Raw genomic sequence first — 115,343 nt, forward strand, 5'->3', positions numbered from 1 at the left:
TGTACCCGTTGCGGTAGCGGTATTGATCACCTCTCCCTTGTCCACATCTTCCTGTGTCACTTCGTAGCTAGTCATCACTGTAGCCGATTCGCCTGGTGCTAGTGTGCCTACGTTTTGTGTGAAGCCTGTCAATGGATCGGTCACCGTTACATTTGTTAAGGTTACGTTTCCAGTATTGGTCACGACAATCGTGTAAGGAATCACATCGCCAGCCTCTGCGTAGGTCGTAACGGTTGCTACTTTGTCAACTTCAAGAAGAGCCTTTTGGATAGCTTCAACTTCTGCTACATCAGAATCCACTACCTGAGTATTAGCCGGTGTGGTTCCTGTTGCTGTTGCCGTATTTATCACAGAACCTCTATCTAAGTCATTCTGATCTGTGCTATAGAACACAGTCAACGTTTCACTTTCACCAGGTTCTAAGCTTCCTATATTGGTATTCAACTCTGTCAATGGATCTACAATAGTCACATTATCCAAGGTTACATTTCCACTATTGGTTACTTCCAATGTGTAGGTGATTTGCTGCCCTGTGGCATCGAAAGTCTCCCTGTCAGCGGTTTTCTCCAATTGAATACCTGGATTTCTTATCGCCAGTACTTTTACTTCATCTGTGGCAACCAGAATTCTCTCGGCAGGAGTCACAGCATTTGCGGTAGCGATATTGGTGATAGATCCTGCATTCAAATCAGCTTGTTTCACCAGATAAGTTGAGCTGGTAGTTTTACTTTCACCAGGAGTTAATGTCCCTAGATTTTCGTCCAATTCAGTCAACGGATCCGTGATGATCACATTTGTGAGTGTCACATTTCCAGTATTGGTTACGGTCAGTGTGTAAGTGATTTGCTCATCCACTGCTTCGTAGAATTCCCTATCGGCAGTTTTCTCCAAAGTCAAATCTCCTGCACGAAGTGCCACAGCTATTGCCCGGTCATCATCCTCCACTTCACGCCCCAAATTAGTTGCTCCAGAAACCGTCGCAGTGTTCAGAACAAACCCACGGTCAATATCTGCCTGAGTAACCTCATAAGTCTCAACTAACGTAGTGGATGCTTGAGGAACTAATATCCCAACATTTTCATCAGTACCTGTGAGCTCATCTTTCACGGTCACATTTTCTAATGTAAGGTTACCAATATTTGTAACCTCAAGCGTGTACGTGATGACATCTCCTACTTCACGATAAAGCTTTGGCGAAGAAGTCTTGATAATCTCGATAGCGGGCTCGCCTCGGGCGAATACTCTAGCGTTGTCCTCATCCGAAACTGGCATTTCATCAGGATCTATCGCTGTAGCAGTAGCAACATTTAAAATAAATCTCCTCTCTAAATCTTCCTGCTTCACTGTATAAACCTCTGTAATCACTCGCGACACTCCCGGAGCGAAGGTGCCCAGCACTCGATCTAATCCAGTCAATGGATCTACCACTGTCACTTCACGAAGAGTAACATTCCCTATGTTGGTCACGGTGATCTGGTAGGTAATTCGATTACCTGGTTGATCGAAAATCAATGGACTGGCAGTTTTTTCAATAGCTATAGCTCCAGCTTGAAGTCCTGCTACGATTTCCGTCGCAGTATCTTCTACCGTCTCGTCTGTAGGAGTTTGACCGGTGGCAGTAGCGGTGTTTGTGATTTCACCACGGTCTAGGTCTGCTTGCTTGACGCTATATTGTGTAGTGAAGCTTGAGCTTTCTCCTGGCGCCAAAGTACCGACTGCTTGAGTCAGGTTAGTCAAAGGATCACTCACGACTACATCAGTCAGGGTCACATTACCCGTATTGGTCACTTCGAGTGTATAGATGATTTCTTCTCCCGCTTGCGCAAAGGAATTCCTATCAGCCACTTTGGTCAGAGAAATATCTCCCCGCTGATCTGCGAATACCTCAATGGAAGCCTCATCCGAAACTTGCTCTTCATTAGGATCAGTACCTACCGCTGTTGCAGTATTTGGAACAGACCCTTCATCAAGATCATCCTGAGTGATCTCATAAGTAGCAGTTATAGCTTGAGACTGTCCTGGCTCAAAGGTGCCAAGATTTCTATTCGTGAATGTCAATGGGTCGGTAATCGTCACCCGATCCAAGGTCACATTTCCAGTATTGGTCACCGTCAATGTATAAGTAATCACATCACCCACTTCATCATACACTGCCACATCAGCTGCCTTGGTGATTTCTAGTTCAGGACTTTGCAAAGCAGTCACTAGCTCATCATCTCGATCTTCTACCTGTACATTTTCTGGAGATTTACCATTAGCAAGGACTTCATTGACAAAGCTTCCTTCGTCTAAGTCTTCCTGAGTAATAGTGTGCGTAGTGATGAAGGATTCGCTCGTGTTCGGTTCAAGAGAAGTTATAGTCTCATTGAGTTCAGTTTGCGCATCTATAACATTCACACCACTTAAAGTCACATTTCCTGTGTTGGTCACGGTAATGGTGTAAGAAATCACCTCACCAACTTCAGAGTAAGTGGTTGGGTTAGCCACCTTTTCCACCTTGATATCCGGAGATTGTACAGCCGTCACCAACGCATTGTCGGAGTCATCTACTTGTCTGTTTGCCGGTGTAGTTGCTACTACATTAGCTGTATTTGGCACTTCACCATTGTCTAAGTCATCCTGATTGATCTCGTAGTTGAATGTGAATTCTTGGCTTTGGCCTACGGCCAATGTTGGGATCACTTGCTCAAAATCAACCAAAGGATCAGTGACTGTGACTCCCGTCAATGTAACATTTCCAGAGTTGGTCACCGTCAAGGTATATGGAATCAGATCGCCAACTTCATCGTAGGTATTGACACCAGCATCTTTGGTGATAGAAATATCACCTGCTCTCACTGCAAATACAATCGCTCTATCCAATTCATTGAGCTCTCGTTCTGCAGGAGTGGTAGCATTTACCCTAGCCGTATTTAACACAAATCCTCGATCAACATCTTCCTGCGTCACTGCATAAACCTCCACGTAACTTCTGCTTTGGCCAGGAGAAAGAGTTGGCAATGTCAACTCCAAGTCTGTGAGAGGATCAGTCACCACGAGATTTGTCAGCGTGACATTTCCTGTGTTTTCTATGCTGATCGTGTAAGAAATTTCATCCCCTGCATTTCTATACAGTCTAGGTGAAGGCGTCTTATCTATGCTGATTCTTCCTGCACGAATCGCGCGAACTGTAGCGTCATCCGCATCAGTCACTTCCTCGTTTTTTGGAGAAATACCACTTACCGTAGCTTCATTTCTCACCGAGCCAGCATCTACATCCGCCTGAGTAATCGTGTAAGAAGTCTGGATCACCTTGCTCGACTCCGGAGCTAGAGAACCAATGTTTCTATCCAGATTTGTCAATGGGTCTTTCACCGTCACATTATCCAAGGTAAGCGTCCCGATATTGGTTACTTCCAAGGTGTAATTGATCACCTGGCCAGCTCTCACATATACCAGCGGTCTGGCTGTTTTCACGATTTCGATCGCTGCTTCTCCATTGGCAAATACACGAACCTGATCTTTATCTGTCAACTTCTCATCCGCAGGAGTAAATCCTTCTACGGACGCATCGTTGATCACAAATCCGGCATCCACGTCTTCCTGCGTAATTGTGTAAGTAGTGGTGAAAACTTGTGATTCACCTGGCGCAAGTACTGCAAATGATTCATTAAATTCAGTCAACTCATCAACTACCGTCAGGTCATCAAGCGTCAGGTTACCTGTATTTGTCACCGTTAGAGTGTAGGTAATTACCTCTCCTGCTTCTTTGTAAATTCTAGGTCTAGCCGTTTTCTTCAGCTCAATAGATCCCAGCTGCAAAGCAGTCAAGACAATCGAGTCGTCATCCTGAACTGTGTCGCCATTTGGATCTTTACCAGTGGCACTCGCTGTATTTTCTCTGGAACCAAAATCTACATCAGCCTGCAAAATAGAATATGGACGAACGAAGGTCTGACTCTCGCCAGGAGCAAGTGTGCCAACTGACTCTTCCAATCCAGTCAACGGATCATTCACCTCTACTTCAGTCAAGGTCACGTTGCCGATGTTCGTCACCACTACTGTGTAATTGATGATTGTGCCAGCTGCGTCATAGGTAGTTGCATCAGCCGATTTGGCTACATCGATCAAGCCAAGCTGGATAGCTTCCACTTCAACAGTATCGTTATCCGTCACTTCCGTACCTTCTTTGCCCATCGCAACTACAGTAGCTGTATTGGTAATCAAACCTTCATCAATATTTGATTGCAGCACCTCATAGGTGGTATTGATCTCGACAGATTCCCCTGGAGCCAACTCACTAATCGGTGTATTCAACGCCGTCAACGGATCTGTAACTACTCCATCGACAAGAGTGATGTTGCCAACATTAGTAACCGTGATTGTGTAGTTAATCACTTGTCCGGCCTCATCCACAGAACTTACATCTGCGACTTTCACCAATTGAATCTCTGGTGATTGAACGGCAGTGACCGTGACATTAGCCTCGTCAGTTACCTCCGATTGATCTGGAGCTATGCCTAGTACACTGGCTTCATTTAGAATAAATCCATTGTCCACATCGTCCTGAGTGACGGTGTAGGAAGTATTCAAGGTAACTACTTGACCATCAGCTAACTCCTCTACTGAATCATCAAACCCTAACAATGGATCAAGCAGGGATGCAGGAGCCAATGTGACATTTCCCGTATTGGTGATTGTCAAAGAATAGTTGATTATCTCTCCAGCTGCTGAGTACGTTTCTCTATCGGCAGTTTTGACCAAAGAAATATCTGGTATCTGAACAGCTGGAACACTCACGGAAGCTTCATCGGTAAGTACCTCCCCAGCAGGGGATTTGCCTGTGGTAGTCGCTGTATTATCTACGGATCCCGCGTCCAAATCTTCCTGAGTCACTGTATGAGTAGTGGTGTAAGAAACCGAATTGGTTGGAGCCAAGGTTGGAATTCTCTCATTCAGACTTGTCAACGGATCTAGGACAGTGACCGGAGCTAAGGTGACATTTCCAGTATTTGTAACGGTAATGGTGTAAGTGATTACCTCTCCGACTGCGCTGTATTCTGCCAAGTCTGCTACTTTGGTGAGGGAGATTTCTCCATTTTGAATAGCAGGCACTTCCGCATCGTCCTGATCCTCCACTGTTCTATTCGCCGGAGTTACCGCCGTTACTGTCGCTTCATTCAGTACAAAACCTCGATCTAGGTCTGCTTGAGTAATCATGTATTCTGCAGGAATTTCCACCTCTTCTTCTGGAGCCAAACTATCGTCGAGCGTAATATCTGTGCCAGTTAGAGGATCTATAAGCTGTACTTCATCAAGGGTCACGTTCCCAACATTTCTGACTGTGAGGACATAAGTGATCACATCCCCGACTTCGTCATAGTCACTAGTAGTAGCTTCTTTCACTAGCTCAATTTCTCCATCTCTCCTGGCCACTACTACGGCCAAATCAGAATCGGAAATTATTCTATTAGCAGGAGTTGTAGCTTCCACACTGGCCGAGTTTACAATCAAACCTCGATCAACATCTGCTTGCTTAGTGATGTAGCTAGTTTCCAATTCCTCCGAGGCACCTGGCTCTAGAACCAAAATTGTCTCTGTGAAATTGGTCAGGGTATCAGTCACCACCAGGTTGCTCAGGGTGACATTTCCAGTATTTGTGATAGTCAATGAGTAAGGAATCTCCACGCCGTCTTCTGCGTAGGTTCTTACCAAAGGAGTTTTTACAATTGAAACTGAAGAGGATCGTCTGCCAAGCACAAGCGCCTGATCAGAATCTTCAATTTCCCGATCTCTTGGATCAAGACCTGTGACCTCAGCTGTGTTTCTGACAAATCCCGCATCCATATCTCCCTGAAGAATGATATAAGAAGTGGTGAAAATCTCCGTCTCTCCTGGAGCCAAACTGATTGCAGGGCTTGTGTATAAAGTCAGTGGATCATCAACGACCACATCTGTCAAAGTCACATTTCCTGTATTCGTGACAGTCAGCGTGTAATCAATCACATCGTCTGCTGAATTGTAAACCCGCTGAACTGGGGTTTTCACCAATTCAATCGCCGCAGATCTTATCCCCACTACCAAAGCAAAGCCTGAGTCAGAAACTACTTTTTCATCAGGATCAAGACTGGTCACTTCCGCCGTGTTTCGAATCAATCCTGCATCCAAATCTTCCTGAAGTGCCGTGTAGGTAGCAGAGAATTTGACGCTTTGCCCTGGGTTCAAGCTTCCCAATTCTTGATTGCTTATTCCTAACTTCAGATCAGAAAGTGAAATCTGAGTTAACGTCTGATTTCCAATATTGATTACTTCAAAATCATAGGTAATGATTTCTCCCGCCTCGTCGAAGACTCTAGGATTAGGCGATTTGATTAACTCGATCGCTGCAGCACCACGGATAAACACGCGAGCATCATCAGAATCTGACACTTCATCCTCATTCGGGTCAAGGGCGGTTACAGAAGCTGTATTTTTAAATGTCTCATTATTGACATCTGCCAAAGTGATCTCGTAAGTAGTATTGAGTTCAACCTCTTCACCTGGCTGTAGTACCCCGATAGATTCTGAGAAATTGGTATCATTATCTTCTACCTCTACTTCTGTAAGGGTGACGTTTCCGGTGTTTTTCACCACCAAGGTGTAAGAAATAATCTCTCCTGCCTCATCAAAAATTCGCGTATTGGCAGTTTTGGTGATTTCAATTTTGGCCACCTGAGCACCTATCACAGTCGCTTCATCCGCATCCTCCACTTCTACTCCATTAGCACCCGTCGCAGTAGCTGAAGCAGTATTCGTAAACGAACCTGTATTCATATCTTCTTGCGTGATGGTGTAAGAAGTAGCGTAAATAAAGGAGTCACCCGGAGCTAATGTGAGTTCTTGAACCGACAGATCTGTCTTAGGATCAAGAGTCGTGATATTTTCCAGCGTCACGTTGCCGGTATTCTCAACCGCTATCTGGTAAGAAATCACCTGACCTGCCGAAGAGTAAATCAACGGAGTAGCGCGCTTAGTCACTTCTATACTTACCACCTGGACCGCATCAGACTTCACAATTCCGAAGTCACTCACGGTTTGATTGTTTGGATCTATAGCCTCCACGGATGCCGTATTGACCACAATTCCGGTATCAATATCCTCCTGAGTTACTACATAGCTAGTAGATAGGTTGACTAGTTGGCCTGGGGCCAAAATTGGAATAATACGCGTAAAGCCCGTCAATGGATCGGTGACTTCTGCTTGTCTTAGCGTCACGTTACCGGTATTCTCAATTTTCAGATTATACTCGATCACTTGCCCTACTTCGCTGTAGGTGAGCTGAGCAGTTGTCTTTGTCAATTCTATGGCAGGAGTTTGATCTGCGTCTATTGTCACGGTAGCCGTGTCATCGACTTCAGACTCATCAGGAGCCACGCCCGTTACGGTAGCAATGTTGGTTACTGTACCTCTATTGACATCTGACTGCTTGATGGTGTATTCGGTGGTGATAGTTTGGGATTCTCCTGGTGCCAAATCACCAACAATCTCCGTAGTAGCTGTCATTGGATCGGTGATCGTCACATCAGTCAACGTCACATTACCAGTATTCGTAGCGGTCAGCGTATAAGTCACTAGATCACCCGCTGCATCATAGCTTTCAACATTTGCCGTTTTCTCCAGCGTAATCTCTGGAGATTGTACTGCTGTGACAATCGCCTCAGCCTGATCAGTTACTAGTCTATTCTTTGGATCAGTTCCTCTGACTCTGGCCGTATTGTCCACCAGTCCATTATCCAAATCCGCCTGATCAATTACATATCGAGTAGTTCCAGATTTAGATTCTCCTGGCTTCAATTGACCTACATTTCTATTGAGTCCGGTCAATGGATCTACTACCGTAACATCTTCCAAGGTCACATTACCAGTGTTCGTAGCTACGAGGGTATAAGTGATTTGATCCTCCACTGCAGAGTAGGTAGCTCTATCTGCCACCTTTGTCAGTTCAATAGCTGGATTTTGCGAAGCTCTCACCCGAACTTGATCGTCGTCTGTGACGGTAGATCCGTTCGGTGTTCTACCTACAGTAGAGGCACTATTTAAGATAGAGCCATTGTCCAGATCGTCTTGAGTCACGCTGTACGTTTCAGTAAACTCCTCTGACTGGCCTGGAGCCAAAACACTAACCTGCGTACCAAATCCAGTCAATGGATCAGTGACATTTACTCTAGTCAACGTCTGATTGCCAGTATTGGTAACTATCAAGGTGTAAGAAATCATCTCACCTACCTCAGAATAAATCTCACGATCGGCTACTTTCTCTAGTAAAATTTCAGGGTTTTGGACCGCATCCACACGAACTTGATCCTTATCAGAAACCAGGTCGCCTGCTGGAGTTTTTCCTTCAGCCGTCACTGTATTTGGCACAAAGCCAAGATTCAAATCCTGTTGCTTGATGGTGTAAGTGGTAGTGATAGTTTTGCTCTCACCTACTGCCAAGGAATTGAAGCCTTGACTTAGGTTGGTCAAAGGATCTTTCACTGTAACTGGCTTGAGTGTCACATTTCCTGTATTAGTCACCGTGATGGTGTAAGTGATTACATCACCTACTGCATCATAGGTAGTGACATCAGCTACTTTTTCCACTTCTATCTCACCATTCTGAATCGCAGGAACCTTGGCAAAATCTTCATCGCTAACAGTTCTGTTAGCTGGGGATTTACCGTTGGTAATTGCTGTATTTTCCACAAAACCTCTATCGACATCGGCTTGATTTACTTCATATGTCGTAGTGAAGGTCTGGCTTTCACCTGGCTCTAGCGATTCAATACGCTGATCAAATCGGGTGAGCGGATCCACTACTTCCACGTCAGTCAAGGTGACATTACCCGTATTGGTGACGGTGAGTGTGTATTCAACCTGCTCTCCAACTGTAGTGTATTCGGTAGTGATAGCCGTTTTCTCTAGCGAAATAGCGGCTGATCTATTAGCCAAAACTAGCGCATCATCTGAATCTGTGACCATGCGGTTAGCTGGAGTGGTTCCTTCTACGGAGGCAATATTTCGGATAAATCCTCGATCTAGATCTTCCTGAGTAGTCAAGTAATTTGTCTCAAGATCCACCACTTCAGCAGGCGCCAACTCGCCTATCACTTCAGTAAATCCAGTCAATGGATCTGTCACGATCACATTGGTCAGGGTCACGTTACCTGTATTGATTACTTGTAAGTCATAGGTCAACGAAGCATTGACTGCATCAAAAACTCTGGTCTGAGGTGTCTTCCTGATAGCAACGCTCGCTTGCCTTCTGGCTAGAAGTCTGGCGTTGTCTTGATCAGTGACCAACTTATTGGCAGGAGTGCTACCTTCCGTAGTTGCCTCGTTTACAAGGAAACCCCGGTCAATATCCTCTTGGGTGATAAAGTAATTCAACGTCACTACTTCACTTTCTCCAGGCTGAAGGGTTGCTATCACTGGAACATCAATATCCTCAGTCAATGGATCAGAGAAGGTGACATCGGTCAAAGTGACGTTTCCAATATTCGTGATAGTCAAGGTGTAGGTGATCTCCTCACCCACTTCAGCATAGATCAATTTATCCGCGACTTTGTCTATGGAAATAGCTCCAGCTCTTCTGCCCAAGACTCTGGCGTCGTCCGAGTCAAAAACTCGACTAGAGTTAGGAGCCAGTGCTACTACATTCGCATTGTTGAATACAAAACCTGCATTCATATCTTCTTGCGAGGTAATATAGGTCACTTCAAAGGTGGTACTTTCATTTGGTGCCAAAGAAACTGGACTGCTTTGATCGCCAGTCTTTTGATCAAAAATTATCACGTTTGTCAGATCCTGCTCGCCAATATTAGTAGCAACCAACGTGTAGGTAAGTTGCTGACCTGCCTGATCAAATATCAGCGGAGAGGCTGTCTTTTCTAATTCAATAGCTGGCTGGCCAGAAATGAAGACCAAGGCATCATCTCGATCAGAAACCTGAGATCCATCTGGAGTAGTGCCCGTGGCAGTAACTTCATTCGAGAATCTATTATTATCCACATCCTGCTGCTGAATGGTATATTCTGTAGAATAGCTTACAGACTGACCTGGAGCAAAGCTTGGAATAGTTTCAGTGAAACCTGTCTTTGGATCTACTACGGACACATTGGTCAAGGTCACATTTCCAGTATTAGTGACCACAATTTCGTAGGTGATGACCTCACCCAGTGAATTGAAGAATTTAGGAGAAGCATTTTTAGTTACTTCAATTCCAGGACTTATCTGTGCAATAATCCTCGCCTGATCCACATCATTCACCAACTCATCTTGGGTGGTGAATCCTTGAGCAGTAGCTTCATTGTCCACAAATCCATTATCCACATCTGTTTGCGTAGTGGTATAAGTCGTGGTGAAAATCTCTGTTTGTCCAGGTACCAAAGTCGGTATAGTCGTCGTAAACGAAGTTAAAGGATCGTTCACCTCTACTTCATCTAGGGTAAGGTTACCGTTATTAGTTACCGTTAGTGTATAGGTGATCTGCGTGTCAGGTGCATTGTAAACTTTAGGAGCAGGTGTCTTGACGATCTCGATGCTTCCATTTCTTAGCGCATCCACGGTGACGTCGTCTGTATCTGTCACCTCTTCATTGGTTGGGGTGAATCCATTAGCAGTCGCTGTATTTAAGATTACGCCATTGTCCAGGTCAGCTTGTGTGACTTGGATACTGGTCGCAAACTCTTCGCTTTGGCCTGGTGCCAAAGAAGCAATCTGCTCATTCAATCCAGACAATGGATCTGTAGCAGTGACGTCAGTCAAGGTGACATTTCCAATATTGGTAACAGTAATGGTGTAGTTGATCACCTCATCTAATGCCTCATACTGCTGACGGTCTGCAACCTTCACAATCTCAATTGCCCCGTTCTGAATCGCTTCCACCAGTTCTTCAGCTTCAGCTTCTACTACTTCGCTATTAGGGTCCAAACCTTGTGCTGATGCCGTGTTTGGAATCGAGCCAGTATCCAAATCTTCCTGAGTCACTCCATCGTAATTCACCGTGATAGAGGTGGACTCTCCTGGATTTAGGCTACCTACATTTTGCTGAGTCGTTCCCGTGAGCTCATCGGTAATCTTGATATCGGAGACAGTCACGTTTCCAGTATTGGTCACGATAAGTTCATAGCTCAAGATCTCATCTACTTCTGCATAGGTTGGAGCAAGTGCATTTTTCTCCAGACCAATAGAAGCTGACTGTACGGCTGGAACAATTACTTCATTAGAAGTAGCTGGAACTGCGTCATTATTGGTGTCTTTTCCTTCAGCTGTTGCAGTATTGGCATAAGATCCATCATTGATGTCTTGGAGCACTACCTCATGTTGAGCTGTGACCGTTGCTGTTTCTCCTGGAGCCAATTTTGCAATCGGACTTCCTGAGGTAATTACAGCCTTCGGTTCGGTGATCACAATATCCGTCAGCGTAACGTTTCCAGTATTTTCAACCAAAAACTCATAGCTGATCACATCTCCTTGCTCATCGTAGAATAGGGTAGAACTTGACTTGGTCAATGCAAGTGATGGCTCCTGAACAGCCGGTACAATGACTTCATTTGAAGTATTATTGACGGTCACATTTTTAGGGCTGACCGCTATGACTGAGGCAGTATTTCTGTATTCGCCAGCGTCCAGATCGGCTTGAGTTACCACATGCTCACCGGTAAGGGTGATTTCTTCTTCTGGTGCCAAAGTAGCCACAGGGTTAGCACTCAGGATGGTAGCTTTCGGATCGGAAAGTGTGATATCAGTCAGCGTGACATTCCCTGTATTTTTTATCGTAAATGTGTATTCTATCACATCACCCACTTCATCGTAATCTGAGGTGCTACTTGCTTTAGTTACTGAAATAGATGGGTTTTGTACTGCGTTCAGTGTGACTTTATTCGTAGTCGTAGTGATCGGATCTCCTGTTTTCAAAAGTCCTGTAGCAGTTGCTTGATTCATATAGGAACCTGCATCAAGGTCTTCCTGCGTAACGATATGCTCTGCCGTCGCCTCATAGGAGGTAAAGGGATCAATAACAGGAATAGGATTTTCACTGGTGATCTCAGCCTTTGGATCAACTATCTCCACATCGAAGAAAGAGACATTACCCGTATTATTGACAGTGATCGTATAATTGATCACCTCTCCCACAAAGGAATAAGTGCTCTGAGGGGAAGATTTCGATGAGGAAATAGAAGGGTTTTGTACCCCAGTGATTCGCTCTACTGCCAGCGCCTGAATAGGATTTTCGTTGAAATCATTGCCTTTGGCAACAGCCACGTTGATGATTTGACCTCGGTCAACATCCAATTGAATAACTGAATAAGTCAAGTTCTCGAATTCCCGAGATTCTCCAGGCTGAAGCGTACCTAGGTTTGTACTGTAGCCAAGTTTGGCATCTTCTACTACGATATTATAAATGGTCACATTACCGGTATTGGTAACGGTGATATCGTAAGTCAAAACTTCATCAGGGTTGAGGAATCCTGTCTGATTCACTGACTTAACGACTTCAAGTTTTGGGTTTTGTGCACCATTGATCACCTCAGTATCTTCATCGGTAATTTCCTGCCCATTTTTGGTCAGACCTATCGCGGAAGCAGTATTTGAAATGGAGCCTAGGTTGAGATCATCCTGAACTACCTCATAGGTTTCCGTATAGCTTTTGCTTTCACCTGGAGCCAATTCATCAATGGTGTCATTGAGATCCGTATTTGGATCTTCTACCACTACATCCGTGAGTGTCATGTTGCCGGAATTGGTCACCGTAATGGTGTAAGTCAATACCTCTCCTACTTCAATGAAACCAGATTTATCGACAGTCTTTACTACATCAAGTTGAGGATTGACTGCGGCGTTCACTACTTCGGTATCTTCAAGATCTGCTAGATCCCCACCAGCTGGAGTGGCTGTGGCAGATGCCGTATTGGAGAAAGATTCGTTGTCTATATCCGCTTGACTTACGGTGTATTTTGCAGCATATTTCCAGATCTCTCCCACATCCAAGACTCCGTCGGTATCCAAATCACCCGAACGATAAGTAGGACCGGATTGCACAAATGGATCTACGATCACCACATCTGCAATGGAGACATTTCCATTGTTCTCTACAGTGATTTCGTAATTCAAGACATCCCCCGGAGAGTCATAAGTATTTGGAGATGTTATGCTCTTTTTCTTCAAAATCCAACTTGGATTCTGAATAGCATTTACCACCTCAGAGTCTGTAATCTGAGGCAGAGAACCTCCTGCCGGCTTACCTATTGCTTTTGCTATATTTTCAAAACTACCTGCGTCAATATCTGCCTGAGTCACCGTATGCGTAGCCTCATATACCCACACTTCGTTGACATCCAGCTCACTATCGCTGTCGGTATCTCCAGCTAGGTAAGTAGGTCCAGTGCTCGCTTTGGCATCCGTTACCACTACATTTCGGATAGAAACATTCCCTACGTTTTCCAGTACGATTTCATAGGTAAGCTCCTCACCGACCTGAGAATAGGTACTTGGGTTATTGGTGTTGGTTTTGCTGATCGTCCAGCCGGGATTTTGATTGGCCGGGACGGTAGAATTACCATCTTTTGAAATGGCTCCGCCATTGGCAACCATTCCACTACCGGTCGCAGTGTTTTTAAATTCCCCATTGTCAATATCTTCCTGAGTGACTACATAGGAAGCGGTATAATTCCAGGTCTCATCTACTTGCAAGATCCCGTCCCCATTATCCCCATCTATATAGGTCAAGTCTGCTACTTTAGGATCTAGCAGCTTGGCATCATTGATGGTGATATTTCCTGTGTTGGAAAAAGATATGTCGTAATTAATCACATCTCCAGGTTGATCGAAGCTAGATCTATCTGCAAATTTCTCAACGGTGATTTCTGGATTTCTGCTCGCAAAAACTATTCTGCTAGCAGAACTGGATATTGGATTATTATTAAAATCTCTACCTGTAAGTGTGGCCGTATTTGGCACATTCCCCCTATCCAAATCTTCCTGAGTAGTCACATAAGTACCTGTGAATTGTTCACTTTCTCCTGGCGCCAAGTCAAAAGGACTGGATTCCAATCCTATCCTTGGATCTTTCACCACCAGCTCAAATAGTGTCAAATTACCCGTATTTCTAACCGTAATCGTGTAGTCAAGCGGGTCAGTAGGCATAGCATAAGTACTTTGAGCCACTGTTTTGGTAAAAATAAACCTTGGATTCTTGGCTGCAGAAACTGTCTCATCTGCACTAGTTTCCACCGGGTTATCGTAGTAATCATCACCCTTGGCAGTTGCAGTGTTGGTAACAAAGCCTACATCTACATCCGCTTGATTGACTTCGTATTGAACCTCGACCGAAGTTGATTCCCCTGGATCCAAGTCGCCAATGTTCTGATCATATCCAGTAAGTGGGTCTTCCAACTGGATATCGAAAATAGTTACATTCCCAGAGTTTGTTACCGTAAGGGTATAGTTCAAGATATCTCCATCAAACTCATATCCTCCTTCAGCGACTACCTTCTCCATCACTAATTGAGACGTCTGCGTACCACGAATGAGTTCTGTATCAGAATCACCTACATCTTCATTTTCTGGACCTTTGGCCGTTACTGTGGCGGTATTTTCTATAAAACCAATATTTAGGTCCTCTTGGGTCACAAGATAGGTTTGATTGAAAGTTTGGCTTTGGCCAGCGGCCAAAGTAATGGTTTCATTCAAGCCAACTTTCGAGTCAACTACATTGACAGAAGTCAGATCAGTAGAGCCGGTATTTCGAACCGTGATCGTGTAATTCAGTACTTGACCTTTTTCAAAGTATCCAAACTCATCTACTTCCTTTTCTATCTCAATTCTAGACTCTGGATCTTCACCTATATTAGAAGAGTCTCCATCATCAGTATCATTTCCATTAGGGTCTTTACCCGTAGCTGTAGCGGTATTATTTACAAAGCCGTTGGTTTCATCCTGAGCTGTAATGGTATAATCAAACGTATAGGTGAAGGACTCGCCGGGTGCGAGGTCACCGATATTCGTAGTATTATTAGGGTCTAAGGGATCATCGATGACGATATCAGAGATGGTTTGATTTCCATCATTCGTCACCGTTATGCTATAAGTCAATACCTGACCTTCTTCTACCGGGCCTGCAGGACTTACAGATTTGTTGACCTTGAGCGAAGGATTTGAAGCTCCATTGATGATCTCATCTATAGAATCCTCTACCGTGTTGCCGTTGGAATCTTCACCACTTGCCTCTGCAGTATTGGAAATAAACCCATTATCCACATCCTCCTGAGTTACTGTATAGGTAGTGGTGAAAGTAATCGATTGACCAGGTTCTAAAACATCGATTGATTCATCCAAGCCAGTTTTGTTATCTAGTACTTCGATTGTCTCTATGGTAGTGTTTCCAGTATTAGTGACTACAATGGTGTAAGTAATTTCATCTCCAGCTTTGGTGAATCCTCCCTGATTGGCAGTTTTGGTAATGGTTAGATCTTCTGTTACTGCTCCGTCAATAGAAATACTTGCATTATCATCTACATTCTGACCGTTTGGATCTTTGGAAGTCACTTCTACATCATTGGTGACCGTTCCATTGTTGATGTCCTCCTGGGTGACTGTATATTCTACCTCAATTTCTACAGACTCACCTGGAGCTAAAGAAGGAATGGTTTGATCCGTTTCTGTCAAAGGATCTGTTACTTGGACATCTGTCAAGGTTACGTTTCCAGTGTTGGTAACCGTGATGGTATAAGTCAAGACATCACCTGCTTCTTCATATCCCAACTCTGCTAGGGACTTATCTACTGTTATGGATGGCTGCTGATCAGCGGTAGAAGTTGCATCATCAGTGTCTGTGGTTTCGGTTCCATCTGGACCAGTTCCGCCTGCATCGGCTGTGTTAGTAATACTTCCATTATCTACATCTTCTTGCGACACCGTGACGCTACCAGTATAGGTAAGCTCATCGCCCGCGGCCAAATCAAGCCCTGTTTCATTTAGCCCAATAATTTCATCCGAAACAAAAACATCGGACAAATCCACATTCCCTGTGTTTTTGACCGTAATCGTGAAGGTCAAGGTTACTCCATCTTCATCGTAAGTAGCCTGATCAACTGACTTATCTACATTGATTTCAGTGATCTGATTGGCTTCCACTACTTCCTCACCTTCGGCAGGATCCAAATCCAGACCGGTTGGAGGTGTACCATTGGCAGTAGCAGTATTTTCAAAACTTCCATTGTTAATATCCTCCTGAGTTACTGTGTAGGTCGTCTCATAAACCCAAGTTTCTCCCGGATCCAGGATATTATTTGCGTTAGCATCTCCAGAAACCAACTCAGGATCAGAAGTCTTCGGATCATCAACTGCTACGTCTGATATGGATACGTTACCTGTATTTTCTACTTCTATGGTGTAGGTAATTACCTCACCTACTGTTTCATACGTCTCTCTGTCGGCAGTTTTGGTCAGTTCCCACTCTGGGTTCTGATCGGCATCTACCGTCTCCGAGTCATCAATATCTGGAAGTGTACCTCCGCTCGCTGTTCCATTTGCACTAGCTGTATTAGTGAAAGATCCGGAATCTATGTCAGACTGCTTCACGGTATATGTGGCGGTAAAAATCCACGTTTCTCCCACGTCCAATACTGAATCCCCATCTGAATCTCCAGAAGAATATGTCGGAGGAGTGGTAGCTCCTGGGTCAAAAACATCGACATTACTTATGGAAACGTTCCCGGTGTTGGTTACCGAGATGTCGTAGGTAATCACTTCACCCGCGACTGTATATTCCTTAGGGTCGTTGGTGGCTGTTTTCTCCATTTCCCACGCTGGGTTTTGGATAGCCGTAGAATTAGCTTCATCTGTCTCATCGGCTAGGTTCCCCGATTCAGTTTCTCCACTGGCAGTGACTGAATTGGTGACACCGCCATTATCGATATCCTCCTGAGTCACCTCATAAACAGCAGTGAAAGTCCAGACCTCTCCCACATCAAAAATCTCATCTGAGTCCAAATCTCCAGAAACATACTGTGGACCACCCGGAATCAGTGGGTCGTTGAGTTGTAAATTGGTGATGGTAATGTTGCCGGTATTAGAAACTACAAAAGTGTATGTCAGCTCTTCACCGACGGTATCAAACTCAGCCTTATCTACCTCCTTGGTAATTTCCATTTTTGGGGTCTGAGCGGCATTGATGGTTTCTGAATCTATGGAAGGAATATTGGCTCCACTTGGACCGGTACCGTTCACGCGCACCGTATTTTCTAATGAACCTCTATCTACATCTTCCTGAGTGACTGTATAGGTCAATTCTATAGTATAACTCTCCCCTGGTGCCAAAACATCCACTGTCTCATTAATTCCAGCTTTTGGGTCTTCGATGACTACGTTGGTAAGAGTTTGATTACCCGTATTGGTGACCACTATGGTGTAGTTCAGCACTTCACCAGCTTCGTCAAAGCCTGATTCATCGACGGTTTTCTCGGTAGAAAGCTGACCATTTCGTGTGCCTTTCAGAGTGGCAGAAGATTCTACATCTTCCAACTCTCCACCTGAAGGATCTCCAGCTGCAGTCACGGTATTGGTAAATTCTCCAGCATCAAGATCTTCCTGAGTAATCTGATGCTCTGCTGAATAGGTCCAGGTTTCTCCTACATCGAGAATATCATCCTCATTCAGACTTTTGGAAACAATATCCGGACCTTGAGACGCCAATGGGTCAGAAACGACCACATTCGAAATAGATACATTCCCAGTATTCGAAAGGATGATCTCATACGTCAGCACATCGTCGGTGGAAGAAAATCCGTCTTCATTGACGCTCTTAGAAATATTCCACTCAGGATCTTGAACTGCCGGAACTGTAACATCCCCTGTCGCATCATCCAAATCTCCGCCTGGGGCAGTTCCCGATGCTGAAGCTTCGTTGAAAAACTCCCCTGCATCCACGTCCTGTTGAGTGACTACATACGAAGCAGTGTAAATCCAAATTTCTCCCGGTTCCAAAACATCATTCGCATTTTGATCGCCAGACTTATAAGTGGGTCCCGTGGAGACCTTGTCGTCAGTCACGACCACGTCCGAAATACTCACGTTACCAGTATTTTCTACTCTAATCTCATAATTGATCGTTTGACCAGCTGCGTCAAAAGATGCTGGATTTGGATTGGTCACTTTGGTGAGCGTCCAGCCTTGGGTCTGCACTGCATCAATCAGTAGTTCATCTGAAACAGGCTCTAAACTTCCCCCAGCAGGATCACCCGAAACAGAAGCTTCGTTAGTGAATGAGCCATTATCCAAATCAGCCTGGGTGATGGTGTATTCAGCTTCAAAAACCCAAGTTTCTCCAGGGTTAAGTTTTTTGTCCGAATTATCATCACCTGAGATTAAAGTTGGTTCATTTGAAGCCTGCGGATCAGAAACTACCACATTACTTATAGACACATTCCCCGTATTTTCCACTTCTATAGAATAGGTAATCTTTTCACCCAATTCCGAATACGAAGTAGCATCAGAGGTCTTAGCTATTGTCCAGGAAGGATCAGGAACAGCAGTATCTGTTTCAGAATCAGACACTGAATCAATTGAGCCAAAAGTCAACTTCCCACTTGCACTTACATTATTGGTGAAAGCACCTGCATCCAAGTCTTTTTGAGTGATCGTACGCGTCGCCACGTAGGTCCATGTTTCACCCACATCTAGAATAGCATTGCCATCGTCACCACTTGTTAAAGTCGGGCCAGTCGAAGCGTCAGGATCTGTGACCTGTACATCTTTGATGCTTACATTTCCGGTATTTTTAAGAATGATTTCATATTCGATTTCATCCCCTACCGCATCAAATTCGGTGATAGTGCTAGATTTAGCGATTGTCCAGCTAGGGTTCAAGGAAGCCATTACGCTTTCAGAAGCAGTCGCATCTGCGAGGTTTCCTGCCACTGGAGTTCCTGTGGCCGTTGCTTGATTGGTGAAGCTGCCCGCGTCAATATCCTCCTGCGTCACTTCATAGCTAGCTTGAAAAGTCCAGCTTTCTCCCACATCCAGGACATCGTCGTTATTTCCATCACTCGACACGAAGTCTGGACCTGAAGTAGCTTTAGGGTCCAAAACTTCAACATCCGAAATGGATACATTCCCTGTGTTTTTTACTACGAGTGTATAGTTGATTTCATCCCCAAGCTGAGCATAGCTTGATTCAGTGGCTGTTTTAGTGAGAGAAAAAGAAGGTGTGGAAACTGGCGTGATCAGTTGCGAATCAGAATCATTGGAAGCATCTGTATCGGCTTCATCTACCTCAGAAATTTGCGCTGTGTTTTCATAGGAACGGCCCTGAGTTGGTTCTAGAACTCTTGCTGTTATTTTTAAAGTAGCCGTAAGGCCCTCAGATAAATTACCGATGCTCCAATTCCCCGAATTCTCATCGTAGGTGCCTTGTGCGGTTTGGTCAGATACGAATTCAAATCCATTTGGCAACACATCTTCCACCACAACCGCATTGGCAAGGGAAGGCCCATTGTTTTTCACCGCTATGGTAAAAGTAATTTCTGAACCGACCGCAGGATTAGCATTATTCACCGTCTTGTTTACCTGAAGATCTACTTGCGGTACCGGAACGAGCGTGATCGATTGAGAATTATTAGTAAGATTGACGTCCGTTTCATCGGAGGTTACTGATGCGGAGTTTTGAAAATTACCAGAACCTTTAATGCGAACTATAATGTCAATTGACTTAGAGTCTCCGGCATCCAAATCACCAATAGTCCATTGACCAGAATTCACATCATAGCTACCCCCGCTGTTATCCGATTGGTACGTAAAACCACTTGCTAGTTGGTTTTCAACTTGGACATTGGTAGCCAGGTCAGATCCATTGTTTGCTACGGTAAGCGTAAAAGTGACAAGGGAACCAGCATTAGGTGTGAGGCTACTTGCAGATTGGGATAGAGATAAATCAGCATCCAAATAGGTTCCAGCAAACTCAGTCTTAACCATTTCATCGGGTGATGCAGCCAGAAGATTTCCCTTGGAAAAAAGGCAAAATAACACTGCAAGAACTGTAAAAAACCTAAGCTTTAATAAAGGCTGATTTTTCATAAAGTGAATCAGATTTAGTTGTCCCTCGACTAGGAAAGCATTAAAGTATTGAAAAAGCATACGTAGAAGATTAAAGTCAATAAGGTCTAATAAAACTTCCAAGGAGGAATTTGGGTGATCAAAAATCCTCAATTAAGGATGTTAAATATAGTGAAAAATAGAGGCCAATAAACAATAAACTGAAGATAGTTCAACTCAGATTCGGAACAATTCAATCGAGGCTCGCAAGGTTTTTAAGTGTTAAAAAATAATTTATTTGAATGATTTGCAGCTATTTAAGTATAAAAAATCAAAAATATCCACTCATAAACTATGAACAAGGTTCAATAACGGAAGAGGTAAATCTTATTTAACTAAGCAGTGAAGTATAATCTTAAAATTACCCAGTAAGATTAAACAAAATTCTCAAAGCTTCCGGCCTGAGGGCAAAATAAATAACCCAACTTATATCATGGTTTGGTTATTCTATCCTAAGCTAGCGACATAAAGAAACCCTCTTTTCAAACTCCTCTAGCTGCTCATCATCAAAATCCAGATGCGTCACAAATCTCACCAGGTCTGGACCGAATTTGACCGACTTGATCTGCAGATCTGAAAGCTTTTTCATAAACTCTTCGGGAGTAATTCCATCTAATCTGGCGATCACGATATTGGTAGTGACTGGATAAATCTCCTGAACAAACGGAAGTTTCAACAGCATCTCTCCCAAAGATCTGGCACGAGAATGATCTTCTTTCAGTCGAGCCACGTGATGATCGAGTGCATAAATCCCAGCTGCAGCCAAAAATCCTGCTTGTCGCATTCCTCCACCCCAGGATTTTCGCACTTTCCGAGCTCGTTTGATATCAGCTTTTGAACCTAAGAGTAGAGAGCCTACCGGGCAACCCAAGCCTTTGCTCAAGCATATAGAAATCGTATCAAACTGAGCTCCCCAGTCCGTAGTACTTTCGCCAGTTTCTGCCAATGCATTGAAAAGCCGTGCTCCATCCAAGTGCAACTTCAACCCATGTTCATCACAAACTTCCCGGATTGGTTTGATTTCATCTAGCGTATAGACACTTCCCCCACCCTTGTTCATCGTGTTTTCCAAGGATACCAAAGTGGTTTCCGGAGCATGCACATCGTCAGGATTGATGGCAGCTTTGACTTGTGTAGCAGTTATTTTTCCCAAATCTCCCTCAAGCAACTTCACTGAAGCCAGAGAATTTGACATGATTCCTCCTCCTTCATAGAGATAAACATGGGAATATTTATGACAAATCACTTCCGTCTGAATTCGGGTATGCAATCGGATTGCGATCTGATTGGTCATGGTGCCAGATGGGCAAAAAATAGCAGCCTCCATACCGAATAGCTTTGCCGCTTTTTCCTCTAAGGCGTTAACCGTTGGGTCTTCACCAAATACGTCATCTCCCACTGGGGCAGAGAACATCGCATCTTTCATTCCAGCCGTCGGGCGGGTAACAGTATCAGATCTTAGGTCAATGATCATTTCGTAAAATACTTGGATTTGGAACTAGTGGAAGGGGCCAAAGTCTTGATGGCAGCAGCTGCTTCTATCGGTCTATCGGTTGCCAAAATATCTGCGCCTTTCTGCACAAAGCTCGCATATAATTGATCTCCACGAGCAATCGCAGATCGATCTAAGTTGCCCAAAACTCCTAGAATCGTGAATACTCCTTTTTCGTGTAAGGCCTTATTGAATTCTTGAGGGCGCTCTGCGACACCGGTAAAAGCAATCACTCTAGACCAGGGAATACCTGTTTCTTCAAACCGTTGAATCTCATCTTCATTTCTAATAGTTACTGAAAGCATCAACTCAGGAGCCATGGAATGCAGCTTTTTCGCTGCCGCAAAAGAATAGGAGATCAAAGCAGCATGAGCTTCTGATTCAGTTTCCCGCACTTCTTCGATAATTTTCTCATAGGGAACCGATTGCTTGATATCAACAGTCAAAAGTGCTTTTCCCTTAGACCAGGTCAATGCTTCTTTGAAGGTTGGCACTTTAAAATCGGTGACATTTCCATCCTCATCTTTCAGAAAAAGTGCTTGAATTTCATCATAGGTCACGTCGCTTACCAATCCATTTCCTGTAGTCGTACGGTCGAGTTTATCATCATGCATCAGCACCAAAACACCGTCCTTTGTCATAGCCACATCCAATTCGATAATCGTCGGAGTGAATTTCACCACATTGGCAAAAGTCTCAATCGCATTTTCAGGAAAACCTGGATACGGCCCACCTCGATGCGCAGAAACCATCGGAATACGATCCGAAGACCAGGAATAAAAATCCCGAGCTTCTTCTACATCTGCCAGTTGAATGTGATTCCCAGTAGTTTCAACGATCGTTTCTACTTCTAAAAGCTCCTGTTGTTCTACTTGTTTTTGATTGCAAGAACCAAATCCCAACAGCAGGAAAGGCAACCATAAAAACTTATTCTTCATCTTTCTTTGAGTCTTTTTTAAATATAAAATCTAGGCTGCTATTACGCTTTTCGAAAATCTCCTCCATATCCTTGAGTTCGAGATTCAAAGCTTTCGTAGAAATCTGAATCTCGACCAGCGATATTCCAAGAGAAATCAAAAGCGAGGCCATGCTTCCAACAAAAACCCAATTGGCGGGTATAGTATAGCCACGGAAAAGCAAATACATACAAATGATGCACAATAAAAAGCTGAAAACACCAAAGAGTTGCATGTTTTTGATGAGAGTCAATCGCCTACGTAAATTATGAATCTGCTCCACGATGATCTCTTGATCGGGGGCTTTCATATAGTTTTTGTGTAGCCCACGAATCAAACTAGCTATAGCCAAAAAGCGATTGGTAAAGGCAAGCATTAGAAGTGTGATTGCCGAAAAAAGTAAGGCAGGTGTTGAGAGTTGAAGTTCCATGTATGTAAATATCCACAATCAACATTAGCCTTGAAAGTTACCTGAACTTTAATTTGCCTTTAAGATACTTTTCAAAGAATCCAATGCGTCAGGATTATTGGGAGAAATCTCTTCGATACTCAAATCAGAACCATTCTTATAGATGATTAAAGGATAGACAGTCAAAAAATTTTCTCTTAAAAAGTACGAAGAAGTGTCTAGATAAATATTGCTCTCGTCAAGAGTAAATCCCAGCCTTCCAATATTCTTTCTGGATATTTTCCCAGTAAAAACGATTATTCCTTGCTTCATTTCCTTCCTGTTTTCACTAACAAACTCTTCCACTGTCGTGATGCATTCTGTACAACCAGCGTTTGGAATTACCATCAAAAACCCAATATCCGGATTCTTATTAAAAAGAGATCTAGCCAATTCATCCTGTTGTTCAGCACATGAAACTAAAACATACAAAATTAATATAATGAAATTGCTATTTTTACCCATCAGTACTTCACCTTGTACTTACCAAAAACTAAAATATCTTCATTCTCTTTTTCATATATGACAACCCGTCTAAATAGAGCACTATCGGCACAAAAAGCATCTTGATATAATTTTTGATGAGGTACTTCCCCTATCTTATTCAGCGACTCGTCCAATACAATTGTAAGGACATAGATATTATCATTGTTATTGGACAAAAAGCTACCAGATTCCGAGGTAGCGAGCAATGGATTTGCATCTATAGGAATACTCAATCCCACTGAGGCTTCTCGAAGATAGACCCTTGCAGTAGGTTCGTAAACTAGTTTTCCGTATCTGGCTCCTTCAAGAACATGTCTTATCCTACTTTGCATATCTCCATCTCCTGAGTAAGGAACGTACTTTTTTATTTTTGAAGATCCGGCATATTTTTTTTCTAAGTTGCCATTAATAAGGTCATAAATTAAAATGTGTTCGTTGTAGGGCAATGATAAATATACTTTATCACCTCTCATAACAGCACTAGATGGTTTAGTTGCCATCATCCAATCCTCTATGTATTCAATAGGCCATTCTATTTCATAAGACTTCTTCTCAGTATCAAAATCGTATTCTAGCAAAATTTTATTTCTTAATGGTAAGACATTGGGTGTCTGCCTTGCCAGAGTAAAAAGTTTAGATTTATGAATTTCAAAAAAGCTTATTCCAGATTGTATAGCTGGATCTCCATTATCCATATCCAAGATTCTAATCTTCTCAATTTTTCTTCCTTCGTCGCTAATTCTGGTTATCTGTCCAAGTATTTCATTCACTGAAAAAATACTGTCCAAACTATATACTTTAAACAAATCTACTCTTCCTAAGCCTTCCGGACCTTCTTTGGCAAACGGAATTCTTTTCCAGTTCTCCTTTGTCTCCAAATTGTAGAAATATAGGGTATAAGTATTATCGTTAAAAAGATAAATAGAGTTGAGAGATGGGACAAAACCTACATGTTTAGAATCTCGACGAGTTAGAGAATCCAACTCAAAGATATAATATTCCTCAAGCTCAATTTGCACTTCTAAATTTTCCTGTTCAGAATTACATGAGAAAGCTACAATTAATAGTATAAGTAAATATTTTTTCATTCCTAGTTAGAGATTTAAAAAAGGGCCAATTAAACTTGGCCCTGAAAATTTATAAGAGTTATGCTTCTCCTGGCGGTAGTACACATTTGCCTAAAGCCCCATTCTCTCCATCAAGTAGTTTTTCACATGCCATATCTAGTGTAGCAGTACCATCCTCATTTTCCTCCATGTTCAAGTTACAAAAACCATTATTTTTTGATTGTGAAGGACTTATTGTGCACGAGGCATCTGTTGAAAGAGGCAACATCATACCTGAGAACATAACTATCCCAGTTGCTAGTAGATAATTTATTCGGTTTTTCATAAGTAATAATTTTAATAGCTCATCGTAATATGCTGGCAAAGCTTTAAACCAATTCGGTTTTCCGGAAACGAATAGTTTAAACTAATTAAAAAAAAATGAAAAAAGCCTGCTCTTTTCGGAGCAGGCCAATATCAACTTATTTAAATCTTAAATTTCAAATCATTAAGCCACTTCTCCCAGCACAACCAACTTCTCCAAAGTAGGAGCTTTTGATCCGCCTTTAGGCTCTATGGTGATGGCAAATGCTCCTGCCTGTGCTACCGCTTCCATTTGTTGCAAAGTCAGCTTCTCGCCTGAGTTTACTAAACCGATCCCAACAGGCCCATCATCTCCTATAGCCCAAAGTTGGTAGTCGAATTCATCACTCAAGTCATTCAAGGTATTCACAGCTATAAATACTTCCTGGGCATCTTGATCCCAAAGCACATCGACTCTGGCATCTTTCTGCATATCAAATCCCTCACCTTTCATTTCAATTCGCTTGAAATCTCCAGCTACAAATTTGTCGAGTCGGCTATCTGCTACTTCATATTCCTGTTTCACCTGATTTAGATTATCAGCCATTACGGATTGATCCTGAAGTAAGGCGGTGAACTGATCATTTCTCTCCTGATACTTATCTGCATAATAGAATGCTGCACCAGAGGCTACAATTGCGGCTATAGAAGCAGCGATAGCGAATGGCTTCCAAGGGCTGCTGATCGGCACAACTTTAGCATCTGCAGGAACTGCAGTTGGCTTAGGAGCCTCCTTTAGAATAAAATCATGTTCTAGCGTTGCAAAAATTCTATCCTTCACTTCCTGAGAAGGACTTACTCCGGAGATAGTGTCAAAAGCAAGCATAGTAGCCTCCAGTTCATCCAACTCCTGCTGGACTTCAGGATGACGCTTTGCTAAGTCTAAGACCTCCATGCGCTCCCGATCTGTAAGCTCTCCGAGAAGGAAAAGCTCCAGTTTACCTGACGATATATACGATTGAATATCCACTAGATTCTTGCTACATTTTTTTTCAACACTTGTATGGCCGCTCTCACTCTGGACTTGACGGTGCCAAGAGGGATATCGAATTCTTCCGATACCTCCGAATGGGTATATCCTTTGAAGTAGATATACTCTACGATAAATTTCTGATCTTCATTAAGTTCGATCATTAGCTCTTTCACTCCTATTCCGTCTATATGCTCAAGGGTGCCTGATTGGCTCTCCATCCCATATACGTAGTCATCTATCGTGTTGGTCTTACCGGATTGGGAAATTTCTTTGGAACGCAATTTATCTATCGCCGAGTTACGACAAATATTGGCCATCCATGTATAGAGACGCCCTTTTGACTCATCGTAATGGTCAATCTTCTTGGTGATTTTAACGAAGGAATCATGAAAAACCTCCTCTGCGATGTCCTTATCAAAAACGATTCTGGAGATCACAGCATAGAGCGCTCTGGAGTATTTGTCATACAAATACTCTGTGGTCTTTCTGTCTTTTGCTCGTAGTCCGGCGATGAGTTGTTCTTCCTGCAAAAATTGGTGGTTTGAAAAATTTCTTCCTTAAATGTAAAACACAAGACTTACACTAGTAAGTCTTGTGTCCATTATTTTCAAAATCTTTTTGTCAAAGATGAATCACCTCGTCATAAGCAGCTGCCGCAGCCTCCATAATCGCTTCTGACATCGTTGGGTGCGGGTGCACAGTCTTGATCAATTCGTGACCAGTGGTTTCCAGCTTACGAATAGCCACGATCTCTGCGATCATCTCTGTTACGTTTGCCCCGATCAGGTGAGCTCCTAGCAATTCTCCATATTTTTTATCAAATACCAACTTCACGAATCCGTCTTTCGCGCCGGCTGCAGATGCCTTGCCTGATGCTGAGAATGGGAATTTACCGATTCTCAATTCATAGCCAGCTTCCTTAGCTTTTGCCTCCGTCATACCTACAGAGGCAATCTCAGGAGAGCAATACGTACATCCTGGGATATTTCCGTAATCCAATGGCTCAGGATTCTGCCCGGCGATTTTCTCCACACAGATGATTCCTTCAGCAGAAGCTACGTGAGCCAAAGCTGGCCCTGGAACTACATCTCCAATAGCATAATAGCCTGGCATATTGGTTTTATAATATTCGTCAACTTGGATTTTGCCTTTGTCCACCAAAATCCCGACATCTTCCAAACCACAGTTCTCCAAGTTTGAAACGACACCAGCGGCAGAAAGCACAATATCACATTCTAATGTCTCTTCGCCTTTGGCGGTTTTTACCGTCACTTTACAACCTTTACCTTTGGTGTCCACTGCTGTCACTTCTGAAGAAGTCATGATGGTCATCCCTGCTTTTTTGTAAAGTTTCTCCAAAGTCTTAGAAACTTCAGCGTCCTCTACCGGTACGATTCTATCTAAAAATTCTACAATGGTGACTTCTGTACCCATAGTAGCATAGAAATAAGCGAACTCAATTCCAATTGCTCCAGAACCTACGACCACCATTTTCTTTGGCATTTTATCCAAGACCATTGCATCACGGTAACCGATAATTTTCTTTTTATCGATTTTCATTGAAGGCAATTCTCTAGATCTAGCGCCAGTAGCGATGATGATATTATCTGCAGAATAAACAGTCTTTTTATCTTCGTTATCAGTGACCTCTACTTTCTTTCCCGGCTGGATTTTACCCCAACCTTTGATCACTTCGATCTTGTTTTTCTTCATCAGGAAAGTCACCCCCTTGCTCATTCCATCTGCTACGCCACGGCTTCTTTTGACTATACCTGTGAAATCAGCACTTGCATCTTTAACTGTGATTCCATAGTCCGAAGCATGATTGATGTACTCAAATACCTGAGCACTTTTCAATAATGCTTTGGTCGGGATACAACCCCAGTTAAGACAAATACCACCCAATTCGGCAGCTTCTACAACGGCAGTTTTTAGGCCGAGTTGAGAAGCGCGAATAGCAGCTACATAGCCACCTGGTCCACTGCCCAGCACGATTAAGTCAAATTTGGTCGAAGACATATCTATTACTTGTTTTTTAAAAACGGATTGATTATTACTATTCTGGTTTTCCTTAATTATTTCAGTAGTCTTAATCTCCATGCTTGATAGGCTGGAAGACAGATGACCGATGTGGCCTAAAGTTTAGAACGAAGCTGCTCAAATATGCTTCGATCTATCTATTGATACAATCATGAATATACCTATCGCAAAAATAGGCCTTTTGACTTCAGAAAAAAATTTGGTTTACTTCTCTATTTCGGGAGAAAAGCTTGACTCCTATAGTCCATAAACTGTATTTCCAACCAATATTCTACAGCAAGACCATATCGTCAAATAAAATTTCTCAATCAGACCATTAACCCAATGATTGATTAACTATACTATCAAAATACAAGTCAAATTAATTTTAGAATCAAAAGTTTTAGCTTTTTTTCTAATTTTGGCAAAACAAAATTTCAAACTCCATGGGATTACTTTCAGGAAAAACGGCATTGATCACCGGCGCATCTAAAGGCATCGGAAGAGCAATCGCCCTCAGATATGCACAAGAAGGCGCAAATGTCGCTTTTACTTTTTTGTCAAGTGTGGAAAAAGGCCAAACTCTCGAAAGAGAATTGGCAGCATATGGCATCAAAGCCAAGGGCTATAGATCAGATGCTTCGGATTTCAAAGCTGCAGAAGAATTAGTGAATGATGTGGTGGCAGAATTTGGCGGATTGGACGTCCTCATCAATAATGCCGGTATCACCCGCGACAACCTATTGATGAGAATGACTGAAGAAGCTTGGGACGAAGTGATTGGCATCAATTTGAAATCCTGCTTCAACACCGTAAAAGCAGCAAATAGAACGATGATGAAAGCGAAGTCAGGCTCCATCATCAATATCACTTCCGTAGTAGGTGTAAAAGGAAATGCCGGACAGGCAAACTACGCAGCTTCCAAAGCAGGAATCATTGGATTCACCAAATCCGTGGCGCTGGAGCTTGGCTCTAGAAACATCAGATGTAACGCGATCGCTCCTGGCTTTATAGAAACAGAAATGACCGAAGTTCTTGACGAAAAAACTGTACAAGGCTGGAGAGACGGAATCCCTATGAAGCGGGGTGGCAGACCAGAAGAAGTGGCTGATGCCTGCGTATTCCTGGGATCTGAGATGAGTAGCTATATCTCCGGGCAGGTGCTGCAGGTGAATGGCGCGATGCACACGTAATTCAATAAACCTTTGAGGTGTCATTTCGAAGGAAGAATGACTGAGAAATCTCCTCGAAGGTTTTATTTCGGTAACCTTATAAATTTTTTTTTGATCTCAAAAGTTTTGATTCCGATAACCTTTGAGGTGTCATTTCGAAGGAAGAATGACTGAGAAATCTCCTCGAAGGTTTTATTTCGGTAACCTTGGAGATTTTTTTTTGATCTCAAAAGTTTTGATTCCTATAACCTTTGAGATGCCATTGTGCACGACGTAGGAGCGAACAATCTCCTCGAAGGTTTTATTTCGGTAAGTATTTTACTCCTCCCTCTATTTTTTGAGAGTCGACTCATATAGTTTTAATAACTAAGTATCTACTCAAGACCTTCGAGGAGATCCCGAAGCCTATGGCATTCGGGACAACACCTCAAAGGTCAATCATATCTCTAGCCTCAAATCTTCAGGTAAATAATCTTTCTCTATTTCCTGATGTATTTTTTGAAACTCTTCAATTCCTCCAAACCACTCTAATCCCAGTTCTCTAAAAATTTTGGAAGGTTTGTTGGTGCAGTAGGAGTTATAGGAAGAAAATTGCCATTCGGAGAAATCATCCACTATCTCATGCTTTACTGGATTTAGATGGATATAAAGTATAATTCGACTCAAATAAGGTTCTCTATCAATCAGCTTTCTTTTGAATTTTCGTTGGAATAATCCACCCCTTCGTCCATTTGTATTATTGAATGACTTCGAATAAGAATTGAGGAAGTTTGAAAAGTCCCTTACCACAACTTCGTTTGCTATATCATCCTTTATCCTCACGAGTAGGTGAAAATGATTTGGAATAAGGCAGTAGGCTATAGTTTCGAAAATCGAAGAACAATATTGATCATATTTCTTAAGGAAGAATTTATAATTCTCTTCATTTAGAAAAAGTAACTCCTTTCCTATTGCCCTAGAATAGATGTGGTATAGTTTGCCTGACTCCAAAACATCTTGACCTTTTTCCATTCTAAAAAGTTATAAGATTTTATGAAAATAATTGATACTTGTATAACCTTTGAGGTGTCATTGTGAGCGACTTAGGAGCGAACAATCTCCTCGAAGGTTTAAATTTCTCAAAATCCTTTGAGGTGTCATTGTGAGCGACGTAGGAGCGAACAATCTCCTCGAAGGTTTTTCTGTTCGATAACCTTTGAGGTCCTTTTTTGACCTCGAAGGTTTTGATTTCAAGGTTTGAAAATTACTTGAAACGTAGTATGTTCAAGACCTTCGAGGAGATCCCTTGGTCGTCCCTCCCGCGGGACGACACCTCAAAGGTCAGTCAGCGAACCCACTCAGATCAACCTTCCAAAACTCGTATTCATCCTCGGATTTCTGCTCGGGTTTGTTGATGAAAAGTCCTTCGGAAGTAGAAAAAATATTTTCGAAGCGAGTTCCCTGAGGATATACTATTTCAAGTTCACCACGCAACTCCCACGCAGAATCATAAACCAATAATAGATAGGTGTTTTCATCTAGATACATCCTTTGACGTGGATCTTTGATTTCAGGATCGCCTTTAACCTGCTTCACCAAAGTCATCCTTACATTCATCCCTATAGTTTGATCATGAATCAGGCGATAATTGATAGAACCATCTTCAGGTCTTTCCCAAGATCCTGAATTCTTATTCCCAATAAATTCTTCCGGGTGATAAGTTATCGGTGTCACCGAAGTTAATTTCAGGCGCTGAATCACCTGGCAGTCCTTTATCTGATAAAGAGAATCAGAATACGAAAACATCCCCCACGAATTTCCATTTTCTACCATTCGAACCATCGAGGAGGCTTGAGAGGAATTTTCATAAGACTCATCATAGGGAGCTTTGAAATCTGTTTTGCAAAGCCAGTTTCCTTGCTCATCAAACGTCGCTATCCAAGCTCCAAAACTTAAATCAAAACCGTCCTCATCTGTTCGAAAAGACATGAAATTGAATGGATCGAAGGTTAACTCATATTCACCCTCAGCAACTTGATGCAATGCGTTTCCACTCATTGGAAACGAAAAATACCCATTTTCATCAAGGTGGCTCATATCCAGTTGGAAGCTGTTAAAAACCGAGTCGCCTTTATAGATGTTCGTGTTCCCTGTGTGATTGGAAGCTACTATAGTGAAATCATCATAAGCCTTACCTAAATACGCACCTCCTTTCAGTGCCATAGGTCCTTCTTTTGGAATCTGAAATACCCCAAGTTTTCTTCCCGTCTTCGGATCATAAAATTTATATATTCCATTCCACTGAGTATATGCAGCCTCATTCGATTGATAATTCACGGTTCCAAGAAACCCCATAAATCCAGTCTCCGCATCCCGTTCAAAACTCATTTCCCCTGACACAAAATCTTCAAATTTACCTTGAATAGGTTCTTTTTCTTTGGAACAAGCTAAAAATGTAAAGACAAATAGAAGAGAGAATAGATTTTTCATTTACGAGATTTTAGAAGGATAACTAAAAATAAATAAATTCTCCAGCAAAGGCGCTAAGGCACAAAAAAAATCATCTGCTAAAAATTTGAACTCTCAGTTTTAGAGCTGTATCCAACGCGAAACCTCTGCGTATGCCGCGGTTAAAACCAAAAAAGCCCCAAATCTAAATCCGAGGCTTTTGATCACCTTTGAGGTGTTATTTCGAAGGAAGTATGACTGAGAAATCTCCTCGAAGGTTTTAATTCTACAACCCCTACCAACCTTAACAAACTGACAACAAAGGTTTTATATCTAAATATGTATGAATTCAAGACCTTCGAGGAGATTCCTACTCCTTCGTCGTAGGAATGACACCTCAAAGGTCAATGGTACTATTTATCTTCTCCCAAGAAAGCATATTTATAATCCACTGGAGAAACGAAGGTTTCTTTGATTGTACGTGGAGAAACCCAACGAAGCAAGTTGATCATAGAACCAGCTTTATCATTCGTCCCTGAAGCTCTCGCTCCACCGAATGGCTGCTGACCTACTACCGCGCCTGTTGGTTTGTCATTGATGTAGAAGTTACCTGCAGCATTTTTCAGCTTGGTAGTAGCCAATTCCACCGCATAGCGATCCTGAGAGAATATTGCTCCTGTCAAGGCATACGGAGAAGTCTGATCGACCAATTCCAACGCCTCTTCGAATCGCTCAGCATCATATACATAGATAGTCAACACCGGACCAAAAATCTCTTCACACATGGTCGTGTACATAGGATCTTGCGTCACGATTACGGTTGGTTCGATGAAGTAGCCTTTTGACTTGTCGTAGTTGCCACCGGCGATGATTTCTACCGCAGGGTTTGCCTTTGCATTGTCTATGTATTTGGCAATTTTATCAAAAGATTTCTCGTCTATCACCGCATTGATGAAGTTGGTGAAATCTTCCGTTCCACCCATTTTCATATCTGCAAGATCTGCTAGCAAGTTTTCTTTCACCTCATCCCACATATTGGATGGGATATAAGCACGGGAAGCGGCTGAGCATTTTTGACCTTGGAACTCAAAAGCTCCACGCGAAAGTCCTACTGCCACTGCTTTTGGAATGGCGGATTTGTGAGCAATTACGAAGTCTTTTCCACCTGTCTCACCTACGATTCTTGGGTAAGACTTATAGTTCATGATATTATTTCCGATAGTTTTCCAGATATGCTGGAATACGCCTGTAGAACCTGTAAAGTGAATGCCTGCGAAATCAGGATGCTTGAAAATAATATCACCCGCAGTTGGCCCATCCACGTAGATCAAGTTGATCACGCCATCCGGTACTCCAGCTTCTTTGAATACTTGCATTAGTACATTGGCAGAGTAGATCTGCGTATAGGCTGGCTTCCAAACGATGGTATTACCCATCATCGCAGCAGAAGTAGGAAGATTACCTGCAATGGCAGTAAAGTTAAATGGAGTCAAAGCGAAAATAAAACCTTCGAGTGGACGCTGCTCTAATCTATTCCAAACGCCATTGCCTGAAACAGGAGGCTGCTGGGCGTAGATTTCAGTCATATACTGCACGTTGAAGCGTAAGAAGTCGATAAACTCACATGCCGCATCTATTTCAGCCTGCATTGCATTTTTGGATTGACCAAGCATAGTAGCTGCATTGATTCTGGCTCTGTATGGGCCAGCGATCAGGTCAGCTGCTTTTAAGAAAATCGCTGCTCTTTGTTCCCATGCTAGGTTTTCCCAAGCTTCTTTGGCACCAAGAGCTGCATCGATCGCCTGCTCTACATGGGATGCATCTCCTTCGTGAAAATGACCCAATACATGTTGATGATCGTGAGGAGGAGACATTTTGTGCGTGTTGCCCGTTCTGACTTCCTCCGAACCGATGTACATCGGCACATCGACTTCTTTAGAACGAGCTTCCTTCAAAGCTGCTTGCAATTCTTTTCTCTCGGGACTTCCGGGAGCATAAGCTTTTACTGGTTCGTTGATTGGAACCGGGACATTAAAAAAACCTTTGAGCATAATATCTGGGGTTATGGATTTCTGATTGGCCAAAGATAACCAGTAAGGTTGTATTGGCTTGTGAATTTGAAGTAAAAGAACCTTAAAGTATGGATTCTAGTTCTCTCAGATGCGTAATTGCATAAGTGGGAATCAGATCAATTTCTTTTCCCAGTGGATTAAAAAACACCTGATCTATTCCTGCCCCATGAGCTCCTTTGATATCCGAATTTGGATTATCACCAATCATCAGGCTGTTTTCTTTAGTCGCTCCAGCTTGCTCCAAAGCATGCTGAAATATTCTTGGATCTGGCTTTTTGTGCCCGGTAGTTTCAGAGGTGATCACCAACTCAAAATAGTCATTCAAGCCTGAAGACTTCATTTTTTTCGCCTGACTTTCGTCAAACCCATTTGTAATCACATGGAGTCTGTACTTAGGTTTGAGATAGTTCAGAATCTCTATCGTATGCGGAAAAAGATGAGGTTTACTAGAGGTCCGATGCATGAAGTCCCCTTCGAATTCTTCGGGAATAACTGGATTTAAAATTCCCGCATGAGCAAAAATCCTTGGAAATCGAGTAGTCCTCAATTCTTCCTTCTGTAATTCTCCTTTATCATAAGCCGCCCAAAGTTTAAAATTAACCGCATAAAATGAGTCAATAAAATGTTGAGAAGAAGCGAGTCCGAGTTCTTCTAGCTTATAATGAATGAAGAGTTCTGAAAGGGATTCTTGGACATTCCGATCGTAATCCCACAGGGTGTGATCCAGATCGAAGAAAAGGTGTTGGTAAGTTTTCAAGGTAATTAACGTCGGTACTGATTATTTTGAATTTTATTGATAGCAAGTTCCCGATTTGATTTCAGGATCTCAAAGGTTTCTTGGTCCTTGATTAGGCTAGGATCTTTCTGAATGAACTTAAAAATCTGCTGTATAATCTCCATGTATTCTTCCAAAATGTAATAAAACACCCACTGATCTACTCGCCTGCTTCCTAGCAAACCCGCATTTTTCAGGTAAATAAGATGCCGGCTCGTTTTGGTTTGGGTAAAATCAAGGATTAATTCAAAATCAGATATTGAAAGCTCTTTGTTCAACATCAAAAGATGAAAAATCCTCACTCTAGGCTCTTCTGAGAGCGCTTTGAAAATTCTAAGCCCGTAATTTAAACTGATATTTTTAAGGCGCATTAGTAAGATTTAACGGAGTTTATGAGGGTAAAATAAAAATTCAGCCGAAATTAGGGTAATATCGTAGCCGAATTGACAACCATCTGCCGTTCTATTAAGTTTATCATTTGTGAAGAATTCATTACTCATTAGCGCCACCTTGTTTTTCCTTAGCGGAATATTTTTTTTATCCCTTGAGGTGAATGCTCAAGATGTGCAAGAAAAAAAAGTAATCCAACTTTCTGGGATCATCCTTAATGCAGACAGCACGGACGCTGTGCCAGGGGTTAATATCTATGTTCCTACTAAAGGGCGCGGTACAAGTTCAGGGCGTTTCGGGTATTTTTCCATGCCTGTATTAGAAGGAGACTCAGTGGTATTTAGTTTTATTGGTTTGAAAAAACAAACCTTCAAAGTGCCTGACAATGTAGAAGATAATGGCATTAGCCTTATTTTGACCATGGAAGTGGACGAAATCGCCTTGGCTGAAATAGAAGTAATGCCCTATCCTACCGAGGAAGAATTCAAACAGGCCGTCATCGCATTGAATATGGTAGATCCCATGGCAATCTCAAGAGCTAACATGAGTCCAGAAATGTTACTCCGCTGGGCTGAATCCATGCCTGCTTCGGCAAATGAAAACTTTCGCTATTTCCAACAAGGTCAAGCCCAACAAAACCAAGATCTCTACGGACCGAGAACACTTCGACTCCTCGATCCATTCGCGTGGGGACAGTTTATCCGGTCTATCAAGCGGGGTGATTTGAAGAAGAAGGATTAATCCTATAATAGTTAAGATCCATTTTCTCGCAGCGGCGCGGCGGCGCGGCGAAGGATTTGGCCAATCTCAATTATAAGTTATTTGCTACTCGTTTAATCCCATCTTTTAATAAAGCTTCATTGAAGTTTATTAATAGGCCGAGTTTCAATTTTGTGAGTCTTAAATATGTCATTAGTTGTTTAGCATGAACTGGAGCAATTACCTGAATTGATTTAATCTATACTATTACTTTTTCATCCAAAATTAAATCTGCTCTAAATCCATTTTCAAATGTAATATCATCCCATTTAAAAGGAATAAAAACTTGATTGGATACTTTAAGTCCAGATTTTTTCAACTCGTGCATTAACACCCTTTCATAAATAGATTCAAGCAGGCCCGGCCCTAATTCTCTATGAATTAAGAATGCTTTATCCAGAATCAGAGTAGCAATTTCATTTTCAACCTTTTCCATGTTCAAATAAAAAACACGCAGCGCCGCCGCGTCGCTGCGAGAAACATTAAAACCTTCTAATCGATCTCCGGCAGGACCCACTCCTCCAGCACACTCGGTTGGCGCATCATTTCCTCGATAGCTGTTACCGTTCTAGGTGCATCGGCTGAAAGGTTGACAGCCCCGGACTCGGTGATCAAGATATCGTCTTCAATACGGACGGCGATTCCCCACCATTTCTTATCACAATTAGATCCTTCGGGAATATAGATCCCCGGCTCAATAGTAAAAACCATTCCTACATCAAGAGGCTTGCGCGTTCCTGGGTCATGAACATCCAATCCTAAGTGATGACTGGTTCCGTGAGGAAAATACATGTGGCTTTCTCCTTTTTTGATAATTCCCAACTCGGCTAATCCATCATTTATGATTTTTCGACCTGCCGCGTCAATCTCTTGAAAAGTCGCTCCTGGCTTGGAAAGGGCTATTCCTGCCTCTTGGGCCTGATACACCAACTCATAGATTGCTTTTTCCTCGGCATTGAACTTACCCGAAATTGGGATGGTTCGTGTCACGTCAGCAGTGTAACCCCTCCACTCTGCACCTAGATCCATCAGGAGTAATCGATCTGTCAAGTCCCGCTTGTCATTTTCGATGTAATGAAGAATACACCCATTATTACCTCCGCCTACGATGGATGGATAGCCTAGTTCTTCGGCTCCGTATCTTTTATAGATGAATTCATGAACGCCTTGGATTTCACGTTCTGTCATCCCGATTTTCGCTGCTTTCATTACTTCCACCTGTCCTACTGCAGATATTTTCACCGCTTTCTTAAGGAGTACAATTTCTTCAGGCGTTTTTATTTCACGCAGCACAGCCATCATTTCACCGAGTGCGGATAGGTCTAATTTCTGATCAGGCATTTCTTCCTTTACTACCATCCTCTTTTCCGGAGATTCTGCATTCATAAAAGAAGAAACCAAGGGATCTTCCATCAGATCTGGGTATTGACGCTGCAGCCTTTTGAGCGATTGAACCACCCGATCTGAAGTTTCTAGATCTGAGTTTTTGATCATTTTATAAACCTGAGCACTCACTTCGTCAAGTTTGTCGGGATAGGCCGTAGCAGCCTTGAACTCCTCCATCATCTGGATCAAGGGCATATTGGTACTGCTTTCTTCTATAGCGTCAGAAAGGCTAAAGGTCAAAATCTTATCAAAATCATCTAGGTTAATTCCAGACTTAGCAGCGAACTCCGAGTTGAGCATAGCATTTTCAAACCCAAGCTCGCTCATCATTCCTTCTACACCCAAACGCTTTCCGTTCCACATTTCTGCACGGGGATCTCTATTCTGAAGGAACATTAATTCATCAGCCATTTTCCCATTCACTTCTCGCTCTTCGCTGAAAATCACCAGTGCAGCATTTGGCTCCCGAAACCCTGTCAGGTAGAAAAAATCGGTATTGGGATGATAGACATAATCCACATCGTTAGTTCTATTTTTCACAGGATTATTAAAAAATACCGCAACAGAATTAGGAGACATCAACTTCCTCAATTCATCTCTTCTTTGGCTATGCCATTCCGAGGAAAGACCATCTTCAAAGTAAGATTGGGCAGGCGATGAAATAGCTACTGCAAGCAAAAACAAAATTCCAATAATTCTTTTCATAGTGATTTAGTTATTTTTAGTGTTCTAATGTCTATGCTTTTGACCATTTAACAAAGTCTTAATCCACGGACCGAGGCATATTCTTATCTTTGGAGACTTCAAAAAAACAAATATGAATAGCTGCAGGCTTGCCAGTACTCAAAATTCCCTTACCCTTCGGGACAAAAGTTCGATGCGGCCTCAATCCTCAAGTTAACCAAACCCCATACTGCTTTAGGCTCTTCACTGGCAACAAAGCAGCTATACATAAAAATTAAATAGGCTATCAAGTATGAGAAAACTATCACCAGGTGTTGAAATGTTCAGTCCATGTGAGGTTTCTTCATTCCATCAAAACCCAATTTCAATCAAATGAAAAAATTCAGGATACTACTTTTGCTTCTTACAATGGCATCTATCCCCTTGCTAGCTCAGACTCATGCGGATAAGCCTAAACTCGTCGTCGGAATCATTGTCGATCAGATGCGTCAGGACTACTTATATCGCTTTTCGGACAGATATTCCGAGGGAGGATTTAAGCGGTTGATGAAGGATGGCTTTATGATGAAAAATGCTCATTATAACTATATCCCGACCTACACCGGCCCAGGTCATGCATCGGTTTACACAGGTACTACCCCAGCTACGCATGGCATCATCGGTAACGATTGGTATGTGAAAAAGCTAGACAGAATGATGTATTGTGCAGAAGATACTGCTGTGACCAATGTCGGTGGCAGCGAAGAAAATGGATTTATTAGTCCAAGAAATCTCCTCACCACTACCATCACTGATGAGCTTAGGATAGCTTCGCAAAAGCGGTCAAAAGTAGTAGGTGTAGCGATCAAAGACCGCGGAGCGAGTATGCCAGCGGGTCACATGGGGGATGCCTATTGGTTTGACTCCAATACCGGCGAGTTTATGACTTCTTCCTATTACCATGACAAATTACCAACCTGGGTAGAAAAATTTAACGAGAAGAAAATCGTTGATTCGTATCTTTCTCAGCCTTGGAATACGCTTTATCCAATAGAAACTTACACTGCTAGTACGGTGGATGACAATCCTTTTGAAGGCAAATTCTCCGGCAAAGAAACGCCTACTTTTCCTTATGATTTAGCAGAACTCAGAAAGACAAACGGCGAGTATGGATTGATTGCCTCTACTCCATTCGGCAATTCCATGACGTTGGATTTTGCGCTAGCAGCACTAGAAGGAGAGCAGATGGGCATGGGCGATGAGACGGACTTCTTGGCACTGAGTTTTTCATCGCCTGATTATATAGGACATAGATTTGGACCTCAATCCAAAGAGGTGGAGGACAACTATCTTCGTCTAGATCAAGATTTAGAGCGACTGCTCAACTACCTGGACAAAACCTATGGCAAAGATAACTATGTAGTATTCCTATCAGCAGACCATGCAGTAGCAGAAATAGCTACACACATGGTGAGCGAAAATGTCCCTGGTGGAAACCTACGCACGAGTGCAGTGGTTAGCGAATTACAGAATTTCATCTTTGATAAATATGGAGCAGGTAAATGGATCATCAACAGCTCAAATGGCCAACTTTTCCTCAACCGTGAATTAATCCGTGAGAAGGAACTGAACCAAGAAGCTTTAGAAAACGAAATAGCACTGTTCTTACTCAAATTTGATGGGATCAAGGATGTTTATACTGGTACAGCCATGAGAACCAGCGCTTTTACAAAAGGACGAGCAGAACTACTCCAAATGGGCTATAATCATAAGGCTTCGGGAGATATCCTGATGATTTTGGAACCAGGATGGCTTACAGGTGGAGCTACCGGCACTTCCCATGGCACAGGCTTTACTTATGACACCAATGTTCCTATCCTATTTTACGGCTGGAATGTATCAGCTGGTGAAAGCTCACGCTATGCCACCATCACAGATATCGCTCCTACGCTCTCTATGATGCTGGACATCAAGCTTCCAAATGGAGCCACAGGCCAGCCAATCTTGGAAATCACAGACAAAAAATAAGTATCATAAAATCTAAATGAAAAAGCCTCGATCTTCGCAGATTGAGGCTTTTTGGTAGTTAAGCTAGTTACTTACTCAATTTACTCCGACCAGCTCATAGGATAACTCTCATCCACAAATTCAAGTGCATCGGTAGTAATCTGAAGTGATTTAAAGGTATCAAGCATTACTGCGTACTCATCAGTGGATTTAGCTCCGATAGATTTCTCCACCGTCCCGGGATGAGGACCATGTGGCAAGCCTCCCATGTGAAGGGTAAAGGAACCACGATCAATTCCTTTCCTACTCATAAACTCTCCTTCGGCATAATATAGAACTTCGTCTGAATCTATATTGGAGTGATTATATGGAGCAGGGATAGCCAATGGATGATAATCAAATAATCTTGGAACAAAGGAGCAGATCACAAATCCCCAGGCTTGGAATGTCTGATGTACTGGCGGCGGCTGATGAATTCTTCCTGTAATCGGTTCGAAATCATAGATAGATAGCGCGTAAGGGTACAGATATCCATCCCAGCCTACGATATCCAGCGGGCTATGATTGTAGGTGTATTGATGAAGCATTCCTTGCTTTTTGATCTGCACGAGGTATTCACCCTTCTCTTTTTCTATATGCAACTCATGTGGCGGACGAATATCCCGCTCGCAATATGGAGAGTGCTCCAGCAATTGCCCCACTTCATTTCTGTAGCGCTTGACCGTTTCTATCGCCCCCACAGATTCTATTACCAATAGTCTCAGAGGCCCTTCTTCTTCAAATTCGAATCTATAAATCGTGGTTCTTGGAATGACGATGTAATCACCTTTATGCACTTCCAATTTTCCAAATTGAGAATACATTACCCCTTCCCCATCATGCACGTAGATCAATTCATCTCCGTCAGCATTTTTGAAGTAATAGTCCATTTTCCGCTGACGAGGAGAGCAGATTCCCATCATCACATCGGAGTTCATGAGGAGATTTCTTCTCGCCGAGAGGTAATCTTCCCCGGTGAATTCCACGTCGGAGGTTTTTAGGTGAGTTTGATTCAACCCATGCTCTACTGCTGCTTTCCATGAAAATGGTACGGGCTCGCCTATGGATTTTACTTCGTTGGGGTTGTGAATGTGATAAAGTGTAGAGTAGATGCCTGAAAAGCCTTTGGAGCTTACGACCTCTTCTTTGTAAAGGCTTCCATCAGCTTGACGGAATTGTATGTGTCTTTTTGGCGGGATGCTTCCCATCCTATGATAATATGCCATTTCTCTTGGGTTTATTTCTATGGCTCAATTTAAAACATTCTAGCAAAACGAGGCTTTGAATGCACCAAAAATTGAGAATGAGGATAAGTTAAAAAGTCATCATCAGGAAAACAGGTCTCCCAAAAAACCTCAAAGCAATCACCGGAAAGATGAACCATTTTTCTGCCAGAATTGAGGATAGAAGGAAAAGTAAAACTTAAGGAATGAGACCGTATCGGACATCGGAGTCCATGCCAGATAGAAATAGAATAGCACGTAACAAGTTACATTGCGCAAAATCGCAAAAACCTATTCGCGCTAGGTGAAAATAAAAAAGCGACTCTCGCCGCTTTCTTACTAGTTTGATTATTTCTCCTCGAAAAACTCATTACGGATAACATCTTCCGCTTCGCCTGTTCGCTTCTGAATTTTACCTAGAAGCTGATCTTCCTGACCTTCTACATACGTCAAGTCATCTTCCGTCAATTCTCCGTATTTTTCTTTGAGCTTACCTTTTACGATATTCCAGTTACCTTTTAATTTTAAGTTGGTTGACATAATTCTTGTGGTTTAAGTTAAACTTTGACTACCTAGGAATTTGCAAAGCCTACACCAAAATGACCCACAATGAAGACAAGCCTATCACTAGTATTCTTGGTATTTTGCCTAAATATATACTCAAAAGCTCAAGAGGCGCGATTAATCTGGTCAGATGAATTTTCTGAAGATGGCCTGCCAAATCCTAAAAAATGGACCTATGATGTGGGTGATCATGGTTGGGGCAATAACGAAATGCAATATTATTCACAAAATGAGCCTAAAAATGCCCGTGTTGAAAACGGGAAATTGATCATCGAAGCCCATACCGACGCATCTCACCCTAAGGGATATACTTCAGCACGTTTACTCACAAGAGGACATGCATCTTGGCAGTATGGATACATAGAAGTCAAAGCAAAACTTCCTCAAGGGCGCGGAACATGGCCGGCAATCTGGATGCTACCCGAAGAAAACTTATATGGTGGCTGGCCAAAAAATGGGGAAATTGACATCATGGAGCATGTGGGCTATAACCCCGGAAACGTACACGGAACGGTTCATACCGAAGCTTTCAATCATATACTGGGAACTCAAAAAGGAGGCGTGAAACAAGTCCCTGATTTCAACACGAAATTCCACACCTATGCTATTAACTGGACTTCAGAGAAAATAGATTTCATGATAGATGATGCCCTTTATTTCACCTTTGAAAACACAGGAAATAACTATAAAGATTGGCCATTTGACCAGCCATTTCATTTGATTTTGAATATTGCCGTAGGTGGTGGATGGGGTGGTTTACAGGGAGTTGCCACGGATATATGGCCTCAGCGCATGGAAGTGGACTACGTGAGAGTGTATGACAAAAAACCTTTAGGGGGAAGTTGAAGTTAGAATCTCACAATCCAAATTTTATCACACATCCTTTTTTTGTTAGCTAGAAAAAATTTGGGAAGTAGAAGAGATATCCATAAACTAACATCTGAAATTGTCCCAAAATAGATAATTATGAAAAACACCGCTTTTAAAAAGAGGAAAATCACAGCCTTAGCGATCATAGGCCTTCTAGTACTTTTTATGTTTGGCACTAACCTAACTGAGCGTCAGGCATTCAAAAATATTAGCAGCACTTTCACAGAAGTATATAATGACCGCTTAGTGGTGGAGGGATACATTTTCAGGATTTCAGAGAATTTGTTTAGGATCCAGAAACTGGTAGATCATTGCGACAGCAATTACGATTACTCTAGAGTAGTGGATGAAATTGCCGCACATGAACAAAGTATTTTGGAAATTGTGAATAATTTTGAAAAGACAAATCTTACTACGAGTGAGGAGCAATACTTGAAAGACTTCAGAAGTATTATTGAAAATGACCTCCAGATAAAAAATTATAGTCTTCTTTATTCAGATTCTTCCGGTGTCAACCTGAGCCAAGTTCAGCTCTACGATAAAAAAATCAGCAAGGCACAGGAAGACCTAGATAACCTCAGCAAAATCCAGATGGAAGAGGGCGAGAAATTAATAAATAAGGCGAACATCATTATCAATCGAACCCAGATCTGGTCTCAGTTTGAAGTTGCTTTATTAATCATTTTATCGCTAACCCTATATTTACTTCTTTTCCGAAACAAAATGATTTTAAATAACTAAGAGCTTGCTAGTGCTAGGCACAATGTTTTTTTCCTAAAGCTATATTTCTAACCCCGACCTTACCTTTGAAAGGTCAAAAAAAAGAGCCTGCTCAAACTTACTGAGCAGGCTCTTATTATATCCAGTTTGTTTAGAGCGCGTAAGCTTTGTCTCCTGGGTTATAAGGTATGCAAGCATCAAATCGTCCAGGCGTTTCCACAAAATTCAAAGCTTGAGTAGCTCCGATTTCAGAGGTAAAATAGCCTAGCACTGTCAAGTCGCGAAGCATATTGATTACCTCTGGATTTCTATCCTGACCGCTGGCTTTAAATTCTTCGTACATCCCATTCAAAAAGGCCAATCTTTCCTCTGCTGGTGCTCCAACAAAATTTTTCCCGTATGCTGATTTAAAATCTTTACCCAACTTATTTACCCCGTCCACAAAAACCTTTTGACTATCTCCATCATACGTATCCTTGACCATCATTACCATGAATGATCCTATGCCCACAGCTTTAGCACCTGGAGTAGTAGTCTCTGGAATAATAGTATCTCCTAGCTCGTCTAGGAATGCAATGTCATCTGGATCAAAATCCAATCCTTCAATCTGATTCTCTGGAGTACAACCAGTCATGATCGCCGTAGCGCCAATCATCGTTCCTCCCATCATCACCATCACGCTCTTCAATGCGTCTCTTCTATTCATAGTCATAATTTTTTCTTTTAGGATTAGAGATTTTGCTTATTGAGTTCATCTACTGCGAAAGCTGCTGCTCTTGCAGTCAAAGCCATATACGTAAGAGATGGGTTAACTGCTGCGGCTGAAGTCATGCATGCCCCATCCGTCACAAATACATTTTTCGCATCCCAAACCTGATTATTTTCATTCAAAACGGAAGTTTTCGGGTCTCTTCCCATTCTAGCAGTGCCCATTTCATGGATACCCTGTCCGAAGGTGTACCCAGCATCATATTCCTCTACATCCTTGAAACCTGCTACTTCAAGCATTTCAGCTGCATCAGCCATCATGTCTTTCCGCATCTTTAATTCATTGTCTTTAATCTCAGCATTCATTACTAATGATTCTAAGCCCCATTTATCCTTTACGGTATCGCTTAGTTTGATGGTATTTTCATGATATGGCAAGATCTCTCCAAATGCCGTAATTCCCATTCCCCATGGGCCCGGTTGGGTCAATGCTTCTTTCATAGGTGCACCAAAATTCAGTTCAGCAACATCGCGAGACCAACCACTACGGCTGGCTCCACCTTGATACCCAAATCCGCGAAGGTAATCTCTTTTGTCTCCATTGACATTCCGGAATCTTGGGATATAGAGGCCTGTCGGTCTTCTCCCAAAGTAATACTTATCTTCATACCCATCCATATTTCCTCTCGCTCCCAGACGAAAGTGGTGATCCATGACATTATGCCCAAGCTCACCTGAGCTACTGCCTAATCCCCCAGGCCAAACATCTGTAGCAGAACGCATCAAAATCGCTGTAGAGTTAAAAGCAGAGGCACATAAGAAGACAATCTTCGCATTGAATTCCATTGTCTCATTTGTCTGTCCATCCACTATTTCTACTCCGGTGGCTTTCTGTGTATCCTTATCATAGATCAATCTTCGTACGATCGACCATGGACGAAGGGTGAGGTTCCCTGTAGCTCTTGCAGCAGGCAAGGTAGAGGCTTGTGTACTGAAATAACCACCAAATGGACAACCTAAAGAACACTTGTTCCGATACTGACAGCCGGGCCTGCCTGGGAGTGGTTGGGTGATATTGGCTGGACGTCCGATAGTCCAAGTTCTAGCCCCTTTGTAATGCTCCTTGATTTTGGCTGCGCCATCTTCTTCCACGCAGTTCATCGGCATAGGCGGCATGAACTCTCCGTCAGGTAGTACATCCAAGCCATCTTTGGAGCCTGATACTCCTATAAATTTCTCCACATAGGAATACCATGGCGCAATATCCTTATATCTAATTGGCCAATCTACTGCGACCCCCTCCTTTGCATTGGCTTCAAAATCCAGGTCAGACCAACGGTAGGACTGCCTTCCCCATAGTAAGGATCGACCTCCTACCTGATAGCCTCTAAACCACGTGAATGGCTTCTCCTCTACGTAGGGTGAGTCATCTTCATGAGCCCACCAGTCTAAATTCAATTCATTAAGGACATAATCTCTTCTCAAATTAGGGTGGTTTTCCAATTGCTCCTGTGTTCTACGTCCACGGTGAGGAACCTCCCAAGGCGGAAGGGTAGCTGTTTTGTAATCTGTGACATGTTCTACGTCAGGTCCTCTTTCAAGCAGCAATACCTTGAGACCTTTCTCAGTTAATTCTTTCGCAGCCCATCCGCCGCTTATTCCTGACCCAACTACTATTGCGTCATATGATTCATTTGCCATATAAATGGATTTAGGTTTTCAAATTAGTTAAACATCACAGACCTGAACTCCCTGAGCTAATGAGGCCATTTTATCGTCATATTTTGGGATAAATTCATGTGACACATATCCCTTGAAGCCTGTGGCTACTATTGCTTTCATCACTGCCGGGTAGTATATCTCTTGCGTATCATCCAGCTCATTTCTGCCTGGATTACCCGCAGTATGGTAATGCCCAAAATACTGGTGATTATTTTGAATACTTCTGATGAGATCCCCTTCATCTATCTGCATATGATAAATATCGTAAAGCAATTTGAAGTTTTCACTCCCTAGGCGCTTACATAGCTCAACTCCAAAAGCTGATTTATCACATAAATAGTCTTGATGATTCACCCGGCTGTTGAGTAGTTCCATCTGAATAATGACCCCATGCTTTTCTGCTAGAGGAATTATTTTTTCCAGACCAAGTTGACAGTTTTTCAACCCTGTCTCATCGTCCATGCCTCTTCTATTTCCAGAGAAGCATATTAGATTTTTGTAACCTGCTTCTGCTACTTTGGGGATCATTTCCGTGTAGTTCTTGATCAGTTGCTCGTGGTATTTCACTTCACCAAAGCCTTCTGTCAGGCTGATTTCGGCTCCGTTGCACATGGAGGAATCTATTCCGTGCTTCTTCAGGATATGCCAATTGGCTGGACCTATAAGGTCGATTCCTTTGATCCCTATCTTTTTGGACTCTATACAGAGTTCCTCTAGGGTAAAATCACGAAAACACCAGGCGCAAACGCCATGGTTGATATTTCCTTTCAGCTTGTAAGGATAGTTCTCCTTGGTTTGGAAGGATGAAAGCGTGCTGAATACAGCACCGCCGAGCAAAACTTTCTTAAAGGATTCTCTTCTTCCGGTATCAATAGGTTTGGTCATTAGGGTTTATTGAGGTGTTGTTAGGTGCTCTTTCTTAAATAAGGCTAGGAAAAGTAGTAAAACCAAAACAGAAATACCAGCAGGTACCAACCAAATTGATCCCCAAATGTGTGCTCCAAGTTCATCTTTGAAATAATCTGACGTATATCCAGCTACCCAAAAACCAACCAGCATTCCTACACCATAAGTACCAAGGGTGATCAATCCTTGGGCAGAAGATTTGTATTTGGCACCGGCATGTGAGTCAGTATAAATCTGTCCACTTACAAAGAAAAAATCATAACAAATCCCATGAAGTAAAATCCCCACCAATAACATCCAAACCTGCTCATCAGCATTCCCAAACGCAAAAAACACATAACGAAGCGCCCATACTAGCATAGCCCCTGCAAGGGTTTTTTTGATCCCAAACCTAGTAATGAAGAAAGGTAGAGCTAGCATAAAGACTACTTCAGACACCTGCCCTAATGCCATTTTCCCAGTGGAATTAGACATTCCTATTTCTGTGAGAAAAGGGCTAGTGTTTTGGTAGTAAAATGCTAGTGGAATACAGATCAAAATGGAGGAAATAAAAAATACTGCGAAATTTCTATGCTTTAACATTCCTAAGGCATCTAATCCAAGTACCTCAGAGAGTTTGAATTGCTCATTCACTTGGGCTCTAGGAGGTGTATGCGGTAACATAAAGCTAAACAGCCCCAAGGCCAGAGAGCTACCCGCAGCCATCAGCCAAGTATTTCGCAAAAGACCTTCACGCAACCCCTCGGCACTATCCCAAGATAGCAAACTAATCAGCAAGCCTGCCGCTATCCACCCTATCGTACCCCACACACGGATTTTTGAAAATTCCTTTGCTGGGTCTTTCATCTGGTTAAAGGAGATCGAATTCACCAGCGCGAGCGTAGGCATGAACAAAATCATATAAATAAGGAGAAGTGGGAAAAAGCCTGAGAAATCGGTTGAACTATACAATAGGTACATTAATCCAGCACCCAGCAAATGAATAACACCTAGAATTCGCTGTGCATGAAAGTATCGATCAGCAATCAAACCCACCACGAAAGGAGCGATTATGGCCCCAAAGGATTGAGTAGAGAAAGCCAATGATATTTCCTGATCCTTTGCCAAAAGATTAGATCCCAAGAAAGTGCCCAAAGTAACATACCATGAGCTCCAAATAAAAAACTCAAGGAACATCATGACAGAAAGTTTAAACTTGGTGTTTAAGTGCATTGTGAATAGTAGAGAAGTAATTTGAAATTTGTGAATTCTAAATCCAAAGTTTCGATTTTAGCCAATTTGACCTATTTTAGGCTAATAAAATAATTCTAAGGTCAGGCAATAGCTAGTTTTAATTTCGCTGATCATCCAGCTGTATGCCAACTGACTGATTGCCTGATATAACTCGCAGAAATTCGAAAGTTTTACAGCAAAGAATAATTTATTTCGAGAATTTAAGCCTGAATATAAAGTCTTTTCCCAAATGTATTCTTCTAAAAAACTTAAAATAGGATTGATCGGTGGAGGTCCTGGTTCTTTCATCGGAGCCATCCACCTCAACGGTGCTTTGATGGACGGAATGTTCGAGCTAGTAGCTGGAGCATTTAGCTCCAATCCCGAAAAATCAAAACAACGAGGAGAGGAATTCATGCTCGATCCTTCACGAGTCTATGCTACTTACGATGAGATGTTTGCAAAGGAACTGGAGCTTCCGGAATCAGAGAGAATCGATGTAGTAGCAATCGTTACACCTAACAATGTGCATTTCGACCCAACGGCCAAAGCGCTTCAGCATGGCTTCCATGTGGCACTGGACAAGCCACTAACCCTGAATTATGAAGAGGCTGTAGCACTTTATCCAATTGTACAGCAGTCAGACAAACGATTCCTACTAACACATACCTACGCTGGCTACCCGATGATCAAACAAGCCAAACAAATGATCGCTGAAGGTAAAATCGGAAAAATCAGAAAAGTATATGTGGAATACCCTCAAGGCTGGCTTTGGAAGCTTCTGGAATCAGAAGGTAATAAACAAGCTGCCTGGCGCACCGATCCAAAGATCAATGGGCTGGCGGGATGTATGGGAGACATAGGCACTCATGCTTTCCACTTGGCGGAGTATGTTTCTGGCGAAAAAGTAGCTGAAATCTGTGCTGATCTCTACATCAAAGTAGAGGGCAGACCTATCGATGACGATGGCGTGGTTCTTTTGCGCTTTGAAAATGGAGCTTCTGGGGTCCTTATGGCATCCCAAACTGATACAGGAGTTGAAAACAACCTTAAGATTAGAGTGTATGGTGAAAAAGGCGGTTTGGAATGGCAACAGGAATTAAATAATTCTCTACTTGTACGCTGGCCAGATGCTCCAGATCAAATTTATCGAGCAGGAACTGGCTATTTGGGTTCGAATGCCAATGAAAACACCAGAACTCCAGCTGGACACCCTGAAGGCTATGTAGAAGCATTTGCCAACTTGTATAGAAATTTTGCCAGATGCATCTATGCAGACCGAGCTGGAGAAACCCCCAAACCAGAGTGGGAAGATTACCCTGGCATAGAAGATGGAATCAGGGGAATGGCTTTCATAGACCACGTGTTGAAAAGCAATGAGTCCAACCTCAAATGGACACCTTTTATAGTGCAAAAATAAATTCTGAAACCTAATAATTTAACCTAAGTAAAATGAAAACAATCAAAGGCCCGGCGATCTTTCTCGCTCAGTTTATTGACGACAAGGCACCATTCAACAACCTCAAAAACATCTGTAACTACATGGCCGACCTAGGCTACAAGGGAGTTCAGATACCATCTTGGGACGGTAGAATGATCGACTTGCAAAAAGCTGCAGAAAGCAAAACCTACGCAGATGAGATCAAAGGAACTGTAGAAGAGGCAGGTTTGGAAATAACCGAACTGTCCACCCACCTACAAGGCCAACTAGTGGCTGTACACCCTGCATATAATGAATTATTCGATGGTTTTGCGCCGGATAATCTCAAAGGAGATCTGAAAGGTAAAGCTGAATGGGCTACTCAGCAATTGAAATATGCTGCTCAGGCATCACAAAATATGGGACTTACAGCCCATGCTACTTTTTCAGGAGCATTGATGTGGCACACAGTTTACCCTTGGCCTCAGAGACCTGCAGGTTTAGTGGATACAGGATTCACTGAGCTAGCCAAACGATGGCTTCCTATTCTAAATGAATTCGATGACAAGGGAGTTGATGTGTGCTATGAGCTACACCCTGGGGAGGATTTACATGATGGAGTGACATTTGAAATGTTTCTAGATAAAGTAAATGGTCACAAAAGAGCTAATATTTTGTATGATCCAAGTCACTTCGTATTACAGTGTCTTGACTATCTACAATTCATTGATTTCTACCATGAAAGGATCAAGATGTTTCATGTGAAAGATGCTGAATTCAATCCTAGTGGCAAGCAAGGAGTATATGGAGGATATCAAGGCTGGGTAGAGCGTGCAGGGCGTTTCAGATCTTTAGGTGATGGACAAGTTGACTTTAGTGGAATTTTTAGCAAACTTTCGCAATACAACTACGATGGATGGGCGGTATTAGAATGGGAATGTGCTCTCAAGCATCCAGAGCAAGGAGCCGCAGAGGGCGCACCATTTATTGATTCACACCTCATCAGAGTGACCGAAAAAGCATTCGATGACTTCGCAGGAAGAGGTGCTGATGAATCATTCAACAAAAAAATATTAGGAATCTAAACACCAGTTTTAATTTAAAATTTATGAAAATCACAAAAAACTTAGCCTTCGCACTAGTAGCTGTTGCAGGCTTTACATTCGCCTGCGGCGGAGGAGAACAGACGTCCGAAACTACAGCAACTTCCACTACAGAAGCACCCGCAGCACCTGCGCAGGAAATGAGCCTGGAGGAAAAATACCAGAATGACCCTATTTACATCAAAGGTCTTGAAAAAGTAAAAGCCTCTGATTGTACTTCTTGCCACATGGTAGAAAGAAAGATAGTTGGCCCATCCTATGCAGATGTAGCCGCTAAGTATGAAGCTACAGAAGAAAACATCGAAATGCTCGCCAAAAAAGTAATAGAAGGCGGTGTAGGAGTATGGGGAGAAGTTCCAATGACCCCACACCCATCTGTAAGTATAGAAGATGCCAAAGATATGGTAGCCTATATCCTTCTTTTGAAAAAATAAGATGAAGAAAAATTATATCATAGCTACAGTTTTGGCAAGTATGCTAGCCTCCTGTGCAGGCGAAAAGGCAGTAGAAAATGAAACACAAGAGGTGGTTGTGTCTGATGCATCCACAGAAGAATGGACTGATCTATTTGCAAATAATGATTTCTCAAACTGGCACAGATACGGTGGCGGAGAAGTAGGAAATGGTTGGAAAATCGAAAATGGTGAAGCATACCTTGATGCCTCCAATAAAGCAAACTGGGAAGAAGGAGATGGTGGAGACATCACTACAAATGAGGAATACGAGAATTTTCACCTGAAATACGATTGGAAAATCTCGCAGAACGGTAATAGCGGATTGATCTTTTACACCCACGAAGCACCTGAGTACGAGCGTTCCTACCATACGGGTTTAGAAATGCAAGTGCTAGACAACGAAGGCCATCCTGATGCTAAAATCGTAAGCCATAGAGCTGGTGATCTGTATGACCTGATTGTAAGCAGTGAGGAAACAGTGAAGCCTTATGGCGAATGGAACACTGCAGAGATTATCGCAAATAACGGTAAGCTTGATCTAATACTAAATGGTACTACTGTAGTAAGTACCACACTTTGGACTCCAGAATGGGAAGCTTTAGTCGCTGATAGTAAATTCAAAGACATGCCTAATTGGGGCACTTTCAAAAAAGGAAGCATCACCCTTCAAGATCATGGTGATGTAGTTCATTATAGAAACGTGCTGATTAAAGAACTATAATCGTTTATCATTTTAGCTAAAGGAGTCCTACAGAAATGTGGGACTCTTTTTTGATTTAAACATGGCTCAGTATCCATACGCGATTTCATTTTTTTGATCTGGGTCTCCCTTTGTTTGGCAGATGGCAAATTATCGAAAAGCTCTTCGCAAACGAAAGGCCCCACGTCAATCCTGTAGAAGTAAATTTTGAGTGGCATTGAAAATGTTCATACAAACGTCCTCCCAAATCAATGCTGGCATCCTCACCGTATTTGTTGAGCTTTTGGAATAAAAGAATGTAAACCACTGCCATCACCTTATCATTTGAGGTGGCTAAAAATAAGAAAAGCAGCCCATTTGGACTGCTTACTTGTGATCCCGCTGGGGCTCGAACCCAGGACCCATACATTAAAAGTGTATTGCTCTACCAGCTGAGCTACGGAATCGGTAATAAAATAAAAAGCGGAACGTGATTCCGCTTTTAAGAGTGATCCTGTCAGGACTCGAACCTGAAACCTACTGCTTAGAAGGCAGTTGCTCTATCCGGTTGAGCTACAGGACCGGACAATTAGTATGAAGTAAAATTCATCACTAATAATAATAAAGTCGGGGTGGCAGGATTCGAACCTACGACCTCCTCGTCCCAAACGAGGCGCGATACCGGGCTACGCTACACCCCGAAACTTTCTTTTTAACTCCTTGTAAGTTAAAATTTAGATGTTGCCAGAAAATTCTGACACTATCAAGTGATCCCGCTGGGGCTCGAACCCAGGACCCATACATTAAAAGTGTATTGCTCTACCAGCTGAGCTACGGAATCAATTTCTTTTTATTTAGTGAATCTTTATTCACTCTAGTATTAACCACTCGGCTCGAACTTAGAACCCTCCCGATAAAATCAGAATGCGCTACCAGCTGAGCTTCGGAATTATATTTCTCTGAAAGTTTTCAGAAAATTTAACCAAAATCTATTAGTGTTTTGCCTTTCAAATTGACTCCTTGGCCTTGCTTTTTGCCAGATCATTGTCGTAATTGGACTGCAAAAATAAGAGGACAAATTTTAAATGCCAAACGTGAAATCAATCTTTCTCACAAAACTTTTGATATTTTTATCGATATCTCTACAAAGTATTCATTGTCAAGCAGATGTAATTGCTCTAGAAAAAGCAGATTCTTTGTTTGATGCTAGAAGCTACAAAGAGGCAATGGAAATCTATGATTTGAGCTATCAATCGGGAATTTATTCGCCTGCTATGCTATTAAAAATGGCTTTTATCACCGAGGGAATTGGAGATAATGAACGGGCAACGCTCTACCTCAGCAAATATTACGACTTAGACCCAAACCCTCAAGCAATCACTAAAATCAAAAGTCTTACCGGGCAAAGCTCTTTGGTGGGGTATGAAGTTAGCGATGGGCAGCGTTTCCTTATTTTTTTAACCGAGTATCAAACCCACATTGTTGGGGTTTTGTCCATCTTCTTGGTGCTTTCTATTTTCACCAGTTGGGTGACAGGCAGAAAAACAGAAAAGACTCAAACCTTTTGGCCGACAATTTTATTAATTCTCATGATCTTCGCCGCAAACAACTTCCTCAGCGGCCCTAGAACTGGCCTGATTACAAGCAGCCCCACCTACATCGTGAGTAAACCAACTGCGGGAGGAGACCTTCTCGATAGAGTTGAACCAGGTCATCGAATCCGAATCAAATCATCTAAGGATATCTGGTATGAAGTAGAATGGAAGAATCAGTCTGCTTATATCAAAAAAGAGGATGTAACCAGACTATAAGCCCAGAGCCCTTCCACTAACCCAATACCTTTTCTACAGCCTTCAAGAAATCATCTATCTCAGACTTAGTATTGTAAATGTGAGTTGAGATTCGGATTGCGTCTAATCTGCTTTCTGGCACTTGACGGATACGGAATCCCTCCTTACTTATCCAAGTTTCAGCTTCTTGATAGCCCATGTTTTTGGGTTTGAACGTAATCATGCTAATCCGGGATTCTGGTTCTGGAGAACTCAAAATATCTACTATAGAACTCATGTCTGCCAATCCATCAAAGAGGTATTGATTCAGTTCTCGTAATCTAGTGTCGATTTTATCCCGGCCTATTTCTAAGTGAAAATCGGTGGCAGCAACGACCCCTCGCATCATTGGCAGACTTTGGCTACCGTAATCGAAACGATGGGCAGTCGGCACATAGCCTTTGAACTGAGGTGGGTTTTGATACAAATCCCAGCCCAAGTCTGAATAAGCACCCACTTGATAGGCTTGTACTTTATCCAGAATTTCCTCTCGCACGTAGAGAAAGCCAGTTCCATTTGGCCCCAAAACCCATTTGTGATAACTACTCGCGTACAAGTCACACCCTAGATCATGTAGATCTAAAGCAAATGTACCAGCCCCATGTGCTCCATCTATAGCGGTAAATATGCGTCTGCTTCGGGCAAATTCAGAGATTTCTTTGATTGGAAAAACAAGACCAGTAGTACAGGTGACATGTGGAATCGCAATGACTCTGGTTTTGGTCGTCACAAGGGATTTAATCAGGTCCAAATTCTCTGATTGAGTAGCCATGGGCTCGAAGGGCTTCAGTACAATTCCATGCAACTTGGCTCTATTCAGCCACGGAAGCGCATTCCCCACATGCTCATGCAACGTGATGATCACCTCATCTCCAGCTTTCAGTGGAAGTCCCCAACACATGATATTAATGCCCTCGGTGGTATTATGCGTCAAGGAAATTTCAGCCGTTTTTATGTTTACAAAAGCCGCCAACTTCTCCCGTTCTGCACTGGTAGAACCGTATTCTCCGCTCGTATTTGTCTGCAAAAAAGAGCTTTGCAAAGCTTCCAATACCACCCTTGGTGAAGGCCCAAAAGTCCCGTTATTCATATAAATCCGACTATCGGTCAGCGGAAACTGTTTTCTTACCCCCTCCCAAAACTCCTCCCCTTTCAGCGTTTGATCAATAGGATTTCGCTGCGCGTTTACCGTAGAAGTATTGAAAGCAACTAAACTTGGAATAGCTACCCCAGCTGCTAGTTTTTGGAAAAATAATCTTCTGCTTTTCATAGAATTTAGGTCTTGTTGATGAGTTAAGAAATCATCTCCAATAAATCAAACTGTATCCTACTTGCGCATCTTCCAGAAGGTTGGGCGGGACAAAAAACCTGCATTCATTTGACGGTATGGTCTTTTACTTTTTGCCAAAAAAATAGCCTGTGCATTTACAGGCTATAAAATGAATAGGATTGATAAGGAAAGGCTCAGGACAAAGACTCAATTACTTTTCTCAACCCATCTCTTACCGCTGTAGCGACCGGCTCCAACTTGTCATTCTGAATACCCATCATCGAAACCACCGGATCCACAGCAGCCACCTCGATTTGGCCAGCTTCTTTCTCCTGAACAATCACATTGCAGGGAAGCATCAAACCAATTTTATCTTCAGCGACCAACGCTTTGTAGGCATTGGGCGGATTACAAGCACCTAGAATTTGATACTTATGAAAATCCACATCCAATTTTTTCTTGAGCGTAGCTTTCATATCAATGGTAGTCAATACTCCAAAACCCTCCTGTTTCAGCGCTTCAGTTACCTGAACAATCACCTCATCGAAATCACCTCTTAGTGTTTTTGCTATGTAGTAGTCCATTGTTTTTTTTCTTAAAATAGTAAAAAACTTTTTGCAAATTCCGTGACTCCAGTCACACAGAGAGGTTTACTATATTCCTTTGACCTGATGAGTGATCCTAACCTTTAATCAGATTTCCCTAAAAAAATGCCACCTATTCTCTTCACGCTAGCTTTTACTCTTCTATCAATTTTTATAAATGATAAAATCTCCACCTCGTCCCTATCGCCTGATACTTTTGCGAAGGAGGATATTTTCGAAAAAGAACGAATCCGAGTGATTAGACTTGCAGACAAATACAAAGACCTTGAGCCTATCACCGTAACAGCAGATCAAAGCCCCAGGAGCGCAGGTGGTATTCATGATTTTTATTCTGAAGGAGATTACTGGTGGCCAGATCCAGACAATCCAGACGGTGCCTATATCCAACGTGACGGCCTGACTAATCCTGAAAACTTCACCGCTCACCGTGAAGCGATGATACGTTTGAGTCAGATTTCAGGAGCACTAGCTTCAGCTTATTTGGTAACCAAAGACGAGGACTATGTAAAAGCTTTGGCACCACATCTGAAAGCTTGGTTTATAGACAAAGACACGAAGATGAATCCACACCTGCTCTATGCCCAAGCTATCAAAGGTAAGGTGACAGGCCGAGGAATAGGTATCATAGACACAATCCAACTGATGGAAGTGGCCAAAGCAATTCAAGCGGTGGAAGGATTGAGTGTGATTTCCGCTTCAGACATCCATTTGATGAAAGCTTGGTTTAGCGACTATCTGACTTGGATGACTACACACCCCTACGGTATCGCAGAACGTGATCACGGCAACAATCACAGCGTTTGCTGGGCAATGCAGGCCGCGGTTTTTGCACAGCTTGTCGGCAACCAGGAAGTTCTCAATTCTTGCAAGGAAATGTATAAAACCGTTCTACTTCCTACTCAAATGGCAACCGATGGCAGTTTCCCACTTGAACTAAAGCGAACTAAACCCTACGGCTATTCCTTATTCACCCTTGATGCGATGGCAACACTCTGTCAGGTCTATGCTACCGATGACGAGAACTTATACGATTATCAGACCCCTGACGGAAAATCATTAGAGTTGGGAATTAACTTTCTCTATCCTTATGTGGCCGATCAGTCGGCATGGCCTTATCAAAAAGATGTGATGTACTGGGAAAAATGGCCTGTGCGCCATTCCTTCTTGCTTTTTGGAGGATTAGCCTACGATCAAGAGAATTACTTAAAGCTATGGAATACGCTTGATGCTGACTTTGATACGCCAGAAGTTATCCGAAATATGCCCGTACGCTTTCCTTTGCTTTGGGTGGATGGAATCTGAGTTATTTATTTCAAAAAACATCAACCTCAAAATGTTCTAAGGTCTCGCAAAATTCCTCACCGCCATGGTCTTTTTCTTCAAAGACCAAACTTCAAATAGGCTTTGCATAAAATACTTTATCAAGAAATAACTAAAACAACCTGAGGTCTTTGAGTCAATATCTATAAATTTTTACCCATGAAACACCTGTTCCTATTATTCATTTTATCCACCACTCTAAGCTTAGCCAAAGCCCAAACTGAAAGGTCTTTTGATTCTATTTCTCCAGAAAAAGCCTCCCAATTAATTGTAGGCGGCACTGTTCGCTATGCTGACTTTGGGGCAAAAGGTGACGGCAAAACAGATGATATAAATGCCATCGCAGCTGCTCATGAATTTGCCAATAAGCATCAATTGAAAGTAATGGCAGATGAGAGAGCTACTTATTACATCGGAGGAAAAGACCAGACTGCAATCATTCAAACGGATACGGATTTTGGTAAGGCAGCTTTCCTGATAGACGATCGGACTGTGGAAAATCGGAATGCACCAATATTCTTAGTCAAATCAAGCCAAGAGGAAACTAAGCTCGACAGCATCAGCTCTCTCAAGAGAAACCAGCTAAAAATCGACGTTTCCTTACCACAAGCTGCCCTGATCGCGGTGACCAATTCCAATGTGAAGCATTATATCAGGTTTGGGCTAAACCCCACCAACGGATCACCACAGACAGATATTTTTCTCGTGGATAAAAATGGAACTGTGGATAGCAAGGCACCGATTATCTGGGATTTCGATCAAATCACCGAAATCACTGCTCTTCCTATCGATGAGAAAACTCTCAATATAACCGGTGGAATATTTACTACAATTGCCAATCAAGAACCGTCAGAGTACAACTATTATCAGCGAAATATCTCCGTCCAACGCTCCAATGTGGTCATAGACGGTCTCGAACATCACATCTCAGGAGAAGGTCAAAGCGGTGCACCATATAGTGGCTTTGTATCTATCAGTTATGCCACCAATGTCACTGTGAAAAACACCATCCTGACAGGCCACAAAACCTACGTAACTATAGGCAGAGCCGATAAACCAGTCTCCATGGGTTCATATGACATCTTAGTAAACAGAGCTTTAAATGTGTCTTTCATCAATGTCAGTCAAACGAATGATATCGATGACAACACCTACTGGGGAATAATGGGCTCCAATTATAGCAAAAACCTACTTTTTGACAACTGCACCCTTTCACGTTTCGACGCACACATGGGCGTAGCCAATGCGACCATCCGAAACTCGACACTTGGACACATGGGAATTAATGCAATTGGCAGCGGTACTTTCCTAGTAGAGAATTCGGAGATCCGAGGGAGAAATCTGATCAATCTGCGTGCTGACTATGGTAGTACCTGGAAAGGAGAACTCATCATCCGTGACTGTACATTTGTGCCAGCAGGTGGGCGATCTGTCACCGCATCGCTGATCGGTGGCCATAATTCTGGTCAACATGACTTCGGCTACACTTGCTACATGCCCGAAAAAATCACGATTGAAAACCTGAAAATCGACGATTCCAACCATCCAAAAGGCTATGAAGGACCTACTATCTTTGGGGATTTCAATTCAGAAAACACAAGAGCTTCCTATAAAGAGCCCTTTCCGTACTTGATTACACAGGAAGTGAACCTTAAAAAAGTGAGCACTTCGAGTGGGAAAGAAGTAAGAGTAAGCGATAACGAGTGGATGTTTAGGAAAGTGAAAGTAACTAGAAATGAATAAACCAGAGGGTATCTACATTCCTAACTAAAGTCTTTAATCAGTTTTACCCTTCAGATTCTGGGCGAAGCACATAGAGTAATCCTTAGCGTTGAGAAAGCATCAAGCAGTAAATTAGAGCGATTTTTTTCAACCCTAAAACCCATTTGAAATGAGGCCAGGTTTCCTTTGCCAACAGAGAATACCGGTTGAAATCTCTCCGTTTGGAGAAAGATTTCTTAACTTAAAACTTGATTAAGTTTTCATTTTAAAACCATTGTCAATCATGAATATTCTGGAAAATCTAGCCTTCACGGATGAGAGACCTTCCGTGTGCCCAATCCAACGAACAGACAAAATCAACTATTTTGCCATAGGTCTTTTGCAAGGTCAGATTTTAAAAAAGCATACTGCGAACGTGCCTTCACACCTGACAGTGACAAAAGGGGAAGTGGAATTTTTCATCAACGGTGAAACAATACATCTCAGGGAATTTGACACGTATGATATTCCTGTGATGGTGGAGCATGAGGTAAAAGGTATCAAAGAGAAAAATATTTTCACGATCGTTCAAGAGAAATAACCGCGAGGGTTGCCTGGTGTTTTGTAATCGATTGCTCGGAGAAAGCCCAAATATGCCTAAAGACTTGAGCCGAGCCTTTTACAATATTTCTTTTTCTTTGGGAGAAAAACGTCAGCACAGCTAAGTAAAGACTTATCTTGAGAATAAATTTTCATCTACAAAAAGCCAAGCTCAATAAACCTATGAAAACCCTCCTGACCACCGCGCTCTTTCTCAGTATGACATTCGCCTTTGCGCAAGCAGATAAAGACCTCGCATCTCAAGTAGAAAAGCTCCGCCTTGCTCTGATCGATCCCACCATCGCTAACCTAAGCGAACTAAGCTCGGTGAATCTCAGCTATGGGCATTCTAGCGGAAAACTGGAAAATCAAGCCCAATTCATTGATGCGCTTGTCAGTGGTAGTTCGGACTTTGTAACGGTAGAATTTCAGGGTCAGACGATCCATGTTGAAAAAGATATCGCCATCGTGCGTCACAAACTCGTGGCTGACATCGTGGACGGAGGCACACCCAATTCCATCAAAATCGGCGTAATGCTGGTTTGGCACAAGGAAAAGGGTCAGTGGAAATTGCTAGCAAGGCAAGCCTACAAACTGCCGTAATCCATCAATATCAATCTTCAGCTGTAGGTTTTTTGTGCCAATAAGAAGCTAGCAAAGAACCTGTCACATTCATCAAAGGTCCAAAAACAGCCGGAGCCAATCCTACTGTGGCTATTTTTCCCATCTCTTTGGCTATACCAGATGCGAGTCCGCCGTTCTGCATACCGACCTCAATAGCGATAGTTCTACAGTCTTTTTCACTAAGTCGCAGCAGCCTGCTTGCCCAGTATCCGAGCGTATAGCCGGCGAGGTTATGCACCAAAACAAGGATTATCAAAAGCGGCCCGATCTCCAGTAGGCTATCGCGTCCCGCAGCTACGATTATGACTAGGATGAGTGCGATGGCCGCCATGGAAATAATCGGCATGAGGTCATCCAGCCATTTAGCTTTGCCCTGAAGGAAATAATTAAAAAGTAGTCCGGCGCCGATCGGGATAATGACCATCTTCACGATACTGATCATCATTTCCAGCACGTTGATCTCCACAAATTCCCCTGCTAGCCAGCCCATCAAAACTGGGGTAACAAAAGGCGCAAGTAAAGTGGTAATCGAGGTGACAGTAATAGAAAGAGCAAGGTTTGCTTTGGCCAGATAGCTCATGACATTGGACGCCATACCACTGGGTGAGCAGCCTATCAAAATAATTCCAGCTGCAATCTCAGGGGGAAAACCACTCCCACTCGCCAATGCAAAGCCGATAAAAGGCATGATCGTAAACTGACATAGCACGCCAATTATGACCCCCTTCGGCATCTTGACCACACCGAGGAAATCCTGCACGCTCATCGAAGTACCCATCCCAAACATTATCACTTGTATCAGCGGCACGATCAGCGCGCTAAATTTATACCCCTTGTAGGCCAGGAAATACTGTGGAAAATACAGAGCCAAAGCCACCGACGCAAAGATCATCATAGAATAAGCGTAGCCTTTGAGTTTGGGACTGCCCAGAAAAGCAATGCCGCACAAAAAGAAAAAACCTATCCAGAAAAACCCTGCCTGCTCTAACCCTGAAAACAGGCTAATGCCTACAGCAATGAGTAAAAGAATGCCAGAGAGAATTGATAATACTTGGGTGACTTTTGGGTTCAAAGCGTATGGTATTTTGGGTGAAACAACTAAAGTAACCCGAAAGCCGGCAGAAATTGGATTTCGGGTCTATCATAGGCAAAATAGGTTTTCTTAGCTATAAGTCCTGTCGTGTGAACGCTTCTCATTCCACATATCTGTAGGTGCAAAGTAAGAATTGTCAGACTTGTGCAGGTGCTCTTTCACCACTTCTTCATTCAGTTCTATTCCCAGCCCAGGAGCACTTAAAGGCACTGGCGCGTAGCCTTTGTCGATGATTTTTCCTCCACCGGACATTGTCACCATATCCTCCCACCACGGGACATCTACCGAGTGATGCTCCAGTGCCAGGAAGTTTTGCGTAGCAGCTGCACAATGCACGTTTGCCATAAAAGAAACAGGTGTTCCCGCCTGATGCATCGCCATAGATATACCTTTTTCCTCCGCATAATCGGCTATTCTTTTTGTCTCTAACAGCCCACCTGAAGATGCGAGATCCGGGTGAATGATATCCACCGCATGATTATCGATCAGATCTTTGAAATAGTGAAGCAGATAAATATCCTCTCCGGTAGTTGTCGGGGTGTTAAGCGCATCAGTGATTGTTTTGTGCTGTTGCCAAAGTTGCCAAGGCACCATATCCTCGAGCCAGGCTAGACGATATTTGTCCAAAGCATGCCCGAGGCGGATGCAGTTATTGAGATCAAAATGACCGTAGTGATCGGTGGAAAGTGGTATTTCGTAGCCCACCATGCCTCTGACGTGATCTACGATTTTGGCGAGTTCGTCCAACCCTTTCTCAGTGATTTGAATTCCGGTGAAGGGATGTGCTGTATTTCCATAAGACATGTATCCTCCAGACCATTGACTTCTACCTGTTTTTAGGATTTCGGGATTCACTATGCAGCCCGGGATATCCATGATCTCTCCGATAGACACATCCATTTTTAGCCAGGTGTAACCTTGGTCCTCGGTTCTATATTTGATGAGTTTGAGTTGTTCTTCGGGAGAGCTAGACTCAGGAGTATCGGCATATAACCTCACAGAGTCGCGATATCTACCACCCAGTAGTTGCCATGCAGGTACATTGTAAGCTTTGCCACAAAGATCCCAAAGCGCCATCTCCACCCCGCAGACGCCACCGGCTTGGCGGCTTTGCCCTCCAAACTGCTTAATGATTTTGAAAATTTTCTCCACGTTGCAGGGATTTTCGCCCAGGATTCTGCTTTTCAGCATCAAGGCGTATTTGGGATCAGCGCCATCTCGGACCTCGCCGAGGCCATAGATTCCTTGATTGGTATCTATGCGCAAAATAGCAGTGCCACCCATTACGGCGGTATGCGCATAGCGGAGGTCGGTGATTTTAAGATCAGAGGGAGCTGAGGCTCTTCGGACATTTTTGGTGGTCTCGGCCATGGTGTCTTCTATGCTCAGGCCCATAAGCGCGGCCATGCTCAGGCCGCCCAAGGCTGTTTTCTTGAGAAAATCTCTTCTATTATCCAGCGTCTGAGGATTGTCAATTTCTGCCTGACGCTGAGCCGCATAGGTCCGCTCCTGCTCTTTGCTTTTTTGTATGAGGTGCTGTAGTGTACTTTTCATGGTATCGTGGGTTGATGTTTATTCACTAGTAAAATTTCATGATGAGTATTCTGAATCTTCTGCTTTTTCAAATTGATATTCGCGTGATTATCTTCAAATCACTGCTCAATAATTCCGCTCTTTGAGGTAGTCATCCAGTTCCTTTTTGCTCATAGGCAGTTTATCGGGATAGTTATTTAGCCAATTCAAGAAATCTTTTTTGATCTCCTCGGTCCACTCACTATCGATCTGACCTGCCAGGTATTTTCCCTCTCTAAGTCGCAGATGACCAAACTCATCTCTCAATCCTGTAACTTCTGAGGTGAGCACCAGCTCCTCTACCAAATGCGCAGGAATGAAAATCACTCCGTACTTTTTTGCCAATACCACATCACCCGGAAGCACAGTAGCTCTACCGAGTCGGATGGGGGCGTTGATAGAAGTGAGCATCATCTGCTGGATATAGGATGGATCCTGACCTTTGATCCAAGCATTGAAGCCTTGGATTTCGGATAGTCCTTCCTGGTCGCGCACCGAGCCATTGAATATTACCCCACGCTGAGATCTGGCGTAGATAGCATTACCGAGATTGTCTCCGATGAGGGTACCATCGATCACTTTACCATAGCTATCAGCTACATATATATCTCCATTGGTAAGGATATCGATTGGCCAGGAATTCGTACCGCCTTTGGGCGAACGCCCCTCCTTATTGACACCCTGATCTTTGATTTGCTTATCCATATCAGGCCTGAGCGGCATGTACTGAGCTGTCACAACTCGTCCTGTCATAGCCTCATCCGGCAGCATAATCTGCCAATCTCCTTCATATTGATTTTGATAGCCTTTGTTGCGCAATACGCCCCAGGCCTCTTCGATGGATATATTTTTGAGGCGCTCAAGGATGGAGTCAGACACTTTTGGCCTGCCATCAGGCATTCGCTCACCTTTCCACTCAGCAGTGTTTGATATAGTCAGGCGAAGAGCCCACATTTTGAGCGTAAGAAGGAGCTGCGAGTAAAATTCCGCAGGCTAGCAGGAATAACTTGGCAGCGGGAGATTTCAGGCAAAACTTAGGGTTGATTGAAAACTTCATATTCTGGGTTTTTTGGTGTTGTATAATTGCATGAAAATCAAAATCAGGCAGTTAATACTTGTTTATTCAAAGAAAGGAATTCCCGGAGCCGCATACTTTTTCATGCCTTCCTCATTGATCTCCACTCCTATCCCGGGTTTTTCTGAGACTGTGATAAAGCTATTTTCTGTTCTAGGACCATCATAGGTGACGATATCCTTCCACAGCTGATCTTTGTCCATGTAGATTTGCCACTCCAATATCTGGAAGTTTGGAACCGAGGCACATACATGGCAGCTAGCCATAGCTCCCAGGAAGGAGGCGACCATGTGGGGAGAAAAAGGCACGTAGTATAAGTTGGCGAGGTTGGCGATACGCTGAGCTTCGCCCAAGCCTCCAGCCTTCTGCAGGTCTGGCATGATGATATTCAATGCGCCATCGGCAAGCAGCTTGGTAAAGCCATAAGCGAGGTAGATATTTTCGCCGGCGCATATAGGCGTTGTGGTCTCCTGAGTGATGTATTTGTACATTTCAGGATTGTCTGCGGGGATAGGCTCTTCGAGCCACATGAGGTTTAGCGGCTCATACATTTTTGCCATTTTCATACCCGTCACCGCATCGTAGCGACCATGCATATCTACGTAAACATCAATAGTAGGTCCTACTGCTTCTCTTACAGCTGCGATAGCATTGTACATTCTATCGATCTCCATGGGGTTGGCAGTCCAATTGAATCGGTCGTATTTATTAGGATCACGCCCATCATCCACGTCAAACTTGACGGCATTGTAGCCTCTACTCACTGCATCTTTTGCGGCTGTGGCATAATCCTGAGGCGAAGGATTAGTGGATGTATAGAGTGCTGTATCGCAATATACTCTGATTTTATCCCGGTATTTGCCACCCAATAATTGATACACCGGCACACCAAATACTTTTCCTGTGATGTCCCACAGCGCTGTCTCGATCGCCGTGAGTACGGCTACATAGACTCCGGACTGAGCCCCACCAAAAAAAGCTCCTTTGCGAAGCTGCTCTGCCAGGCGATTTGGATTGAGGGGGTTTTGACCTTTCAGTTGATCACCCATTTTTTTCACCAAATAGTAAGTCCCTTGAATGGCATCTACTGCCTCGCCACAGCCCCAGACATCTTGATTGGTGTATATTTTCACATAGACCGCACCTCTCACAAAACCACATTTGATAGCTGTGATTTTCAGGTCTGCAGGATTGGAATAGGGGTTTTGTCTGGCGACGGCAGCATGGAGTCCCTGACCAAAGGTAGAAAGCATTGCAGCACTGGTGAGTCCGGCGGCAGCTCCTTTTTGGAGAAAAGACCTTCTTGAATTTCCGTTTTTCATGTGTTTATAATTTGATTTTTAATAGCCACATGGAATCTCGCATTGTTATAATCATCACATTGTGTGACGTCTTCGTCATGCTCGATTTCATAGGTTTGTTTGGGTTAGTGTAGCGTTTACCAAGTTCTGTTTTTCAGGATTTCCTGAATTTGTTCTTTGGCTATAGGCAACTCATCCATGTGAGCAGTAAGCCATTGAGAAAAGTCTTTTTCGATTTCATCTGACCAGCGGGTATCGATCTGCCCGGCCGTATAAGTACCGTCTCTAAGTCGCTCGTGGCCAAACATATCCCGAAGTCTGACTACCTCTGAAGTCACGACTACTTTTTCAGCGAGATGAGCCGGAATAAAAGATACCGCACCATCACGGCCAAGCACCACATCTCCCGCCATCACGGTGACTTGATGAATTCGAGTAGGGCGATTGATACCTATAAGCATGGTATTCAGATCTCCGGGTTGATTGTGATGGGAAGGATGATAACTCGATACAAATGAGGTAAATCCTCCAATTTCCTTGAGCCCGACGATATCACGAACTGCGCCATCATAGACTATTCCGTTGCCGGATTTTGCATAGATGGCATTACCTACGTTATCACCGATAGTGGGGCCGCCATTGTGAATACCGAATTGATCCACTACATAAACATCGTCAGGCTGCAAGAGATCCACAGGCCAAGAGTTTTGTCCTCTTTTGCCTTCCTTTTTTCCCCGTTCGTCGATCGCATCGTGGATATCAGGCCGACCAGGCATAAAAGTCGCCGTCAACGCCCTACCTACCAAAACACTATCGGAATTGATCAAAAGACCCCAATTGTCTGCATACTGGTATTTGTAGCCGGCATTTTTCATCACTGCCCAAGCCTCGTCATGTGTCACATCCCGCATGCGACGAAGAATGTCATCGGATACTTTTGGGCGACCATCATCAAAGCGCTCTCCCTGCCATAAGGGAGTCAAGAAGAGCATTTCTTCTTTGGAAATTTGCTGCGCAAATGAGCCGGATACGCTCAGCAAAATCAAAATAGCGCTGAGTACAAGTTTTCTATTCATGTGTTTATAATTTGATTTTTAATGGACACATGGAATCTCGCATTGGTATAATCATCCCACTGTGTGACGTTATTCGTCATGCTCAATTTCATAGCTGAATGCATTTAAAAAAAAGGGCTCAGCCGTAGCCAAGCCCTTAATCACTTATTTATCCCACCATACTTTTGTACCCAGATTGTCTGGACCTTGAGCAGAAATGGCCGCATTAACATTCTGAGAATTCACTGATATCTCAGAGTTTGGATAGGTCAATCGGTTGATAAACTCCACTTCTTTTCCAGGAAAAGGATTTGAAGCAAGGGTTGGAAACCCTGATCTACGGTAATTTGCAAATGCCTCAGGACCATTCAAAAAGGATGAAACCCAATATTGGGTATTGATCTGCTCTAGGGCAGTAGTCGGGTTGAATGGATTGGCAGCCAAGTAGCTATCGACGGCGGCAGGTGAGATTGCTGAAGCTGCGTCCACAGTTCCTAACTGCTCCATATGTGCTCTTACTCCGGCATTGTAATAAGCTTCCACTGTTTCTGTAGTGATCCAGCCCCGTTGACGAGCTTCGGCTAGCAGCAGGAAATTTTGCGAAGCAGTGACCAGAAAGTTAGGCGCAGTGTTTTTTGCTAGACGTCTTCTATCTGCCTGAGCAAACTCATAGAAACTTGCCAACCCCAAATTTGCGGCTGCAGTAACTGCACTTGCATTGTCATTTCCCATAGGCATACCCACATGGACACCTGCAGCATAAGTACCTCGGGCAGGCGTCTGCTCAGGGCCTGACTTAGCACCTACGTAGGTGATCGCAATAGCAGAAAGTCGCGGATCGTTTTTGCTTCGCAAATAATTGACGAAAGGAGCGGTAAGGTAAAAATTAGATGCCTCGGTTGCGTTTAGCAGGTTACCGATAGGATTGGGATAATTCGGATCGTGAGCGACTTTTGCATTATTGGAATTGGACAAAATCACTCCACCCTGTGCCGCAGCTTGTACTATCTGCTGTGCTCTGGTAGGATCCACTTGGCTTAATCTCATCCCTGCTCTTAGCAAAAGTGAATTGCCAAAGCTTTTCCATTTATTCAGATCGCCGCCATAAAGGATATCCGCTGTTTCCACTTTTCCAGAAAGATTGAGTGCAGCAGTAGCTTCCGTCAGTTCTTTGATGATATCAGCATAGATCTCTTCCTGAGCATCATAAGCTGGAAAATAAATCTGCTCGGAAAAGCCTACTCCACCTTCATCATAAGGAATGTAGCCATACTCATCTGTCAAAACCATGAAGGCAAATGCTTGCACGATTCTGGTCATTTGGAGCAAGTTTGCTCTGGAAGGATTATCTTGGATACGGCTGATTACATCTTTTGTGTTTTTGATCACATTTCGGTAATAGTTTTGCCAAACCTCCTGGGTGGAGTTTCTATTGTCCTGATTGTAATTGGCGCCTGTGAGTACACCTGAATTAGGAGATATGATTTGCTGCACCACTCCTATGTCATATACTAGAGTACCAATAGGATAGGCTGTACCCACGATGGCAGCATTCAGCTGAAATGCCGGATCTATCGAAGTAGCACTAGTTTTATTGATATTGAGCTCATCGAAATTGCTATCACATGCTGCTGAGACCAACAGAATAGAAGCTATGAAGATATAATTAATGATCTTTTTCATGTGTATATAATTGAATTTTGAAGGTCACATGGAATCTCGCACGGTTAATAGTCATACCAGTGTGTGACGGCTGTGTCATGCTCGATTTCATATGTTTATAATTTGTCTTTCAAAGGCCATATGGAATCTCGCAGCGATTATAATCATGCCAGTGGGTGACTTTTTAGTCATGCTCGATTTCATGTCTTTTGAGATTAGAATTTGACATTAAGATTAAAACCTAGACCTCTAGTAGAAGGCAATCCGGTGGATTCCATACCGACGAGGTTATCTGAGGAATAGCCAAAAGACTCAGGGTCTATATTATCCACCCATTTCTTGAGCATGAAAACATTGTTGGCTACAAAATTCAGCTTCACTGATTTGAATGGCTGATTTTCCGGAAGGAACTTGGTGAAATCATATCCCAGTGTAATCTGACGTAGCTTCACATAGCCCCCGTCATAGATCACCGGCTCTACTAATGCCTGAGAGCGAACAACTTCCCAATAAGACTGTACAGGCGCGGCAACAGTATTCACCTCCCCTTTTTCATTGACACCGACTCCTACTACTCCGCCTTCTCTGCCTTCCAGTGTCATTTTATGAAGGCCATGTCTGGTGGCGTTGAAGTTGGTACCCGAAAGCATGATGTTGCCTAGCTTGTAATCAATCAAGAAGGAAAGCATGATTCCTTTGTAATTGAATGAGTTGTTGAAACCTCCCACCCAATTTGGCAGAGCACTACCAAAATTGACCAACTCGGCAGTTCTGATCGGAATGCCATTGGCTCCAAAAATTTGTCTGCCCTGATCATCTCTTTTAAATCCAAAACCGGCTACCTGCCCCATTTCTTCTCCTACAATTTGTCTCAGTTCTCCATTGAAAACGTGTGTACCTACTGTGATACGCTCACCTGGAGTGTCTGTGAGAAGACTCAGTACTTTGGTTTTATTGTAAGCGGAGTTGGCTGTGAATTCCCAAGTGAAATTATCATTCTCTATCGGCACCAAAGTCAAGAGCATTTCCACTCCTTTATTTTCACTTTGCCCACTATTGATCGATGTATTGACAAAGCCAGAAGCATCTGAAATCTGTGCACTTACGATCTGATCCGTTGTGAGCTTGCGATATGCTGCAAAATCCAAACTTACTCTGCCTTGTAACATGCTCAATTCAAATCCCGCCTCGATCTCACCGATTCGCATTGGACGGAGATTTGGATTTGGAAGGTTACTTCCTATGGGCCCGCCCACGGGCTGTCCGTTGAATAGGTTATTGTTGATACCGTAGAAAAGTACGTTGGAATAAGCTCCCACATCAGCATCACTACCCACTTCGGCGTATGCTACTCTCAGCTTACCAAAGTTTAGCCAGTCACCTTTGCCGAAATTCTCTGTAAATACCCAGCTCGCTGAGATTGATGGATAGAGGATACTTCTATTTTCTTTGGACAAGGTGGAGAACCAATCGTTTCGTACGGTACCTGTAAGAAACAACATGTCTTTAAAAGACACCTCAGCAGATCCGTAGAGGGAATTGACGGCGCGCTCGTTGAGGTCATAAATCGGATCTTTAGCTCTACCATTTTGCACGGTGTAAAGATCTCTCACTACAAAATCCGTCACTTGCACACTGTTCAGATCAGATCTACGCTGCATGTGATTGCCACCGAAGTTGGCATTGATACCAAAGTCCCCGAAGTCCTTATTGGCATTGATGAGGAAATCTGTATTCAGCTCCCTAAATCTGCGTTGCTCTTGGGTATAAACACCATTGACAAAACCTGCCGGGGCAGCTGCTCTTGATGCTTGTCCTGTAGGAAAGTTGTTATAATCCTGATCTCGGGTCCAGAAATCCTGACCTACTCTACCTTGTACAAATAACCAATCGGTGAGATTATACTTCACTGCGATATTGCCAAAGATTCTATCTCTACGAATATTTTGGAATTGCTCTGAGAGTGTAAAGTATGGATTAGTACGATTTCTGAATCTTGAATAGACTGCTTCGTTGCCATTTGCATCAAAAGCATTGTCTCTTAGCACATCGAGCGGCATGGAGTTGGCCATGTTATAAAGTGCCACAGGGATGGTGTTGTCCTGCTGACCTACGTTTGGCGGGTTGGTATTTTCCTCATGAGAATAGTTGATATTACCTCTGAAACTAAGCTTTTCACTCAAATCATAGCCAAATCCCAAATTGATCGTCTTTCGATTATAGGTATTATTTGGGACTATACCCTTGCTATTGAGATCAGAGAAAGATAGGCTCATTCCGCCTTTATCCCCCGAGCTAGCTAGCGTTACCGAGTTGGTAATATTCTGTCCGTTGCGAAAAAAATCATTAATAATACCTCTCACAGGCACATAAGGTACTGTCACTCCGTCAAAAAGGACCTGGGTCATTCCCGGCTGAAACTTTTCTCCGAAAGACCACTGTCCTGAGGTAGGGTTTGGCGTAGTCGGTCTTACTCCCTGTTCGCCTTGCCCGTATTCATACTGATAATCTGTAAAGTCCAGTGGAGCCTCATTGGTGTAATTGAGGTTGTAGGTCACTCCTATACCTCGGGTATCATTTTTACTTTTAGTCGTGATCATGATTACCCCATCTTTGGCTCGTGAGCCATAAAGCGCAGCTGCCGCGGCACCTTTCAGAATAGTCATGTTCTGCACATCATCCGGGTTGATACTGGATAGTCCGTCTCCACCGTCAGAGGTGTTTCCCCCTCCACGTACACCTATAGAGCTATCGGAGGCATTATTTCCTGGATTGGAGCCAAAGTTGGTGTTGTCTATCGGCACTCCGTTCACTACTATCAGGGGATTATTTTGTCCTGAGATGGAGGACTGACCTCTGATCCGAATTTTGGAAGTACCTCCCGGGCCTGTACCCAGAGCTGAAATCGAAACCCCTGCCACTTTGCCCTGAAGGGCGTTTATCACATTGGGGGTTCTATTGATAGTGAGCTCGTCGGACTGCACAGTAGAGGTCGCGTAACCTAGACTTTTGGCTGATTTCTCTATACCTAGTGCGGTCACCACTACTTCTTCGAGATCGCTTTCATCCAGCTTCATAGTCAGATCGATCACAGATCTATTCCCTACTACTTCCTCCTGATTGAGGTAGCCAACGAATGAATACACGAGTACAGATGAGGCATTGGGTACGTCAATAGAATAGTTGCCATCGTTTCCCGACACAGTACCGGTAGCAGTACCTTTCAAAAGAATGTTAACACCCGGAAAAGGGGTGCCATTTTCATCTGTAATCTTACCTGTGATCTGCACGCGGCGATCATTCAGCTTTGGTAGATTATTTCTATTCCTTGCCACTGAATTGGCATTCGCACGCCCATTTGAAGCCGGCGAGCTAGTAAGCACAAATTGAAGTTCAGCATTTTTGGGAGCTGAGGTAGATTTGTTTTGAAAAATCACATAAAAATTGTCCCCGGCCTTTTCATAGTTAAGACCTGTCTCTTGGAGAACTTCTTTAAGACCTTCTTCGACCGAGGAGAAAGATGTCTTGGTGGAGTTGATCTTTTTTGATTGCACTAACTCATCTTTGTAGGCAATCGAAACTTTAAATTTACTTTCAAACTGGCTCAGGATCTCTTTCAGATCACTGCTTTCTGTCCTAGGCGAATAGCGCTCGAGACGTTTTTCTGAAGCCATCAAGTTCTCGACCTGCGCTGTAGCAAACCAAGAAATCGAACAGCTTATACACAGTAGTACAAACTTTCTCATAGTGTGTGAATTTTAGGTTATTTGGGAAACACTTCATTGTTAATACTTAATTAGATACTTATTTTCTTCGTTTGTAATTTCCAGATTGAAAATTTTGGAAATCTGATCTATAAAATTCTCTGCATCTCCTATGGGCATTGAGCCCGATGCGGTCTGATCTAGAAGCTCTTCATTTGCAATTTCTACTGTGATGCCATAGTTATTTCTAGCCATTTTGATTATTTCTTCAAGGCTAGTTTCATCGAGATACAATACTTTATCTTTCCATGAAGTGTAGTGTACAGGATCGACTTTCTTCCGATGAAATCTGCTTTCTTTAAACTCCACCAACTCGCCTGGACTCATCACTATTTTCCCCTCTTTCTCTTTCACCGGAAAACTCAGCGTCACGAGTCCGGAACTAAGAACAACCTCGGTTTCCTGCGCGCGATTATAGACGTTGAACTCGGTTCCGAGCACCTCTATCTCCACATTTTGGGAGCTCAGTACCTTGAAAGGTTGATGATCTACCTTGTGCACGACATGGAAAAATGCCTCGCCCTCAATAACTATCTCCCGTGCCATCTGATCTTCCCAATTGTCTATGAAACTGATCTGAGAATTTGAATTGAGAATGACCATTGAACTATCGGGAAGAAGGATTTCCTTGGTTTCTCCATAGGTGGTTTGGTAGGTGATTTCATCAGGAAGCTGATACCACATCCAGGCCATCGCAAGCAGAATGACTGATGCCGCAGAACCTATGAGCGACCAAGGAAATGTCTTTTTGGAAGCGGACTTGTGAAGATGCTTTGCAGCATTGATGTCTTGCTGTATCGCACCCCAAACCGCTCGCATATCCTCAGAGGTCATTTCTATTCTGCTCTGTTCCAGGTAAAAAACCATACTTTTTGCTTCCATCAGCAAAGTGATTTTGGACGGATTGAGTTTTTGCCATTCGCTCCAAAAATCCTCAGAAGCAGTGTCAGGATGTAGCACCCATTCCTTGAAATAAGGATCGGTGATAAAGTCGTCTAGAGAAAAATCGGTGTAATCGGATGGTGGAAGATTCACTGCCAGTAGAATGGTTATAGCAGTAAGAGCAGCAGCAAGTCAAAACCTCATCATTTTTTTTAGGTTTTCAACAAAAAATTTTCATACTACTAATCCGCCTCAAAGAATAGGGTTTTCTAAGTCTATTTTCCATCAACAACGGGAGATAAGACGGCAACAAACTAACACCAACTAGTTCAGTAGAAGCACATGTTCATAAAGCACCTATTACCATAAAGATTAGGGTAATTTTAACAACTACTCTTAGGCATTGCAAAGCTTTGGAGAGCAGGTTATGGGCAGAGGCGGGGGTTAAAGACATGATATCAGCTATCTCTTTATAGCTGAGGTCATTGAAAAACTTGAGCACGACAATCTCCCTCTGTCTTTTGGAAATCTTCTCCAACCCCACAGATACACGCTTCTGATTGATCATCGAAGTATCTCCAAGTATGAAGAGTTGCTCAGCTGACGGTGCATCATCTTGATTTTCCTGCTCTTCTGAATAATCAGCAAAAAGTTTTCTATCTCTGGAAATCTGATGAACAAGCAGATTCCTGAAAGATTTGAACAAGTAAAATTTTACTGATTCTATCTGAGATATCGTCTCATGTCTAGTCCAGATGCTGGTAAACAATTCTTGAATGCAGTCTTTAACCAATTCGGGATTGTGGCAGACATGCATTCCATAATTAAAAAGTAAATGGGAAAATCTCTGATACAGATTAGAAAATGCCAAGTCATTACCTTTACGTACGCTTTCCCATAGGGCAGCATCATCTGCATGAGAGCCTAAAGCTTTTTTTAGACTTTTCGAAATAAATAGGTTTACCGAGGTGCCCATGATCAAAATTATATTAGGCTACAAATCGATTTTAAGGTAGTTAGTTTTTTCTATTTAATCAAAACCAATTTTTAGAAAGATCAATGAGTCTAATCACCAATTATTCTACACCATTCAACTCAGTATCCCGGCAATAAAAAATCCTACATAAGTGCCCAATGCATTTCCCAAGCTTCCCACCAAAACACCTGGAATCAATAAATCTGGTCGATTCAAACTTTCAGCAGCAGCAAGAGCCGTAGTATTCCCACCCACATTTGCCTGTGAAGCTACAGCGATCACGTCCCAATCGATTTTGAGCAAAGAACCTACCCCAAAAATCACTGCACCATGTATCAAAACTAGAATCGTGACAAATAGAAATAACGTACTCGCTAGCTCCCCAAGTCCAGACAGCGTCCCCAAATCACATAGCGTCCCAATGGCTGCCAGAAATAAAAGAATGAGAAAAAACCCGATGGTGTGGGTTCCAGATAGATTTTTGACAAAAGGCATCTGAGCAAAAATCAAAGCGAGTGTCGTGAGCGTGATGACTTCAGGAATAGCTGGAAAAGTTTGAAAAACAACCTTTGAAATTGCTAAAGACAGAAAAGCCATGCCCAGAATTGACGCTAAACCAGCCATGCTAATAGCTTCCTGTTTCTTTACTTTTTGACCCTCACTAGCTGTGGAAAGCAATTTTTTTCTAGGAAAAAATCGCTGCAAATACCCTGGCAAAATCAGCGTGGCAATAATCCATGGCATACCTATAAGATTATCCACCACGGTGGTCGCCGCATACAAATCTGCATTTTCATTGACTTGGTAACTCAATGCCACCGCATTGAAATTAATACTACCCCCAATGTAAGTTCCAGCGTACATTCCAGCTACGGCATTGGCCATGGAACCAATCTCCGCAGCTGGCTGAACTGTAAACCATGCAACCAACACACCTAGGATAGTACCTAATCCACCAATCCCAAACATCAGCAGGATCGGACCTCCAGCTTTTTTGAGACTTTTGAGATCTACTTCCAACAGAGCTATAAAAATCCCCATCGGAGCCAGGTAAATAAACACTCCTGTGTAAACTGGATTTCCGCTCGTTGCAGCTGGAATCAACCCCAAATTACTAGCTAGGGCTGCAATGAGAATAACTAAAATCGGAGTACCCAGAGCTTTCCAGCCTCTATACTTTGCCAACCAAACAGCTAACAACACAAACATGCATAGCATGCCGCTGATATAAATAGGGTCTTCAGTCCAAGTCATCGCGGAAATTAAGTAAAAAACAACTCCCAATTCCCTGTTATTCGACGCAATCTTTGACTACTAAATCGCACCTTCTATTTCGATCTACTTCAAATTTCACCTACCTTAAGCCCGCAAAACACTTTTAACATACACGATGAAAAAAATCTTTACGCTTATCACCCTTGCCTATTTGGGTTTCGCATGCACTCCCGGTGCTACTCCGCCCATCGCTTCGCAAATCGGAGAAAGTACCTATACCCATGGCAAAATAGTTTGGCATGACTTGGCTTCACCTAATCCAGAAGCTTCAGCAGCTTTTTACGAAGCTGTTTTCGGATGGACCACCGTCCCACACGGAGAGGGTGAAAAAATGGTCTGGGTCTTCAAAAGCGATGATAAACCTGTAGCCTTGATGGCCTATTACCAGACTGAGAATGGGTCTGGTGAGTGGATTGGTGCGATATCCGTAGCTGATGTGACAGATGCTACTTCCAAAGCAAAAGCCCAAGGAGCCAAAATCATCAAAAAAGCGATGAATGTAGATGACAGGGGATCTATTTCCTTTATCCAAGATCCTCAGGGTGCGAGTATCTCTCTAATCAAACTCACCAATGGTGATCCTGAGCCAGGTTTGGCTGAGATGAATACTTTCCTGGGACAAGAACTTTGGTCGAACGAAACTTCCCAATCTGCCTCCTTCTATTCCAGCGTAGTAGGCTATACTGCTGAAGAAACTGATACTCAAAAAGTGCCTTATACGCTATTCAAAATGGGGGATATGAATTGTGCAGGTATGCTAAAAAACCCAGCTACAACAGTTCGCTCCCATTGGGTTCCTTACATCAGAGTGGCAGACCTGAAAGAGACGCTTGCAAAAGCTACAAAAGCTGGCGCAAAAGTCCTGGTAGAACCGAATCCTGAAATCAGAAATGGAAGTGTTGCCTTACTAATGGATCCTACGGGAGCACCGTTGGCAGTTCAAGTTTACAATCCTTAATCCTAGCAAGCGATAAAATCATAAATCAGATGAAAAAGAAACTCTTACTATTCAGTTTAATCCTCTGCGCTTCATTGCTAGTCACTGCTTGCGCAAATATGTATGTATCTGGCGGCGTCGGCATGAACTACTACGGCGGGCCATATGGTGGTGTTGGATTCTCCCCTAGCATCAATGTCGGCATGTATGGCGGCGGTATGAGGTGGTAGAATAATCTCAAAATCCATATCCAACAACAGAGGTCGGGGAAATCGCATCCTTGACCTTTGTTTTCTATCTAGATAGCTTTTCACAAATAAGTTTGCAGGAAATAAGTACCCTCAACAGTTTGAAAGATAGTTCTTCAAGACAAATAGCTTTTGTTTATACATCACCCCCTTCTCCGGCATGGCTTCAGACTTGAAATTCAAGGCATTTTTTCGCTCCAAATCCATCCTTTGTACTTAAGAAATGGAATTTGCATCGAGTAGGGTGGCTAGTTGAAAACTTAGATTTTTGCGGGTATATTTTTCGATTCCATCCGTACCGCTTTCTGCACCGCTTCGCTCAAACAACTTTCGTAAGCTGATCTGAATAGCAACTCGATCAGCGTGATCCAGCACTTTTCCAGCACCGGATGTTTCCAAAATCTGCGCAGCATCCCCCTCAGGATCTCCCAAAGCTAGAATTGGCAAAGTTGTCGCCATGTATTCAAACAATTTCCCCGGTATATTTCCCTTGGCGTTTTTAGTGTTCGTAAGGATCAAAGCCAGGGCATCGGCTTTGGCGTAATAATCAAATACCTTCTGATGGGAAACGTATCCAGCAAAAGCCACATGAGCAGAAAGCCAGGAATCTGCTGCAATTTCCTCCCTCACTTGATCACTGACTCTTCCAACAAAAGTGAAGAGCACCTCCCCTTTTTCCTCTGAAAACTCTTCACGCATTGCTTTTAGCAAAGGCATAGGATTCCTGATCGAATCAATAATTCCCGTGTAAACCAAGTGTAAGCTTCCTGCCTTTTTCTCCCTGATCGAAAAATCCAAAGGAATATCTGCCGGATCAAACCCATTGGTGAGCAGATTGATTTGGCGATGTGCGAGCTGCACCAACTCTTCCTGAAAAGTAGGGGAAATGCTCGTGATCACATCCGCTTCTTTGAGCACCTCTTGCTCTAGCTTCTTGTGCTTATCTCGCACCCGTGTCTGCATAGGAAGCTTGTCCAGAAATTCCCATTGGGACCAAGGGTCACGAAAATCAGCCAACCAAAAAATGCCGGTTTTTCTCTTCAAATCTCTCCCAATCAAATGCATAGAATGAGGCGGGCCTGTCGTGATGATTGCTTGAAACTGCCCCTTTTCAATCAACTCAACCAGGAATTTCACAGAAGGCTTCACCCAAAATACTCTCGGGTCAGGAACCATCAGATTTGCACGAAGCCAGATGGCTGTTTTTTCTATAAAACTTTGTTCTTTTTGCTCTAGCACTCGTCCAGGATGGGACTCCTTTTTGCCTCTAATCTTATCCAAAAGCTGATAAGGCTCCCAAATCGGGAATTTCATTACCTCTAGTTCTTTGGAGATCTCCTTCTCAAGCGTGTCATCCTTCAGGTCGAAATCAGGATTTTCAGGAGTGAAAATCACCGGCTCCCATCCGAAATCTGGTAGGTATTTAGCGAATTTCAGCCAGCGCTGCACGCCAGAGCCTCCACTAGGCGGCCAATAATAGGTGATGATGAGAACTCGTTTTTTCATAAGTGTATCAGGTTCTATCTACAAATTATCAAGTAGCTGGCCATAAAGTCAACTATGTGAAAAACTTCTAGTCATGTGCCAAGAAATCAGGTGCCAAATAACAAGTTACTTAAGCTTAGCAGTCTGAAGACTGCGTTAGTATAGATCAAAGTAGGGAGACTAGAAATAAAATCATCTTTGCGGTTAATAAAATCAAAAAAGGAAGCAGGTTACCCTACTTCCTTCTAGAATTTCAAATTCAAAAATTTCAAATTTCTACTGCTATTTATTCGCCCTGTGCTAGAGAATATCCTCTCACCCCGTCAAAAGAATACAAGTTTTCAGTTTTGATAAAGTCAAGACCTAATTCCTCAACTTGCTTCAACAACTCACGGATTTGTCCATGCGAAATAGTGGATTGCTCGGGAGTCTGGAATCTGCATCTCCAGTGATCCGTGCAGAAAGACTCGCGCATTCCGTCAGGGAATACTTTTATTCCTCTGTTAGTGATCAAAGTCAGTTGCAGACCATCAGCATTTGCCTGGCGAAGTTTCTCACCCAACACCTGAGGATCTCTTCCTGCCTCATCCCATTCCAAAAACACGTCAACGCCGATCAATTCCTTTTTTTGCTTAGGCACATCTGTGACGAATATTTTCATAGGAGCAGTGCTTTCTTTATCAAAAGACGCGGCAGTAAGTGAGCTAGGTACTTGACCTAGTCGTTCTATTACTGCTTGAGCAAATTCTTCAGTCCCTACTTTCTTTGCTGACAAACCTTCTTGATAGATATCTCCTGTGTGGATTCCATCTTCTAGCGTCTTCATCCAAGCATTGGAGATTTTCTCGGCAACCTCAGGCTGACCGATATGAACTAGCATCATGATCGCACCATTCAACAAACCAGATGGATTGGCAATGCCTAATCCAGAGATATCTGGAGCAGAGCCGTGAATAGCCTCAAACATAGCTACTTCTTCTCCTACATTGGCAGATCCTCCTAGTCCTACAGATCCGGTCACTTCAGCTGCTACATCTGATATGATATCTCCATAGAGATTCAACGTCACGATCACATCAAACGATTCCGGTCTATCTGCCACTAGTGCAGTTCCGATATCGATGATTTTGTGATCATTCTCAATCTCTGGATATTCTTTGGCTACCTCATTAAATACTTTGCGGAAAAGACCGTCAGCCAATTTCATGATATTGTCCTTGGTCATACAAGTCACTTTCTTGCGACCGTATTTTTTAGCATACTCAAACGCATAACGGATAATTTTCTCTGAGCCAGGTCTGGAGATTAGTTTCAGTGATTGATATACTTCTTGAGTCTGTCTGTGCTCGATGCCTGCATAAAGATCTTCCTCATTCTCTCGAATGATCACCAAGTCGGTTTTGGGGAAATGTGTCTTTATAAAAGGAGAATATGCTTTACAAGGTCTTACATTGGCATATAGACCAAAAGATTTACGAGTGGTTACGTTGAGAGATTTGAATCCGCCACCCTGAGGAGTCGTGATCGGAGATTTGAGAAATACCTTAGTATCTCTAAGCGATTGAAAAGAATTCGGGCTCATACCTGAACTGATACCCTGAAGGTACACTTGCTCACCGATTTCGATTACATCGTATTCGAGCTGTGCTCCAGCTGCTTCGAGGATAGACAAAGTAGCTTTCATGATCTCGGGACCGATCCCGTCGCCGTAAGCAACTGTAATTTTTCTTTTAGAAGACATATTAGTATAGCGGATTTAGTTAAAATTCGATTTTGAACAAAAGTAAATAAAAATGTGGAAGCAGTTTTTTGACCTAGCACAAAATCCACTTCCCCCCAAAGTAAATTAAAGCAGAGGCTGATATCCGTTGCTTTGGATTCTGCATTTTATAAGTACACAGTTTGGGATTGAACACCCTGCTTGTATATTTGTTTTTCACTCAATGATGAACTATGACTGATTTCAAGAATATCCTAGCTGATGTAAAGAACGGTGTGCTCCATTTGACTATCAACAGAGAAGACAAAATGAATGCATTGAATTTTGATACTCTTGATGAATTGAAGCAGATTTTCGAAGAAGTAGCTGATAAAAAAGAAATCAAAGCAGTCATCATCACTGGCTCTGGTGAAAAAGCTTTTATCGCCGGGGCAGATATCTCTGAGATCGCTACGTTGAATGAAGTGAATGCGAGGAAATTTTCAGAAAACGGGCAGGAGATTTTCAGTATGATAGAAAATTGCCACAAGCCGGTGATAGCAGTTACGAATGGCTACACACTGGGTGGCGGCTGTGAGCTGGCCATGGCGTGTCATCTTCGAATAGCTACTGCCAATGCTAAATTTGGCCAGCCGGAAGTCAATCTAGGTATCATCCCTGGCTACGGTGGAACTCAAAGACTCACCATTCTAGTGGGTAGAGGAAAAGCTAACGAACTCATGATGACCGGTGATATGATAGGCGCTGAAGAGGCTAAATCTTTGGGATTGGTAAATCATGTACTTCCTACCAAGGAAGAAGCAATAGCGAAGGCCCAAGAAATCATCGCCAAAATCCTCAGCAAAGCCCCACTAGCCATAGGTATGATCATAGACTGTGTCAATTCAGTCTATCTTCCTGACGAAAATGGTTTTCAAACTGAAGCTAATAGTTTTGCGAGATGCGTGAAATCCGGAGATTATAAAGAAGGAACTTCAGCTTTTCTCGAAAAAAGGCAGCCGCATTTCAAAGGAGAATAAGCTCCTTCCACCTGAATGAGTAACTTCAAAAAACTAGCTGGGCAAACCGCAGTTTATGGACTGAGTAGCATTCTCGGTCGATCCATCAATTTTTTAATGATCATTGTGTACACCGAATACCTCAGCAAAGAGGCGTTGGGATCGTTCACGAGCATCTATGCACTGATAGGTTTTATGAATATTGTCTTCACCTACGGGATGGAGACGACTTTTTTCAGATTTGCCACTGGCAAAAACTTAGATCCTCACAAAGTTTATTCTACTACTCAATCGCTACTGATCACTAGTACACTCCTACTAGGATCAGGATTATACTTGCTGGCACCTTGGCTAGCTGAGGTGTTGGATTATTCAGGACAAGCTTATCTCTTCAGATGGACCGCTTTGATTCTATCTTTTGATGCGCTATTGGCGATCCCATTTGCGAAGCTACGATTGGAAAATAAAGCCCTGTTTTTCGCTGGCGCAAAAATCTTCAATATCCTGTTGAATATCTTTTTCAATCTCCTACTGATTGTAGGATTTCCATATTTAATCTCAATTGGTACAATTCCAGAAGGTTTTCTAGGCTATAGGTCCGATTGGGGAGTGGAATATATTTTACTTTCCAACCTCTTCGCCAATGGCTTGATCATTCCACTAGTTTGGTGGAAAGCTGGTTTTTTCAGCTTCAAGCTGGAAGGGAGTATCATCAAACCCATGTGGGCATATTCTCTCCCCCTTCTATTTATGGGGTTGGCGGGAGTCACTAACGAGCTGTTTTCTAGGTTTTTATTTGAATATGTATTACCCCCAAATTTCTATGCTGGGCTTAGTGCACGAGAAGCAGGTGGGGTTTTCGGAGCTAATTTCAAACTGGCGATCATGATGAATTTGGTGATTCAGGCTTTTAAATATGCCGCTGAGCCATTTTTCTTTAATCAGTCTGGAAACAAAAATTCTCCACAACTATATGCCAAGGTGATGCATGCATTCATCCTGTTTTGCACGGTATTGATGATTGCCATCTCGGTCAATTTAGAATGGATAGGACCTATGTTTCTCAGGCAAGAAGGATATGAAGCAGCGCTCTTCATCGTCCCCACGCTTCTGATGGGCTATCTACTGCTCGGCATCTATTTCAATCTTTCTATTTGGTTCAAAATCACCGATCAGACCAAGTATAGTTTCTGGATTACGCTGGTAGGCGCTATCATCACAGTAGTGATTATCTTCGTTTTCGTACCAATCTGGGGCTATATGGGCGGAGCGCTCAGCACGATCTCGTGCTATTTCGTGATGTGTGTCCTTTGCTATTATTATGGCGAAAAATACTACCCCATCCCCTATCAAACAGGCAAAGGAATCCTTTACCTGGTGATCTCATTCGCTATTAGTTACTTTGGTTTGTATTTGGATTTAGGAATTCCAGTTTTAAATTTCTTTGTAAAAAACAGCCTAATCCTAGCTTATTTAGGATTTATATTTTTGTTAGAAAAAGAGCAAATCCAAGCTTATTTCCCTAATAGCAAGGAAGGGAAATCATAATATTTGACAACGAGGGATCATTTTTAAGGGCGATGGCGTTAAAACAAACAACACCCAAATTCCATTTAAGCATTTCATCGCAAGCACTGACGAAGCCTAATTACGTAAAAGGCATTATGTTTGTGAACTCAAGTTGCAATCTAGATTTCGCGTGATTTTCCATAGAACACTACTTATATTTCTCTTCGTCTCCTTCAGCTGCTTCTCAAGTTTTGCTCAGGATAATCTTTCCAAAAAAGAACGAAAGGCACAGCTAATAGCATCCCAAGGCACTCGCTACTTTATAGAAGGAGAAAAAAACCTGGTGCTCGATGATTTGGAGAAAGCATTTTTTTATTTCCAAAAGGCCTTGGAATTCACTCCTGAAGAGCCTGCTATTCATTACAAAATTGCTGAGGTATTTGTCAAAGCAAATCAAGCTGAAAAGGCCATGCCTTACGCTACTAAGGCCGCCGAACTTGACAGCGAAAATAAATACTACTCGCTGATGGTCGCGGAGATTTACACCAACCTCAAACAACCGCTCAAAGCCGCCGATATACTAGAAAGCCTAACCGCAGACGGAGAGAGTAATCAACAATACAACTTGGACCTGGCTTCCATTTATCTCAATTCCTCAAAACTTGACAAAGCATTGGTGGCGCTGGATAGAGCAGAGCAATTTTACGGGGTGATGGAACCCATCACCATGCAAAAGCAACGGATTTACCTGAATCAGAACAACCTGGATTCGGCATTGGCTGAAGGACAAAAACTCGTCGAGTCCCGACCAGGAAACCCTGCCTATGTGATGAACCAAGTAGAAATTCTCTACAATAATAACCGAGTAGATCAAGCATTAGAATTGGTTTTTGAAGAAATCACTAAGTACCCAAATCAGCCCGAGCTACAAATGGCTGCGCATACTTTATTAAAGGATAAGGGTGAGATCGAAGTTTCCAATTATCACTTGTACCTCGCATTTGCCAGTCCAGATCTGGATCCTGATGTCAAAGCTAAAGCCTACGAGAGTCAATTGACCGAGATAAAAACACAAGAGCGGGAGATTTTATTAGACAGTCTGGAAACCTTGATGAAGGCCTCCAGTCCGGAAAATGCTGACATCTATGCCGCCATGGGTGAGCGTAGAATGCAGGATCAGCAACCAGAAGAAGGGATAGAATATTTCAAAAAATCTCTAGCCCTCAATCCGAAAAATGCTAAAATGCTCGAACAGGTCATCATCGGTTCATTCGGCGAAGATGCCGACTTCGATGAAGTGGAGAAATTCACTATTATGGGAGTGGATGAATTTCCTCAAAACCCCGAATTCTGGTTTTATGATGGAATAGTGAAATCCGCCCAAAAGAAGGATGAGGAAGCCGTGAATTCACTTAAAAAAGCGATCGAGCTGAATACCAATAAAAATTCTCAATTGGATCAGGTAGCTTTTGGATCTTTAGGAAGTTCACTCTACAACCTTGGAAACAAAGAGGAGGCTTTTGCCAATTTTGATAAAGCCCTAGAGCTCAACCCTAACGACGAGCAGGTTCTCAACAACTACTCCTATTTTCTTTCATTGGAAAAGAAAGATCTAGAAAAAGCAAAGTCTATGTCTGATAAAGTTGTGAAGCGGTTTCCTGACAATGGCACTTTCCTTGATACGCATGCATGGGTTTTGTTTCAAATGAAGGATTACGAAGGAGCCAAGAAATTCATGGATCTAGCGATGAAGCATGAGGCAGAACCCAGTGGCGTCATGCTAGAGCATTACGGCGATATTCTTTTTCACTTAGGGAAAAAGAATGAAGCCATCTCCTATTGGAAAAAAGCAGAAGAAACTCCTGAGGCCTCAGATAAGCTTTCACTAAAAATAAAAGAAGGAAAATACCATGAATAGATTTTTTGCAGGAATCACACTAATCCTAGGCGTAGGCCTACTTTTCTCCTGTTCTAAAAAGACAATAGTCTATCAGGCAGACGGTAAAATGGAAGATTTCTCACCGGTCTATACAGACTATGAATTCATGAGCGCGAAAGCGAAAGTGGTAATCGAAGAAGAATCTGGCAAAATCACTCGAGGAACGATGAACCTACGCGCAAAAAAAGATTCTGTACTTTGGTTTATTATCTCCCCTGGCATGGGAATGGAGGCCGTGAGAGGTTTGATCACTCAGGAGAAAATCCAAATTCAAGACCGAATCGGTAAGGAAGACATCAATCTATCCTTCAAAGAATTTGAAACTATTTACGGGCTGAAATTATCCCTCGACCTTTTCCAAAATATACTTTTCGCAAATCCTCCTTATCAAGTGGATTACAAAGACCGCCTGGTGCGAGTAGGGAAATCATTTGAACTCACCCAGGTGCGGGACAAAGTACGCTACTTCTCCAAAGTGGATGTCAATTACCGAAAAGTGTCCGAGATGGTAAGTAATTCACTGGATGACAGAGGATCATTACTTGCTAGTTTTGCAACATTTCAGGACATAGAATCCAAGCCATTTCCATTCGAAGTACTTTACAAATTAGCCTATCAGCTTCCAGAAGGTGCGCAGAATACGATCATCAATGTAGAATGGACATCAGTCGATCCTCGCTCAGAACCTCTTAGCTTCCCCTTCAAATTTTAAATTGCATGCTCCGCAAATCCCTTCTATCCATTGGTCTTCTGATTGGAATTTTATTTTTGTCGATTGCGGATCTTACAGCGCAAACGAGTCTCACGCGTGAGCAATTAGAAAAACAAAAAGCCGAAGTTCAGGCTAGGTTGCAGGAGTTTGACAAAATCCTAAAGCAAACTACAGCCACGAAGAAAAATTCTCTGGGAGAATTAAATGCTGTTACCAGACAGTTTCAAACTCAGACACGACTAGTCAACACACTAGACAGAGAGTTGAAGTTGATCGATAAAGAGATCAATGAGACCGAGACAAAAATTGCTAATCTGGAAAGTCAGTTAAAAGAGCTGAAGGCAGAATATGGACGAATGATATACAACGCATCGAAGCTCAACCGTGGGCTTTCTATTGTCTCTTTCGTGTTCAGTTCTGCTAATTTCAATCAGCTTTATGCTAGACTTATGTATTTGAAACAATATACGGATAGCCGCAAACAGCAAGCCGCACAGATCGAGAAATTAAGCCTAGAACTGATAGATCAGCGAGCTTTACTCGATGCTAAAAAAGTGGATAAAGAAAAAGTACTTGTCGAAGAGCAACAAGAAAGAGCAGAACTAGATAAGCTAAAAAAAGCACAACAAGGCATCGTAAACACCTTGGCTAGCAAAGAGAAAGACATTCAAAGACAGATCACTGCTACCAAAAAACAGCAAGACCAGCTGAATAGAATGATCAAGAAGGTGATTGAAGATGAGATCAAACGTGCAGAGGCAGCAGCAAAGAAAGAAAATAGCACTGCTACCAAAGCCTCTGGAAGCAGTATGCCTATGACTCCTGAAGTAGCGGCTCTATCCAATTCTTTCGCAGGAAATAAAGGAAGGCTGCCATGGCCGGTAGAAACTGGATTCATTTCTCAGGGCTATGGATCCTATCCTCACCCAACACTCAAAGGCATCATGCTTGAAAGTGATGGCTTATACATCCGCACCCAGCCAAATTCGAATGTAAGATCGGTCTTCGATGGCACAGTCACCAAGATCACCACCATGCCTGGCTACGGGGGTACAGTGATCATCAAACATGGGGAGTATTATACCATGTATAGTAAGCTGAAAACCATTACTGTAAAAACGGGTCAAACTATAAGCGCGAAAGACGTAATTGGTCAGGTAGCTACAGGTGCAGATGGCGAAGCTGAGGTTCATTTCCAGACTTGGAAAGGGCTGACAGTAATGAACCCTTCGGCATGGCTAACATCCAAGTAGCACTTAATTGCGTATATTCATAAAAAAGATAGACAGCTTCTCCACTGAACTTTGTGTAAGCGGATCACAGTTCTATCTTTGTAACCACATTTACTCTTAAACACACACCATCATGACTACATTAGCTTTCTTTCAAAATATGGGCGGTGGTTCGATCGTATTGATCGTACTCGTTGTTCTTCTATTGTTTGGTGCTAAGAGAATCCCTGAATTGGCTCGTGGCCTAGGACGTGGCATCAGAGAATTCAAAGATGCGACAAAGGACATTCAGAACGACCTAGAAGAAGGACTCAAAGACGACAAGAAAAAGTAATCTCTTAAGCCAATAAAATTGGAAAAGTTCATCTCATTCGACGAAAACAAAAGATCGCTCGAAAAGAAGGAAACAGACTGTCGCTCGATAGTCCATTATTATCTTAACAACATTCAGACGAAGGCGCACCTCAACGCCTTCGTCGAAGTTTATGAGCAATCCGCCTTAGAGCAAGCTGACCTAATTGATCAGAAACTTGCCAAAGGAAATGCTGGTAAACTTGCCGGAATGGTCATAGGCATCAAAGATGTCCTTTGCTATGCCGGTCATGAGGCCAATGCCTCCTCCAAAATTCTAGCTGGCTTCCAGTCCCAATTTACTACTACCGCCATCCAACGCTTGCTGGACGAGGATGCGATCATCATCGGCAGACTCAATTGTGATGAATTCGGGATGGGTAGTTCGAATGAGAATTCTGTCCATGGAAATGTACTTAATGCTGCAGACGAATCACGTGTTCCTGGTGGATCATCAGGAGGATCAGCTGTGGCCGTTCAAGCAAATCTATGCACCGTTTCTTTAGGAACTGACACTGGAGGATCTGTCAGACAGCCTGCCGCCTTCACGGGAGTGATTGGCATGAAACCTACTTATTCTCGCGTCTCACGATGGGGTTTGATTGCTTATGCCTCTTCTTTTGATTGTATAGGAGTGTTTTCTCATACGGTCAAAGACAATGCGCTTGTCATGGAAATCATGGCAGGTCATGATGAATATGACAGTACCTCTTCGAGGAAATCAGTTCTACCCTACAGCCAACTCTTGCATTTTGACAAAAAAGCAAAAGTAGCGTACCTGAAAGAGACCTTAGAATCCTCTGCTCTTCAGTCTGAGATCAAATCCAATACACTAGGCGTTTTAGAAAAACTAAAAGCTGAGGGCCACAGCGTAGAAGAAGTGAATTTCCCGCTTCTTGACTATATTCTGCCTACCTATTATATTTTAACTACAGCAGAATCAAGTTCCAACTTGTCCCGCTTTGATGGAGTAAAGTATGGCTACCGAACCCCAAATGCGCACAACCTAGAAAGCATGTACAAGCTGACCAGAAGTGAAGGGTTTGGAGATGAAGTGAAACGTAGAATCATGTTGGGCACTTTTGTACTAAGCGCGAGCTATCACGACGCTTATTTCACCAAAGCTCAGAAGGTCAGAAGATTAATTAAAGATTTCACAGAGAATCTTTTAAATGATTTTGACTATATTATCATGCCGACTACGCCATCGACAGCGTTTAAGTTTGGTGAGCATAGCGGTGATCCTGTCGCCATGTACCTAGAAGATCTGTTCACAGTACAGGCCTCCGTATCAGGAGTTCCGGCTATTTCTCTTCCAAATGGCCAAGATGAACAGGGTATGCCAATAGGCTTGCAAGTGATTTGCAATTCATTTAAAGAGGCAGAACTTTACGCGTTTAGTAATTATTTGACTGAATTAACCTACTAAAACCCAATATCCTTATGAAAAACCATTGGTACAGAATCATCACACTTGCGCTTATCACAGGTCTGATTCCCCTGTCCCACGCTTTTTCTCAGGATAGTGATGAGCTAGTCGCTGCCGCTTCTTTAGTTGATGAAGAGGTCTTACCCAACTACCACTACGAATACATCCCTGATTTTACTTACGATCAGATAGATCGACGCATAAAAGCCATGGATCATGAGATGGCCTTTGAGTTGAATGATAGAATTTTTTCTTTTATCCAATATTTTACGGTTAGAAATAGAGACTATACTAAAATGGTCTTGGCTAGAAAAGAGCTTTTCTTCCCAATGTTTGATGAGACTATGGCGAAGCATGAAATGCCGCTAGAAATCAAATACTTATCGATCATTGAGTCTGGGCTAGATCCGCAGATTCGCTCCAGAGTAGGTGCCATGGGCTTATGGCAATTCATGCCTGCCACGGGTGGAATGTACGGAATGAAGATCAATAGTGACGTGGATGACAGGATGGACCCAGAACTTTCTACAGATGCTGCTGCCAAATATCTAAAGTCCCTTTACCGAATGTTTGGAGACTGGGAGGTGGCTATGGCAGCCTACAATTGCGGGCCAGGAAATGTGAGAAAAGCAATCCGAAGATCTGGTGGAAAAAAAACGTTCTGGGGGATTTACAATTACTTACCTAAAGAAACCAGGAGCTACGTGCCTCAAGTGCAAGCTATGCTATATATACTCAACCACCTTGATGAGCATAACTTTCACCCCGAAGATCCTACTTACGTAGTAGAATATGAAAAAATACGGTTTGATCGTGCATTGAGTTTAGACAAATTAGCAGAGCTCACCAACCTTTGCGTTGCCGACTTAAAAACTTTGAACCCTGCTATCAAAGACAAATCACTTCCTGAAAGCAATAAAAGCATGGCTCTTCGAATCCCGAAGTCAAAAATGTCCTACATTCAGCAAAATTTGGCCTGGCTCAGCGATTCACTCAACAACGCTCCGTTAATGCTTCACGCTTCTAGCATAGAGGTGCAGTCCGTGGAGAAATTGGCTCAGGACATCAAGCAAAATAGTACAACCTACAAAGTAAGATCGGGAGATGTTTTGGGATCTATCGCCCAACGCCACGGAGTCACTGTCACACAGATCAAGTCTTGGAATAATCTTTCTTCTAATCTAATCCGTGTTGGTCAAACCTTGAAAATCAACTCAGGTATAGCAGGAAATATTGCCTCTACCAAAACAAACTCTTCTGGTCAAACCACCTACACCGTTCAGCCTGGCGATTCACTATGGATTATTTCCAGAAAACATGAAGGATTGACAGTAGAGCAAATCAAGCGATTGAACAATCTTAATTCTAACAATATTAAGCCAGGTCAAAAACTAATAATTGGCTAATCTGAGCCAGTTTACCCTCCTAGTTTGTTAATTTTTTTTAAGGAATGGCAATATTTTATCCCAAATAAGGATATGTGTTGTTATGTCATTAATTTGACCTAATCCAAGAACCAAACAACCAAAAATGAAAACCCTTTCATCTATTCTCCTAGCCCTGTTGATGGGTTGCTTCCTGGCATCCTGCGATTCAGATGGAACTTCCGCTGATAGCTCCAAACCAAAAGCGAGAGGCTCAATCGGAGAAATCATCTTAGTCATTGACTCCGTCAAATGGGCTGGTCCTGTTGGAGATCAGCTCAAGGAAATTTTCGAATCCGATATTCCAGGCTTAGTGCGCTCCGAAGCCAAATTCAAAGTGAACACGGTGGATCCAAGGGAAATGACACGCGTACTTAAAATGTCAACCAACCTGATCTATGTCACTACTTTTGATGACAAAGGCTCTGCAAGCCAAGTAATTAACGCACAATTCTCCAAGGAATCCAAGGAGAAAGCGATGAACGATCCGAGTATTTATTCCTTGAGGATCGAAGATGAATATGCTATAGGTCAGGAAGTGTTGTATTTGTTTGGAAATACAGAAGAACAGCTGGTCGAAAACTTAAAGAAAAATGGTGACAGGCTTCAGAATTTGTTTGAAGTGAGAGAAAGAGGAAGATTAGAAAAAATCCTCCTGGCGAGAAAAAACTCCGCTGCAACTGTAGCTTCCCGAGAAAATCTTGAAATAGAAATCAACGTACCTGCTTCCTATCAAATCGCAAAATCCGAAGATGATTTTCTATGGGTAAGACAAATCACTCCAAGCGCAAATAGAGCCGATATCAGTTTATTTTTCTACGAAACTGACTACACCTCTGAAGAGCAAACCTTCCCAGCAAACATCCTAGCACTCAGGGACTCTATCACCAAGCAGCACATTTTTGGTGACCCAGAAGACCCTACTTCCTATGTGGTAGCGGAAAAACAAATCCCGCCAGCATTCAGAAACATGACGATTAATGGTAATTTTACCACCGAAATGAGAGGTTCCTGGAAAACCAACAACGTCAGCATGGGTGGTTCATACCTAGGCTATTTGATGGTAGATCAGAAAAAAGGTAAACTTTACTACATTGAAGGGTTTGTATTTTATCCAAATGAAGTACACAGAGATGCCCTCCGGGAAATTGAGACCATACTACTCAATACCAATGTAAGTTGGAAGGATGATCAGGGGACCTAAAACCCAAATAATACTAGCTTTTTATGGCAATTAAAATCCGAAAGGAAGACGCACTAAACTATCATGCGCAAGGCTCACCCGGCAAAATTGAAGTAATCCCATCTAAGCCGCTTTCCAGTCAAATGGATCTTGCTCTCGCCTACTCACCTGGAGTAGCAGAACCATGCAAGGAGATAGCTGCCGATGTAGAAAACGTGTATAAATACACTGCTAAGGGCAACTTGATAGGTGTAATCTCAAACGGCACCGCTGTACTGGGGCTGGGCGATATAGGACCGGAAGCTTCGAAACCAGTCATGGAAGGCAAGGGCGTTCTTTTCAAGAAATTTGCCGGAATTGATGTATTCGATATTGAGATCAATGAAAAAGATCCCAAAAAACTCATCCAAATCATCAAATCTCTAGAGCCAACATTTGGCGGGATCAATCTGGAAGACATCAAGGCGCCAGAGTGTTTTGAGATAGAAACTACGCTGAAAGCCGAAATGAAAATCCCAGTCATGCATGATGATCAGCATGGAACTGCGATTATTTCAGGTGCAGCTTTACTTAATGCGCTTGAAATCTTAGGAAAAGATATTTCCCAGATTAAACTGGTGGTGAACGGTGCTGGAGCAGCAGCAATATCCTGTACTCGATTCTATATTTCTCTGGGAATAAAAAGAGAAAATATAGTCTTGGTTGATATTGTTGGAGTCCTACGGTCAGACAGAACCGATCTGGATGATATCAGAAGAGAGTTCTGTACCGACAGAGATATTTATACCCTCACAGACGCGATGCAAGACGCAGATGTCTTCCTCGGGCTATCGGCAGGAAATATCGTAAGTCAAGATCAGCTGAGACTGATGGCGCCTAATCCGATCGTTTTTGCATTGGCAAATCCTGACCCTGAGATCACCTATGACCTAGCGGTAGCCGCCCGTGAAGATATCATCATGGCGACGGGTAGATCAGATCATCCTAACCAAGTGAATAATGTCCTTGGATTCCCTTACATATTCAGAGGAGCATTGGATGTCAGAGCCACCGCTATCAACGAAGAAATGAAGCTAGCCGCTGCTCATGCAATAGCCAAGCTAGCCAAAGAACCTGTTCCCGACATTGTAAACAAAGCTTACGGCGAAGACAAGTTAGGTTTTGGCCGATTGTATTTGATCCCAAAACCACTTGATCCACGATTGATCACCACCATCGCACCGGCTGTAGCCAAAGCTGCAATGGATTCAGGTATTGCAAAATACCCCATCAAAGATTGGGATGCTTACGAGTTAGAACTACAGGAAAGAATAGGAATTGATCAGCGCCTGATGTCTGTGGTAATCGCCAGAGCTAAGAAAGACCCTAAGCGTGTGGTTTTTGCGGAAGCTGACAATAGAAAAATTCTTAAAGCCGCCCAGATTATTCGGGATGAGAAGATCGGTGAGCCTATTCTACTAGGTAATCGAGAGAAAATTCTTTCTCTAATTGCCGACAACTCCTTGGACTTGACTAACGTCACGATCATTGATCCTCTGGAACAAAAAGACATGCTGGTCAAATTCTCAAACATGCTCTTCCAGAAGAGACATCGAAAGGGAATGACAGAAGCAGATGCCTCTAGATTAGTTTCCCAAAGAAATTATTTTGGTGCGATGATGGTAGAATCTGGTTTAGCAGATGCTTTTATTTCAGGTTTGACCCGAGATTATCCAAAAACGATTTTGCCTTCACTCCAAACCATCGGGGTCAAACCAGGGGTAAATCGAGTGGCAGGGATGTATATTATGAATACCCCGAAAGGCCCATTCTTCTTTGCAGATGCCACGGTAAACCTGAATCCAACTGCTGAGGAATTGGTAGAAATCATAGGATTAACCGCAGATGCAGTGAAGTTCTTCAATGTGGAGCCAAGAATAGCCGTTCTTTCCTACTCCAATTTTGGCTCTGCCAAAGGTGACATTCCTGGAAAAATGGCTAAAGCTGCAGCTCTGGCACAGAAGAAATATCCTGATCTGGTGATTGAAGGTGAAATGCAAGCCAACGTAGCAATCAACGAGGATATTCAACGAGAAATGTACCCGTTCTCCAAACTCATTAATAAGAGAGCCAACACCTTGATTTTCCCTGATCTTAGCTCTGGCAATATTGCTTATAAACTATTAGCAGAACTTGGGAATTCCGAAGCGATTGGCCCTATCCTACTTGGCATGAACAAGCCAGTTCATATCCTCCAACTGGGAAGTTCTATTCGAGAAATTGTCAACATGGTAGCCGTAGCAGTAGTAGATGCACAATCAGCCAACACCTTATGATTGACTACCTAAGCGGCAGGCTAGTTTTCAAAGACCCTACCTATGTGATCATAGATGTAAATGGGATAGGATATCATGTGAAGATTTCGCTACAAACCTACACTGAGATAAAAGATGAGGAGCAGATTAAGCTCCTCACCTTTCTGCATATCAAAGAAGATGCGCATACACTTTTTGGGTTTAAACAAGCTGACGAAAAGCGCCTTTTTTTATTATTAATTTCCATTAATGGAGTAGGTCCGAGTACAGGTCTTATGATTCTTTCCTCACTCAGCTCAGCGGAAATTGAGCACGCAATCTTAGCGGGAGATGTAGCTACCATACAGCACGTCAAAGGGATAGGAGCAAAAACAGCTCAGAGAATTATTTTGGAGCTGAAAGACAAAGTTGGCAAAGGGGGAAGTGATGTCTCCGCCACGCCACTTGGATTCTTAAATTCAAGTAATAAAATCCGCGAAGAAGCGTTACAAGCACTAATAACGCTTGGTTTTCCTAAATCTGCCGCTGAAAAAAATATAGCTACAGTCCTCAAAAAAACCACAGGAGAAATTTCATTAGAAGATTTAATTAAAGCATCTTTAAAGACATCATAATAGCACGTTGTATTGAACTTTTGGAGTGTACTAACTTTTTGCGGGAGGAGGTTCCTCGGTAGTTGGCCTAAATTATTCATCCTTTTCGGTCTCCTACTGGCCTATTCCACTTCTGAGGCTCAACAAACCAATCCTGACACTATCCCGTCTCGGATTGATTCTTTGAATCTAAGGAGACTAACCCCCTCGTATTTGCTTTGGCAAAATATGAGGACTAACCCTCTATATCCTACTCGCAATCCCTTTTTACAGTCCCAGATCCCATTTCTACAGGCAAATCCCATCACTCAAAACGTAGAAGTTAAGATAGATTCTACGCTACGATATAACGTGGTGGATCAGATTGACACCGTCCGGGTGGGCAATGAACAAGAATACGATTTCGAGCAGTTTTCAAAAATCCAAGAATATAAAGTTCGACAGGACTATTGGCGGAGCAGAGCTAGAGGCGGGGACGGAGAAAGTGCTGTAGAAGGGAGAGGGCTAATTCCTCCATTGACAGTGAGCCCCTCTTTGGACAGACTTTTTGGCGGAAGTGAATTTAATATCGTCCCATCCGGCTATGTGAACCTAGATTTCGGGGCTATTTTTCGTAGAATAGACAATCCGACTTTACCCATTCGCCAGCAACAGAACGGCGGATTTAATTTTGATCAACAAATCCAAATGGCTGTAAATGGCTCCTTAGGCCAGAAAATGAAAATTGCAGCCAATTTTGATTCCAATAATTCCTTCGATTTTCAGAACCAAATGAAGCTGGAATACGACGGTTTTGAGGAAGACATCATTCAATCTATAGAGATAGGAAATGTGAGTATGCCTGTTCAAAACCGGTTGATACAAGGAGCTCAGAATCTTTTTGGTGTGAAAACACAGCTTCAATTTGCCAAGTTAAGTGTCACCGCCGTCGCATCTACCCAGCGCGGGAGACGTGACAATTTGACGATAGATGCGAATGGTCAAGGGCGTTCATTTGACATACAAGCCTCCAAATATGATGACAATCGGCACTTTTTCATCGGGCATTTCTTCCGAGACAATTATGAAAGATGGCTTAGAGGTCTTCCTCAGGTTCTATCTGGGGTGAATGTCACTCGAATTGAAGTCTATATTATGAACCGAGCGTCAAATACAGAAACCCTTCGGAATTTTTCTGCTTTCATGGACTTGGGCGAAGGAAGAGTGATTTATAACCCCACTAACCCAAACATTGGACCAGGAAATCCCTCAGCTCCAGCGACCAATAGTGCAAACAAGCTTTTCGCAAGTATAACTGCAAATCCATCCTTCCGTCCTTTTGACACCGGTGCAAATGCGATAGAAGCTACCCTTGGTCTGAAAAAAGGGGTAGATTTCGAACAGATCAATGGAGCCAGAAAACTGGATCCCACCGAATATTTTTTCAATCCACAGCTTGGATATTTATCTCTTTTCAGACGTGTCCAGAATGACGAGGTAATCGCCGTTTCCTATGAATATACTTACAATGGGCAGGTTTATAAAGTAGGTGAACTCACAGAGGACTATCAAAGCAGACAGGAAGACGAGATGATTTTCCTTAAGCTCCTTCGCCCGGCCCGCATCAATACCCGTGTTCCTACTTGGGACTTGATGATGAAAAATATTTACAGTCTGAATGCCAACCAAATCACGCGAGACGGCTTCCAGCTTCAGGTAATCTATAGAGATGATCGCACCGGACTGGACAACCCCTCTTTGCTCGAAGGGGCAGAGGTAAAGGATAAACCTTTGATTCGGCTCACGGGGCTGGACAACCTGAATCCTCAGAACGATCCAGCACCAGATGGGAATTTTGACTATGTGGAAGGATTAACTATTCTTTCAGATCGGGGGCTGTTGGTATTCCCTGTGCTAGAACCTTTTGGAGCAACGCTAGAAAAAAACTTCCTACCCAGCGAGGTGGTACTCAAGAACAAATACGTGTACGATACGCTTTACGCCACTACCCAAGCAGATGCTGAACTCGTCACCCGATTGAACAAATACTTCATCAAAGGTAGATTGACAGCAGGATCAGCCAGTGAGATCCAGCTCCCAGGATTGAATATTTCCCCTGGTTCTGTGATCGTGACAGCCGGAAATATCCCATTGACTGAAGGGGTGGATTTTACGATAGATTATAATGTGGGCCGACTGGTCATCATCAATGATGCGATTCTTCAGTCCGGTAAGCAAATCAATGTTAGCTTCGAAAAAGCAGATTTGGTATCATTCCAAACTCGGAGTTTGCTGGGAACCAGATTAGATTACCTTTTCAGTGATAAGTTCAATTTAGGGGGAACTTTCTTGTTTTTGAACGAACGACCTAATGTCACCAGGATAGCGACTGGCAGTGAGACCTTAAGAAATAGCATGTGGGGACTTGACGGTAACTTCAGTGATGAGTCTCGATGGCTTACCAAATTAGCTGATGCCCTGCCATTTACAAGTACTAAAGAGACCTCACTGGTCAATTTCAGTGGGGAATTTGCGCATTTAATCCCAGGTACTTCTAACAAAGTAAATGGAGAGCAAGCCTCCTACATAGATGACTTTGAGGCGGCCATCACCCCCTATAACCTGGGGGGAGCAGCCAATCAAAATTGGAAATTGGCCGCAACTCCTCAGACTTTTGATGACAGATTTGACCTGAGTAATCAAACTGAGGACAATCTAGGTGCTGCTTACCGACGAGGTAGAATAGCGTGGTACAATATTGATAATATTTTCTATAGAGAAACTGGGCCAGGTGTGCCCTCAAATATCTCAAGAGAAGATCGACAAAATCATTACGTAAGACGGGTTCTTCCTCAGGAGATTTTTCCACAGCAAGATCGCGATGTGATCGTCACGCCAGAGCCACTTTTTGAATTGGCATTCTTCCCAAGTGAGCGAGGTATGTATAATTACAACACTAACCTTACCTCAGAAGGATTTCTGCCTAACCCCAAATTGAGTTATGGCGGAGTGACAAGAGCTATAACTACTGAAGTCGATTTTGATCGAACCAATATAGATTACATAGAATTCTGGCTTTTAGATCCTTTTATTGAAGGGGAAAATGGTCGGGTAATAGATGGGGTTTTCAATCAAAACAACACAACTGGTGGTAAATTGACCATCAATCTGGGAGATATCTCGGAGGACTTGATGAAAGATGGCAGACATTCTTTTGAAAATGGCCTACCTGCGGATGGTGATCCCACCGAAACCAGCCAAAATGAATGGGGAAGAATCACCAGAGAGCAGTTCCTGTTGCCAGCTTTTGACAATTCTGAAACCTCTAGACAAAATCAAGATGTGGGGCTGGATGGACTCAAAAATGAAGACGAAGCGGCGTTTTTCAATGACAGATTCCTCAATCGGTTAAATGTAAATGCAGCAGCTAGAAGTCAGATTCTCGAAGATGTATCCTCAGATTTATTTAAGTATTACCTGGGCGATGAGTACGACGCTAATGATGCTAAAATTCTAGAACGATATAAGAAATTCAACGGCATGGAGGGCAACACTCCAGTCACTATAAACGAAAACTTAGACTTTACACCCTCTGGCTCCAACACCCCAGACAATGAGGACTTAAATACGGATAACACCATCAATGGACTGGAAAATTACTATTCCTATGAGATGGACCTCAAACCTGGAAATCTAGTAATTGGACAGAACTACATCGTCGATAAAACTACTGCCAACGTCAATGGTGAAAATGTTGATTGGTATTTATTCAGAGTTCCGGTCCGTCAGCCAGATCGTGTAGAAGGTGATATTTCAGGATTCAAATCTATTCGATGGATCAGGACCTATTTATCAGGTTTTGAACAACCTGTAGTCCTCCGTATGGCAAACTTCCGAATGGTAGGTAGCCAATGGAGAGTCTTCCAGGAGTCACTTTTCGAGCGTGGTCTTTTTGAAATCCCTGAGCCTAATAATTCCAACGTAACGGTGGATGTGGTGAGCATCGAAGAAAACAGCCAAGGAAGCGCTACAGAGAGCCCGTATGTACTGCCTCCGGGAATCTTCAGAGATCGGGACAATACCTCAACGGTAGAGCGACGATTGAATGAGCAATCACTCCGCGTATGTGTAGAAGATCTAGCAGCTAAAGATGCCAGAGCAGTGTTCAAAAATGTAACCTTGGACTTAGTGCAATTCGAGCGCATCAAAATGTTTATTCATGCTGATAGCGAAGATGCGCTGGATGGGGAGCTGACGGCATTTTTAAGGTTAGGTACCGACTATACGGACAATTATTACGAGATAGAAGTACCATTGATCATCACGCCTAAAGGGACAAGAGACCCTGAGCTAATCTGGCCAGCAGAAAACGAAATTGACATAGCGATTCAAGATATCGTGGGAGTAAAAGTAGCCCGTGACAATCAAAAAGTACCACTCAACATTCCCTTCTCTCAGGATGTGGGTAGATATAAAGTAACAGTGGTGGGCCGACCAGAATTGAGCCAATCCCAATCCTCGATGATAGGTGTGAGAAACCCAGGAACCAATGGGGGCGGAAGCAGAAGTCTCTGTATATGGGTGAATGAGCTTCGAGTGACTGGCTTTACTAAATCAAACGGATGGGCTGCCAATGCATTGATGAACGTGAAAATCGCGGACCTCGGTGTAGTATCTGGATCGATTAGACATAGCTCAATTGGTTTTGGAGGACTGGAAACGAGACTTTCCCAGCGTGCAAGACAAGCTACTACGCAGTATGATATATCTACCAATTTAAATATTGACAAATTACTTCCACAAGCATTAGGGGTGAGTATCCCTATGTATTTTTCTATAGAAAATAGCTCTACCAAACCCGAGTACGATCCTTTGAATCCAGATGTGCCGTTTGAAGTAGCTTTGCAAAAATTCGACACCGAAGACCAAAAAGATGCATACCGAAAAATAGCTCTTGATCAGGTAAATAGGAAAAACATCAGTTTTAACAATGTTCGCAAGCTGAAGACAAACCCAGACAGTCCAAGCAAATTCTACGACATCAGCAACTTATCCTTCTCTTATGCTTTTGGGGTAATGAACCAAACCAACGCGCAAATCCAAGACTATAGTTACAAGACGAACCGGGCCAACGTCACGTACAGTTACCAGCCAAAACCGCTTAACCTGGAACCATTCAAAAATGCTGGCTTTTTGGATTCACCACATCTGAAATTAATCAAGGATTTTAACCTGAACCTATCCCCTACCCTTATTTTGGCTAGGTTAGATATTGACAGAAAATACCTAAGATCTCAATACAGAAATGATCAGTTGAGCACGGCGGGAGTTGATCCTCTTTTCCAAAAAAGCTTCTTTATGAATCGCTTTTACTCGTTAAACTGGGATCTGACGAGAAACCTCCGGGTAGATTACACAGGAAGCGTCATGGCGATAGTGGATGAGCCTCAGGGGGATTTGGATACTGAGCAAAAATCCGATTCCGTGAAGTACAATGCGTGGAGGTTTGGCCGAAGAACAAATTACAACCACAGCATCAACCTCAATTATACTTTGCCACTGGACAAATCCCCGATCACGGACTGGATCAGAGCTGACTACAAATACATCACTACCTACACCTGGCTGACTGGTGCTATAGGACAAAAAGACACCTTAGGAAACTCTATCCAAAATACTCGGGACCAATCACTCAATGGCAAGCTTGACCTAGTCAAACTTTACAATAAAAATAAAAAACTAGCTGCGCTAAATGCTCCTAAGCGGCCTACCATACCCGGAAGGCCTGGACTCCAGGCCGAAGACACGATAGGAACTCCATTCAGCAATAAACTGCTAAAGGCCCTCATGATGATCAAAGAAATCACCTTCAATTATGGCAAAATAGAAGGGACATTTCTGCCAGGCTATATGCCAAATACAGGCCTTCTAGGAATGGATAGAGCGTTTGAAAATCCAGGGCTAGCGTTCCTATTTGGTAGTCAAGATGCAGCTATCAGAAATGAATTTGCCCAACAAGGCATTATGGCTCCGAGCAGTGAACTTACCCAGACCTTCAGGCAAAATAGAGCAGTAAACATGCGCTTTGGAAGCTTAATAGAACCATTTCAAGACTTTAGAATCACGCTGAATGCTACCAAGCGTGAGATTGGGAATTATGAAGAAATCTTCCGGAATTCCATGGACAATCCGGGTGACTATGAATCCATCAGTCCAAATAGACTAGGTGCCTATAGCATCACTACCATCATGATAGGCACTACATTTAACAAAGATGGTTTTGACAATGTATCTGCACTTTTCACCGACTTTGAGAATAATCGAGCCATTATCAAGAGTAGGCTAGATTCACAAAACGCCGGAGGGGAATACGGCATCAATGGTCAAGATGTGCTTATCCCTTCCTTCTTGGCCGCTTACCGCGGAAAAGATGCTGCAACTTTCAACATGAACCCATTTCCAAAGACTCCACTACCCAACTGGAGGTTAGACTATCGTGGTCTTTCTAGAATCAAAGGGCTAAGTGAGATCTTCAGTAGCATTAATATCACGCATATGTACACTTCTACCTATGATGCAAGTAACTTTTCCAATTCCCTCCAATATCAGCAGGGGCTAGAGTTGTACAATACCCTGCAAGAAATACCAAAGCCTACTCAAGTCAATGAAGAAGGTCAATATATCCCCATCTATGTGCTGAACGATGTAGTCCTTACCGAACGCTTTGGTCCATTGATAGGAATCGACATGCTAACTAAGGAAAGACTGAACATAGCCGTCACGTATAATAAGGAAAGAAATCTGGGCTTGAACTTCTCAAACTCCCAAGTGACAGAATCTAAGAGCAACGATGTAGTGATGTCATTAGGCTACACCAAAGCCGGAGTTAAAATCCCATTCAAATTCCAAGGAAGACAGTCTGTTCTAAAAAATGACCTCCAGTTCCAATTGAATTCAAGTATAAAAAGTACGAAGCAAATCCAGCGAAAGATAGAAGAGGGAAGTACAGTCACAAGTGGTAATCTGAACATATCGATAAGACCTACTATATCTTATCTGATCAATCAAAACCTAAATCTTACCCTGTATTTTGACAAAACAATAAATGACCCGATGGTAACTACCGCCTATAAGCGAACATCCACAGCTTTTGGTGGTCAATTACGATTTAATTTAGGTCAATAGATTTTATCCTTACTTGATTCCTATTAATTTTGAAACCGATATAACTAATAAAAAACATGGATTTCCCTCAAGAACTAAAGTACACCAAAGACCACGAATGGGTTAAAATTGATGGTGATGTGGCCACTATTGGAATCACTGAATTCGCAGCTGGCGAACTAGGTGATATCGTTTATGTAGAAGTAGAAACAACAGGAGAAACCCTGGACGCAAACGAAGTATTTGGATCAGTAGAGGCGGTTAAGACTGTTTCTGACCTTTTCATGCCACTAACAGGAGAAATCTTAGAAGTAAACCCTGACTTGGAAGATTCGCCAGAGCTGGTAAATGAATCACCCTATGAGAAGGGCTGGATGATCAAAGTAAAAATCACAGGTGATCTACCATCAGATTTGCTTTCAGCAGCAGCTTATGCTGAACTAGTAGGCGAATAAGCAAGGATTTTGAGATTAATATTGGCAATAATATGCCTCTTGATCATAGCTGCCGCGATGCTCACACCAGGAAATAATTTTCCAGATGCATCTTTTAACTACCAAGACAAGCTCATACACTTCTTGAGTTTTGGAACGCTTAGTTTCTTATGGTGCGGAGTAGGTGTAAAACGAGCAAACGTTTCGGGCATCCAAGGCAGAGTTCTTAGCAACTATTTGATTTTTGGGGTAGCCGCAGGTGTAGTTTTAGAAGGTGCACAACTGTATATTCCCTTCCGCTCTTTCGACTATATGGACATGATTGTCAACGAAATAGGCGGATTAACAGGATTATTAGCATATTTTAAGATTCCGACCAACCGTATTGGTTTGGATTAGTGCCTTTAAATTATTAGAATTGTTACTCTGAAAAAGTAGAAAAATTTAACCTTTATAACTAAACTTCATCATGGAAGCAAAAAAGACTCCCAGCGCTGATCTAACCAAGAAAACAGGAATGTTTATGAATCTTGGTTTGGCAATAGCTGTAGGTGCTACCCTTGCTGCCTTCGAGTGGAAGTCATTTGACGATGGTGCGTTGAAAGACCTTGGTCAAGTAACTGATAACTTCGAAGAGTTGCTAGATATTCCTATCACTGAGCAGCCACCTCCACCACCTCCACCTCCAATCGAGCAGCCTATTATTCAGGAGATTCCTGATGAAGTAGAGATCGAGGAAAAAATCGAAGTGAACTTCGATGTGGATGTGAAAGAAAAAACGGTTATCAAAGAAGTAGTAATCGCTGCAGCTCCAGTTGAAGAGAAAGTAGATGTGATCTTTGACGTGGTAGAAACTCAGCCGGAGCCTCCGGGGGGAATGTCAGCTTGGAACCAGTATCTTTCTAAAAATCTAAAGTACCCAACTCAAGCGAGAAGAATGGGTATCGAAGGATCAGTAATCGTGGTATTCGTAGTAAACACTGATGGTTCTATTCAAGACGTTGACGTGTTGAGAGGAATCGGCGGTGGATGCGATGAAGAAGCTGTAAAAGTGGTAAGTAACGCACCTAAATGGACTCCAGGTAAGCAGCGAGGACGTCCAGTACGTACTCGTATGAGATTACCAATTAGATTCAAATTGAGCTAATCCGATAGCAATACAAGAGACCCGAGCAATCGGGTCTTTTTTTTGCCTGATTTTTAACAACTTTTAGCTTAGTTAAATAGTGTTATAGGATTAGTACCAGCGAGTTATGTAGTGTAAATTTTTAGAGAAGTTTTTCTAACCTTAACCAATACACTCATGGAACACAAAAAACATCCAACGTCTGACCTGAGAAGATGGTCGGGCACTTTGTTTAATTTGGGGCTTGTCCTAAGTCTCACTACAGTTTTGGTGGCTTTCGAATGGAAAGCTTATGATCAAGTACTGATCAAAACGTTTGATGGAATGGAAGATGATTGGGATGAGCTGGATATTCCTGTGACCATACAATCTCCCCCTCCGCCACCACCGCCCGCTGCCATCGAAGTGATAATCAAGCCTGATGACATCACCATCGAGAAACTGACTGACATCACCCTAGATCTCAATACCACTGAGAATACGATCATCCCTGAAGTGTATATACCGGAAGCCCCGATAGTAGAAAAAATAGACAAAATCAATGACTTTGTGGATGTGCAGGCCATGTTTAAAGGAGGAATGGACGCTTGGTATGCCTACCTCAATAAAAATCTCAACTACCCATCTCAGGCAAAAAGAATGGGAATTGAGGGAATGGTGATCGTACGCTTTGTGGTCAATACTGACGGATCGATCCAAGACTTAGAGCTAGTCAGAACTATAGGCGGAGGCTGTGATGAAATCGCTAAAGAAGTCATAGAGAATTCTCCCAACTGGAACCCGGGAACAATCGGGGGACGACCTGTGAGATCTAGAATGACTATGCCGATTCGATTCCGACTGAACTAACCGATAAATTCTGCTATAAAAAATAAAGGGACTTCAAAAGCCCCTTTTTCTATAACACATTCAATGCTTGTTCCTTTATTTTCTCCAGCTCATCCTTCATCAGAATGACATGTTTTTGCATTTCAGCATCATTTGCTTTGGAGCCAATCGTATTAATTTCTCTTCCTATTTCTTGAGATATAAATCCAAGTTTTTTGCCTTGGCTAGTCTCCTCGTTCAAACACTTGGCAAAATACTTCAAGTGAGTTTCTAACCTTACAATCTCCTCCGTAATGTCGAGTTTCTCAAAATAGTAAATCAACTCCTGCTCAAAACGATTTGCATCAAATGAATTTTCATCTAGCCAGTCATTGAAGTGATTCCTGATCTTTTGCTTAATTCTTTCCTTTCGATTTCCCTCCTCTGCTTCAATTTTACTAAGGCCATTTGCAATGGTCTTGATATTTCCCTGAAGCTTTTCCTCCAGCGAATTTCCCTCATCTTGCCTGAAGGAATCACATTTGGTCAAGGCTAGGGTCAAGACTTTCTTAATTTCATCCCAATCAGCCTGGTCATCACGCTGCTCCCCTGTTACTTGTGTGATCACGCCTGGAGACTGCAATGCGAGCTTGAACAAGTCCTGAGCATCCCCTTGGACAGAGAAAGCAAGACTTTTATATTTTTGATAAAATAAATTGAAAAGATCCTCATTGATGCTCACGGGCATTTCAGCAGATCCTTTGGACTGGAACTCTATCGAAACACTCACTTTACCGCGATCTAAAATAGATTGAACCAAATTTCTAATCTCCAGCTCCTTGTCGTTAAACTGTCTGGGACTTCGTATGGAAAGATCCAAAAATTTTGAATTGAGCGTGCGGACTTCCACTTGGATAACCATTCGCTCATCTTCAAATCCGGCATTTCCGAAACCGGTCATTGATTTGATCATAATAAAGGTATTGTTAGAAATTGAAGCCCAAAGTTACATAGAACTTTAAGTCTTCTGCTTCATAATTTCGAATTGGTCTGGCCACATCAAATTTGACATAGTAATTAAGCAAAACAGTTCGTAGGCCAGCGCCATAACTTTGAAGCCAAGGGTTATTGAAATTATTCAGCGTGATCACAAAAGGAGATCCCTCTGTATTAATCACTTCAGTATTCTGATCATTGATTCGCTCCCACGGAGCAGAATCGTTCCAAGCAGAACCTATGTCATAAAAACCAATTAGCTGAAAATTCCGGATAAAATTAGATGTGATATTTCCTCTCGTCAAATAGGAGAAAATAGGAATTCTTAGCTCTGTGGTGAATGTAACCATATTTCTTCCTCTTATCTCATCGTAATCATACCCTCTCAAATCCACGAAATCAGCAAAAAGAATATTTGAATTTTCGACGCCAGTTGGGTTACGAATAGGAGATGCCTCAGGTCTATTGGATGGTGGTCTATAAAACTCATTGAACAACCAATTATCCATTCCACCAAGCATGTAGGTCTGTGGATTATTGCCCATAAAAGATCCGGCATATAATCTTGCAGCCAAAACTATATTCTTGTGGATCGGGAAATATTCTCTTAAGTCAAGATAAAAATTACTGAAAGAGCGCTCTTTATGGTTAAAGGATTGGTATTGCGTATAGCCGATTTTCGCTTTAAAACCTGTCTGCGAATAGAGCCCAAATGGCTGCGTACGATCGTAAACAAATTCAGCATTTCCACCAACATAGTTTACTGTAAATTCATTTTGATCCTCAACCTGTCCAAAAATAAGTGAGTCTGGGTTTAGATTGAAATATTGGGTTTTTGCTAAAAAGGGCGAAACAGAAATTTTTGAATGAGCATTAAACGGGTAAGAAAATCCTGCTTCAATTTTTGTCAACACATATTTCTGGAAGGTAATATCACTCTCGTCCACACGGACAGTTTTGCGATCAAACCTTCCTTTGAAATCTACTCTACTCTTTAAATACTCATATTCAAAGAAAATATCTCCCCCCGATCTAAAGTCAAGTGTAGTCATCACCCCTCCATGGAAAGAATGATTATCGAGCAAATCCGTCATTTTGCCAGTGAACCCTAGACCAAAGCCTCTCAATGGATCCACTACAAATCGTGTATTGATGGTATTAATAAAAAACTGCGGTTCCATCTCCCTCGGTCCTGTCACTCTTTTTTGAAGACTCTGCTTTCTAAAAGTCTCCAGTAAATTGGACTTGGATTCAGCAGATGATACTACTGCTGGTGCATTAAGATTGGCTGGTATGGTATCGAAGGTATAGTTATCTGTATTGATTCCATTTTTTGACTCAAAACTTAACCTTTTAAGATCGATGGATGAAGTGGTGTTTTTTGCAATAGTATCGAGATTCACCAGTGGCGTTTCCTGAGGAACTGATGCAATAGTCGTCTGTGATATGACTTCTTTAGCTGCCTTCTCTTCCAATAATCTTCTTGCTGCCATACGCTCATTCAAGCTCTTAGCTTGCTGAAGTTGTACCCTAGGCGTGCTCGGAGTAAATTGATCCGAATTAGAAAATCCCTCTACAATCAAAAAGCTCTCTCTCCCATCCCGAACTGAATAAGCTATTTTATTCATTCGACTATTCACATCAAAAGCCTCTATACTTTTATTGTAGGCAGAAATCTGATTAGAAACCTGATTGCCTATATTCATTCGCATCAGGTTATTGATGCCGCTGAGATCAGAGAGGTAAACGATCGTGTTGTTATTTACCTTTTTTGGCCTGATATTTTTGCTATTTGAATTGGTCAACTGCCTCGTGACTACCGTATCTGTCACTTCCACCATATATAGATTATAATAGTCAGGCAATGACGTCAATTCCAAATTCTTCCCCATGACCGAATCAGGCAAACTGGTAGCGTTCGAAGAATAGATAATCGTGGAATCATTTAAGAAAACAGGCGTCAATTCATCAAATGAATCGTTGGTCAATCGCCTCCCGGCACCTCTTGCATTGAGTGTATATATGTCTGATTTCCCATTGGAAATCGCAGAGAGAACCATATTCTTACCTGTGCTATTAAAATCAAGACTTAGAATCTGAGTGATATTTCTCAAGAAAATCTTATCCTGATTGGAACCATCCAAAGATCGGAGTCTAAGAGTAGTAAAACCTCTTTTAAATGATGCAATAGCAATATTGGCTGAATCCCTCCATGCAATAATGGGTGAGGTGAAGTTAGCTTCTTGATCTTGAAGCGAGGTTCCTCCGGCGAAAATCGTTTGCTCCCGGCCAGAACTCAATTCCCTCACCTGAACTTTGTATTTTCCTCCGTTATTGATCACATAGGCCAAATTCAACCCGTCCGGACTGAATTTGATGTCGTTGATCGCGCCAATAAATTTGGGAGAAGTCTCTGCTACAGCAGCCTCTCTGTTTGGCTCTCTGAATGTAGAAGAAACCTGCTTATTAATATCTAAATAATATTTTTTCCAATCTTCCGTGAAAGTCTTGAAGCTCAGCCCCACCGTATTGGCGATGCTATTTTCTTCGTTTCTGTTGATTCTAGAAAGATTCAGTACACTGGACACATACCTTCTGCCATATCGCTCGGCTATGTAATTCCACACCGATTGACCAACTAGAGCGGCTTCTTTTTCCTTAAGCTTTAGGATTTTAGGCGTTTCATCTTCTTCGAAATAATGGCGAATGTAATCGTCCATTTCTCGACTCCAGCCCTTGGCTAAATACAAAGCTATACCATCTACATACCATTCTGGAAAGCTGTTGGTAAGGTTGGATTGGAAGGCATCTGACACAGAAGATCCGTAAAGCATCTCTTCTATGATTACTTTCACCGTGCCATAGATGATATCTTCTTTGAACTGATCCACCTCGCCTTTGTAGGCGATTTCTGCCAATAACCTATTGAAATTAGTCTGTCCTTGCTCGTTATATTCTTCCTTATTAAGGTTTACATTGCTTTGCAAAAGCTCCTCAGGGGAATTATAAATGTAAATTTTAGGCTTGGTATAGGCAACATAGCCTATCATCTGCGTTATGCGATTAAACTCACTTTCTAGATAGTCAATCGCCATTTTAGCGTTAGCTCCGCCGCGATCATAGTAGTACACCTCAAAATTATTAGAGGAATAGTAATACCATTCAAACTGCTTATGCTGTATTCTATTTTTACCAAATCGCTCTTGGTCAAATTGGGCGACGGCAAAAAAGGAATTCAACCATAACCCAGCAAAAACTAAAATTCGGAAGAGGTGATATCGCATTCGATTTGCTGAAAGATGTTTTTAAATATAATTAAAATACCGAGCTATGTCCACTTCTGAATCGATGGCCTTATCATTTAAAAGATATTCTGCCATTTGTTCAGAAAAATAGGGAATCAGTGAAACACCTTTAGCCCCAAAACCATTGAATAGATAAACGCCAAGCTCGGCAGGATGTTTTCCCAAAAACGGTTTTCTATCTCGCGTAGCAGGTCTTATTCCTGTTCTATGACTGACCGTTTCCTGTACCGGCAACTTTACCAGTTCTGTCAATTTATCCAAAATTTCCTTTTTCGCGGCTTCCGTAGCCCCTACATCCAAATCATGCTTGGTGTAGGTAGAGCCCACTCGGTGAACACCTTCCCCCAGATGAACCCTAAACACTCCTCGATTCACCACATAATCTGGCGTGAAATCCTGCTTCACTTCTACTATTTCCCCCTTGACCGGTGCAAAGGGAAGATAATTGAAAAACCTGGAATTCATTGCCCCCAAGCCGTTACAATAAACTACTGACTTTGTTTTTATCTCTTTATAGTTCCAGAATTCATTTTCCCTCTTCAGTGAATCTTCATCAAAACGCTCTAGTAGCAACTCTTCCTTGAAATACGAAGCCATCGCATCTAGCAGATTATTGATATGAAGCCAACCGGAATTACGAAGCATCACTCCACCATACGGATCTTTTAAATGCTCAGATTGGCTGTCCGAAAAAATTTGCTCCAAATACGCTTCAAAACCAGGATCAGCACTGTTCCCCATCCATTCATTCTGTTCTTCGATAGTCAAAAAGGGTCTATAGATAGCTTTTTCTGTAAGAAATTTTCTATCCGTCAGCTTTTCCAGTTCTTTGTAGAATGGCTTGATTACTGGAAAAAGTGAATCAGCTTTCCACGTTTTCACCATTTTACGACCTGTCACCGGATTGAAAAGTCCCGCAGCCACCCTGCTGGAATTATTCGCTCCAGGCTGATCGATTATCTTTATTTTCTTGCCAGCTTGCTTCAGTCTATAGGCCAGCGCAGTACCGGCTAGTCCCTGTCCTATGAGCAAAAAATCAATTTCCATAGCCCAAAATAAAGGTTTAATTCCTTATTTTGTTCGATTACAGACATACATTTCACATGCTTCATATTAAGTCTTTTACATTCAACCCTTTTCAAGAAAATACCTATTTGCTTTATGATGAAAAAGGCCACGGAACGTTAATCGATCCTGGCTGCTTTGATCTCGCAGAGCGAAAAGAATTACTGGACTTTTTGACTGAGAAGAACATTCGTATTACTCAATTGCTCAATACACACTGCCACATAGACCATGTTTTGGGTAATGCTTGGGCAAAGCGGACCTTTGGCGTTCAGCTACTTATTCATGAGAACGAAGCTCAAGTCTTGAAGGCAGTAGAAACTTATGCTTCCAATTATGGTTTTGCTGGTTATGAAAACAGTGAAGCAGATGAATTTCTGGAAGAAGGTGCGGAAATTACGGTGGGTGAGGAAGTTCTGAAAATCATCTTTGTCCCCGGACATGCGCCAGGTCATGTGGTATTTTATCATGAAGCTACCTATCAGTGCATAGCCGGAGATACGCTTTTCAGAGGAAGTATAGGTCGGACGGATCTTCCAGGTGGAGACCACGAACTACTTCTGAGCAAAATAAAGTCAGAGCTTTTCACGCTTCCAGACCAAACAATTATTTATCCCGGCCATGGGCCTGAGACGACCATAGCCTTCGAAAAAATTCATAACCCATTTGTGGGCCAAAACGCAAGACCTTGAAAATCAAATCACATATACCAAATTCCCTCACGCTCTTAAACCTTCTTTCTGGGGTAATAGGAATTATTTGGGTGATCAATGGTAACATCGTTTCTGGGGCTTACTTTATCTTATTTGCTGCCGTATTTGATTTTTTTGATGGATTTGCAGCAAGGTTACTCCATGTGCAGGGAGAGCTTGGAAAGCAACTTGACTCCTTGGCAGATTTGGTGTCTTTTGGTGTACTTCCGGGGATGATCCTATTTCAAATGACCAAAGTGAGCACAGAAATAGAATGGCTACCTTATTTGACTTTGATCGTCCCTCTTCTATCAGCGATGCGCTTAGCCAAGTTCAACTTAGATACGCGGCAAAGCGACAAGTTTATAGGGCTCCCAACCCCAGCAAATGCGCTGTTTATTAGCACACTTCCTTACTTTGCAATCCAATGGCCTTCTGTAGGAACTTGGCTCACCTCACCATTTTTCCTGATTGGTATCGCTTGGCTATTTGCCATTTTATTACTCGTAGAGCTTCCTCTGATCGCACTGAAATTCAAATCCTACAGTTTTGCAGCTAATAAATTCCGCTATGCACTGATATCTATCGGGCTTTTACTCCTGTTATCTTTTGGTCTGGCAGGAATCCCTATCCTCATCCTAGCCTACCTCGGTCTCTCCGTGGCAGAAAACATCATTAGTCCTGAATGAGACCTAGCTACCAAAAGCGTATATTCTTTTTACTTTTCAGCTTTTTGCTGATGGAAGTTGCTTCAGGTCAAAACTCATTTTTCAAGTTTAAAATCTCCGAGGAAGGAGTCTATAAATTAAGTGCCAGTCAAGCCCAAAAACTGGGTGCTGCTTCCTTGAGTCAGATTGCCGTTTTCGGCTATCCCGGGATGCTACCCCAGTTGTTGCAACGCGAGAATCTAGAATTGCAGGAAATCCCTAGCTTGGAAAAAGACGGGAATCTCTACTTCTACCTAGCTTCACCTGATAGCTATGAATACACGGATGATAAAATCCACTTTTATCCCAATCAATTCTCTGATTCCATTAGCTTTTTGATCGGTTTTTCTCAAAATCCCAAAAGAATCCAAACCCTAAATGGAGAACCTGGCGAAGAAAAACCAGCGATCCTATATCAATGGAATTGGCTGAAGGAAGCTGAAAACAATATCCTGAATTCTGGCAGAGCCTGGTACTCTAGAGCGGTTGCACCAGGGATCACTCGGGGTTATGCGTTTCCATTGACTACTTCGACCACAGCTGAATGGAAGATCGCTGGCAAAATAATGGCGAGAGCGAGTTCCTCTTCCAAAATTTCCTGGTCTGCTGATGATTTGATTGTCACTGAAACTCTTTTTGAGGGAATTCCCGCCAGCACCTATAGCGTCAAGGGAGAAGAAAAAGAGCTGAATGAGCGTTTTATTCCAGCTGGAAATAAAATTGACCGCTTGAGAATCTCTTTCCAAGCATCAAACCAAAATGACGCAGGTTATTTTGAATACCTAGGAATAGGCGTGCCCCATGCGAGTGATGAACTAGATAAAGGAATTTATACCTTGGATGAAAGATCATCAATTTCTTTGGGGCAAAAAGCCGGATTATCAATCTGGGAAGTGAGTGATTTTTATGGCCCTAAAGCCATCAATTTCTCCCCTGAAGCAACTTTTTCAGTCCAAAAACTGGTGGTTTTCAACGAAAATGATACTGAAGAAATCACCCAATTGCAGGCCGCAAACCTGAGCCTCAGGTCCCAGTCCAGTTGGCCTGACCTACTGATCATCGCACCTAAGAGCTTTAGCAAATCAGCTGAAAAATTAAGCCTGCATAAAATCGGGATAGGAATCTACACCGAAGTAGCCTATCTCGAAGATATCTACGAGGGATTTGGGTACGGCAATCGAGATCTTAGCGCCATCCGAAATTACATCGCTTGGCATTTTCATCAGGGAGCAAAACTCAAAAACGTCTTAATCCTTGGAAAAGGGACTTTTGACTACCAAGGAAAACTCGGAGGGCGACCTAACCTGGTCCCTATTTATACGAGTAGAAATAGCCTGAATCCACTTACAACATTCAGCTCGGATGATTATTTTTCCCTGCTGGAATTTGGTCAGGGGTATTGGGAGGAAAGCCGGGCTGGAGACGAACTGATGCAAATAGGGGTGGGAAGATTACCGGTGATTAATACCCAAGAAGCCAGGATAGTCATTGACAAAATCATAGACTATGAAAACGACCCTAAACCTGGTGACTGGAAAAAAACAGTGACTTTATTCGCCGATGATGGGGACAACAATATCCACCTGCGAGATTCAGAAGCGCATTCAGGTTTTTTGGCTAGAAATCATCCCCAATACAAGCAGCAGAAGTTTTACTTAGACAGATTTGAGCAAGAGAAAACTGGAGATATACAATCTTCTCCACAAGCAAAATCTGCCTTGGAAGAAATTCTCCAACGTGGCACTTTACTGCTGAACTACATAGGTCATGGTAATGCTACCACGCTTACTGCTGAGGAAGTTTTCCTGACTTCTGACATCCCCAACTGGGCTAAGCAAGAGCAATTGGCGCTGTGGATGACGGCCACCTGCGAGTTTGGGCGTCACGATAGCCCTTTTATTCGATCTGCCGCTGAAGAACTACTCATCATTCCGGATAAGGGAGCGATTGGACTATTGACAACCGGCAGACCAGTGTTCAGCAGTGTGAATTTCTCACTCAATGAAGCCTTCATCTCAGAAGTTTTTAGAATGGAAAATGGCTTGAGCCAAGACTTGGGGAATATTTTTAAAAACACCAAAAACCAAAGTCTAAACGGATCGCTCAATCGTAATTTCAGTCTGTTGGCAGATCCCAGCATGAAGTTAGCCACTACAGAATTTAACATTGTGTTCACCTCATTTACAGATCCTGAAAACCAAAACTCTATAGACACACTTACCGCACTTCAGGAAGTCAGTTTCGAAGCGGAGGTACAGAATTCAGCTACAGGTGGAGTGGCAAGCAGTTTTACTGGGACCTATCGAATAGAACTATATGACAAACCCGCGACAAGTCAAACCCTGGGTGATGAAAGTGCTGCGGTGAAATTTCAAGAAGAGAGCAGCTTACTTTTCAAAGGAACAGGATCCATCACTTCAGGCATTATCCGAGGAAAGATGATAGTGCCAAAGAATATTAATCTAGAAGTTGACGAAGGCAGTGTCCGGATACTGGGAGAACATAAGGAACGGAATTGGGAAGCTTACGGACTGGCAAAACCATTGATAGGTGGCGTATCCGAAAATTCCCCAGAAGATCTTGATGGCCCAGTAATCACAGCATTGTTTGGAGGAAAAGGGTCAGCTCCCTATATCTTCCCCACCAGTTCTATTTTGATGGAAGCCGCTTTTAATGACTCAAGCGGGATAAATATTTCAGGGCTTTTGCCAGCCGAAAATCTCACCGTCCAAATAAATCAAGATCCACCACTGCGATTGAACAATTATTTTGAAGCAGAAAATGGTACGTTCACCTCCGGAAAAGTGAATTTTAGACTTACAGGATTAAATGAAGGCAGGAATTTGGTAACTATCCGAGCTTGGGATAACTTAGGAAATTCTAGTAAGCTCGAGCAGGAAATTATTGTAGAAGGAAGCGATAAATTTCAAATCCTATCCTATAAAACCTACCCAAACCCAACTCAAGTTGAGAGTCATTTCGAACTAGAGCATAATCGGCCTGGAGAAAACATAAATCTCGTACTTGCTGTTTACCAAACGGACGGCAAGATACTATTTTCAGAAAGCAAGCGTTTAGTGAAAGCTGACGCCCACTTAGAGGATTTGTCTTGGCTTTTTTTACAAAGTCAAACCAAATATCCAGCAAAAGGAACTTATATTTACAAAATAACGCTTCAGTCAGAACTTGATAATTCAACAGATTCAGTGAGCGGACTAATCGTGATTCAATGAAAAAAATAGCCATATTTAATAGGAGGAACTTACTTCTTGCAGTTTTTACCCTGGCTACTTTATCTGCCTATGCGCAGAACAGCGTTATTATATCCGGTCAAGATCCTGATCGAAGAGTAATCACCACCGCAGTTCCATTTTTGAATTTCGCACCAGATTCTAGGCACTCGGGTATGGGTGATGTGGGAGTGGCACTTTCTCCTGATGGAAGCGCAGCACATTGGAATGCTGGCGGTCTAGCATTCATAGAAGATGACATGGGATTTTCACTCTCCTATTCGCCTTGGCTTGGCAAGCTCGTGAACGATATGTCACTAAGTTATCTAACAGGTTTTTTCAGGATAGATGAAGTCTCCGCCTTTGGATTTGACCTTCGCTATTTCAACATGGGCGACATACAGTTGACCGATGGAAACGGTCAAGATCTTGGAGAATTCAACCCACGTGATATTGCAATTGGCGGTACTTATTCCAGAAAACTTTCTAACTATTTAGGACTAGGTATATCAGCCCGATTTATCTATTCGAATCTTTCGGGAAATATTTCATCTGTAGGCGGATCAGAAGCCAAAGCAGGAATAAGTGTAGGCACGGACGTAGGACTTTACTACTCTAAGCCGATTTATGCTGGCGCAAAAGATGCCAATTTCTCATGGGGTATAAACATCTCGAATATTGGCCCGAAAATCACCTACAATTCCGCAGATGATCTGGATTATATCCCAACCAACCTGAAAGTTGGAACGGCCTATTCGATTGAATTAGACCCAGTGAACAAATTAACTTTCGCTTTGGATCTCAATAAACTCTTGGTTCCTACACCGCCTATCTATGCGACTAATGAAGATGGTACATTAGAGACAGATGAAAATGACAACTTGGTGATAGCGCAAGGAAAAGATCCTAATCGCCCTTTGCTCTCCGGCATGTTTGGCTCCTTCGCAGATGCTCCTGGAGGATTCTCTGAGGAAATGCAAGAAATCATGATTTCTTTTGGTGTGGAATATAATTACGCTGAAAAATTCGCTTTACGCACTGGCTATTTTTATGAGAACCCAAATAAGGGGGGAAGACAATACTTCACGATGGGTGTTGGATTTGACCTGAAACGACTTGGGTTTGACTTCTCCTACTTAGTACCTCAAAAGCAAAACAATCCACTTGCTGAAACGCTGAGGTTCACTTTGATGTACAATATCACCAATTAAAAAAATGTTACTAGACAGGTCAAAAGCTCCGGAATTTAAGGTTCCTGAGGATTTTGAACTATTGCCTCCATCCGAATATAAACTTTCCAATGGAGCAAAGTTCTTTTTCATCCCCACTCCTGGATTAGATGCCGTCAAAATCGATGTGACTTGCAAAGGTCATCGAGCCACTCTGCCTCTTGACCATACCTTAGTTCCGTCCTTCACACTGCAAATGCTACAGGAAGGAACAACCCAGAAAAGTGCCGGAGAAATAGCCGAATTCTTTGACTTTTATGCTTCTGAAGTTCATCCTATTTTAACTTTTGCGCACGAAGGTCTCGGGCTTCTTTCTACCAAAAAACACCTTCACAACGTTTTAGAAGAGTTTCTTTCTTTATTTACCACTGCGACTTTTCCGGAGGAAATGCTGGAAAAAAGGAAGTCTCAACGAAGACTCACCCTGCAGTTAGAACGAGAAAGAACTTCTTCCAGAGCTAGCAAAATTTTCTCAAAATGCCTATTTGGAGCTAATCACCCTTATGGAATAGAAGCCGAAGAAATTCATGTAGATCAAATCCAACGAGAGCTCTTGGTTTCTTATTATGAAACTATGCTTTGGCAGGATCTGGAGATTTTCATCACCGGAAATTTCACTCCGGATGAACTGGATGGGCTAATTCTTGATTTTGAAAAATTGCCTAATCGCCCCATTGCTGAGCCTACCCTTCTCCCAGCAGTAAATACCCTGCTGGCAGTGACAGAACCAAGAGCAAATTCAGTTCAAAGCAGCATTCGCATCGGTAGCTGGTCCATCCCAAAAAACCATCCTGACTTCATAGGATTGACTGTTTTCAATACAATATTGGGAGGATACTTTGGTTCCAGGCTCATCAAAAACATCCGAGAGGACAAAGGACACACCTATGGGATTTACTCATCTCTGGCCGAAATCGGAGATGCCAACTATTGGGTAATTGCCGCAGATGTCAAAAAGGCATTTTATCCTGAGGTAATCCAAGAAATCTACCATGAAATCAAACTGTTGACAGAAGTAGCACTAGATGCCGACGAACTCGAGGTAGTCAGAAATTACCTCATTGGTCAAATGCTCAAGCAATTCAGTACTTCCTTCGATCTAATTGATCGGTTCAAAGCAGTGCACCATTCGGGAATGAACTTCGATTATTTCACCCAAAAGTTAAGCTATCTGAAGAAATTCAATGCGGAAGACATATTGGATATCGGGCAAAAATATTTCTCCAAACCTCCATTCATCGAGGTAGTAGTCGGCTAGTCAGGTCAACTGGACATAAAGCCAAGAAATATCCAGCTTAAGCCAAAGCCAAAGTCTATACAGGCGAAACTCTACCCCCTCCACTTCCAACTCTTTCGCCAGAGCTACAAAACCCTGTGCCACGTCAAAGTTTGCAGACCATAGCGCATGCTTCAATTCAAAAATCACGCGCGTTTTAAGCGCACTTTTCTCAGTTAAGGAGGTGTTTATATCCCTAATTTTCTCACAAATTCTGAGTGTGCTGGGAAGCATCACAGATCTATAGCGACGGTACTGCTGAGCAGAAAGCGAATTCGCATGCTTTCGCTTATAAATACCGATATGATCAGAAAAGACAACGGGGTACTTACTCGTAAGCCGAATCTGAATATCAAAATCCTCATAAGAAAGGGACGCATCATAGCCACCTTCCTGTCTGAGCATCTGACTTCTAAACACTACTGTAGGAGAAGAAATAAAACTTTTTCTAATCAAAACCTCATAAAATTCTCTTCCTAAAACCTGGTCCTTGAAAGTGGAAATATCGTTGTCCTGATAGTACATTTCCTGATCGCCATTTTCTTCAGATAAAGTAGCATTTGAGAAAACAAATGCTGCTACGGGCACCTGCCGCAATCTGGCTACAGAAAGAGAAAGATGCTGCGGATACAGAAAATCATCCCCAGAAAGATCCACGATGAATTCACCCGTAGCCTGCTTGAGGACTTCGTTGAAAAGGGCGCAATAGGGCACAGAGATAGGTTTGGCAATCACCGCAATCGGAAGTTTTCCAGAATATCTCGCCACCCAATTCCGAATGTTGACCAGCGTGTGATCAGCACTTCCATTATCGACGATGATTAATTCCTTATAGGAATGATCCTGCTGAGCGACACTTTCCAACGCCTTTTCAATCCATTTCTCGTGGTTGTAAGCTATGCAAATAACACTTACTTGATCAGTATTTATCATTTCACAATTCCTTTATCCAAGTGACTTTGTTGGAAAAGTCATTTGCGAAGCGCGACTTAAAAAATAACAAGCTATGATTTGCACCTGCCTCAAGGTCCGATGAACCCAAATCAATAAAGTTCACCCGTAGATCCAAGGCTAGGCGAAACAATTCGTTTACCATAAGTTGCCCGCCGTTCTTGGTGGTAGTTTTGGGATTCATCGCTGAAAGAAAATAATACAGCGAATCACTGGTAAGTTGGACGGCAAGCGAATATCCAATCGCCACGTCATGTTGGCTGACCGTGATCAAAAAGTACCGCTCAGGATAAGCTGACACTTGCTGCACAATCCTATTTTCGTCGATAGCTACATCATAGCCTCGCTGCACATTCCAGGTTCGGATCGCTTCCAGAAATCCAAAATTAGAAATGGAGGAAGAACTAATTTTCAACCCGGAATCCTTGATGCCCTTTTGAAATTTAACGGACTCCCTTTGTACCAACTTCTTGATTTTCTTTTTTCCAATGAAAAATTGGTGACTGAGGACTTTAGTCTGTTTAAAGCCATTTTTAAACAACAAGTAATTCACTAGATCAGTCTGAGAATTGTAAGGC

General features: G+C 42.7%; 77 protein-coding genes, 4 tRNA genes and 2 pseudogenes (1 of these 83 running past the window's edge). 36 read left to right on the forward strand and 47 right to left on the reverse strand.

What is annotated here, in order from left to right; translation table 11 throughout:
* The 10 genes from ABJH64_RS13800 to lpdA form a co-directional block, all read right to left on the reverse strand.
* Positions 1–20,073: hypothetical protein (locus ABJH64_RS13800; RefSeq protein ID WP_348358202.1), on the reverse strand; the 20,073-nt coding region annotated here is incomplete at its 3' end.
* Between the two features lie 475 nt (positions 20,074–20,548).
* Positions 20,549–21,565: a GntG family PLP-dependent aldolase gene (locus ABJH64_RS13805; RefSeq protein ID WP_348276834.1), complete on the reverse strand. Its 1,017-nt coding sequence runs from the start codon at positions 21,563–21,565 to the stop codon at positions 20,549–20,551.
* Entirely contained in the window at positions 21,562–22,521 is a 960-nt protein-coding gene (locus ABJH64_RS13810) for a glycerophosphodiester phosphodiesterase family protein (RefSeq protein WP_348276833.1), read from the reverse strand. The genes ABJH64_RS13805 and ABJH64_RS13810 overlap by 4 nt, the downstream gene beginning before the upstream one ends.
* Positions 22,511–22,969, reverse strand: a complete 459-nt coding sequence (locus tag ABJH64_RS13815; protein WP_348276832.1) for a DUF2721 domain-containing protein — start codon at positions 22,967–22,969, stop codon at positions 22,511–22,513. The genes ABJH64_RS13810 and ABJH64_RS13815 overlap by 11 nt, the downstream gene beginning before the upstream one ends.
* 48 nt (positions 22,970–23,017) lie before the next feature.
* Positions 23,018–23,419 carry a hypothetical protein gene (locus ABJH64_RS13820; protein WP_348335015.1) on the reverse strand — a complete coding sequence of 134 codons (402 nt, stop codon included), beginning with the start codon at positions 23,417–23,419 and terminating at the stop codon, positions 23,018–23,020.
* 32 nt (positions 23,420–23,451) lie between these two features.
* The gene (locus ABJH64_RS13825) at positions 23,452–24,561 is read right to left on the reverse strand and encodes a DUF4221 family protein (RefSeq protein ID WP_348276830.1); all 1,110 of its coding nucleotides are present in this window, start codon (positions 24,559–24,561) and stop codon (positions 23,452–23,454) included.
* A gap of 58 nt (positions 24,562–24,619) precedes the next feature.
* Complete coding sequence (locus ABJH64_RS13830; protein WP_348276829.1) at positions 24,620–24,865, reverse strand: hypothetical protein; 246 nt, start codon at positions 24,863–24,865, stop codon at positions 24,620–24,622.
* Positions 24,866–25,027: 162 nt separating this feature from the next.
* Complete coding sequence (locus ABJH64_RS13835) at positions 25,028–25,852, reverse strand: anti-sigma factor (RefSeq protein ID WP_348276828.1); 825 nt, start codon at positions 25,850–25,852, stop codon at positions 25,028–25,030.
* The gene (locus ABJH64_RS13840) at positions 25,852–26,385 is read right to left on the reverse strand and encodes a sigma-70 family RNA polymerase sigma factor (RefSeq protein WP_348276827.1); all 534 of its coding nucleotides are present in this window, start codon (positions 26,383–26,385) and stop codon (positions 25,852–25,854) included. The genes ABJH64_RS13835 and ABJH64_RS13840 overlap by 1 nt, the downstream gene beginning before the upstream one ends.
* A 91-nt stretch (positions 26,386–26,476) precedes the next feature.
* Positions 26,477–27,874, reverse strand: coding sequence for a dihydrolipoyl dehydrogenase (gene lpdA / locus ABJH64_RS13845; protein ID WP_348276837.1), 1,398 nt, complete (start codon positions 27,872–27,874; stop codon positions 26,477–26,479).
* Positions 27,875–28,320: 446 nt separating this feature from the next.
* Here lpdA and fabG point away from each other — a divergent pair, with 446 nt between their 5' ends.
* Positions 28,321–29,067 carry a 3-oxoacyl-[acyl-carrier-protein] reductase gene (gene fabG / locus ABJH64_RS13850; RefSeq protein ID WP_348276826.1) on the forward strand — a complete coding sequence of 249 codons (747 nt, stop codon included), beginning with the start codon at positions 28,321–28,323 and terminating at the stop codon, positions 29,065–29,067.
* A 417-nt stretch (positions 29,068–29,484) separates the two neighbouring features.
* Here the strand turns inward: fabG and ABJH64_RS13855 are convergent, their stop codons facing one another.
* The 5 genes from ABJH64_RS13855 to ABJH64_RS13875 form a co-directional block, all read right to left on the reverse strand.
* Positions 29,485–30,057, reverse strand: a complete 573-nt coding sequence (locus ABJH64_RS13855) for a transposase (RefSeq protein ID WP_348276825.1) — start codon at positions 30,055–30,057, stop codon at positions 29,485–29,487.
* A gap of 309 nt (positions 30,058–30,366) precedes the next feature.
* Positions 30,367–31,515, reverse strand: a complete 1,149-nt coding sequence (locus tag ABJH64_RS13860) for a hypothetical protein (protein ID WP_348276824.1) — start codon at positions 31,513–31,515, stop codon at positions 30,367–30,369.
* Between the two features lie 371 nt (positions 31,516–31,886).
* Positions 31,887–33,524, reverse strand: a complete 1,638-nt coding sequence (pruA, locus tag ABJH64_RS13865; protein WP_348276823.1) for an L-glutamate gamma-semialdehyde dehydrogenase — start codon at positions 33,522–33,524, stop codon at positions 31,887–31,889.
* A gap of 82 nt (positions 33,525–33,606) precedes the next feature.
* On the reverse strand, positions 33,607–34,302 hold the full coding sequence (locus ABJH64_RS13870) for a YjjG family noncanonical pyrimidine nucleotidase (protein ID WP_348276822.1): 696 nt from the start codon (positions 34,300–34,302) through the stop codon (positions 33,607–33,609).
* Positions 34,303–34,307: 5 nt separating this feature from the next.
* Positions 34,308–34,691, reverse strand: coding sequence for a metalloregulator ArsR/SmtB family transcription factor (locus tag ABJH64_RS13875; RefSeq protein ID WP_348276821.1), 384 nt, complete (start codon positions 34,689–34,691; stop codon positions 34,308–34,310).
* 139 nt (positions 34,692–34,830) lie between these two features.
* On the opposite strand from ABJH64_RS13875, the gene ABJH64_RS13880 reads away from it, so the two are divergent.
* On the forward strand, positions 34,831–35,451 hold the full coding sequence (locus tag ABJH64_RS13880) for a carboxypeptidase-like regulatory domain-containing protein (RefSeq protein ID WP_348276836.1): 621 nt from the start codon (positions 34,831–34,833) through the stop codon (positions 35,449–35,451).
* Between the two features lie 70 nt (positions 35,452–35,521).
* Here the strand turns inward: ABJH64_RS13880 and ABJH64_RS13885 are convergent.
* Together ABJH64_RS13885 and ABJH64_RS13890 are read right to left on the reverse strand one after the other, a co-directional pair.
* Positions 35,522–35,905: pseudogene (locus ABJH64_RS13885) on the reverse strand (GxxExxY protein).
* A gap of 56 nt (positions 35,906–35,961) precedes the next feature.
* Positions 35,962–37,560 (reverse strand): aminopeptidase P N-terminal domain-containing protein, encoded by a 1,599-nt coding sequence (locus ABJH64_RS13890; protein ID WP_348276820.1) that lies wholly within the window; start codon positions 37,558–37,560, stop codon positions 35,962–35,964.
* A 351-nt stretch (positions 37,561–37,911) separates the two neighbouring features.
* Between ABJH64_RS13890 and pafA the strand changes: the two genes are divergently transcribed.
* Positions 37,912–39,546, forward strand: coding sequence for an alkaline phosphatase PafA (pafA, locus tag ABJH64_RS13895; RefSeq protein ID WP_348276819.1), 1,635 nt, complete (start codon positions 37,912–37,914; stop codon positions 39,544–39,546).
* A gap of 80 nt (positions 39,547–39,626) precedes the next feature.
* On the opposite strand, the gene ABJH64_RS13900 is transcribed toward pafA, so the two are convergent.
* Both ABJH64_RS13900 and ABJH64_RS13905 read right to left on the reverse strand, forming a co-directional pair.
* Entirely contained in the window at positions 39,627–40,790 is a 1,164-nt protein-coding gene (locus tag ABJH64_RS13900; RefSeq protein ID WP_348276818.1) for a homogentisate 1,2-dioxygenase, read from the reverse strand.
* 345 nt (positions 40,791–41,135) lie between these two features.
* The gene (locus tag ABJH64_RS13905) at positions 41,136–41,327 is read right to left on the reverse strand and encodes a CsbD family protein (protein WP_348276817.1); all 192 of its coding nucleotides are present in this window, start codon (positions 41,325–41,327) and stop codon (positions 41,136–41,138) included.
* Between the two features lie 69 nt (positions 41,328–41,396).
* Here ABJH64_RS13905 and ABJH64_RS13910 point away from each other — a divergent pair, with 69 nt between their 5' ends.
* Together ABJH64_RS13910 and ABJH64_RS13915 are read left to right on the forward strand one after the other, a co-directional pair.
* Positions 41,397–42,197 (forward strand): glycoside hydrolase family 16 protein, encoded by an 801-nt coding sequence (locus tag ABJH64_RS13910; protein WP_348299368.1) that lies wholly within the window; start codon positions 41,397–41,399, stop codon positions 42,195–42,197.
* Positions 42,198–42,317: 120 nt separating this feature from the next.
* Positions 42,318–42,962, forward strand: coding sequence for an MCP four helix bundle domain-containing protein (locus tag ABJH64_RS13915; RefSeq protein WP_348274647.1), 645 nt, complete (start codon positions 42,318–42,320; stop codon positions 42,960–42,962).
* Positions 42,963–43,092: 130 nt separating this feature from the next.
* Here ABJH64_RS13915 and ABJH64_RS13920 read toward each other — a convergent pair whose 3' ends face one another.
* From ABJH64_RS13920 to ABJH64_RS13935, 4 genes are read right to left on the reverse strand one after another with little or no spacing between them, the layout of a single operon-like run.
* The gene (locus ABJH64_RS13920; RefSeq protein WP_348274648.1) at positions 43,093–43,653 is read right to left on the reverse strand and encodes a gluconate 2-dehydrogenase subunit 3 family protein; all 561 of its coding nucleotides are present in this window, start codon (positions 43,651–43,653) and stop codon (positions 43,093–43,095) included.
* A 17-nt stretch (positions 43,654–43,670) separates the two neighbouring features.
* Positions 43,671–45,350, reverse strand: a complete 1,680-nt coding sequence (locus ABJH64_RS13925; protein WP_348274649.1) for a GMC family oxidoreductase — start codon at positions 45,348–45,350, stop codon at positions 43,671–43,673.
* Positions 45,351–45,377: 27 nt separating this feature from the next.
* Positions 45,378–46,256: a TIM barrel protein gene (locus ABJH64_RS13930; RefSeq protein ID WP_348274650.1), complete on the reverse strand. Its 879-nt coding sequence runs from the start codon at positions 46,254–46,256 to the stop codon at positions 45,378–45,380.
* Between the two features lie 6 nt (positions 46,257–46,262).
* Positions 46,263–47,489 carry a nucleoside permease gene (locus tag ABJH64_RS13935; protein WP_348274651.1) on the reverse strand — a complete coding sequence of 409 codons (1,227 nt, stop codon included), beginning with the start codon at positions 47,487–47,489 and terminating at the stop codon, positions 46,263–46,265.
* Positions 47,490–47,739: 250 nt separating this feature from the next.
* Between ABJH64_RS13935 and ABJH64_RS13940 the strand changes: the two genes are divergently transcribed.
* Genes ABJH64_RS13940 through ABJH64_RS13955 form a run of 4 tightly spaced genes read left to right on the forward strand, consistent with a single transcriptional unit; the run spans position 47,740 to position 51,188 of the window.
* Positions 47,740–48,909 carry a Gfo/Idh/MocA family oxidoreductase gene (locus ABJH64_RS13940; RefSeq protein WP_348274652.1) on the forward strand — a complete coding sequence of 390 codons (1,170 nt, stop codon included), beginning with the start codon at positions 47,740–47,742 and terminating at the stop codon, positions 48,907–48,909.
* A 32-nt stretch (positions 48,910–48,941) separates the two neighbouring features.
* Positions 48,942–49,994, forward strand: a complete 1,053-nt coding sequence (locus ABJH64_RS13945; protein ID WP_348299370.1) for a sugar phosphate isomerase/epimerase — start codon at positions 48,942–48,944, stop codon at positions 49,992–49,994.
* A 23-nt stretch (positions 49,995–50,017) separates the two neighbouring features.
* Complete coding sequence (locus ABJH64_RS13950; RefSeq protein ID WP_348274895.1) at positions 50,018–50,446, forward strand: c-type cytochrome; 429 nt, start codon at positions 50,018–50,020, stop codon at positions 50,444–50,446.
* Between the two features lies 1 nt (position 50,447).
* On the forward strand, positions 50,448–51,188 hold the full coding sequence (locus tag ABJH64_RS13955) for a DUF1080 domain-containing protein (RefSeq protein WP_348274896.1): 741 nt from the start codon (positions 50,448–50,450) through the stop codon (positions 51,186–51,188).
* Positions 51,189–51,540: 352 nt separating this feature from the next.
* Here the strand turns inward: ABJH64_RS13955 and ABJH64_RS13960 are convergent.
* The 4 genes from ABJH64_RS13960 to ABJH64_RS13975 form a co-directional block, all read right to left on the reverse strand.
* Positions 51,541–51,613 (reverse strand) — tRNA-Lys (locus ABJH64_RS13960).
* Between the two features lie 42 nt (positions 51,614–51,655).
* A tRNA-Arg gene (locus tag ABJH64_RS13965) sits at positions 51,656–51,729 on the reverse strand.
* 44 nt (positions 51,730–51,773) lie between these two features.
* Positions 51,774–51,847 (reverse strand) — tRNA-Pro (locus tag ABJH64_RS13970).
* 67 nt (positions 51,848–51,914) lie between these two features.
* Positions 51,915–51,987 (reverse strand) — tRNA-Lys (locus ABJH64_RS13975).
* Between the two features lie 280 nt (positions 51,988–52,267).
* Between ABJH64_RS13975 and ABJH64_RS13980 the strand changes: the two genes are divergently transcribed.
* A complete protein-coding gene (locus ABJH64_RS13980) occupies positions 52,268–52,957 on the forward strand; it encodes a hypothetical protein (protein WP_348274897.1) in 690 nt (229 codons plus the stop codon).
* Between the two features lie 16 nt (positions 52,958–52,973).
* Here the strand turns inward: ABJH64_RS13980 and ABJH64_RS13985 are convergent, their stop codons facing one another.
* Positions 52,974–54,245 carry an aminotransferase class V-fold PLP-dependent enzyme gene (locus tag ABJH64_RS13985; protein WP_348274898.1) on the reverse strand — a complete coding sequence of 424 codons (1,272 nt, stop codon included), beginning with the start codon at positions 54,243–54,245 and terminating at the stop codon, positions 52,974–52,976.
* Positions 54,246–54,439: 194 nt separating this feature from the next.
* Positions 54,440–54,829, reverse strand: a complete 390-nt coding sequence (locus ABJH64_RS13990) for a DUF302 domain-containing protein (protein ID WP_348274899.1) — start codon at positions 54,827–54,829, stop codon at positions 54,440–54,442.
* A gap of 126 nt (positions 54,830–54,955) precedes the next feature.
* On the opposite strand from ABJH64_RS13990, the gene ABJH64_RS13995 reads away from it, so the two are divergent.
* From ABJH64_RS13995 to ABJH64_RS14010, 4 genes are all read left to right on the forward strand, one after another.
* Positions 54,956–56,152: an alginate lyase family protein gene (locus ABJH64_RS13995; RefSeq protein WP_348274900.1), complete on the forward strand. Its 1,197-nt coding sequence runs from the start codon at positions 54,956–54,958 to the stop codon at positions 56,150–56,152.
* Between the two features lie 177 nt (positions 56,153–56,329).
* On the forward strand, positions 56,330–57,913 hold the full coding sequence (locus ABJH64_RS14000; protein WP_348274901.1) for a hypothetical protein: 1,584 nt from the start codon (positions 56,330–56,332) through the stop codon (positions 57,911–57,913).
* 262 nt (positions 57,914–58,175) lie between these two features.
* A complete protein-coding gene (locus ABJH64_RS14005; RefSeq protein WP_348274902.1) occupies positions 58,176–58,472 on the forward strand; it encodes a hypothetical protein in 297 nt (98 codons plus the stop codon).
* A 182-nt stretch (positions 58,473–58,654) separates the two neighbouring features.
* Positions 58,655–59,074, forward strand: coding sequence for a nuclear transport factor 2 family protein (locus ABJH64_RS14010; RefSeq protein ID WP_348274903.1), 420 nt, complete (start codon positions 58,655–58,657; stop codon positions 59,072–59,074).
* Positions 59,075–59,084: 10 nt separating this feature from the next.
* Here the strand turns inward: ABJH64_RS14010 and ABJH64_RS14015 are convergent, their stop codons facing one another.
* The 10 genes and pseudogenes from ABJH64_RS14015 to ABJH64_RS14060 all read right to left on the reverse strand — a co-directional run bounded on the left by ABJH64_RS14015 (position 59,085) and on the right by ABJH64_RS14060 (position 73,729).
* Positions 59,085–60,167: a bile acid:sodium symporter family protein gene (locus ABJH64_RS14015; RefSeq protein ID WP_348274904.1), complete on the reverse strand. Its 1,083-nt coding sequence runs from the start codon at positions 60,165–60,167 to the stop codon at positions 59,085–59,087.
* 90 nt (positions 60,168–60,257) lie between these two features.
* Positions 60,258–61,742: a mandelate racemase/muconate lactonizing enzyme family protein gene (locus ABJH64_RS14020; protein ID WP_348274905.1), complete on the reverse strand. Its 1,485-nt coding sequence runs from the start codon at positions 61,740–61,742 to the stop codon at positions 60,258–60,260.
* A gap of 105 nt (positions 61,743–61,847) precedes the next feature.
* Positions 61,848–62,817 (reverse strand): annotated as a pseudogene (locus tag ABJH64_RS14025) (RraA family protein).
* Positions 62,818–62,879: 62 nt separating this feature from the next.
* A complete protein-coding gene (locus tag ABJH64_RS14030) occupies positions 62,880–64,157 on the reverse strand; it encodes a mandelate racemase/muconate lactonizing enzyme family protein (RefSeq protein ID WP_348299372.1) in 1,278 nt (425 codons plus the stop codon).
* A gap of 116 nt (positions 64,158–64,273) precedes the next feature.
* A complete protein-coding gene (locus tag ABJH64_RS14035) occupies positions 64,274–65,212 on the reverse strand; it encodes an RraA family protein (protein WP_348274907.1) in 939 nt (312 codons plus the stop codon).
* Between the two features lie 144 nt (positions 65,213–65,356).
* Complete coding sequence (locus tag ABJH64_RS14040) at positions 65,357–66,874, reverse strand: SusD/RagB family nutrient-binding outer membrane lipoprotein (protein ID WP_348274908.1); 1,518 nt, start codon at positions 66,872–66,874, stop codon at positions 65,357–65,359.
* Between the two features lie 194 nt (positions 66,875–67,068).
* On the reverse strand, positions 67,069–70,599 hold the full coding sequence (locus ABJH64_RS14045; RefSeq protein WP_348274909.1) for a SusC/RagA family TonB-linked outer membrane protein: 3,531 nt from the start codon (positions 70,597–70,599) through the stop codon (positions 67,069–67,071).
* Positions 70,600–70,638: 39 nt separating this feature from the next.
* On the reverse strand, positions 70,639–71,652 hold the full coding sequence (locus ABJH64_RS14050; protein ID WP_348274910.1) for a FecR domain-containing protein: 1,014 nt from the start codon (positions 71,650–71,652) through the stop codon (positions 70,639–70,641).
* 193 nt (positions 71,653–71,845) lie between these two features.
* Positions 71,846–72,475, reverse strand: a complete 630-nt coding sequence (locus ABJH64_RS14055; RefSeq protein ID WP_348274911.1) for a sigma-70 family RNA polymerase sigma factor — start codon at positions 72,473–72,475, stop codon at positions 71,846–71,848.
* A gap of 114 nt (positions 72,476–72,589) precedes the next feature.
* Complete coding sequence (locus ABJH64_RS14060) at positions 72,590–73,729, reverse strand: DUF819 family protein (RefSeq protein ID WP_348274912.1); 1,140 nt, start codon at positions 73,727–73,729, stop codon at positions 72,590–72,592.
* Positions 73,730–73,865: 136 nt separating this feature from the next.
* On the opposite strand from ABJH64_RS14060, the gene ABJH64_RS14065 reads away from it, so the two are divergent.
* A complete protein-coding gene (locus ABJH64_RS14065; protein ID WP_348274913.1) occupies positions 73,866–74,708 on the forward strand; it encodes a VOC family protein in 843 nt (280 codons plus the stop codon).
* 77 nt (positions 74,709–74,785) lie between these two features.
* Here the strand turns inward: ABJH64_RS14065 and ABJH64_RS14070 are convergent, their stop codons facing one another.
* The 3 genes from ABJH64_RS14070 to ABJH64_RS14080 form a co-directional block, all read right to left on the reverse strand.
* Entirely contained in the window at positions 74,786–74,965 is a 180-nt protein-coding gene (locus ABJH64_RS14070) for a hypothetical protein (protein ID WP_348274914.1), read from the reverse strand.
* A gap of 186 nt (positions 74,966–75,151) precedes the next feature.
* Positions 75,152–76,441 (reverse strand): glycosyltransferase family 4 protein, encoded by a 1,290-nt coding sequence (locus ABJH64_RS14075; RefSeq protein ID WP_348274915.1) that lies wholly within the window; start codon positions 76,439–76,441, stop codon positions 75,152–75,154.
* Positions 76,442–76,706: 265 nt separating this feature from the next.
* The gene (locus tag ABJH64_RS14080; RefSeq protein ID WP_348274916.1) at positions 76,707–78,161 is read right to left on the reverse strand and encodes an NADP-dependent isocitrate dehydrogenase; all 1,455 of its coding nucleotides are present in this window, start codon (positions 78,159–78,161) and stop codon (positions 76,707–76,709) included.
* A gap of 212 nt (positions 78,162–78,373) precedes the next feature.
* On the opposite strand from ABJH64_RS14080, the gene ABJH64_RS14085 reads away from it, so the two are divergent.
* From ABJH64_RS14085 to ABJH64_RS14160, 16 genes are all read left to right on the forward strand, one after another.
* Positions 78,374–79,159, forward strand: a complete 786-nt coding sequence (locus ABJH64_RS14085) for an enoyl-CoA hydratase-related protein (RefSeq protein WP_348274917.1) — start codon at positions 78,374–78,376, stop codon at positions 79,157–79,159.
* A gap of 15 nt (positions 79,160–79,174) precedes the next feature.
* Positions 79,175–80,686: a lipopolysaccharide biosynthesis protein gene (locus tag ABJH64_RS14090; protein ID WP_348274918.1), complete on the forward strand. Its 1,512-nt coding sequence runs from the start codon at positions 79,175–79,177 to the stop codon at positions 80,684–80,686.
* 151 nt (positions 80,687–80,837) lie between these two features.
* Entirely contained in the window at positions 80,838–82,565 is a 1,728-nt protein-coding gene (locus ABJH64_RS14095; protein ID WP_348274919.1) for a tetratricopeptide repeat protein, read from the forward strand.
* Positions 82,558–83,298: a DUF4292 domain-containing protein gene (locus tag ABJH64_RS14100; RefSeq protein WP_348274920.1), complete on the forward strand. Its 741-nt coding sequence runs from the start codon at positions 82,558–82,560 to the stop codon at positions 83,296–83,298. Before ABJH64_RS14095 ends, ABJH64_RS14100 begins: the two co-directional genes overlap by 8 nt.
* A 5-nt stretch (positions 83,299–83,303) precedes the next feature.
* Positions 83,304–84,551, forward strand: a complete 1,248-nt coding sequence (locus tag ABJH64_RS14105; RefSeq protein ID WP_348299374.1) for a peptidoglycan DD-metalloendopeptidase family protein — start codon at positions 83,304–83,306, stop codon at positions 84,549–84,551.
* A gap of 112 nt (positions 84,552–84,663) precedes the next feature.
* The gene (locus ABJH64_RS14110; RefSeq protein ID WP_008202345.1) at positions 84,664–84,864 is read left to right on the forward strand and encodes a twin-arginine translocase TatA/TatE family subunit; all 201 of its coding nucleotides are present in this window, start codon (positions 84,664–84,666) and stop codon (positions 84,862–84,864) included.
* Positions 84,865–84,882: 18 nt separating this feature from the next.
* A complete protein-coding gene (gene gatA, locus ABJH64_RS14115) occupies positions 84,883–86,310 on the forward strand; it encodes an Asp-tRNA(Asn)/Glu-tRNA(Gln) amidotransferase subunit GatA (protein WP_348299377.1) in 1,428 nt (475 codons plus the stop codon).
* A 14-nt stretch (positions 86,311–86,324) separates the two neighbouring features.
* Positions 86,325–87,716: a LysM peptidoglycan-binding domain-containing protein gene (locus ABJH64_RS14120; RefSeq protein ID WP_348275752.1), complete on the forward strand. Its 1,392-nt coding sequence runs from the start codon at positions 86,325–86,327 to the stop codon at positions 87,714–87,716.
* Between the two features lie 124 nt (positions 87,717–87,840).
* Positions 87,841–88,938 carry a DUF4837 family protein gene (locus tag ABJH64_RS14125; RefSeq protein WP_348275751.1) on the forward strand — a complete coding sequence of 366 codons (1,098 nt, stop codon included), beginning with the start codon at positions 87,841–87,843 and terminating at the stop codon, positions 88,936–88,938.
* 23 nt (positions 88,939–88,961) lie between these two features.
* Complete coding sequence (locus tag ABJH64_RS14130; RefSeq protein ID WP_348275750.1) at positions 88,962–91,232, forward strand: NADP-dependent malic enzyme; 2,271 nt, start codon at positions 88,962–88,964, stop codon at positions 91,230–91,232.
* Positions 91,229–91,825 (forward strand): Holliday junction branch migration protein RuvA, encoded by a 597-nt coding sequence (ruvA, locus tag ABJH64_RS14135; protein ID WP_348275749.1) that lies wholly within the window; start codon positions 91,229–91,231, stop codon positions 91,823–91,825. Before ABJH64_RS14130 ends, ruvA begins: the two co-directional genes overlap by 4 nt.
* Positions 91,826–92,032: 207 nt before the next feature.
* A complete protein-coding gene (sprA, locus tag ABJH64_RS14140) occupies positions 92,033–98,968 on the forward strand; it encodes a cell surface protein SprA (protein WP_348275748.1) in 6,936 nt (2,311 codons plus the stop codon).
* A gap of 56 nt (positions 98,969–99,024) precedes the next feature.
* Positions 99,025–99,402 carry a glycine cleavage system protein GcvH gene (gene gcvH, locus ABJH64_RS14145; RefSeq protein WP_348275747.1) on the forward strand — a complete coding sequence of 126 codons (378 nt, stop codon included), beginning with the start codon at positions 99,025–99,027 and terminating at the stop codon, positions 99,400–99,402.
* Between the two features lie 39 nt (positions 99,403–99,441).
* Positions 99,442–99,780 carry a VanZ family protein gene (locus ABJH64_RS14150; RefSeq protein ID WP_348299378.1) on the forward strand — a complete coding sequence of 113 codons (339 nt, stop codon included), beginning with the start codon at positions 99,442–99,444 and terminating at the stop codon, positions 99,778–99,780.
* 70 nt (positions 99,781–99,850) lie between these two features.
* Positions 99,851–100,528 (forward strand): energy transducer TonB, encoded by a 678-nt coding sequence (locus ABJH64_RS14155; protein ID WP_348275745.1) that lies wholly within the window; start codon positions 99,851–99,853, stop codon positions 100,526–100,528.
* Positions 100,529–100,684: 156 nt separating this feature from the next.
* Positions 100,685–101,356 (forward strand): energy transducer TonB, encoded by a 672-nt coding sequence (locus ABJH64_RS14160; RefSeq protein WP_348275744.1) that lies wholly within the window; start codon positions 100,685–100,687, stop codon positions 101,354–101,356.
* Between the two features lie 49 nt (positions 101,357–101,405).
* Here ABJH64_RS14160 and ABJH64_RS14165 read toward each other — a convergent pair whose 3' ends face one another.
* Genes ABJH64_RS14165 through ABJH64_RS14175 form a run of 3 tightly spaced genes read right to left on the reverse strand, consistent with a single transcriptional unit; the run spans position 101,406 to position 106,662 of the window.
* Positions 101,406–102,287: a YicC/YloC family endoribonuclease gene (locus ABJH64_RS14165; RefSeq protein WP_348275743.1), complete on the reverse strand. Its 882-nt coding sequence runs from the start codon at positions 102,285–102,287 to the stop codon at positions 101,406–101,408.
* A gap of 13 nt (positions 102,288–102,300) precedes the next feature.
* Positions 102,301–105,594: a biopolymer transporter Tol gene (locus ABJH64_RS14170; protein ID WP_348275742.1), complete on the reverse strand. Its 3,294-nt coding sequence runs from the start codon at positions 105,592–105,594 to the stop codon at positions 102,301–102,303.
* A 21-nt stretch (positions 105,595–105,615) separates the two neighbouring features.
* Positions 105,616–106,662 carry an FAD-binding oxidoreductase gene (locus tag ABJH64_RS14175; protein ID WP_348275741.1) on the reverse strand — a complete coding sequence of 349 codons (1,047 nt, stop codon included), beginning with the start codon at positions 106,660–106,662 and terminating at the stop codon, positions 105,616–105,618.
* 56 nt (positions 106,663–106,718) lie between these two features.
* On the opposite strand from ABJH64_RS14175, the gene ABJH64_RS14180 reads away from it, so the two are divergent.
* The 5 genes from ABJH64_RS14180 to ABJH64_RS14200 are packed head-to-tail and all read left to right on the forward strand — an operon-like array spanning position 106,719 to position 113,796.
* Positions 106,719–107,372, forward strand: coding sequence for an MBL fold metallo-hydrolase (locus ABJH64_RS14180; RefSeq protein WP_348275740.1), 654 nt, complete (start codon positions 106,719–106,721; stop codon positions 107,370–107,372).
* Positions 107,369–108,061: a CDP-diacylglycerol--serine O-phosphatidyltransferase gene (gene pssA / locus ABJH64_RS14185; protein WP_348275739.1), complete on the forward strand. Its 693-nt coding sequence runs from the start codon at positions 107,369–107,371 to the stop codon at positions 108,059–108,061. The genes ABJH64_RS14180 and pssA overlap by 4 nt, the downstream gene beginning before the upstream one ends.
* Complete coding sequence (gene porU, locus ABJH64_RS14190) at positions 108,058–111,312, forward strand: type IX secretion system sortase PorU (RefSeq protein WP_348275738.1); 3,255 nt, start codon at positions 108,058–108,060, stop codon at positions 111,310–111,312. The genes pssA and porU overlap by 4 nt, the downstream gene beginning before the upstream one ends.
* Positions 111,309–112,520 (forward strand): type IX secretion system outer membrane channel protein PorV, encoded by a 1,212-nt coding sequence (gene porV / locus ABJH64_RS14195; protein ID WP_348275737.1) that lies wholly within the window; start codon positions 111,309–111,311, stop codon positions 112,518–112,520. Before porU ends, porV begins: the two co-directional genes overlap by 4 nt.
* Positions 112,521–112,524: 4 nt before the next feature.
* Entirely contained in the window at positions 112,525–113,796 is a 1,272-nt protein-coding gene (locus ABJH64_RS14200; protein ID WP_348275736.1) for a pitrilysin family protein, read from the forward strand.
* Here ABJH64_RS14200 and ABJH64_RS14205 read toward each other — a convergent pair whose 3' ends face one another.
* Positions 113,797–114,747 carry a glycosyltransferase gene (locus ABJH64_RS14205; RefSeq protein ID WP_348275735.1) on the reverse strand — a complete coding sequence of 317 codons (951 nt, stop codon included), beginning with the start codon at positions 114,745–114,747 and terminating at the stop codon, positions 113,797–113,799.
* Between the two features lies 1 nt (position 114,748).
* Positions 114,749–115,343: the 3' portion of a hypothetical protein gene (locus ABJH64_RS14210; protein ID WP_348275734.1), read on the reverse strand. It continues 335 nt past the right edge of the window; 595 of the gene's 930 nt are visible here — the last part of the coding sequence; the start codon falls outside the window, past its right edge; its stop codon occupies positions 114,749–114,751.

The organism is Algoriphagus sp. (genome assembly GCF_039969895.1).
Taxonomy (GTDB): Bacteria; Bacteroidota; Bacteroidia; order Cytophagales; family Cyclobacteriaceae; genus Algoriphagus.

Coding starts and splice junctions, on each gene's coding strand:
- ABJH64_RS13805 (WP_348276834.1), bottom strand. CDS start 21,565: ATGATCATTGACCTAAGATCTGATACTGTTACCCGCCCGACGGCTGGA.
- ABJH64_RS13810 (WP_348276833.1), bottom strand. CDS start 22,521: ATGAAGAATAAGTTTTTATGGTTGCCTTTCCTGCTGTTGGGATTTGGT.
- ABJH64_RS13815 (WP_348276832.1), bottom strand. CDS start 22,969: ATGGAACTTCAACTCTCAACACCTGCCTTACTTTTTTCGGCAATCACA.
- ABJH64_RS13825 (WP_348276830.1), bottom strand. CDS start 24,561: ATGAAAAAATATTTACTTATACTATTAATTGTAGCTTTCTCATGTAAT.
- ABJH64_RS13830 (WP_348276829.1), bottom strand. CDS start 24,865: ATGAAAAACCGAATAAATTATCTACTAGCAACTGGGATAGTTATGTTC.
- lpdA (WP_348276837.1), bottom strand. CDS start 27,874: ATGTCTTCGACCAAATTTGACTTAATCGTGCTGGGCAGTGGACCAGGT.
- fabG (WP_348276826.1), top strand. CDS start 28,321: ATGGGATTACTTTCAGGAAAAACGGCATTGATCACCGGCGCATCTAAA.
- ABJH64_RS13855 (WP_348276825.1), bottom strand. CDS start 30,057: ATGGAAAAAGGTCAAGATGTTTTGGAGTCAGGCAAACTATACCACATC.
- ABJH64_RS13860 (WP_348276824.1), bottom strand. CDS start 31,515: ATGAAAAATCTATTCTCTCTTCTATTTGTCTTTACATTTTTAGCTTGT.
- pruA (WP_348276823.1), bottom strand. CDS start 33,524: ATGCTCAAAGGTTTTTTTAATGTCCCGGTTCCAATCAACGAACCAGTA.
- ABJH64_RS13875 (WP_348276821.1), bottom strand. CDS start 34,691: ATGCGCCTTAAAAATATCAGTTTAAATTACGGGCTTAGAATTTTCAAA.
- ABJH64_RS13890 (WP_348276820.1), bottom strand. CDS start 37,560: ATGAAAAGAATTATTGGAATTTTGTTTTTGCTTGCAGTAGCTATTTCA.
- pafA (WP_348276819.1), top strand. CDS start 37,912: ATGAAAAAATTCAGGATACTACTTTTGCTTCTTACAATGGCATCTATC.
- ABJH64_RS13900 (WP_348276818.1), bottom strand. CDS start 40,790: ATGGCATATTATCATAGGATGGGAAGCATCCCGCCAAAAAGACACATA.
- ABJH64_RS13905 (WP_348276817.1), bottom strand. CDS start 41,327: ATGTCAACCAACTTAAAATTAAAAGGTAACTGGAATATCGTAAAAGGT.
- ABJH64_RS13910 (WP_348299368.1), top strand. CDS start 41,397: ATGAAGACAAGCCTATCACTAGTATTCTTGGTATTTTGCCTAAATATA.
- ABJH64_RS13915 (WP_348274647.1), top strand. CDS start 42,318: ATGAAAAACACCGCTTTTAAAAAGAGGAAAATCACAGCCTTAGCGATC.
- ABJH64_RS13920 (WP_348274648.1), bottom strand. CDS start 43,653: ATGACTATGAATAGAAGAGACGCATTGAAGAGCGTGATGGTGATGATG.
- ABJH64_RS13925 (WP_348274649.1), bottom strand. CDS start 45,350: ATGGCAAATGAATCATATGACGCAATAGTAGTTGGGTCAGGAATAAGC.
- ABJH64_RS13930 (WP_348274650.1), bottom strand. CDS start 46,256: ATGACCAAACCTATTGATACCGGAAGAAGAGAATCCTTTAAGAAAGTT.
- ABJH64_RS13935 (WP_348274651.1), bottom strand. CDS start 47,489: ATGCACTTAAACACCAAGTTTAAACTTTCTGTCATGATGTTCCTTGAG.
- ABJH64_RS13940 (WP_348274652.1), top strand. CDS start 47,740: ATGTATTCTTCTAAAAAACTTAAAATAGGATTGATCGGTGGAGGTCCT.
- ABJH64_RS13945 (WP_348299370.1), top strand. CDS start 48,942: ATGAAAACAATCAAAGGCCCGGCGATCTTTCTCGCTCAGTTTATTGAC.
- ABJH64_RS13950 (WP_348274895.1), top strand. CDS start 50,018: ATGAAAATCACAAAAAACTTAGCCTTCGCACTAGTAGCTGTTGCAGGC.
- ABJH64_RS13955 (WP_348274896.1), top strand. CDS start 50,448: ATGAAGAAAAATTATATCATAGCTACAGTTTTGGCAAGTATGCTAGCC.
- ABJH64_RS13985 (WP_348274898.1), bottom strand. CDS start 54,245: ATGAAAAGCAGAAGATTATTTTTCCAAAAACTAGCAGCTGGGGTAGCT.
- ABJH64_RS13990 (WP_348274899.1), bottom strand. CDS start 54,829: ATGGACTACTACATAGCAAAAACACTAAGAGGTGATTTCGATGAGGTG.
- ABJH64_RS13995 (WP_348274900.1), top strand. CDS start 54,956: ATGCCACCTATTCTCTTCACGCTAGCTTTTACTCTTCTATCAATTTTT.
- ABJH64_RS14000 (WP_348274901.1), top strand. CDS start 56,330: ATGAAACACCTGTTCCTATTATTCATTTTATCCACCACTCTAAGCTTA.
- ABJH64_RS14005 (WP_348274902.1), top strand. CDS start 58,176: ATGAATATTCTGGAAAATCTAGCCTTCACGGATGAGAGACCTTCCGTG.
- ABJH64_RS14010 (WP_348274903.1), top strand. CDS start 58,655: ATGAAAACCCTCCTGACCACCGCGCTCTTTCTCAGTATGACATTCGCC.
- ABJH64_RS14020 (WP_348274905.1), bottom strand. CDS start 61,742: ATGAAAAGTACACTACAGCACCTCATACAAAAAAGCAAAGAGCAGGAG.
- ABJH64_RS14030 (WP_348299372.1), bottom strand. CDS start 64,157: ATGAAAAACGGAAATTCAAGAAGGTCTTTTCTCCAAAAAGGAGCTGCC.
- ABJH64_RS14035 (WP_348274907.1), bottom strand. CDS start 65,212: ATGAATAGAAAACTTGTACTCAGCGCTATTTTGATTTTGCTGAGCGTA.
- ABJH64_RS14040 (WP_348274908.1), bottom strand. CDS start 66,874: ATGAAAAAGATCATTAATTATATCTTCATAGCTTCTATTCTGTTGGTC.
- ABJH64_RS14045 (WP_348274909.1), bottom strand. CDS start 70,599: ATGAGAAAGTTTGTACTACTGTGTATAAGCTGTTCGATTTCTTGGTTT.
- ABJH64_RS14055 (WP_348274911.1), bottom strand. CDS start 72,475: ATGGGCACCTCGGTAAACCTATTTATTTCGAAAAGTCTAAAAAAAGCT.
- ABJH64_RS14060 (WP_348274912.1), bottom strand. CDS start 73,729: ATGACTTGGACTGAAGACCCTATTTATATCAGCGGCATGCTATGCATG.
- ABJH64_RS14065 (WP_348274913.1), top strand. CDS start 73,866: ATGAAAAAAATCTTTACGCTTATCACCCTTGCCTATTTGGGTTTCGCA.
- ABJH64_RS14070 (WP_348274914.1), bottom strand. CDS start 74,965: ATGCGATTTCCCCGACCTCTGTTGTTGGATATGGATTTTGAGATTATT.
- ABJH64_RS14075 (WP_348274915.1), bottom strand. CDS start 76,441: ATGAAAAAACGAGTTCTCATCATCACCTATTATTGGCCGCCTAGTGGA.
- ABJH64_RS14080 (WP_348274916.1), bottom strand. CDS start 78,161: ATGTCTTCTAAAAGAAAAATTACAGTTGCTTACGGCGACGGGATCGGT.
- ABJH64_RS14085 (WP_348274917.1), top strand. CDS start 78,374: ATGACTGATTTCAAGAATATCCTAGCTGATGTAAAGAACGGTGTGCTC.
- ABJH64_RS14090 (WP_348274918.1), top strand. CDS start 79,175: ATGAGTAACTTCAAAAAACTAGCTGGGCAAACCGCAGTTTATGGACTG.
- ABJH64_RS14100 (WP_348274920.1), top strand. CDS start 82,558: ATGAATAGATTTTTTGCAGGAATCACACTAATCCTAGGCGTAGGCCTA.
- ABJH64_RS14105 (WP_348299374.1), top strand. CDS start 83,304: ATGCTCCGCAAATCCCTTCTATCCATTGGTCTTCTGATTGGAATTTTA.
- ABJH64_RS14110 (WP_008202345.1), top strand. CDS start 84,664: ATGACTACATTAGCTTTCTTTCAAAATATGGGCGGTGGTTCGATCGTA.
- ABJH64_RS14120 (WP_348275752.1), top strand. CDS start 86,325: ATGAAAAACCATTGGTACAGAATCATCACACTTGCGCTTATCACAGGT.
- ABJH64_RS14125 (WP_348275751.1), top strand. CDS start 87,841: ATGAAAACCCTTTCATCTATTCTCCTAGCCCTGTTGATGGGTTGCTTC.
- ABJH64_RS14130 (WP_348275750.1), top strand. CDS start 88,962: ATGGCAATTAAAATCCGAAAGGAAGACGCACTAAACTATCATGCGCAA.
- ruvA (WP_348275749.1), top strand. CDS start 91,229: ATGATTGACTACCTAAGCGGCAGGCTAGTTTTCAAAGACCCTACCTAT.
- sprA (WP_348275748.1), top strand. CDS start 92,033: ATGAGGACTAACCCTCTATATCCTACTCGCAATCCCTTTTTACAGTCC.
- gcvH (WP_348275747.1), top strand. CDS start 99,025: ATGGATTTCCCTCAAGAACTAAAGTACACCAAAGACCACGAATGGGTT.
- ABJH64_RS14155 (WP_348275745.1), top strand. CDS start 99,851: ATGGAAGCAAAAAAGACTCCCAGCGCTGATCTAACCAAGAAAACAGGA.
- ABJH64_RS14160 (WP_348275744.1), top strand. CDS start 100,685: ATGGAACACAAAAAACATCCAACGTCTGACCTGAGAAGATGGTCGGGC.
- ABJH64_RS14165 (WP_348275743.1), bottom strand. CDS start 102,287: ATGATCAAATCAATGACCGGTTTCGGAAATGCCGGATTTGAAGATGAG.
- ABJH64_RS14170 (WP_348275742.1), bottom strand. CDS start 105,594: ATGCGATATCACCTCTTCCGAATTTTAGTTTTTGCTGGGTTATGGTTG.
- ABJH64_RS14175 (WP_348275741.1), bottom strand. CDS start 106,662: ATGGAAATTGATTTTTTGCTCATAGGACAGGGACTAGCCGGTACTGCG.
- ABJH64_RS14180 (WP_348275740.1), top strand. CDS start 106,719: ATGCTTCATATTAAGTCTTTTACATTCAACCCTTTTCAAGAAAATACC.
- porU (WP_348275738.1), top strand. CDS start 108,058: ATGAGACCTAGCTACCAAAAGCGTATATTCTTTTTACTTTTCAGCTTT.
- porV (WP_348275737.1), top strand. CDS start 111,309: ATGAAAAAAATAGCCATATTTAATAGGAGGAACTTACTTCTTGCAGTT.
- ABJH64_RS14200 (WP_348275736.1), top strand. CDS start 112,525: ATGTTACTAGACAGGTCAAAAGCTCCGGAATTTAAGGTTCCTGAGGAT.
- ABJH64_RS14205 (WP_348275735.1), bottom strand. CDS start 114,747: ATGATAAATACTGATCAAGTAAGTGTTATTTGCATAGCTTACAACCAC.